Origin of the sequence: Extibacter sp. GGCC_0201 (assembly GCF_017566055.1) — a bacterium.
In the GTDB taxonomy this organism is placed as follows: domain Bacteria; phylum Bacillota; class Clostridia; order Lachnospirales; family Lachnospiraceae; genus Extibacter.
In genome coordinates this window covers 1-115,343 of sequence record NZ_JABFCH010000002.1, presented here as the reverse complement: position 1 = coordinate 115,343, position 115,343 = coordinate 1, and the positions used below count along the sequence as shown (strand labels likewise).

105 protein-coding genes, 9 tRNA genes, 1 pseudogene and 1 riboswitch (1 of these 116 running past the window's edge) are annotated in these 115,343 nt (G+C 48.3%); of the genes and pseudogenes, 28 read left to right on the top strand and 87 right to left on the bottom strand.

The window, feature by feature from the left end:
* Positions 1-61, bottom strand: the 5' end (the start) of a protein-coding gene (locus HJV72_RS01835) for a LytR/AlgR family response regulator transcription factor (protein WP_066579707.1). Its footprint begins 641 nt before the window's first position; the window shows 61 of its 702 coding nt (coding positions 1-61); its start codon is at positions 59-61; its stop codon lies beyond the left edge, outside the window.
* A gap of 356 nt (positions 62-417) precedes the next feature.
* Here HJV72_RS01835 and HJV72_RS01830 point away from each other — a divergent pair, with 356 nt between their 5' ends.
* The 3 genes from HJV72_RS01830 to HJV72_RS01820 are packed head-to-tail and all read left to right on the top strand — an operon-like array spanning position 418 to position 3,660.
* Complete coding sequence (locus HJV72_RS01830) at positions 418-1,161, top strand: ABC transporter ATP-binding protein (RefSeq protein WP_066579709.1); 744 nt, start codon at positions 418-420, stop codon at positions 1,159-1,161.
* A 2-nt stretch (positions 1,162-1,163) separates the two neighbouring features.
* Positions 1,164-3,296 (top strand): FtsX-like permease family protein, encoded by a 2,133-nt coding sequence (locus HJV72_RS01825; RefSeq protein WP_208068219.1) that lies wholly within the window; start codon positions 1,164-1,166, stop codon positions 3,294-3,296.
* On the top strand, positions 3,277-3,660 hold the full coding sequence (locus HJV72_RS01820) for a hypothetical protein (RefSeq protein WP_208068218.1): 384 nt from the start codon (positions 3,277-3,279) through the stop codon (positions 3,658-3,660). The genes HJV72_RS01825 and HJV72_RS01820 overlap by 20 nt, the downstream gene beginning before the upstream one ends.
* 97 nt (positions 3,661-3,757) lie before the next feature.
* On the opposite strand, the gene HJV72_RS01815 is transcribed toward HJV72_RS01820, so the two are convergent.
* The 3 genes from HJV72_RS01815 to nifJ form a co-directional block, all read right to left on the bottom strand.
* Positions 3,758-4,192, bottom strand: coding sequence for a putative signal transducing protein (locus tag HJV72_RS01815; protein ID WP_208068216.1), 435 nt, complete (start codon positions 4,190-4,192; stop codon positions 3,758-3,760).
* 19 nt (positions 4,193-4,211) lie between these two features.
* Positions 4,212-5,831: a Na+/H+ antiporter NhaC family protein gene (locus HJV72_RS01810; protein WP_208068214.1), complete on the bottom strand. Its 1,620-nt coding sequence runs from the start codon at positions 5,829-5,831 to the stop codon at positions 4,212-4,214.
* 163 nt (positions 5,832-5,994) lie between these two features.
* Positions 5,995-6,162, bottom strand: a riboswitch (Lysine riboswitch).
* Positions 6,163-6,361: 199 nt separating this feature from the next.
* On the bottom strand, positions 6,362-9,898 hold the full coding sequence (gene nifJ / locus HJV72_RS01805) for a pyruvate:ferredoxin (flavodoxin) oxidoreductase (protein WP_117770710.1): 3,537 nt from the start codon (positions 9,896-9,898) through the stop codon (positions 6,362-6,364).
* Between the two features lie 294 nt (positions 9,899-10,192).
* On the opposite strand from nifJ, the gene HJV72_RS01800 reads away from it, so the two are divergent.
* On the top strand, positions 10,193-11,581 hold the full coding sequence (locus HJV72_RS01800; protein ID WP_208068212.1) for a sodium-dependent transporter: 1,389 nt from the start codon (positions 10,193-10,195) through the stop codon (positions 11,579-11,581).
* A 746-nt stretch (positions 11,582-12,327) separates the two neighbouring features.
* On the opposite strand, the gene HJV72_RS01795 is transcribed toward HJV72_RS01800, so the two are convergent.
* The 3 genes from HJV72_RS01795 to HJV72_RS01785 form a co-directional block, all read right to left on the bottom strand.
* Positions 12,328-14,076, bottom strand: coding sequence for a S8 family peptidase (locus HJV72_RS01795; protein WP_208068210.1), 1,749 nt, complete (start codon positions 14,074-14,076; stop codon positions 12,328-12,330).
* A gap of 24 nt (positions 14,077-14,100) precedes the next feature.
* Positions 14,101-14,712: a rubrerythrin gene (gene rbr / locus HJV72_RS01790; RefSeq protein ID WP_132277701.1), complete on the bottom strand. Its 612-nt coding sequence runs from the start codon at positions 14,710-14,712 to the stop codon at positions 14,101-14,103.
* A gap of 62 nt (positions 14,713-14,774) precedes the next feature.
* Positions 14,775-15,791 (bottom strand): glycosyltransferase family 2 protein, encoded by a 1,017-nt coding sequence (locus HJV72_RS01785; RefSeq protein WP_208068208.1) that lies wholly within the window; start codon positions 15,789-15,791, stop codon positions 14,775-14,777.
* A gap of 148 nt (positions 15,792-15,939) precedes the next feature.
* Between HJV72_RS01785 and HJV72_RS01780 the strand changes: the two genes are divergently transcribed.
* Both HJV72_RS01780 and HJV72_RS01775 read left to right on the top strand, forming a co-directional pair.
* Positions 15,940-17,163 carry a 6-phosphofructokinase gene (locus HJV72_RS01780; protein ID WP_208068203.1) on the top strand — a complete coding sequence of 408 codons (1,224 nt, stop codon included), beginning with the start codon at positions 15,940-15,942 and terminating at the stop codon, positions 17,161-17,163.
* A 58-nt stretch (positions 17,164-17,221) separates the two neighbouring features.
* On the top strand, positions 17,222-17,452 hold the full coding sequence (locus tag HJV72_RS01775) for a hypothetical protein (RefSeq protein WP_208068202.1): 231 nt from the start codon (positions 17,222-17,224) through the stop codon (positions 17,450-17,452).
* Positions 17,453-17,897: 445 nt separating this feature from the next.
* Here the strand turns inward: HJV72_RS01775 and HJV72_RS01770 are convergent, their stop codons facing one another.
* The 14 genes and pseudogenes from HJV72_RS01770 to HJV72_RS01705 form a co-directional block, all read right to left on the bottom strand.
* Positions 17,898-19,121: an NAD(P)/FAD-dependent oxidoreductase gene (locus HJV72_RS01770; protein ID WP_208068201.1), complete on the bottom strand. Its 1,224-nt coding sequence runs from the start codon at positions 19,119-19,121 to the stop codon at positions 17,898-17,900.
* The gene (locus HJV72_RS01765; RefSeq protein ID WP_117770705.1) at positions 19,118-19,570 is read right to left on the bottom strand and encodes a 4Fe-4S dicluster domain-containing protein; all 453 of its coding nucleotides are present in this window, start codon (positions 19,568-19,570) and stop codon (positions 19,118-19,120) included. Before HJV72_RS01765 ends, HJV72_RS01770 begins: the two co-directional genes overlap by 4 nt.
* A gap of 15 nt (positions 19,571-19,585) precedes the next feature.
* On the bottom strand, positions 19,586-21,469 hold the full coding sequence (gene cooS, locus HJV72_RS01760; protein WP_117770704.1) for an anaerobic carbon-monoxide dehydrogenase catalytic subunit: 1,884 nt from the start codon (positions 21,467-21,469) through the stop codon (positions 19,586-19,588).
* Between the two features lie 90 nt (positions 21,470-21,559).
* On the bottom strand, positions 21,560-21,949 hold the full coding sequence (locus tag HJV72_RS01755) for an RrF2 family transcriptional regulator (protein WP_208068200.1): 390 nt from the start codon (positions 21,947-21,949) through the stop codon (positions 21,560-21,562).
* Between the two features lie 142 nt (positions 21,950-22,091).
* The gene (locus tag HJV72_RS01750) at positions 22,092-23,264 is read right to left on the bottom strand and encodes an NAD(P)-dependent malic enzyme (protein WP_066579744.1); all 1,173 of its coding nucleotides are present in this window, start codon (positions 23,262-23,264) and stop codon (positions 22,092-22,094) included.
* Between the two features lie 452 nt (positions 23,265-23,716).
* Positions 23,717-25,549: an Ig-like domain repeat protein gene (locus tag HJV72_RS01745; protein ID WP_208068199.1), complete on the bottom strand. Its 1,833-nt coding sequence runs from the start codon at positions 25,547-25,549 to the stop codon at positions 23,717-23,719.
* The gene (locus HJV72_RS01740; protein WP_208068197.1) at positions 25,534-27,030 is read right to left on the bottom strand and encodes a protein kinase domain-containing protein; all 1,497 of its coding nucleotides are present in this window, start codon (positions 27,028-27,030) and stop codon (positions 25,534-25,536) included. The genes HJV72_RS01745 and HJV72_RS01740 overlap by 16 nt, the downstream gene beginning before the upstream one ends.
* A 958-nt stretch (positions 27,031-27,988) precedes the next feature.
* The gene (locus HJV72_RS01735; protein ID WP_049730122.1) at positions 27,989-29,236 is read right to left on the bottom strand and encodes a 6-phosphofructokinase; all 1,248 of its coding nucleotides are present in this window, start codon (positions 29,234-29,236) and stop codon (positions 27,989-27,991) included.
* Between the two features lie 69 nt (positions 29,237-29,305).
* Positions 29,306-29,683 (bottom strand): DUF1667 domain-containing protein, encoded by a 378-nt coding sequence (locus HJV72_RS01730; protein WP_208068196.1) that lies wholly within the window; start codon positions 29,681-29,683, stop codon positions 29,306-29,308.
* A pseudogene (locus tag HJV72_RS01725) lies at positions 29,667-30,674 on the bottom strand (NAD(P)/FAD-dependent oxidoreductase); the annotation flags it as partial. The gene HJV72_RS01730 and the pseudogene HJV72_RS01725, both read right to left, overlap by 17 nt.
* A gap of 11 nt (positions 30,675-30,685) precedes the next feature.
* Positions 30,686-32,116: an NAD(P)/FAD-dependent oxidoreductase gene (locus tag HJV72_RS01720; protein ID WP_208068382.1), complete on the bottom strand. Its 1,431-nt coding sequence runs from the start codon at positions 32,114-32,116 to the stop codon at positions 30,686-30,688.
* Complete coding sequence (gene glpK, locus HJV72_RS01715) at positions 32,116-33,627, bottom strand: glycerol kinase GlpK (protein WP_208068193.1); 1,512 nt, start codon at positions 33,625-33,627, stop codon at positions 32,116-32,118. The genes HJV72_RS01720 and glpK overlap by 1 nt, the downstream gene beginning before the upstream one ends.
* Before the next feature lie 135 nt (positions 33,628-33,762).
* Positions 33,763-35,517, bottom strand: a complete 1,755-nt coding sequence (locus tag HJV72_RS01710; RefSeq protein ID WP_208068190.1) for a hypothetical protein — start codon at positions 35,515-35,517, stop codon at positions 33,763-33,765.
* 172 nt (positions 35,518-35,689) lie between these two features.
* Positions 35,690-36,157: an HAD family hydrolase gene (locus HJV72_RS01705; RefSeq protein ID WP_208068188.1), complete on the bottom strand. Its 468-nt coding sequence runs from the start codon at positions 36,155-36,157 to the stop codon at positions 35,690-35,692.
* A gap of 213 nt (positions 36,158-36,370) precedes the next feature.
* On the opposite strand from HJV72_RS01705, the gene HJV72_RS01700 reads away from it, so the two are divergent.
* A complete protein-coding gene (locus tag HJV72_RS01700; protein WP_208068186.1) occupies positions 36,371-36,607 on the top strand; it encodes a hypothetical protein in 237 nt (78 codons plus the stop codon).
* Positions 36,608-36,725: 118 nt separating this feature from the next.
* On the opposite strand, the gene HJV72_RS01695 is transcribed toward HJV72_RS01700, so the two are convergent.
* From HJV72_RS01695 to HJV72_RS01660, 8 genes are all read right to left on the bottom strand, one after another.
* Positions 36,726-37,424 carry a DNA alkylation repair protein gene (locus tag HJV72_RS01695; RefSeq protein ID WP_208068184.1) on the bottom strand — a complete coding sequence of 233 codons (699 nt, stop codon included), beginning with the start codon at positions 37,422-37,424 and terminating at the stop codon, positions 36,726-36,728.
* A 23-nt stretch (positions 37,425-37,447) separates the two neighbouring features.
* Positions 37,448-37,921: a GNAT family N-acetyltransferase gene (locus tag HJV72_RS01690; protein WP_243765485.1), complete on the bottom strand. Its 474-nt coding sequence runs from the start codon at positions 37,919-37,921 to the stop codon at positions 37,448-37,450.
* Complete coding sequence (locus HJV72_RS01685) at positions 37,918-38,115, bottom strand: hypothetical protein (protein WP_066579774.1); 198 nt, start codon at positions 38,113-38,115, stop codon at positions 37,918-37,920. The genes HJV72_RS01690 and HJV72_RS01685 overlap by 4 nt, the downstream gene beginning before the upstream one ends.
* Positions 38,063-38,509 (bottom strand): hypothetical protein, encoded by a 447-nt coding sequence (locus HJV72_RS20115; protein WP_330618731.1) that lies wholly within the window; start codon positions 38,507-38,509, stop codon positions 38,063-38,065. Before HJV72_RS20115 ends, HJV72_RS01685 begins: the two co-directional genes overlap by 53 nt.
* Before the next feature lie 193 nt (positions 38,510-38,702).
* On the bottom strand, positions 38,703-39,047 hold the full coding sequence (locus tag HJV72_RS01675; RefSeq protein WP_256435903.1) for an SdpI family protein: 345 nt from the start codon (positions 39,045-39,047) through the stop codon (positions 38,703-38,705).
* Positions 39,048-39,081: 34 nt separating this feature from the next.
* Positions 39,082-39,498 carry a DUF3887 domain-containing protein gene (locus HJV72_RS01670; RefSeq protein WP_208068180.1) on the bottom strand — a complete coding sequence of 139 codons (417 nt, stop codon included), beginning with the start codon at positions 39,496-39,498 and terminating at the stop codon, positions 39,082-39,084.
* A gap of 38 nt (positions 39,499-39,536) precedes the next feature.
* Entirely contained in the window at positions 39,537-40,868 is a 1,332-nt protein-coding gene (locus HJV72_RS01665; RefSeq protein ID WP_208068178.1) for a sensor histidine kinase, read from the bottom strand.
* 15 nt (positions 40,869-40,883) lie between these two features.
* Positions 40,884-41,582, bottom strand: coding sequence for a LytR/AlgR family response regulator transcription factor (locus HJV72_RS01660; protein WP_208068175.1), 699 nt, complete (start codon positions 41,580-41,582; stop codon positions 40,884-40,886).
* Between the two features lie 201 nt (positions 41,583-41,783).
* Between HJV72_RS01660 and HJV72_RS01655 the strand changes: the two genes are divergently transcribed.
* Complete coding sequence (locus HJV72_RS01655; RefSeq protein ID WP_208068173.1) at positions 41,784-42,542, top strand: N-acetyltransferase; 759 nt, start codon at positions 41,784-41,786, stop codon at positions 42,540-42,542.
* Between the two features lie 31 nt (positions 42,543-42,573).
* On the opposite strand, the gene recQ is transcribed toward HJV72_RS01655, so the two are convergent.
* Genes recQ through HJV72_RS01635 form a run of 4 tightly spaced genes read right to left on the bottom strand, consistent with a single transcriptional unit; the run spans position 42,574 to position 46,185 of the window.
* The gene (gene recQ / locus HJV72_RS01650) at positions 42,574-44,409 is read right to left on the bottom strand and encodes a DNA helicase RecQ (RefSeq protein WP_208068171.1); all 1,836 of its coding nucleotides are present in this window, start codon (positions 44,407-44,409) and stop codon (positions 42,574-42,576) included.
* Positions 44,409-44,828 carry a pyridoxamine 5'-phosphate oxidase family protein gene (locus tag HJV72_RS01645; protein ID WP_334299331.1) on the bottom strand — a complete coding sequence of 140 codons (420 nt, stop codon included), beginning with the start codon at positions 44,826-44,828 and terminating at the stop codon, positions 44,409-44,411. Before HJV72_RS01645 ends, recQ begins: the two co-directional genes overlap by 1 nt.
* 23 nt (positions 44,829-44,851) lie before the next feature.
* Entirely contained in the window at positions 44,852-45,466 is a 615-nt protein-coding gene (locus tag HJV72_RS20280; protein ID WP_208068166.1) for a sugar O-acetyltransferase, read from the bottom strand.
* A 35-nt stretch (positions 45,467-45,501) separates the two neighbouring features.
* Entirely contained in the window at positions 45,502-46,185 is a 684-nt protein-coding gene (locus HJV72_RS01635) for a TIGR00266 family protein (protein WP_208068164.1), read from the bottom strand.
* Between the two features lie 116 nt (positions 46,186-46,301).
* Between HJV72_RS01635 and HJV72_RS01630 the strand changes: the two genes are divergently transcribed.
* The gene (locus tag HJV72_RS01630) at positions 46,302-47,123 is read left to right on the top strand and encodes an AraC family transcriptional regulator (RefSeq protein WP_208068162.1); all 822 of its coding nucleotides are present in this window, start codon (positions 46,302-46,304) and stop codon (positions 47,121-47,123) included.
* Between the two features lie 71 nt (positions 47,124-47,194).
* The gene (locus tag HJV72_RS01625) at positions 47,195-48,085 is read left to right on the top strand and encodes a DMT family transporter (protein ID WP_208068161.1); all 891 of its coding nucleotides are present in this window, start codon (positions 47,195-47,197) and stop codon (positions 48,083-48,085) included.
* Between the two features lie 810 nt (positions 48,086-48,895).
* Here HJV72_RS01625 and HJV72_RS01620 read toward each other — a convergent pair.
* The 3 genes from HJV72_RS01620 to HJV72_RS01610 all read right to left on the bottom strand — a co-directional run bounded on the left by HJV72_RS01620 (position 48,896) and on the right by HJV72_RS01610 (position 52,698).
* On the bottom strand, positions 48,896-51,190 hold the full coding sequence (locus HJV72_RS01620) for an ABC transporter permease (RefSeq protein ID WP_243765484.1): 2,295 nt from the start codon (positions 51,188-51,190) through the stop codon (positions 48,896-48,898).
* Positions 51,190-51,891: an ABC transporter ATP-binding protein gene (locus tag HJV72_RS01615; RefSeq protein WP_208068160.1), complete on the bottom strand. Its 702-nt coding sequence runs from the start codon at positions 51,889-51,891 to the stop codon at positions 51,190-51,192. The genes HJV72_RS01620 and HJV72_RS01615 overlap by 1 nt, the downstream gene beginning before the upstream one ends.
* 216 nt (positions 51,892-52,107) lie before the next feature.
* Positions 52,108-52,698 (bottom strand): TetR/AcrR family transcriptional regulator, encoded by a 591-nt coding sequence (locus HJV72_RS01610; protein WP_208068159.1) that lies wholly within the window; start codon positions 52,696-52,698, stop codon positions 52,108-52,110.
* 154 nt (positions 52,699-52,852) lie between these two features.
* Between HJV72_RS01610 and HJV72_RS01605 the strand changes: the two genes are divergently transcribed.
* A tRNA-Ala gene (locus HJV72_RS01605) sits at positions 52,853-52,925 on the top strand.
* Positions 52,926-53,299: 374 nt separating this feature from the next.
* Here the strand turns inward: HJV72_RS01605 and tnpA are convergent.
* Positions 53,300-53,755, bottom strand: a complete 456-nt coding sequence (gene tnpA, locus HJV72_RS01600; protein WP_208068377.1) for an IS200/IS605 family transposase — start codon at positions 53,753-53,755, stop codon at positions 53,300-53,302.
* Between the two features lie 220 nt (positions 53,756-53,975).
* Entirely contained in the window at positions 53,976-54,929 is a 954-nt protein-coding gene (locus HJV72_RS01595; RefSeq protein ID WP_208068158.1) for a collagen-like protein, read from the bottom strand.
* 230 nt (positions 54,930-55,159) lie between these two features.
* Between HJV72_RS01595 and HJV72_RS01590 the strand changes: the two genes are divergently transcribed.
* The 3 genes from HJV72_RS01590 (at position 55,160) to HJV72_RS01580 (ending at position 57,557) form a co-directional block, all read left to right on the top strand.
* Positions 55,160-55,486: a sporulation initiation factor Spo0A C-terminal domain-containing protein gene (locus HJV72_RS01590; protein WP_208068157.1), complete on the top strand. Its 327-nt coding sequence runs from the start codon at positions 55,160-55,162 to the stop codon at positions 55,484-55,486.
* 204 nt (positions 55,487-55,690) lie between these two features.
* Positions 55,691-56,572, top strand: coding sequence for an MBL fold metallo-hydrolase (locus HJV72_RS01585; protein ID WP_208068156.1), 882 nt, complete (start codon positions 55,691-55,693; stop codon positions 56,570-56,572).
* A 145-nt stretch (positions 56,573-56,717) separates the two neighbouring features.
* Positions 56,718-57,557 carry a helix-turn-helix domain-containing protein gene (locus HJV72_RS01580; protein WP_208068155.1) on the top strand — a complete coding sequence of 280 codons (840 nt, stop codon included), beginning with the start codon at positions 56,718-56,720 and terminating at the stop codon, positions 57,555-57,557.
* Between the two features lie 85 nt (positions 57,558-57,642).
* Here the strand turns inward: HJV72_RS01580 and HJV72_RS01575 are convergent, their stop codons facing one another.
* The 16 genes from HJV72_RS01575 to HJV72_RS01500 all read right to left on the bottom strand — a co-directional run bounded on the left by HJV72_RS01575 (position 57,643) and on the right by HJV72_RS01500 (position 73,143).
* Positions 57,643-58,107 (bottom strand): GyrI-like domain-containing protein, encoded by a 465-nt coding sequence (locus tag HJV72_RS01575; protein WP_208068153.1) that lies wholly within the window; start codon positions 58,105-58,107, stop codon positions 57,643-57,645.
* Between the two features lie 43 nt (positions 58,108-58,150).
* Positions 58,151-58,783 carry a chloramphenicol acetyltransferase gene (locus HJV72_RS01570; RefSeq protein ID WP_208068151.1) on the bottom strand — a complete coding sequence of 211 codons (633 nt, stop codon included), beginning with the start codon at positions 58,781-58,783 and terminating at the stop codon, positions 58,151-58,153.
* Between the two features lie 72 nt (positions 58,784-58,855).
* Positions 58,856-59,680: an endonuclease VIII gene (locus HJV72_RS01565; RefSeq protein WP_208068148.1), complete on the bottom strand. Its 825-nt coding sequence runs from the start codon at positions 59,678-59,680 to the stop codon at positions 58,856-58,858.
* A gap of 66 nt (positions 59,681-59,746) precedes the next feature.
* Positions 59,747-60,646: a helix-turn-helix transcriptional regulator gene (locus tag HJV72_RS01560; protein ID WP_208068146.1), complete on the bottom strand. Its 900-nt coding sequence runs from the start codon at positions 60,644-60,646 to the stop codon at positions 59,747-59,749.
* A gap of 83 nt (positions 60,647-60,729) precedes the next feature.
* Positions 60,730-62,487: a sensor domain-containing diguanylate cyclase gene (locus HJV72_RS01555; protein ID WP_243765482.1), complete on the bottom strand. Its 1,758-nt coding sequence runs from the start codon at positions 62,485-62,487 to the stop codon at positions 60,730-60,732.
* A 127-nt stretch (positions 62,488-62,614) separates the two neighbouring features.
* Positions 62,615-63,859: an aminotransferase class I/II-fold pyridoxal phosphate-dependent enzyme gene (locus HJV72_RS01550; RefSeq protein WP_208068144.1), complete on the bottom strand. Its 1,245-nt coding sequence runs from the start codon at positions 63,857-63,859 to the stop codon at positions 62,615-62,617.
* Positions 63,860-63,876: 17 nt separating this feature from the next.
* Positions 63,877-64,671, bottom strand: coding sequence for an SDR family oxidoreductase (locus HJV72_RS01545; protein ID WP_208068143.1), 795 nt, complete (start codon positions 64,669-64,671; stop codon positions 63,877-63,879).
* Positions 64,672-64,683: 12 nt separating this feature from the next.
* Positions 64,684-65,808, bottom strand: coding sequence for a YkvI family membrane protein (locus HJV72_RS01540; protein WP_208068141.1), 1,125 nt, complete (start codon positions 65,806-65,808; stop codon positions 64,684-64,686).
* Between the two features lie 160 nt (positions 65,809-65,968).
* Complete coding sequence (locus HJV72_RS01535; RefSeq protein ID WP_208068139.1) at positions 65,969-67,339, bottom strand: helix-turn-helix domain-containing protein; 1,371 nt, start codon at positions 67,337-67,339, stop codon at positions 65,969-65,971.
* A gap of 86 nt (positions 67,340-67,425) precedes the next feature.
* On the bottom strand, positions 67,426-68,103 hold the full coding sequence (locus tag HJV72_RS01530) for an HD domain-containing protein (RefSeq protein ID WP_208068137.1): 678 nt from the start codon (positions 68,101-68,103) through the stop codon (positions 67,426-67,428).
* Between the two features lie 198 nt (positions 68,104-68,301).
* Entirely contained in the window at positions 68,302-68,985 is a 684-nt protein-coding gene (locus tag HJV72_RS01525; protein ID WP_208068135.1) for a DUF2461 domain-containing protein, read from the bottom strand.
* A gap of 11 nt (positions 68,986-68,996) precedes the next feature.
* Positions 68,997-69,845, bottom strand: a complete 849-nt coding sequence (locus HJV72_RS01520) for an RNA polymerase sigma factor (protein ID WP_208068133.1) — start codon at positions 69,843-69,845, stop codon at positions 68,997-68,999.
* Between the two features lie 61 nt (positions 69,846-69,906).
* Positions 69,907-71,487 carry a hypothetical protein gene (locus HJV72_RS01515; RefSeq protein ID WP_208068131.1) on the bottom strand — a complete coding sequence of 527 codons (1,581 nt, stop codon included), beginning with the start codon at positions 71,485-71,487 and terminating at the stop codon, positions 69,907-69,909.
* Complete coding sequence (locus HJV72_RS01510; RefSeq protein WP_208068129.1) at positions 71,480-72,184, bottom strand: ABC transporter ATP-binding protein; 705 nt, start codon at positions 72,182-72,184, stop codon at positions 71,480-71,482. The genes HJV72_RS01515 and HJV72_RS01510 overlap by 8 nt, the downstream gene beginning before the upstream one ends.
* 77 nt (positions 72,185-72,261) lie before the next feature.
* Positions 72,262-72,621: a YccF domain-containing protein gene (locus HJV72_RS01505; RefSeq protein WP_208068127.1), complete on the bottom strand. Its 360-nt coding sequence runs from the start codon at positions 72,619-72,621 to the stop codon at positions 72,262-72,264.
* A 261-nt stretch (positions 72,622-72,882) separates the two neighbouring features.
* Complete coding sequence (locus HJV72_RS01500; protein ID WP_208068124.1) at positions 72,883-73,143, bottom strand: DUF3795 domain-containing protein; 261 nt, start codon at positions 73,141-73,143, stop codon at positions 72,883-72,885.
* Between the two features lie 210 nt (positions 73,144-73,353).
* On the opposite strand from HJV72_RS01500, the gene HJV72_RS01495 reads away from it, so the two are divergent.
* Both HJV72_RS01495 and HJV72_RS01490 read left to right on the top strand, forming a co-directional pair.
* Complete coding sequence (locus tag HJV72_RS01495) at positions 73,354-75,099, top strand: ABC transporter ATP-binding protein (RefSeq protein WP_208068121.1); 1,746 nt, start codon at positions 73,354-73,356, stop codon at positions 75,097-75,099.
* Positions 75,086-76,858, top strand: a complete 1,773-nt coding sequence (locus HJV72_RS01490; RefSeq protein WP_208068120.1) for an ABC transporter ATP-binding protein — start codon at positions 75,086-75,088, stop codon at positions 76,856-76,858. Before HJV72_RS01495 ends, HJV72_RS01490 begins: the two co-directional genes overlap by 14 nt.
* Before the next feature lie 46 nt (positions 76,859-76,904).
* Here HJV72_RS01490 and HJV72_RS01485 read toward each other — a convergent pair whose 3' ends face one another.
* From HJV72_RS01485 to grdG, 5 genes are all read right to left on the bottom strand, one after another.
* On the bottom strand, positions 76,905-80,276 hold the full coding sequence (locus HJV72_RS01485) for a response regulator (RefSeq protein WP_208068118.1): 3,372 nt from the start codon (positions 80,274-80,276) through the stop codon (positions 76,905-76,907).
* Complete coding sequence (locus tag HJV72_RS01480; RefSeq protein WP_066573133.1) at positions 80,276-81,556, bottom strand: ABC transporter substrate-binding protein; 1,281 nt, start codon at positions 81,554-81,556, stop codon at positions 80,276-80,278. Before HJV72_RS01480 ends, HJV72_RS01485 begins: the two co-directional genes overlap by 1 nt.
* 146 nt (positions 81,557-81,702) lie before the next feature.
* Positions 81,703-81,776, bottom strand: a tRNA-Arg gene (locus HJV72_RS01475).
* Positions 81,777-81,871: 95 nt separating this feature from the next.
* Positions 81,872-83,182: a sarcosine reductase complex component B subunit beta gene (grdF, locus tag HJV72_RS01470; RefSeq protein ID WP_208068116.1), complete on the bottom strand. Its 1,311-nt coding sequence runs from the start codon at positions 83,180-83,182 to the stop codon at positions 81,872-81,874.
* A 17-nt stretch (positions 83,183-83,199) separates the two neighbouring features.
* Positions 83,200-84,483, bottom strand: a complete 1,284-nt coding sequence (gene grdG / locus HJV72_RS01465; RefSeq protein ID WP_208068114.1) for a sarcosine reductase complex component B subunit alpha — start codon at positions 84,481-84,483, stop codon at positions 83,200-83,202.
* Between the two features lie 269 nt (positions 84,484-84,752).
* On the opposite strand from grdG, the gene HJV72_RS01460 reads away from it, so the two are divergent.
* Positions 84,753-85,616 carry a pyridoxamine kinase gene (locus HJV72_RS01460; protein WP_208068112.1) on the top strand — a complete coding sequence of 288 codons (864 nt, stop codon included), beginning with the start codon at positions 84,753-84,755 and terminating at the stop codon, positions 85,614-85,616.
* Between the two features lie 146 nt (positions 85,617-85,762).
* On the opposite strand, the gene HJV72_RS01455 is transcribed toward HJV72_RS01460, so the two are convergent.
* Entirely contained in the window at positions 85,763-85,972 is a 210-nt protein-coding gene (locus tag HJV72_RS01455) for a cold-shock protein (RefSeq protein WP_049730072.1), read from the bottom strand.
* A gap of 274 nt (positions 85,973-86,246) precedes the next feature.
* Here HJV72_RS01455 and HJV72_RS01450 point away from each other — a divergent pair, with 274 nt between their 5' ends.
* Positions 86,247-86,780 (top strand): TIGR04002 family protein, encoded by a 534-nt coding sequence (locus tag HJV72_RS01450; RefSeq protein ID WP_208068110.1) that lies wholly within the window; start codon positions 86,247-86,249, stop codon positions 86,778-86,780.
* Positions 86,781-86,817: 37 nt separating this feature from the next.
* A complete protein-coding gene (locus HJV72_RS01445; RefSeq protein WP_208068108.1) occupies positions 86,818-87,414 on the top strand; it encodes a TIGR04100 family radical SAM protein in 597 nt (198 codons plus the stop codon).
* A gap of 48 nt (positions 87,415-87,462) precedes the next feature.
* Here HJV72_RS01445 and HJV72_RS01440 read toward each other — a convergent pair whose 3' ends face one another.
* Complete coding sequence (locus HJV72_RS01440; RefSeq protein ID WP_208068106.1) at positions 87,463-90,219, bottom strand: PAS domain-containing hybrid sensor histidine kinase/response regulator; 2,757 nt, start codon at positions 90,217-90,219, stop codon at positions 87,463-87,465.
* A gap of 179 nt (positions 90,220-90,398) precedes the next feature.
* Here HJV72_RS01440 and HJV72_RS20275 point away from each other — a divergent pair, with 179 nt between their 5' ends.
* The 4 genes from HJV72_RS20275 to HJV72_RS01420 all read left to right on the top strand — a co-directional run bounded on the left by HJV72_RS20275 (position 90,399) and on the right by HJV72_RS01420 (position 94,138).
* A complete protein-coding gene (locus tag HJV72_RS20275; RefSeq protein WP_208068098.1) occupies positions 90,399-90,641 on the top strand; it encodes a GNAT family N-acetyltransferase in 243 nt (80 codons plus the stop codon).
* A 77-nt stretch (positions 90,642-90,718) separates the two neighbouring features.
* Positions 90,719-92,158, top strand: coding sequence for a GntR family transcriptional regulator (locus HJV72_RS01430; protein WP_208068096.1), 1,440 nt, complete (start codon positions 90,719-90,721; stop codon positions 92,156-92,158).
* Positions 92,159-92,283: 125 nt separating this feature from the next.
* Positions 92,284-92,490, top strand: a complete 207-nt coding sequence (locus HJV72_RS01425; protein WP_208068094.1) for a hypothetical protein — start codon at positions 92,284-92,286, stop codon at positions 92,488-92,490.
* Between the two features lie 142 nt (positions 92,491-92,632).
* The gene (locus HJV72_RS01420; RefSeq protein WP_208068092.1) at positions 92,633-94,138 is read left to right on the top strand and encodes a hypothetical protein; all 1,506 of its coding nucleotides are present in this window, start codon (positions 92,633-92,635) and stop codon (positions 94,136-94,138) included.
* A gap of 7 nt (positions 94,139-94,145) precedes the next feature.
* On the opposite strand, the gene HJV72_RS01415 is transcribed toward HJV72_RS01420, so the two are convergent.
* The 4 genes from HJV72_RS01415 to HJV72_RS01400 form a co-directional block, all read right to left on the bottom strand.
* Positions 94,146-94,310, bottom strand: a complete 165-nt coding sequence (locus HJV72_RS01415) for a hypothetical protein (protein ID WP_208068090.1) — start codon at positions 94,308-94,310, stop codon at positions 94,146-94,148.
* An 87-nt stretch (positions 94,311-94,397) separates the two neighbouring features.
* Positions 94,398-95,891: a BCCT family transporter gene (locus HJV72_RS01410; protein ID WP_208068088.1), complete on the bottom strand. Its 1,494-nt coding sequence runs from the start codon at positions 95,889-95,891 to the stop codon at positions 94,398-94,400.
* Between the two features lie 21 nt (positions 95,892-95,912).
* Positions 95,913-97,217, bottom strand: a complete 1,305-nt coding sequence (gene grdH / locus HJV72_RS01405) for a betaine reductase selenoprotein B (RefSeq protein ID WP_208068087.1) — start codon at positions 97,215-97,217, stop codon at positions 95,913-95,915.
* Between the two features lie 12 nt (positions 97,218-97,229).
* A complete protein-coding gene (locus HJV72_RS01400) occupies positions 97,230-98,555 on the bottom strand; it encodes a glycine/sarcosine/betaine reductase component B subunit (protein WP_208068086.1) in 1,326 nt (441 codons plus the stop codon).
* 280 nt (positions 98,556-98,835) lie between these two features.
* On the opposite strand from HJV72_RS01400, the gene HJV72_RS01395 reads away from it, so the two are divergent.
* Positions 98,836-99,492, top strand: coding sequence for a TetR/AcrR family transcriptional regulator (locus tag HJV72_RS01395; protein ID WP_208068085.1), 657 nt, complete (start codon positions 98,836-98,838; stop codon positions 99,490-99,492).
* An 81-nt stretch (positions 99,493-99,573) separates the two neighbouring features.
* Here the strand turns inward: HJV72_RS01395 and HJV72_RS01390 are convergent, their stop codons facing one another.
* Both HJV72_RS01390 and HJV72_RS01385 read right to left on the bottom strand, forming a co-directional pair.
* Positions 99,574-100,059 carry a hypothetical protein gene (locus HJV72_RS01390; protein ID WP_208068084.1) on the bottom strand — a complete coding sequence of 162 codons (486 nt, stop codon included), beginning with the start codon at positions 100,057-100,059 and terminating at the stop codon, positions 99,574-99,576.
* Between the two features lie 70 nt (positions 100,060-100,129).
* Positions 100,130-100,588 (bottom strand): hypothetical protein, encoded by a 459-nt coding sequence (locus tag HJV72_RS01385; protein ID WP_208068083.1) that lies wholly within the window; start codon positions 100,586-100,588, stop codon positions 100,130-100,132.
* A gap of 250 nt (positions 100,589-100,838) precedes the next feature.
* On the opposite strand from HJV72_RS01385, the gene HJV72_RS01380 reads away from it, so the two are divergent.
* A complete protein-coding gene (locus HJV72_RS01380; protein ID WP_208068082.1) occupies positions 100,839-101,120 on the top strand; it encodes a sporulation initiation factor Spo0A C-terminal domain-containing protein in 282 nt (93 codons plus the stop codon).
* Between the two features lie 96 nt (positions 101,121-101,216).
* Here HJV72_RS01380 and HJV72_RS01375 read toward each other — a convergent pair.
* The 12 genes from HJV72_RS01375 to HJV72_RS01325 all read right to left on the bottom strand — a co-directional run bounded on the left by HJV72_RS01375 (position 101,217) and on the right by HJV72_RS01325 (position 106,216).
* A tRNA-Leu gene (locus tag HJV72_RS01375) sits at positions 101,217-101,302 on the bottom strand.
* 104 nt (positions 101,303-101,406) lie between these two features.
* Positions 101,407-101,479: transfer RNA gene (locus HJV72_RS01370), tRNA-Val, on the bottom strand.
* 6 nt (positions 101,480-101,485) lie between these two features.
* Positions 101,486-101,559 (bottom strand) — tRNA-Asp (locus HJV72_RS01365).
* A 103-nt stretch (positions 101,560-101,662) separates the two neighbouring features.
* Positions 101,663-101,736, bottom strand: a tRNA-Ile gene (locus HJV72_RS01360).
* Between the two features lie 27 nt (positions 101,737-101,763).
* Positions 101,764-101,836 (bottom strand) — tRNA-Thr (locus HJV72_RS01355).
* Positions 101,837-101,845: 9 nt separating this feature from the next.
* A tRNA-Glu gene (locus HJV72_RS01350) sits at positions 101,846-101,917 on the bottom strand.
* 91 nt (positions 101,918-102,008) lie between these two features.
* The gene (locus HJV72_RS01345) at positions 102,009-102,149 is read right to left on the bottom strand and encodes a hypothetical protein (RefSeq protein ID WP_208068081.1); all 141 of its coding nucleotides are present in this window, start codon (positions 102,147-102,149) and stop codon (positions 102,009-102,011) included.
* A 100-nt stretch (positions 102,150-102,249) separates the two neighbouring features.
* Positions 102,250-102,387 carry a helix-turn-helix transcriptional regulator gene (locus tag HJV72_RS01340; RefSeq protein WP_208068080.1) on the bottom strand — a complete coding sequence of 46 codons (138 nt, stop codon included), beginning with the start codon at positions 102,385-102,387 and terminating at the stop codon, positions 102,250-102,252.
* Positions 102,384-102,518: a hypothetical protein gene (locus HJV72_RS19950; RefSeq protein WP_256435901.1), complete on the bottom strand. Its 135-nt coding sequence runs from the start codon at positions 102,516-102,518 to the stop codon at positions 102,384-102,386. The genes HJV72_RS01340 and HJV72_RS19950 overlap by 4 nt, the downstream gene beginning before the upstream one ends.
* A gap of 99 nt (positions 102,519-102,617) precedes the next feature.
* Complete coding sequence (locus tag HJV72_RS01335) at positions 102,618-103,475, bottom strand: AraC family transcriptional regulator (RefSeq protein ID WP_208068078.1); 858 nt, start codon at positions 103,473-103,475, stop codon at positions 102,618-102,620.
* A gap of 127 nt (positions 103,476-103,602) precedes the next feature.
* Entirely contained in the window at positions 103,603-104,355 is a 753-nt protein-coding gene (locus tag HJV72_RS01330) for a helix-turn-helix domain containing protein (RefSeq protein ID WP_208068076.1), read from the bottom strand.
* A gap of 181 nt (positions 104,356-104,536) precedes the next feature.
* Entirely contained in the window at positions 104,537-106,216 is a 1,680-nt protein-coding gene (locus tag HJV72_RS01325) for a methyl-accepting chemotaxis protein (RefSeq protein WP_208068074.1), read from the bottom strand.
* A 270-nt stretch (positions 106,217-106,486) separates the two neighbouring features.
* Here HJV72_RS01325 and HJV72_RS01320 point away from each other — a divergent pair, with 270 nt between their 5' ends.
* The 3 genes from HJV72_RS01320 (at position 106,487) to HJV72_RS01310 (ending at position 108,687) form a co-directional block, all read left to right on the top strand.
* Positions 106,487-107,089 carry a chromate transporter gene (locus HJV72_RS01320; RefSeq protein ID WP_208068072.1) on the top strand — a complete coding sequence of 201 codons (603 nt, stop codon included), beginning with the start codon at positions 106,487-106,489 and terminating at the stop codon, positions 107,087-107,089.
* Entirely contained in the window at positions 107,086-107,655 is a 570-nt protein-coding gene (locus tag HJV72_RS01315; RefSeq protein ID WP_208068069.1) for a chromate transporter, read from the top strand. The genes HJV72_RS01320 and HJV72_RS01315 overlap by 4 nt, the downstream gene beginning before the upstream one ends.
* 129 nt (positions 107,656-107,784) lie before the next feature.
* Complete coding sequence (locus HJV72_RS01310) at positions 107,785-108,687, top strand: glycoside hydrolase family 43 protein (RefSeq protein ID WP_208068067.1); 903 nt, start codon at positions 107,785-107,787, stop codon at positions 108,685-108,687.
* A gap of 25 nt (positions 108,688-108,712) precedes the next feature.
* Here the strand turns inward: HJV72_RS01310 and HJV72_RS01305 are convergent, their stop codons facing one another.
* The 8 genes from HJV72_RS01305 to HJV72_RS01270 all read right to left on the bottom strand — a co-directional run bounded on the left by HJV72_RS01305 (position 108,713) and on the right by HJV72_RS01270 (position 115,189).
* Entirely contained in the window at positions 108,713-110,077 is a 1,365-nt protein-coding gene (locus HJV72_RS01305; RefSeq protein ID WP_208068066.1) for an ABC transporter permease, read from the bottom strand.
* Positions 110,078-110,091: 14 nt separating this feature from the next.
* Positions 110,092-111,582: an ABC transporter permease gene (locus HJV72_RS20100; RefSeq protein ID WP_208068064.1), complete on the bottom strand. Its 1,491-nt coding sequence runs from the start codon at positions 111,580-111,582 to the stop codon at positions 110,092-110,094.
* A gap of 40 nt (positions 111,583-111,622) precedes the next feature.
* Complete coding sequence (locus HJV72_RS01295) at positions 111,623-112,222, bottom strand: HDOD domain-containing protein (protein WP_208068062.1); 600 nt, start codon at positions 112,220-112,222, stop codon at positions 111,623-111,625.
* A gap of 67 nt (positions 112,223-112,289) precedes the next feature.
* Positions 112,290-113,141 (bottom strand): arginase family protein, encoded by an 852-nt coding sequence (locus tag HJV72_RS01290; RefSeq protein ID WP_208068060.1) that lies wholly within the window; start codon positions 113,139-113,141, stop codon positions 112,290-112,292.
* Positions 113,142-113,679: 538 nt separating this feature from the next.
* Positions 113,680-114,336, bottom strand: coding sequence for an ABC transporter ATP-binding protein (locus HJV72_RS01285; protein ID WP_208068058.1), 657 nt, complete (start codon positions 114,334-114,336; stop codon positions 113,680-113,682).
* Positions 114,337-114,380: 44 nt separating this feature from the next.
* Positions 114,381-114,680, bottom strand: coding sequence for an FtsX-like permease family protein (locus HJV72_RS01280; protein ID WP_256435900.1), 300 nt, complete (start codon positions 114,678-114,680; stop codon positions 114,381-114,383).
* 54 nt (positions 114,681-114,734) lie between these two features.
* Positions 114,735-114,989: a TfoX/Sxy family DNA transformation protein gene (locus tag HJV72_RS01275; protein WP_208068053.1), complete on the bottom strand. Its 255-nt coding sequence runs from the start codon at positions 114,987-114,989 to the stop codon at positions 114,735-114,737.
* A 128-nt stretch (positions 114,990-115,117) separates the two neighbouring features.
* Positions 115,118-115,189, bottom strand: a tRNA-Asn gene (locus tag HJV72_RS01270).
* Positions 115,190-115,343: the final 154 nt, after the last annotated feature.

Sequence of the window (115,343 nt, the reverse complement as noted above, 5' to 3'; positions counted from 1 at the left end):
TTATTTTTCGTAAATCACTGCGAAAGACCCTCTCGTCGTCGCAGACTGCAAGCTTAAGCATTAATGATCAACCTCCGGTACTTTAGAGTTATCATACCATAACCGTGAACCAAACGGGCAGAGCCTCGAAAAACCTACGGTTTTCCTCGGTCGCTTCGCTCGCCGGATTGCCGGAAATGCAATTGTCTAAGCAAGCTTAGCATTAACATTTCCGGTAACCCGGCTCTGCCCTGTACGCACATTATACCATAAGCCCGGGATATAGAAAAGAAGTTGCTCAGCAATTCAAAGGACTATTTCCAAATACCGAATTTTACAAAAGAGCGGTAAAACTTGACATTCTGGAGGGTCGAATTACGAGCCTGTTTCCCATAAAATAAGTATCAGAAAAGGAAGAGGAATCAGGAGGAATATATGATGTTAAAAGTAGAGCACCTTTATAAAAGCTATCAGACAGGGAAGAACAGATATGAAGTGCTAAAGGACGTATCATTTGAGGTACAGGAAGGAGAATTCGTAGCAGTCATGGGACCTTCCGGTTCCGGCAAGACAACTCTGTTAAACTGTATTTCCTGTTTTATACCATTTGAAGAAGGAACAGTAAGGCTTAAGGATTCTAACCTTGCCAAGTTGACGGAAAAGCAGATTGCTAAAGTGCGCAATAATAAGCTTGGATTCGTATTTCAGGATTTTATGCTGCTGGACGGGCTGACTGTTTTTGAAAATGTATGTGTCCCAAAATCCATCCGGAAAGAGCCTTTTGAGAAAATGGAAAAGAAGGCAGAGAATCTGCTTCACATGTTCGGGATCAGAGAAATCGCAGATAAGTATCCGGCAGAGATATCAGGAGGACAGAAGCAGAGAACAGCGGTTGCCAGAGCATTGATGAATGATCCGCTGTTAATCCTTGCGGATGAACCCACAGGGAATCTGGACAGCCGCTCCAGTGAAGCGGTAATCGGTGCGTTCTTGGATGCGCAGAAAAAACTGAATGCCACTACGTTCATGGTAACCCATGACAGCTTTTCCGCAAGCTATTGTGACAGGGTGATCGTGATGAGAGACGGGTCGATCTACACAGAACTTGTGAAAAAAGGGAACAGGCGGGAGTTCATGGAAGAGCTTTTGACCGTATTAAGAGACTTGAACGGGGGTGAATAAAGATGACGCTTAGTACTTTATGGAGCAGGCTTAGAAAAAAGAACAAGGGAGATTACCGGCAGTTCCGGTTCTGTATGACATTCGCGGTCCTTCTTGTGTCATCACTTCTTATGATGGTGTGCAGCCCTCTGATACAGGATTCGCTGCCGGCAGGTGGTGACAGCGGGAAACAGATCTACCTTATATGCGGTGTGGCGCTCTCCGGCTGTATTATATTCGCAGCATATGCGGCACGGCTGTTCCTCAGATATAAAAGCCGCGAGATAGGGATATTTATGGCTCTTGGCGCAGAGAGGAAAGTCCTGGCCAAAGCCCTTAGCCTGGAGCTGGCCAAGATTATCGGCGCGTGTGCGGCAGCAGGTATCGTAATTGGCTCAGTGATTGCTTTTCTTGTAGGAAAACTGATGGAGATGATGACAGCCAGCGTCAGCGATTCCGCATTCGCATTCACTGTTTCAGGATTTTTGGCTTCTGTGCTGTATGCGGCAGTGCTTTTTATCATGGTTCAGTTTCTGGCCTGGAGAGCTATGAAACGTACGAATATCCTGGAGGTCATTAATGAACAGCGTAAACAGGAACCAATGAAAAAAGCAGTATCCAGATCTTACTTCATAAGCGGAATCATCCTGACTGCCGTGGGCTTTTTCGGGGCTGTGATCCTGGAACAGATTACAGTATATGCTTTAGGGATGTGGTTAGGGGGATGGACCAATGCCTTCTACCTCTTAATATTGCTGGGAGTGTACCGGATGCTCGTGTATGCGGTATCCAGCCGCCAGAAAGGAAGGAATCCACAGAAATATTATAATAACCTTATCAACTATGGAATGATCAAATTCCAGGGAGCATCTGTCGTGAAGAATATGCTGGTTATAACACTGCTGATTTTCGCCGGGCTGTATGCAATTTCTTATATTCCGGCCAATATGACAACAGACACGGTGCTTGAGGACGACTTTTCCTACCGCTATCTGAATGATGCAGATGAACCTTCAAAGGAAGAACTTGATTCACTGGCGGATCAAAATGGCATAACAATAGGCGATTACCGGGAAGGGGAATTTATAAGGGTAACAGGCAGCGGAACAGACAGGGACATGTCTGATGATAATAAACTGATGGAAATTTATTATGATGAGTATGCGGAATATGACTGTACCAGTGTTTCTGAATATGAAAAGCTGACAGGAACGAAGCTTGATATACCAGAAGGCTCCTATTACCAGATCGAGGGCAAGAATGCATACGAGAACATCTGGTACAAATTCGGGGACATGGATAAATTATACTGTCAGAGTGAAGGACAGTTCCTGCCGATGAAATACTTAGGAAATACGACTTACCATTCACTTATCATAACGACCAGCGTTGGAATGAATATCGGAAGCCGTTTTATACTGAACGATGAAGACTATTTAAGGCTTAAAAGCGGGCTTCCGGAAGAAAAGCAGGAGACACAGGTTCTGTTCAACACGGAGGGAAACCTTAAAAGTATGGCAGCATTTGCCGGAGAATTTTATGAATTATTTGTAAATGGGATGTCTGAAGATATGAATGTTATGAGCTATTATAATGCATTGGAAGGAGAACGAAAGGGAAGTGATTACGCAGATATGGAGGATGATGCCACTGTAGATGCGAAGAATCCTCTAAGAGAAACAGACTGGCAGTATGCTCCTGTTATGGAACCTCTTTTAAGACAGCAGAGAACCATGCTTCTGGCTAACAGGCTCCTTCTGTTCGGTTATGTATTTCTGATATGTTTCGCATCTGTGGGGATTATCGGATATACTAGAAGCCAGGGAATGGGAATTGCCAATGCACAGGCATTTGAAGATATTAAGAAACTAGGGGCAGACAGGCATTACAGAAGAGAGCTGATGAAAAGCCAGATTAAGAAAATCTTTGTCCTGCCGACAATACTCGGAGTGGTACTTCTGCTCATATATGAGGCTATCACTCTTACTACGAATGATAAGAACTTATCTGTAACAGATATGAAGATTCTGGCTATGCTGGCAGGAGCCGGAATTATAGCAGCACTGTATCAATACGTCATATACAGGGCATCTTTAAAAAAAGTAGGAAGCTACTTAAAATTAAATTCCTTGAGTTATGAAAAGAAAAAAATATAATATCTGTTACGAATGTGCTGATGAGTTCATTATCATACCGCAGGAAAGAGTCATGTGCTTTCTGGACGATAAAGGCGGCGCAGAAAGAATCTTTATTCCCAAGAAAGAGCTGTGTCCTGACGGGTATGTTGAATATCTGGAGAGGGTGCTGAATACGAACCGGCACCTTCACCAGTTCTCTTATAAATATGCCGGGGAATCTCCGATTGGCGAGCTGGGGATTCTGATAATCATGCAAAGGCAGCTTGCCGGCATGAAGATGAATGGCGAATACTGCTTTGAAGAAGTCAGAATCGTACACTATGGCGGAAAAGTGACCGGGTTCCGGCTATTGATAAATGCGAAAGAAAAAGGTATTATTTAAAGGGTGGTGAATATAAGGAATATTCTCAGCAGATACCCCTGTAGCGGTTCAAGGCTTTGAAAAAGCCTGAATTCTATAGGGGTATCTTCTTGTTTCATTAACCAAAAAATGCATCATACAGATTCAGAATCAGTGCGGCTGCCGCCGATACGCCAAGGACAGCCGCGATAACGCCCGCAACGATACGCCTGTTCCTATAAAATGGCGGGGCGGGGATATCCTCCTCTTCTGCCATCTTCCCCGCATCCTCTGTATCTATCTCGGCTTCGATGCCGTCCACCAGTTCCCGGGCCCGGTCTACATCGGCTTCATCTACATACAAGTCTTTTCCAAAGACAGAAAAACCCATGTAAATACTCAAGTAGCCGCCGCTTTCCTTGTCACGTATCCAGCACTTTATACCGTTCCCTTCCAGGACGCCTGCTATCATCTGGGCGTGGACTTCATTTTCTACAGATATAAGCCTTGCTGGACGCATGGCTGTCATGTCTGCGCCATGTCCGGCCTCCGGCTTCTGTTGCATCTCCCGCATACTTGCCTCCCCGCGACTGCTATACTTTATCGATGTTGATCACTCTGATTACAAACAATACAATGAGCATCAGCACGACTCCCACCGGAAGCGCAATCCAGGCAGACTGGACGAACCCTGCCACAATATAGGTGACAAAGGACACGGCTGCCACCGTAACCGCATAAGGAAGCTGCGTCGTCACATGGTTCACATGATTGCACTGCGCCCCGGCCGACGCCATGATGGTCGTGTCGGAGATAGGTGAACAGTGGTCTCCACATACTGCACCCGCCATACATGCCGAGATAGAGATGATCATCATATTTTCATTGCTTCCGGCAAATACGGCCACGACGATCGGTATAAGAATTCCAAACGTTCCCCAAGAAGTCCCTGTGGCAAATGCCAGGAAGCAGCCTACGAGAAAGATGATGGCCGGCAGAAGCGTCACGAACCCTTTGGCGCTCGATTTCATCATCGCTTCCACATAAGCGGCGGCACCCAGGCTGTCTGTCATCGCTTTCAGAGACCATGCCAGCGTCAGGATGAGGATTGCCGGAACCATGGCCTTAAATCCGTCCGGAATGCAGGACATGCATTCGCCAAACTTCATAACACGCCTCGCCACATAGAAAATAATCGTGATGGCAAATGCAAAGAAGCTGCCGAGCACAAGGCCCACCGAAGCATCACTCTGTGAAAATGCCGTGACAAAGTCCTCGCCCGAGAAGAATCCTCCTGTATAAATCATTCCGATTACACAGCAGACGATAAGAAGCAGTATCGGAAACACAAGATCTATGACCTTGCCCCTGCTGTCTTCCCCTGATTCCGGCTCTGCATTGGCATAAGGCCGGTCCGGAGTCGTATACAAGTCTCCCTTTGCCGCATTCTTTTCATGCAGCCGCATAGGGCCGTAATCTACTTTCATGAACACAAGCCCCAGCATCATGACGATAGTGAGCAGTGCATAGAAATTATATGGGATAGCCCTTATGAATATAGAGAGTCCATCTTCACCTTCCACAAATCCGGTCACGGCCGCTGCCCATGACGATATCGGTGCTATGATACAGACCGGGGCGGCAGTGGCGTCAATCAGATAAGACAGCTTTGCCCGCGATACGTTGTGCTTGTCCGTTACCGGACGCATCACGCTTCCTACGGTCAGGCAGTTAAAATAATCATCGATAAATATGAGCACGCCGAGCACGATTGTCGCAAGCTGCGCTCCTACCCTCGATTTGATATGTTCCGAAGCCCATCGCCCAAATGCAGCCGACCCGCCTGCTTTATTCATAAGGCATACCATGACGCCCAAAATGACGAGGAACACCAGGATACCCACGTTATAGCTGTCTGACAGCACACCGATTATGCCGTCCTGGAATACATGTGTTATCGTCTTTTCAAACGTAAAGTTGGAGTAGAATATGCCGCCCATCAAAATGCCTATAAACAACGAGCTGTATACCTCCTTCGTAATCAGCGCGAGCACGATAGCCACAACAGGCGGTACCAGCGCCCAAAAAGAGGCATACATGTCAGGTACGTACTCCGCCGCATCTTCTGCTGCGAATACAGTCAGAGAACTGCACGCCAGCATTAGCAGAAGAACCAGTGTCCCCCATACAACTTTCCTACTTCTTTTGTTCATCTTTCTTCCTCTCTCTTCCCTTTTTCCCTGGATTCCTGCAATATGGAAAACAGCCGCCGATTCAGAACAGGGTTTCTCCATACCACAAAAACGCCATGAATAACGCCCTTCGGAGGCGCATCCATGGCATAATATACACGATACATATTATATGTACTTATCATACACTGATAGCGCTCCACTGATGTGACAGTCCGCAGCATCTTCTGCATGCGTCCCAGAATGTGCACGCGGGATATGCACACCCTTCGGCGGTCTCCCCTTCCGCCCAGTACAGTCTCCCGGACTATCGTGCTGGACTACTGATGAAAACCGCGCCTCTATCAAGTTCATTATTCATATAGTACATTTGTATCATTTTTACCGGTATTTGTCAATAAATGATATATTTTTGGCACATTTTCTGCTTATCAGCCATATAGGGAGATGCTTTCTTAAAATTTGTCTATAACGCCAAATAAGAGGAGGAAAGGCTGGCCTCTCCTCCTCTTAATGTACCTCCGGGCTATATGCCCGGGGCAATCTGTCTCTTATTCTCCACCGTAAAGCGTTACGAGCTTCTTCAGATAATCATATCTTTCCTTGGCTTCTGCTTCATTCTTCGCGAACAGCTTTTCAGCCTTCTCAGGATTAGCCCTCTTCAGAGCGCTGTAACGTACCTCTCCATCAAGGAATGCCTGATAATCGCCGGTAGGCTCCTTGCTGTCCAGAGCAAACTTAGCTCCTTCTGCAGCAGGATTGAACCGGAAGTTGTTCCAGTATCCACACTGTACAGCCAGCGCTTCTTCTGTCTGAGCCTTGCTCATGCCCATCTTGATGCCATGGTTGATACATGGTGCATATGCGATGATAAGTGATGGTCCTGGATATGCTTCTGCTTCCGCAATCGCCTTGACCGTCTGGTTGAAGTCAGCACCCATGGCAATCTGTGCCACGTATACGTAACCATAGCTCATCGCGATACCTGCAAGGTCTTTCTTCTTCGTCTCTTTTCCGCCTGCTGCAAACTGTGCTGTCGCACCTGTCTTTGTAGCCTTGGAAGACTGTCCGCCTGTATTGGAGTAAACTTCCGTATCAAATACCATGATGTTGATGTCCTCGCCGCTTGCAAGCACGTGGTCGACACCGCCAAATCCAATATCATACGCCCATCCGTCACCGCCGAATATCCACTGGGACTTCTTAGCGAGGAAGTCTTTGTTCTTCACGATGTCATTGCATGTCTCACAGCCGCATCCTTCTAATGCAGCCACAAGCTTATCAGAAGCATCTCCGTTCGTCGCTCCGCTGTTAAACGTATCCAGATATTCCTGGCACGCAGCTTTTACTTCTGCTGATGCCTCGTCTGAAGCCACTAAGGATTCCACTTCTTCTTTCAGCCTCTTTCTGATAACCTTCTGAGCGAGCAGCATGCCGTATCCGAACTCTGCATTGTCTTCAAACAAGGAGTTGGACCATGCAGGACCCTGTCCCTTGTCGTTCACCGTATATGGCGTGGACGGTGAGGAGTTGCCCCAGATAGAAGAACATCCTGTAGCATTGGCGATGTACATCCTGTCACCGAACAGCTGCGTTATCAGCTTCGCATATGGCGTCTCTCCACATCCCGCACAAGCGCCTGAGAACTCAAGGAGCGGCTGTTTGAACTGGCTGCCCTTTACCGTCTCTGGTTTGAACTTGGCAACAACTTCTGGCTTAACCGGAATCGCTCTTCCAAAGTCAAATCTTTCCTGGCATGTGTCTACATTCGTTTCCATGTTCTCCATAACGAGTGCCTTTTCGCCCTTCTTGCCCGGGCATACGTTAGCACAGGAGCCACATCCCGTACAGTCATAGCCGGATACCGTAATCGCAAATTTCATGCCAGGCATGCCGACCATATCGATTGCCTTCGTTCCTTCCGGAGCTTTGGCAAGCTCGTCTTCCGTCAATGCAACCGGACGGATGACCGCGTGCGGACACACGTAAGCACAGCGGTTACACTGGATACAGTTTTCCTCTTTCCAGATTGGTATATCTACTGCAATACCACGTTTCTCGTATGCAGAAGAACCAGATGGCGTAGAGCCGTCAACATAATCGCTGAATGCTGATACAGGCAGGGAGTTGCCTTCCTGAGAGTTGACTTTGCACTGTATGTTCTTAACAAAGGAAACTACATCTTCTCTTCCACCCTTGACTTCCGGTGTAAACAGCCCTTCATCTTCCGAGCTCTTCCAGCTGTCAGGAACCTGAACCTCTACTACCTGCTTCGCGCCTGCATCGATAGCGTCATAGTTCATCTGTACGATCTTATCGCCTTTTCTTCCGTAGGTAGCTTTTGCAGCCTTCTTCATAAGGTCGATAGCTTCTTCTTCCGGAATGATGGAGGCAAGTTTGAAGAATGCAGACTGGAGAACCGTATTGATACGTCCGCCAAGTCCGATCTCTTTACCAATCTTGATACCGTCAATCGTGTAGAACTTGATATTGTGGTCAGCGATATATGCCTTTACCTGGCCTGGAAGATGCTTCTCAAGCCCTTCCATATCCCACGGGCAGTTCAGCAGGAATGTTCCGCCGTCCACAAGCTCCTGTACCATGTTGTATTTATCAACATAAGAAGGGTTATGGCAGGCTACGAAGTTTGCCTGACGAATCAGATACGTAGACTTGATAGCCTTCTTGCCGAAACGCAGGTGTGACATCGTAACACCGCCGGACTTCTTGGAGTCATAGTCAAAATAAGCCTGCGCATACATGTCCGTATTGTCACCGATAATCTTGATAGAGTTCTTATTAGCACCAACAGTACCGTCAGCGCCAAGTCCCCAGAACTTGCAGTTGATCGTACCTTCCGGAGTCGTAACAAGAGGAGCTCCTGTTTCCAGAGAGAGTCCTGTCACATCGTCTACGATGCCGATTGTAAACTTCGCCTTCTCCGTATTGTTGAATACAGCGACAATCTGAGCCGGCGTCGTGTCTTTCGATCCCAGTCCGTAACGTCCTGACAGTATAGGAACTGCATCGAATTTAGTTCCTTTTAATGCAGCCACTACATCCAGGTATAATGGTTCGCCGAACGCACCTGGCTCCTTCGTCCTGTCAAGTACGGAGATGGTCTTGACCGTATCCGGTATTGCATCTATCAATGCCTGAGCACAGAACGGTCTGTAAAGCCGTACTTTGACAACGCCGACCTTTTCGCCTGCTGCCAGCATATAATCTACGGTCTCTTCAATCGTCTCACATGCTGAGCCCATAGCGATGATAACCTTTTCCGCATCTGCCGCACCATAATAGTTGAAGAGCTTATAGTCTGTTCCGATCTTCTCGTTAACTTTGTCCATGTATTCCTGTACGATAGCCGGCATAGCATCGTAGTACGGGTTACATGCCTCTCTTGCCTGGAAGAAGATATCCGGATTCTGGGCGGAACCTCTCTGGCAAGGATGGTTTGGATTCAAAGCATGGTTTCTGAATGCATCGATTGCATCCATATCGACCAGTTCTTTGAGGTCTTCATAATCCCATGTCTCGATCTTCTGGATCTCATGAGACGTACGGAATCCGTCAAAGAAGTTGATAAACGGAATCTTCCCTTTCAGTGCCGCACAGTGGGCAACCGGTGTCAGGTCCATGACTTCCTGCACGCTGGACTCGCACAGCATGGCCGCACCCGTCTGGCGACAGGCATAGACATCTGAATGGTCTCCGAAAATAGATAATGCATGGCTTGCAATCGCACGGGCGGATACGTTGAATACGCCAGGAAGCTGCTCACCCGCTACTTTATATAAGTTAGGAATCATCAACAATAATCCCTGAGATGCCGTAAATGTCGTCGTCATAGCACCTGCTGCCAGTGAACCGTGTACTGCTCCGGCTGCGCCCGCCTCTGACTGCATCTCTGTTACTTGGACAGTTTGTCCAAATATGTTCTTCCTGCCCTCTGTAGCCCACTCATCCACGTGTTCCGGCATAACAGATGATGGTGTGATCGGGTAGATAGCCGCTACTTCAGTATACGCATATGACGCATGCGCCGCGGCCTGGTTACCGTCCATGGTCTTCATTTTTCTTGCCATTTTTGTTGTTCCTCCTTAAAATATATTACATATTATTATAACTTGACGTATACATTCATTATATCCTTAGTACATTTAAAAGTCTAGTGATTATTGGCTTTATTTTGTTCCTTTTTCCGTACACTGGAGCGCTGCGCGGGGCCCTTGGGAATGGATAAATTCTTGACAATTACATGTTGCTAGGCTATACTAAAAAAGAGGATTGGATTGGGTAAGGATGCTCTCACAGCAGTTGTGAGCGCATCCTTTTTTAATTCAACACTTCTCAAATAAAATAGAGATTGGAGTGTTGTTATGAGTAGTAATGAGGCTGGTACTGGCAACAGTACGAACGACCAGGCGCAATGGGGTTCGCGCTTTGGTTACATAATGGTCGCGGCCGGGGCCGCAATCGGGCTCGGTAATATCTGGCGTTTCCCATACCTTGCCTACGGAGGGGGCGGCGGCGTATTCATCGTAGTCTATATTCTTATGGCTTTGATTATGGGTTATCCTCTAATCAAGGCGGAAAGCGCCATCGGCCGTTACGCGAGGGCCAATGTGGCGACGTCTTTCGGCGCTGTCAAGAAAAAGTACAGGTTTATCGGCTGGATAGCCATGCTCTGTACGGCTTTGATTGACATGTATTATGTTATTGTCGGCGGATGGGTGCTGAAATATGCAGTCGCCTATATCACCGGTGCAGATTTCGGAACTGACACGCAGGTATTTTTTAACAGCTTTACGTCAAAAGCTGCCGAACCTTTAATCTATACGGCAATCGTAATGATAGTCGTAGCGATTCTGCTGTTCTTCGGTATTACGAACCTGGTGGAGAAGATTACTAAGTTCATGATGCCTGCATTGTTTATCCTTTTACTCATATGTGGCATCTGGGCTGTCTTTTCTACCCCTAATGCCGCTGAAGGACTGAAGTATTACATCGTACCGGATTTCAGCAAGATGAGCGTCAAAGTATTTGCAGATGCCGCGACGCAGGTACTGTTCTCTATCGGAATCGGCTGGGGTATCTTTGTCACCCTCGGCGCCAGTCTTCCAAAGTCAAATAATATCAAAAAAGATTCCATATGGATAGCAGTCTGTGACACTGTCGTAGCGCTGACGGCAGGTTTTGTAATCATTCCTTCCGCATTTGGAGCAGGCGTAGATGTGTCAAGCGGTCCTTCCTTAATCTTCGTGGTAATGACCCAGATATTCTCAAAGCTTCCTGGCGGACGGTTTATCGGCATCTTCTTTTTTATCGCACTGCTGTTTGCCGCACTTTCCACGCTGTTCACCATCATCGAGATTCCGAACAAATGGCTGGAAGAGACAGCACACATATCGCACCGGAAATCTACGACCATCACTTCGCTTGTCATCTTCGCCGGCGGTATCATCGTGTCACTTGGCTTTGGCGTATTAAGCGGAGTACAGCTCCCGTTTATCGATTTGAACGGAGTATCTTATTATAATATTTACAACTGGCTTGATACGTTCACAGCGTATATCCTGCTTCCACTCGGCTGTCTCCTCACCTGCTTCTATGTCGCTAAGGTGTGGGGCTTCAAAGATTTTGAAAAAGAACTTACCGTCAACGGAAGAGACGGCGGCTTCTCACAATTTCAGAAGCTGTTGTACGCAGTTATCGTTCCAGTGCTGATGCTTGTCGTAATACTTAACTGCTTTGGATTTATCAAGTAACTGTGGGTTTAGTGAAGTGGCTGCGGACTGGGAGCCGGGTGGCATCTGCTCCGATGCGTACGAGGCTCTGACTATTTCACGTATCCCTAACCCTGCGGAATGTGCGCCGACAGCGGCTTACATCCCGCAGGATAAGGGCTACGGAAAGGATTCTCCGCCTCTCCCGCTTATACCTGCGCATCTCCCACTCGGCTCCCCGCCCGCTATCTACTTTACTTAACAAGGGCGAGGACGGCTATGTGGCGTTACTGGCCAGCGAATGAACGCTGGCTGCGTGAGGTGGCTGATAAAAAATAACAAGTTTAATATGTGCAGTGATAGAAGAAATCTGTGCACGCCGTTGCTGAAAGAAGAGCCGGAACCAGGCAGGGGATGTCATCAAGACATCCCCGTACCTGATTCCGGCTCTTCTTATATTAGGATTTCTTTTCGTCAAGGGTTAGCTTGCTAAGCCCTCTATCACTATACTTACACAAACAAAGCACTTCCAGCGACCAATAGTGTTACACAGCCACCCTCGCCCGTGCCAGTAAAGTAGATAGCCGCTGGGGAGGTAGGGGACAGATGCGAAGGTGTAAGCGGAAGGGACGGAGAATCCTCACCAGATTCCTTGGCTTGTGGGGTGAGAGCCGCTATCGGCGAACACCCCACAGGCTTAGGAATCTGTGTGATAGTCGCAGTTCCCGGACGCATCGCAGCAGATGCCCCATACCTCCCCATCGGCGTCCACTTCACTAAACCCCCATTTATACAGGCAGACTATCCCGTACGCACAGCGCCCCGTATCCCACCTGTGGGTTGGGGTATACGTCAAATCCGGGCAGCGGCCTTGCTCCCCTTCTCAGATATGCCTTCACCTTCTCCCCATAGAGGTATGGGTCATTTCCTCTTACAACGCCCCATTCCATCAATAGCGCGGCACTTCCCGCCACAAATGGCGTAGCAAAAGATGTGCCCGTAAATGATGCATACCCGCCTCCGACTGTTACGGTGGTCACATTTACACCCGGAGCTACCAGGTCAGGCTTAATGAATCTGCGTTCCCCTCTATAGCCCCGCCCTGAGAATCCAGCATATGTAAAGTTCAGGGAGTTGTATGCGCCAACTGCTATCGCTCTGCTCGCAGTAGATGGTATGGTCATCGTCGTGTTGTCTGTCGGAAAAGAAAATCCAGTTCCCCGGTTCAGCACGTTTTCGCTTGGCAGCCACATCTCATATAAGCCCGATACCACTCTTGACGGGGACAGTACGATCCTCCATATGCCGCTGGATATATAGCTCTCTGTCGGAAGCATGTCAATGAATATCTCCTGGGAAATGCTGTACGGGCTCGGCTCACCATAGTATAGAAGAATCTCTGTCTGCCCGGCTGTAAACCTCTGGGGGCCGAGGATCTCCTGAAACGGCCCTACCCGGATGCCTGAAGGTGATATGAGCGATATATCTGCCACATCCGTGTATGCCTTCCATATCTGTACGTTCAGGGCGGGCTGGTTCTCCTGTACCGCCAGCTCGACCACTGTGTCCTGCCCTTCAACCAGTATGCCGGAAGTATGCCCTGCACTCGCCGCCTCATTGCCGGTACCGATACTGATGCTGCTTTTCCACAGATTTGATATATCATCGATAAAACGCTCCAGCAGCGATGTGCCGTCATGGGCACCGTATGTATTTCCAAAGCTGATATTGACAGCCACCGGCATCTGGAACTCCAATGCTTTTTTGATGACATAATCAATACCCTGCATGAGCTCCGTCGTTCGGGGGAAGCCGTCCTTTCTCGGACTGGCCAGCTTGACAACGAGCAGTTCGCTCTGCGTCGCCACCCCTCTGTACTGCCTCCCTCTGCTGCCCCGCCCGTTGCCTGCTGCTATTCCTGCTACGGCCGTCCCGTGTCCGGAAGTGTCCCGGCTCGGCACGGCAGCTCTCATCTCTGCTTCGGAACCGGCGTTCAGCGCTTCATTTATCTGTTCTGCACTGTATTCTACCCCAATGGCATATCCTTCCGGGGGCAGCCCATTTTCACCCGGTACCACCGATTGATCCCACAAAGCCCTGATTCTCGTCGTTCCGTCTTCATTTCTGAAGTCTGCATTGGCATAATCGATACCAGAATCAATGACTGCCACAAGTGTGCCTTGTCCATACAGGGAAAAACGGGTCCCCTGCACTTCATCAATACAGGATACCCGTCTTCCATTGGCAACTTGAAAGAATAACCGTTTAGGCTTTTCTATATACTCTACTTGTACGACACTGGCGAGCGCTTCGATAAGGGACTCCCGTATCGTTATTACCGCGTACTCATTCTGCAGTTCTACCACCTGGTCTGCAAGTTCTCTTACTGCCCCAAGGTCACCGGAGTATTTGATGATCAGGTCCCACTGCCTGTCTACGGGGTTATACCCAACGTCCAGTTCCAGCGACCTCTCTCTCTCCTCTTCTGTAGCATCTAACGCAAGATTTAACAGATTATCTGCTTTCTGACTTGTCATACGCTACCTCTGCCTTTGATATTGTTATTTCATAAATTCACACTCCAGATAAGGAGCCAGCTCAACCGGGATGAAATATCCCTTTTCATATCTGCACGTAGGGCATACTTCCGGCACACGTTTTCCGCGGTAGATGTGTCCACAGTTCAGGCACATCCATGCCCCCTCGCCTTCACGTTCATAGTAAGTGTTGTTCTCCAGCATCTCGGCGAGCTTGCCGAAGCGTTTCCCATGAATCGCCTCTATATCTGCAATCTGGTAGAATGCAGAAGCCGCCTCGTGGAAGCCTTCCTCTTTTGCAGCATCTCCGAATACCTGATACACATCCTCATACTCCTGCATCTCATTGTGCTGCGCTGACCGCAGAAGATCCGCCAGGCTGTCTGAGTGGTCTATCGGGAATCCTCCGCAGATATCAATGGTCTCCCCTGACAGGCTCTTAAGTAAGCTGTAGTATCTCTCTGCATGTGCGCGTTCCTGGTCTGCCGTAAATAAAAATATCTCGCTGATAGAATACATCCCCTGTTCACGGGCTGTCTTCGCTGCAATCGTATAACGGTTGCGTGCCTGGCTCTCACCTGCAAATGCCTTCATCAGATTCTCTTTCGTCTTGCTTGTTCCAAATTCAATAGCCATGTCACATACTCCTTTTCACTTTTATTACTAGTATGTACCATGGCTGGTAAATTATTCTTTTTTTAATTAAATCCTATTATTCTTCTGGCCACACTGTAGACAAGGGAGGATATCTTCCTGCCGGACTTGCCCGGGAGGTTGATCGTCTGCCCGAGTATGCCATACCTTATCTTCATATAAGTCTTAACATCCTTCTTCTTAAGATACTTCCACAGTTCCTTTTTCTTCTCCAGATTTTCTTCTTTCTTAGAGCGGATTAGAAGTATGGAAGAGACGGTCATCATTATCGCCAGATAGTTGATCATATACTGGCGGAGCTTCTTGCTCGTAACATTTTTCAACTGGTACATCTCTATCATGGATTTCGTCACAAATATCTGCTGGTCTACCCGGGCGATCATATTCTTTTCATTGACCGACTGGTCTTCCCGCCCGATAAAATAGCGGTAGAAATCCACATCCAGATAATATATCTTCCGCACGTGTGGGAGCGGATAGTATACATAGATATTGTCCACATAAAACGTATGCTTCGGAAGTCTCATCTGCGACAGCTGAAGCATCGCTGTACGATATATGACAGAATGCATCAGTATATACTGGTCGAGGCGGAAATGCCCGATATCATCCCATCGGAATATCTCATCTTTGGGCAGGACATTCCTGTAATGGACACATCGCTTATGGGCCACGCCGACCTTCTCATAGACGTAATTTGAGACGAGCATGTCCACTTCCTGATCGTCCTCTTCCAGGTCCCTGAGCAGCTTCAGTATCTTGTGAAGCGCCTCCTCATCTACCCAGTCATCGCTGTCCACCACTTTAAAATACTTTCCCTGTGCATTGCCAAGGCCCGAATTCACCGCATCTCCATGTCCGCCGTTTTCTTTATCCACAACTTTTATAATCGTCGGATATTTTTCCGCATATTCATGTGCAATCTCAGATGTGCGGTCTTTGGAGCCGTCGTTCACGATTATAATCTCTACATCCTCACCGCCAGGGAGAATGCTTTCAACCGCATGTTCCATATACGCTTCAGAATTATAGCATGGTATGGCAAATGAAATATATTTCATCTTGTCTGCTTCCTTTCTTCATCAACTGTTTATTAGTATAATGCATTCTTCCTCTTTTTCCAACCTGATATTCGCAAAAAATTATACTACAGATTGTAAAATCTTTCATTTTCCGATATAGTAATTACAAAGAATTGGAGGAAAAAATATGAAGAAAAACATCATTGTAGGACAATCAGGCGGACCTACCGCCGTAATCAACGGAAGCCTGTACGGTGTCGTAGCCGAAGGAGTGAAGCAGACGGAAAGCGTGGGACAGGTCCTCGGCATGATTAATGGAATCGAAGGATTCCTCCAGGGCCGGTATATGGATATCGGGGCGCTGGACGCGACGAATGAGCTGGAGCTTGTAAAGACGACACCGGGGGCATATCTTGGCTCATGCCGCTACAAGCTGCCTGAAGATCTGGCAGACCCTGTGTATCCCGAGCTGTTCAGGAAATTTGAAGAGAAGGGCATCGGATACTTCTTCTATATTGGAGGTAATGACTCCATGGACACTGTAAGCAAGCTTTCACGCTATGCCGCAGGAATCGGCAGCGATATCCGTTTCATCGGCGTGCCGAAGACCATCGATAACGACCTTGTCGAGACGGATCATACTCCGGGATATGGAAGTGCCGCCAAGTATGTCGCGACTACAGTCCGTGAGATTGCAACAGATGCCACAGTATATGACAACAAGCAATCTGTCACCATCGTGGAAATCATGGGCCGCCACGCAGGGTGGCTTACAGCTGCCAGCATACTGGCTCGGAAGTTTGAGGGGGACAACCCGGTTCTCATCTATCTTCCGGAAGTTGCATTCGACCAGGATGCCTTTGTAGAGAAAGTGAAAGAAGCGCTTAAGACCACCCCCAACCTCGTCGTGTGCATCTCTGAAGGCATCAATGACGGCAAAGGCACCTTCATCTGCGAATATGCAAGCGATGTCGGCACAGACACCTTCGGCCACAAGATGCTGACCGGATCAGGAAAGTATCTGGAGAATCTTGTAAAAGAAAGAATTGGGGTCAAAGTACGTTCCGTAGAGCTTAACGTATGCCAGCGCTGCTCCTGTGCCCATCTATCAAGGGTGGATCTGGACGAGGCCGTGAATGCCGGCATCTACGCGGTACAGGTAGCACTCGGAGGCGAGACCGGCAAGATGATAACATTCATCCGTAACAAAAGCGTGCCATATGAACTTTCCTATGGAACGGCAGATGTCAATATCATCTGCAATAAAGAAAAACCCGTTCCAGATGAATGGATCATCAGCGAAGGCTCTGATATCAGCAGCAAATTCATCGATTACGCAAGACCTCTCACGCAAGGGTACGTAGAACTTCCGACAAAGAACGGAATACCATTGTTCGCTTATCGGAAATAAAGCAAATGGGGGTTTAGTGAAGTGGGCGCCGATGGAGACGTAGGGGGCATCTGCTCCGATGCGTCCGGGAACTGCGACTATCACACAGATTCCTAAGCCTGTGGGGTGTTCGCCGATAGCGGCTCTCATCCCACAGGCCAAGGAATCTGGTGAGGATTCTCCGTCCCTTCCGCTTACACCTGCGCATCTGCCCCCTACCTCCCCATCGGCTGTCTACTTTACTGGCACGGGCGAGGGTGGCTGTGCAACACTATTGGCTGATGGAAGGGATTTGATTGTGTCAGCATAGTGATAAAGGGTTAAGCAGGTTGATAACCTTAGTAAAAGTAATCGTAATGAAGAAGAGCCGGATTCAGGTACGGGGATGTTTATGAGATGACATCCCTGCCTGATTCCGGCTCTTCTTGCAGCAACTAATTTGTTCTCTATGCTACACTTATTGAGCTTGTTATAGTCCACCAGCCAGCTTACGCAGCCAGCGGCCATCCGCTGGCCAGTAACGCCACACAGCCGCCCTCGCCCTTGTCAAGTGAAGTAGATAGCGGGTGGGGAGCCGGGTGGGAGATGCGCAGGTGTAAGCGGAAGAGGCGGAGAATCCGCCCCGGATTCCTTTGTTTGCGGCAGAGGAGCTGCTATCAGCGACTCTGCCGCAAAGTTAGGATGCCGTGGGCTAGTCGGAGCCTCGTACGCATCGGAGCAGATGCCACCCGGCTCCCCACCCGCGGCCACTTCACTTAAACCACCCACTCGTATCTGCCTGTCTCATCTACGTGATAGAAGTCTGCATAGCTGATGCTGAAGAGGTCTTTTTGCATGCCGCTCATATCTATCTTGTTCTTTATGAGGTACTGCCATGTACCTGCGTTAGAGATATCTCCCTGAAGCAGTATGCCTTCTATCTTTCCTTGGCGAAGGATGGCTCTCTTATACTGCCTGCGGTCTTCTCTTACCTGAACCTGGTCGCCTTCTTCCTCTCTTATTCTTCCGACGCACAGTGTCACGAGTCCAAAGAAGTTGATGGTATTTTTGGCAGCAAATGTATCTGTGTACATTTCCGGGATACCGCACATATTCTTGCCTGCCACCCGGCCCTGGTCTGTGGCGTTGGGCCATATTCCGGAGAGGCCGGTAATGTCTCCTGCAGCATATACGCCCGGTACGTTCGTCTGCATATGCGTGTCTACCGTCACCCCCCGCTCGCAGGCGATGCCGCTTCCTTCCAGGTAAGCTAAAGAGGGCCTGACCCCTGCCGCCACGATAACCAGGTCGCACGGAATCTCTTCACCGTTATCCAGCGTGACTTTGTGAATCTTACCATCGTGCCCGCATACTGCTTCGCTGGCCTTTCTTCCTAAGATGAAGCGTACTCCGGCTCTTTCAAAAAGCTTCTGGTAGGCTTCTGCCGCATGGGCATCAAGCTGCACGGGCAGTATCTGGGATGCCATCTCGACTATCGTTATCTTCTTTCCCTTTTCAAGCAGGCCGTAAGCCGCATCCAGACCGACAAGACCTGACCCGATGACCAGAACCTGCTCTGCGTGTCCGGCCTCCTTTACAATGGCCTGGGCATCGCTGAGATTCCTGAGGCCGAATACATTGTACGCCTTTCTCAATTCACCGACCGGCGGTATAAAGCTGTCGGCCCCATTTGCCAGAAGAAGCCTGTCATAGCCCACCTTCTCGCCCGTCTCCAGCACGATTTCCTTCTCTTCCGGACAGACTGCACATACCTTTACACCTTTCATCCAGTTGATATCGAACGTATCCCAGAAATTATCTTCTGTAAAGTCAAGCTGCACTTCGTCACGCTCTCCTGCTATATATTTGTGCAGCATACATCTGGAATGTATGTACGTGTCTGCAGAGATTACAGATATCCTGGCAGAACCGTCTTCCTTCCTGATTGTTCTGGCGGCTTCCAGCCCTGCTGTCCCCGCACCGATAATCACGTATCTCATTCTTGCACCTCCTCTACGAATATGGCTTTCTTCGGGCAGGAGGACACGCAGGACGGCTCTCCTCCGGCATTCACGCAGAAGTCACATTTGATTACCTTGCTCTTCGTCACTCTGTCGGGCTTAAGCACTCCAAACGGGCAGTTCATGACACACATAAAGCAGGAACCGCACCTGTTCTCATCGTAAAACACATGCCCGCTCTCAGGGTCCTTTTTAAGCGCTCCGCTCATACATGACTTTACGCACTCCGGCTCGGTACAATGGCGGCAGAACAGTGGTCTGTAATTGCCCTGCTGATCCTTCAGGATGAAATTTCTCGACTCGTTCTCAGGATCTGCCAGGTCAAGGTCATATATCGTTCCTTCCGTTTTTCTGTGAGCCTGCATACAGGCCGCGGAGCAGTTCTTACAGCCATCACATTTTTTATAATCAATCATGATACGTTTCATAATCACCGCCCCCTTCTATATGTGCAAACCGAGTCGTTTTTCCATTACGATCTTCTCTAAGATATCTGCGGATTCTTTCGCGTCTCCATTGATTATCACCTGTCCCCCTGTCAGCTGCTTCATATCTTCTGTCAGCACCTGTACTGCCGTCCTGCTGCCCGTCACGAACGGTGGAAGGCCAAGATGGAGGGGAAGGCCGAGAGCCAGGCCGTAGCATCCGTCTGCCAGTGCCTGCTCTTCCAGCCACTGGGCCGCGGAAAGCACAAGCGGAAGTTCAGGCAGGTCTACCCCAAGCTCTTCTGCGAGCTCAGTTGCCACGATCTCCAGGCGACCGATGGCAAGGCACGGACCGAAATTCAGGACCGGAGGTATCCCAAGCTTTTCACAGACAGCCCTAAGCTTCGGACCGGCAAGTTGTGCCGCTTCCGGCGTCATCAGGCCGCAATTCTCAATTCCTCCTGAAGAACATCCTGCCGTCAGGACAATGATATCTTTTGCAATCAGCTCTTTCACTAGATCTACAGTCAATACATCATGTCCCCCTGCCGTAAGGTTGGAACATCCCACAACGCCTGCGACGCCTTTGATGTCTCCAGAGACGATCAGGTCGATGAGGGGCTTCCAGCTGCCCCCGAGGAAATTCTTAAGCGACACTTCACTGACTCCGGTCAGCGTGTTTTCATAGCCGTGATCTCTCATAAGGTTCAACGGAACGCTGCCCCTGCGTGCCATATATGCATCCAGCACTTCGCTGATAATCTCATCCGTCACGGCCGGGCGGTTTTCAAAATCGAATTCCTTCAGTTCCGCATTTGCCTTCTTCGCAACATTGTCGATACAGATCTGCTTAATCTTCAGTTCGTCGCAAATCGGCTCAATGCCCGGCAATGTACAGTTGAACTCAGATATGACGGCATCGATCCCGCCTGTAGCCAGAATCGCCTCGCTCGTATAATTATTCCCTGCGTGGCCGTCAAAAATCTCCGTGTAATGCGCTCCCCGAAGCTGCAGATCTTGCCCCACGCATGTACAGCCGACAAGCTTAAATCCTTTTGCACCGGCCCTTCTTGCCTTTTCCACGACATCCGCGTCGGTCAGCCGGTCCTGAAGAAACGTAAACATCGAGTGCTGGTGCCCTGTTATCATGATATTGATATAATCCGGATCAATCACCCTCAAGCCTACAGGTGCAAATCTGATTTCCGGCTCTCCAAGCACGATGTCATTGAGCAGGTTCGTAAGCACCAGGCCGTAGATTCCGGTCGAAATGCCAAGTTTCAGGCAGTCAAGCAGCATGTTGACCGGATCCGAGTTCAAGTTCGTCGAGCACTTGACCACGCCATGGAACACCTCGGATTTCGCGCCGCCCGGCAGTATGCCCAGCTCCTTCCACCTGGCATAGCGGGGTCCATAGGCCATCTTCTCTGTAAGCCTCATCTTCTCATATTCCGGCAGATACAGATCTTCCAGCACCGCTTCCGCTACGGCTTCTGCTCTTTTGTATACATCAGCCTCTTCTATTCCAAAGATGGATGCCAGCCGGTCCAGTGTAGCAATCCCCTTGATGTCCCCTTTCGTCTTGGCAACATTCTTTACATTGAGCGCTGTATTCTCTACGATATGTATGTAACAGCCGGAACCTGAAGCGACCGCCCTCAGAAGATTTCTCGTCACGATCGTATCTGCATCCGCACCACAGATTCCCCTCGGAGCTTCCGGCGAGATACGGCACGGGCCATTGGCACACAGCCTGCAGCAGACGCCCTGCAGCCCAAATGCACACTTCGTACTCTGATTTTCCACGCGGTGGTGTGAAGTCTCGACAGGAAGCCCTGCGATATACCCTTCCAGCGGCTTATCCGCACTTTTACACGTGTTACAGCCAAAACATTGATTCATAGTCTTACCTCCTCGATACTTGATTAATTTAGTCCACTTTAATTTTATAAAAATTCTCCCCCGTCTCGGAGGGATTATTTTTTTCTATATTTAAAACAGGTCCGAAAGCGTACGGGCCTTTAATTCTCTCACTAGGACCCTTTGTATCTCAGCCAGTTCCACATGCACCTTGCACGTACTTCCTCCCGTGTTCCTGCTGCAGGACTTTCTGAGGCACGGCATAATTACCGGTTCTTCGTCCACAGCAGTTACCACGTCATATAACGTGAGCTCCGAGAGGTCTCTTCCCACTCTGCACCCGCCGGAAGCGCCCCGCTCGACATCCACGATTCCTGCCTTCTGGAGCTTGCGCACTATCTTATATGCAAATGCTTCCGGAATCTCTTCTTCCTGGCATATATCCTTCATCGTGTGCTTCTCTCCGTCCTTCATCGCACGGAGCATACGAATGGCATAATCATTTTCTCTTGTCAAAAGCATATGTCCACCTCTTTGTTAAAATATTAGCATACTGGATATTTTTTGTCAACTTTTATCATCCATATTCTGGCACATATTACAAGTCACAAAATGACCGGGGAGGGGCTTTTGGCTGCTCCCATCCCCGAATATCAACAAGATGCTATATCCTGGCCGTTCCACTTTTTACTGCGGCGTCTGCCACCGCTTTTGCCACCGCATCTTTTACCCTTGCGTCAAAAGCTGCCGGTATGATATAGTCTGCATCCAGTTCCTCATCGCTCACAAGTCCGGCCAGCGCATATGCAGCCGCCACCTTCATCTCGTCATTGATATCCGATGCCCTGACATCCAGCGCACCCCTGAATATGCCTGGAAATGCCAGCACATTGTTGACCTGGTTTGGAAAATCGCTGCGGCCTGTGGAAACTACCGCTGCACCGCCGGCCTTCGCATCTTCCGGGAATATCTCCGGAACCGGATTCGCACAGGCGAATACGATGGCATCCTCCGCCATGGTACCGACCATTTCTTTTGTCAGCGTCCCAGGTGCGGAAACGCCGATGAATACATCCGCACCTCTGATAACCTCTTCCAGCGTCCCCTTTACGCAATTGCCGTTCGTAATCTCAGCCATCTCCTGCTTGATCGGGTTCAGTCCCTCTCTGCCTTTGTAAATTGCGCCCATACGGTCCGTCATGATCACGTTCTTCACACCAATGCTGATAAGCAGCCGGATGATGGCAATACCTGCCGCACCTGCCCCGCTTGTCACGATCTTGACCTCTTCCATCTTCTTACCAACAAGCTTCAGCGCATTGATCAGCCCTGCAAGCGTAATGACCGCGGTACCGTGCTGGTCATCATGGAAGATCGGGATGTCGCAGCGTTCCTTAAGCTTCTTCTCGATCTCAAAACAGCGTGGAGCGCTGATATCTTCCAGGTTGACGCCGCCAAAACTACCTGCCAGCAGAGCGATGGTATTGACGATGTCATCCACGTCCTTGCTCCTGACACACAGCGGAATGGCATCCACATCCCCGAATGCCTTAAACAGCACACATTTGCCTTCCATCACAGGCATGCCTGCTTCCGGTCCGATATCCCCAAGGCCAAGCACCGCCGTCCCATCTGTCACGACCGCCACCGTGTTCCACCGGCGGGTAAGGTCATAGCTCTTGTCGATATCTTCCTTGATTTCAAGGCACGGCTGTGCCACGCCTGGCGTATAAGCCAGGGAAAGGGCCTCTTTATTATCCACTGCCGCTCTTGCCGTCACCTCTATCTTGCCTTTCCACTCATAATGCAGCTTTAACGATTCTTTTGCATAGTCCATGACATTTCCTCCATCATCTGATACTGTTATGTATATTATTTTTCATATGTATATTATAGGATAGCGTTAAAAAAATAGCAACTGAATGATTACACCAGATATATTGGCCTTCCTGAACAGAAATAGCAACGCCTCTCCTCTGCCATCTATACAATCGTTCATAGTTTATTCATTTATCATTCAAGAAACTTTCACTTCTTTAACATTGTTTCTTCATACGTGTACCTTATACTAAGATTATCAAATGAAGAACAAAGACGTTTGATATCGAACACACCAACTGTCTAGTAGTAAAATACTATTTTGAATAAACTTTTTCATAATACATGCCAGGGACCGGCTGCCGGTTTCCTGGCATCCTCCCTTTTATGCAGTCTTTACCTATCAGACATTCTTATGACCTGCAAGAACCGCCGTACATGTTTACGGCGGTTCTTTTCTTATGTACTGGCTTATTTTTTCCTCTTCCGGTAAAGCACAGCGCCTGCTGCTACGGTACCCGCCGCGGCAATAGACAGAATCAGGACGAACCCGCTCTTAAAAGTGCCGCCATCCGGCTTTCCTTCTGTCTCTTTGGCAGCTTTGCTTTCCGGTACAAATCTTTTCCTGACAGGCTTGATAATCTTCTCAAATATGGTCTCCTTCTTCACAATAACAAATCCCAGGTCGGCTTCCGATTGGTTTCCTGCCTTATCACGTGCCTTGACTTTCACGATATGTTCCCCGTATTCCTGTACCGTATACTGGTACACTTTACTGCGCGCGTTTAACGTCTGCTTTTCTCCGTCTATCCATATCTCTTCAATCATATCATTTTTATTATCTAGCAGTACTTTAAATGTGCACGTTTCTTCATATTCTCCGCCTTCCTTTATATCGGCAAATACAATTTCCGGCGGTGTCCGGTCTATCATAAACCGCGCGCGGGCCTCGGCTTTATTGCCCGCCGCATCCACGGCCTTAACCAAAAACGTGTGTACACCTTCTGTCTTTACGTTCTTTCCCGGTGGGTACATCTTACCGTCCAGCCTGATTTCATACGCGTACGTAGTAAAGTCTTTTATGGTTTCCTCCAGCGTATGGCTCCACTGGAACTCTCTCACAAACTGGCCATCCAGTTCATCTACGAACCGTATCACTGGATTCTTTTTATCAACGATGACCTGTGCGGATCGGCTTCTGACAAAGCCCGCCCCATCCGAAGCCGTCAGCTCCATCTTATATATGCCGTCCTCGCTTAACTGCTGACGCATGATGCGGGCCGCCCCCTCGCTCGTCCATTCATTTTCCGTCAGCTCTTCCACGTCTCCTTCCGGACCCTCTCTCATATTCCTTACCGTGGCTGAACCTAATATGTTGTCATCCTCCGCACGGTAGCATACCTCCGCCGGGCGGCTCGTAATCATGTAATTATCAATACCCTGTATCGCTATATCCGGGGGTGCATTATCAATATACATCCTCCGGGACACTTCCTTTTCATTTCCTGCTTTATCGACCACATGCACCGTAACGGAAACCCCATTCCCCTGTACGGATTTCTGGCTGATAAGAAAGGCGGCCTGTGCATTTGGCGTCGTGCCGATCAGCTGCTTTCCTGCATATGCTGATATCTGTTCTATCTGGCTGCCCTTTTCTCCATCGCTGCACTTTACGCTGAGCATAGCTTCCCTCTGATACCACGCATCCAGTCCCAAAGGTGCCCAGAGCTGAATATCAGGGGCTGCTGTGTCAACCAGCAATTGTTTGCTGTATTCAGAATCTTCCACCTTGCCTCCATCCTCGTCTTCCATCCAGACAGATATACTGTTCCCGCCTTCCTTGAACTGTTCTGGACCGATACATGCCCTGTCACCGTTTTTCGCAAGCTCTCCCTTCACAGTCCCTCCGTTTCCGTCCACAAAACTGAATTTGGTAACTCCGTATTCACTGACATGAATAATCTCTATTTTTGGCAATGTCACATAATATCCACTCTTTCCATCGGGGGCAGGGCATTTGAACTCGTACTTTTCTATAGGCTTTTCGGGCTCTTCCGGTTCCTCTGGCTCCACAGGCCCTTCCGGCTCCTCTGGCTCTTCCGGTCCCTCTGGCTCTTCCGGTCCCTCTCCTCCTTCTACATCTGCGTTATTCTCCGTGTTTATTCTGCCTCCTGTCTGTGATTTGCCTCCATCCTTATCAGCTATGTCTTTTGCCAGGCTTTTTGATTCCTTTACTGTACCTGTGACTGATACTGCCAGCATTATTATGATGATTACTGTTATCTCTCTTATCTTCCTACCCATACTTCTTCCCCTTCCACCTGGATGTCATATTCTCTCTGTAACTTCTTAAACTCTTCCATATCTGCCAGCTCCGGCATCTCTGTGATAGATGCCTTTATCGTCTCTGCACATACGTTGCGGTCTACCGATGCATCTCTGCACTGCATACGTATATACAATAGCCGGAGCCTGGAGGAATCCGGCAGCTCTTCCATACCTCTTCTGCAGCATTCCCATGCCTTTTCCATCTCACCGCCTGCTTCCCGCAAAAGTGTCATCTTAGCAAACAGCTCCTCCCGGTTTCCGGTATCCTCCTCATACTCAAGCATTCTCTCATACATGGATACGGCCTCTGGCTTTTTCTGCATTTCCTCAAAGGATACCGCCATAAGCTCCATAATCTCCTTGTCTGTCTCTTCCCGTCCTCCTACGCCATCAGAGAGGCTTAAGTACACATCCCCCAAGCGGACGATATCTGCGTCTGCCTCTTTTGTATCGAGCAGCGAATATCCCTTTATGAGTCCGTGGGCACACTCCCGTTCCCTTCCTTCCGGGATATCATCTTCTGCGCGTTTTAACGCCGCCGCCAGTGCTGACATATTGGTATCATCCGTATCCTTCTCCAAACGTCTGGCAATCATGGCATAACAGTCTGCACCGTATCGGCCTACCTCTTCCAGATATCCTGCTGCCTTTGCATATTCAGCCAGCTCCAGAAGACAGACCATACCCATGTCAAACTTCAGGAGGTCATCGGCGCTGTCGTCTTTCCCTTTCATTTCCGACTTATCGGCCGGCATTTGACGAACGACATCTTCTCTCTGTTCACTGCTTTTCTTTGCACTGCCAAAAGGTATGCCCCGTATAAGGATGCCGGCCGCTGCGATTATGACAATGGCTGCCGTAATCAGCACTTTTTTCTGCTTCTTATAATGTAATGGCTTTGTTCTGCATATTGGAAAATGTTTCTGAATATCTTCGATACTTCGATACGTGTGTTTAGACTGCCTGGACAGGCATCTTGATATGATTTTTCTTAATCTTCGTGCTTCCCTTTTCGTCAGGGCAGGGGCAGGATCTGTGACCGACAGCATATACTGCCATGTCCGGCCCAATCCGTATATATCAAGTCCAATGCTAGCTTTACGATATATATTTTCTTCCGGCGGAAGGAAATTATCCCGTACAGCCTTCCTCTGCATCTTTCTGATAAGCATCTCGCTGGATTGCGCGCCTGCATCGAGCAGGTACAGCTTCTCCTCGCCGCTTATGATAATACTGTACGGATTGACATACTGATAGCAAGGCCGGCCTCTCAGCCTGTGAAACAGCTGCAGCTGCCTCATAATCTCATACATCCACGAAAATAGCTGTTCCTTGGGAATATTGGGATGGTACTTCAGCCACTGGATCAAACTCCTTCCCTGCACAAATTCTGAACTGACATAGCAGGATTGGTTATGTTCTATCAGGCGAAGCACATCGAAGCCCACTGATGACATAGAATCACCTCTTTTATTCTACTATTGCTACGGTTGGAAATCATCCGGGAACACCCGGGGGAATAAAAAGAACTTTAAAATACTGAGATATTATAGAGTAATACATATGATAACCGATTCTGTACAAAAACACAAGCCCCTTTTCCATTTTTCTCCAAAGCTTCACGAGAACAGAAAAGTAATTAGGGGTTAAGTAATGTAGACGCCGATGGGGAAGCAGGGGGCAGATGCTGCGATGCGTCCGGGAACTGCGACTATCACACAGATTCCTAAGTCCCTTCCGCTTATACCTTCGCATCTGTCCCATACCTCCCCCTCGGCTATCTACTTTACTGGCATGGGCGGGGGCGGCTGTGTAACACTATTGGCTGATGAAAGGGATTTGGTTATGTCAGCATAGTGATAAAGGGCTAAGCAAGCTAAGCCCTTTGCCGAAGAGATATCCTAATATAAGAAGAGCCGGAATCAGGTACGGGGATGTCATATTTGATGACATCCTCTGCCTGATTCCGGCTCTTCTTGCAGCAACGACGTGTACGCCTCGCTGCAAATGCTTAACAACGAACATATTCGCCAGCCTGATTCATATGGACTAGCAAAACTCCTATCATTCATCTGCTCTTTGTGTTATTCACATTAGGCTTGCGATATTTTATCATTCAACTGACGCAGCCAGTGTTCATCCGCTGGCCTGTAACGCCGCACGGCCATCCTCGCCCTTGTTAAGTGAAGTAGATAGCGGGCGGGGAGCCGGGTGGGAGATGCGCAGGTGTAAGCGGAAGAGGCGGAGAATCCGTCCCGGAATCCTTGGTTTGCGGGAGAGGAGCTGCTATCAGCGACTCTTCCGCAAAGTTAGGAGACCGTGGGCTAGTCTGAGCCTCGGACGCATCGGAGCAGATGCCACCCGGCTCCCTGACCGTAGCCACTTCAGTTAACCCGCAAGGCATAATTGCTCTTCTTATCTTCTTACCAGCTCTATCGGACGGTACAGGTGTCTCGGGATACCATCTACCATAACCGGTGACACATCGCCCTGGATGAGCGGCCTTACGTAAGAGATGAACTCATTTGTAACATACGTGCCTTCCTTGTTCACCCACTCCCTCGGTACAAGCTTCTCATCATTTGCAATCTTATGTACATCTTTTACTTCTGTTCCGCACTGATATGGATCGTCAGACAGCCTCTGGAGTACGACCATCTTCCCGGAGTCCCCTTCATCGGCTGCTTTGACGGCCGCGCCGCCTACCTGGTAGGCTTCGAGTATATCAACACGGGACGCCGCGTGCGATGCTGAGCGCTGCAATGTGCTGAGTTCTATAGCCCGCGTCTTGCAGCCAAGCTCTCCGGCAATATAGTTCGCAAGAAAAGCTGCGGTTCCAGACAACTGTTTGTGTCCGAATGCATCTACGAAATCTACGCTGTTGCCAAGCTCACATACATATTTACCCTCTTCTGTACGGATACCTTCTGATATAGCAACCACGACGGACGGCTTCTTTCCGAGCAGCTTCTGCACCTTCTCCCCAAACTTCCTGATGTCAAACGGCAGTTCCGGCAGATAGATGAGATCAGGCCCTTCGCAGTCTTCTCCCTTGGACAATGCCGCCGCGCCTGTGAGCCATCCGGCATTACGTCCCATGATTTCCACTATCGTAACAAGACCTTTGTTATACTCCAGGCAGAAGCTGTCCCGGATAATCTCTTTCATCGATGTACCGATGTACTTTGCCGCACTCCCATATCCCGGGGTGTGGTCTGTCAGCGCCAGGTCATTATCTATCGTCTTAGGGCAGCCGACGAATCTGGTCGGATGCCCCGTGATGATTGCATAATCTGATAATTTTTTTATCGTATCCATAGAGTCATTTCCGCCGATATAGATAAATGCTTCTATCTCTAATTTGTCAAGAATGGAAAATATCTTTTCATATACTTCCCTGTCCTCATGGATTTCCGGCAGCTTAAATCTGCAGGAACCCAAAAATGCGGCCGGTGTCCTTTTCAGCAGCTCTGCATCCAGTTCTGTCTTGATGTGGTCCGCAAGATCGATATAACGTTCTTCCAGCAGTCCCTGTATACCATGAAGCATACCGAATACTTTCTTGGCTCCGCGGTCCTTTGCCGTGCGGTATACGCCCGCAAGGCTTGAATTAATGGCCGCAGTCGGCCCCCCTGATTGTCCTACGATAACATTTTTTTCCATAACTGATTCCCTTCCTTTACTCTGTTCTGACGTCGATAAGACTATTTTAGTATATTTTTATATAATTGTCTATAAAAATGAAGTTTTCTTGGGCACATTAACAGTCGCCACTATGTCAATTCCCGTTTCTGCTATGTTGTGTACGACCACGTCTCCTATATTCACCGGAGCTTTTGCCGCCACCCCTTTCAACAGCCTTGCGCACTCCATCAGCTTGCCTTTTGGAATTTCCTTCCGCGTCTTTACCGACACACGTGGAAGTTCTCCTCCAATCACATCCACCGTAGACGTCAGCATACGTGTCGGATTCTGCACCTCCGTCTGGGCATACGCATAACCGCGCATACATGAATTGCCCACAACGTCCAGAATCTCCCCATCTTCTGCCTGAACTTTCAGGGCGCAGCCGTTAGGGCAGACGATGCAGGTCATCTCTATTGTCTCCATGCTCTGATTCTCCTTTTACAAATTCTGCGGCATATCTACCGGCTTCTGCCGCCTCCCGGGATACGTTATCCACAAGATCATGGACATGCAGGACATTGCCGCATGCAAATACGCCCGGCACCGTCGTCTCCAGCCGCCCGTCCACTTTCGGGCCATTTGTCCGTCCATCTATGGCTGCACCGAGTCCTCTTGTCAGCTCATTTTCGGGAATCAGCCCTACCGACAGAAGCAGAGCGTCACAACTGTACTCTTCCTCTGTTCCCGGTATGGGCCTTTTCTCCTCATCTACTTTCGCAAGCGTCACAGCTTCGATATGTTCTTTCCCTTTGATATCTATGACCGTATGGCTCAGTTTCAAGGGAATATTATAATCTTCCAGACACTGCACGATATTCCGCTTTAGTCCGCCGGATTCCGGCATAATCTCTGCTACTGCCTTCACCCTGGCTCCCTCCAGAGTCATTCTCCTTGCCATAATCAGACCGATGTCTCCGGACCCCAGAATGACAATCTCCTCCCCCGGCATTAATCCTTCCATATTCACCAGCCGCTGTGCGGTTCCGGCCGTGTATATTCCAGCAGGCCGGTATCCGGGAACATTGAGGGCGCCCCGGGGACGCTCTCTGCATCCCATGGCAAGTATAACCGCACGTGCGCAGAGATGCCTCATCCCATCACGGCTGTTCATTACCGTTACTATCTTCGTTCCGTCATCCTTGTATTCTATATCCATCACCATCGTATGAAGCCGGTATTCAATCTTTGCTGCATTGATTCTTTCAACATAGCGGTACGCATACTCCGGTCCGGTCAGCTCCTCCTTAAACGTATGGAGCCCAAATCCATTGTGTATGCACTGGTTCAGTATACCTCCAAGCTCACGGTCCCTCTCTAGTATAAGTATACTTCCAATCCCCTGCTCTCTTGCAGACAGAGCGGCCGCAAGTCCTGCCGGACCCCCGCCGATTATCACGATGTCATACTCCTGCATGTCACGCCCTCCTATAATCTTTCCTTATCTCTGCCTGTAAGCATGGTGGATTTTCCCCCGGACTTCGTTATATCAAGCAGGCCCACTCCAAGCTCGCGCGCCAGTATCTCCATCACTTTCGGAGCACAGAATCCGCCCTGGCACCGCCCCATTCCGGCTCTTGTGCGCCGCTTGACGCCATCCATCGTCCTTGCCCCGAGGGGCCTTCTGACTGCATCCAGAATCTCTCCTTCTGTTATCATCTCACAGCGGCAGACGATATTGCCATAAGCCGGGTCTCTTTGCATGAGTTCATTCCTGTCTTCGTCCGACAGCGTATCTGGCTTAAGGATTCCCCGCCGCCTGGTGATAAAGTCCTCCTTCTTGCGGAGGGCGAGCCGGTCTGCCGTCATCGCTGCCACCATCTCGCCGATGGCGGGACAGCTCGTCAGGCCGGGGGATTCGATGCCTGCACAGTCAAAAAACCGCTCCGCAGATTCTCTGATTATGAAGTCTCCCCCTCGTTCATGAGCCCGTAATCCCGAAAAAGAGGTGATGACCTGCCCGAGCGGTACATCCCGGACCGTCAGGCTACTTTTTTTCCGCACTTCCTCCAACCCGTCCAAGGTAGTCTTTGTCGCCTCCTTGTCTTGAATGTCCTGTGCGGTCGGCCCTGCAATCAGGTTTCCGTGCACCGTAGGAGTGACAAGCACTCCCTTGCCATATGTACCAGGCACGGTAAATATGGTCCGCCTTACATGCGCGCCTGCCTGCTTATCCATCAGCATATATTCACCTCTTCGCGGTGTAATGTGAATCTTTTCGCTGCAAACCATATTGTGGAACACATCCGCATACACTCCCGCAGCATTAATGACGGCCTTCGTTTCATAGGTACAGCCTCCCGCGACAACCTCATACCCGCCTGCACTTCTCCTGATTTCCGTCACCTCTGCCTGGAACCTGAAGTCAACGCCATTTGCACACGCATTTTCTGCCATGGCAATATTCAGTTCAAAAGGGCATATGATGCCGCCGGTGGGAGCATACAGCGCCGCGACTGCCGCCTCTGTAATATTGGGCTCTAACTTTCGTACTTCCTCACCGGAAAGTATCGTTAACCCGGGCACTTTATTCTTTTGCCCATTCTCATACAACTGTTCCAGCTTTGCTCTGTCCCGTTCATCCGTACATACGACAAGCGAGCCATTGCGCACGAACGGTATGTCCAGCTCTTGCGCAAGCTGTTCCATCCGTTCATTGCCGCGGATATTAAGCTTTGCCTTTAAAGTTCCGTGAACGGCATCATGTCCCGCATGGACAATGCCGCTGTTGGCCTTGGACGTCCCGCAGCATACGTCTTCTTCCCGCTCGAGCACGCAGAACTTTCCTTCATACATGGACAGTTCCCGTGCTATCGCGCAGCCGGATACACCGGCTCCTATTATTACTGCATCATACATCATATGCCTTCCTCTTCCTCGTCTTTGGCCCAGTTATATGCATATGTTACCGCCTTGTTCCAGCCTTTGATTCTCTTTGCCCTCTCTTCTTCCGCTATCTGAGGTTCAAATGTTCTGTCTATTGCCCAGTTCTTTACTACATCTTCTTTATCTTTCCAATATCCAACCGCCAGTCCGGCAAGATAGGCTGCCCCCATAGCTGTCGTCTCCACACATCGTGGACGGTTGACCGGCGCCCCGCTCAAGTCCGCCTGTGTCTGCATAAGGAAGTCATTAGCGCTCGCCCCGCCGTCTGCTTTCAACGCACTCAGATGTATGCCCGAATCAGCCTCCATGGCCTTCAGCACGTCATTCACCTGATAGGCCAGCGATTCCAGTGTCGCCCGGATGATATGATACTTGTTCACGCCTCTCGTCAGCCCTACCATCGTTCCCCTAGCATACTGGTCCCAATGCGGTGCTCCAAGCCCCGTAAATGCAGGTACCACATAACACCCGTTCGTATCCGGTACTTTCTTCGCCATATATTCGGAATCTGCCGAGGAGTCGATCAGCCGCAGTTCATCACGCAGCCATTGGATGGCCGCTCCGGCTACGAATATAGATCCCTCCAGAGCGTAATATACCTTGCCGTCCAGTCCCCATGCAATGGTCGTCACCAGGCCGTTCTCTGAAAACACCGGCGTTTCACCTGTATTCATAAGCAGAAAGCATCCGGTGCCATATGTATTCTTCGCCTCTCCCGGCAGAAAACATGTCTGCCCGAACAGTGCTGACTGCTGGTCACCCGCTGCTCCGGCTATCGGTATGGCCCCGCCTAAAAAGGAGGCATCTGCCTCGCCGTATACGTAGCTTGACGGCTTCACATCCGGCAGCATGCTCTTCGGAATGCCAATCAGCTCCAGAATCTCACTGTCCCATTCCAGCGTATTGATATTAAACAGCATCGTACGGGACGCATTGGAATAATCAGTCACATGGACCCGCCCTTTTGTCAGCTTCCATATGAGCCATGTCTCTACCGTACCGAACAGCAGCTCTCCCCGCCGGGCACGTTCTAACGCCCCTTGTATATGATCCAGTATCCATTTAATCTTTGTCGCAGAAAAATAAGCATCGATCTTCAGGCCTGTCTTCTTTCGGAAAAGCTCTTCCAATCCCTGCTCCTTCAGGCTGTCACAGTATTCCGCCGTACGCCGGCACTGCCAGACGATTGCATGGTACACCGGTTCACCGGTAGCTCTGTCCCATACGATGACCGTCTCCCTCTGGTTCGTAATCCCGATGGCAGCAATATCTGCCGCCTCTGCCCCAATCTTGCTCATGGCTTCCACCGCCACTCCAAGCTGCGTAGACCATATCTCATCCGCGTCGTGCTCTACCCATCCTGGTTTTGGAAAATGCTGGGTAAATTCTTTCTGGGCCACGCTGCATATCCCACCCTTTTCATCAAACAGAATGCATCGATTGCTCGTCGTCCCCGCATCCAGCGCCATTACGTACTTTGCCATATAATCACCTCTCAATAGTCTTTGATGCCAGTATCCATAAGCAGATTATAACACAGCCGGGCCACTTCCTCATTATAAATTTCTGTATGCCCTTTAAGAGAACCAATCCATGGCGCCTTATCTACATCCGGCAGATCAGGCTGCCGGTGTCAAAGAACCGCCGCCATTTAGTTCGACCGTTTCCCCGTCCAGCCATTCGTTTGCGCTGTCTGACGCATCATAATATATGTTATGGCCATTAGAAGCTATATTTTCCAGATCCTTGTCCTTGTCAGTGATTGACGTCAGATAAGAATCTCCGGCAAGTTCCCACCTGGAATCCTTATCCAGGCTGATCCGTACTTCTTTGCCGGTATTCTCACCATTGACCGTACCCTTTAAGATACTTCCTTTCGTAAGGCTTACTTCTACCGTACTTATCTCATCGCACGCCACGTCACCGGTCAGTTTCTGATTGACGCCGTTCAGCTTGAAATCCCCGCCGTTGGAGCCTTCTTTTCCCCAGTTGTTCGTATTGTTTCCAGATACTCTGACAAGGATACCGCTGTTATAAGCCAGCTCAGTATTATCAAGTGTAGCCTCCGCATCCGTATTGGTAATGTAGAACATCGGACCCGAAGACGTAGACGACAGCTTCGAGTCTGATGCGGAGAACTTGGCGGTCCCTTCCGCCGCATCTCCCGACGTGCTCTGATAGAGCATGACGCCGTTCTCGCCGGCACCTGTCAGATCACATTTTTCAAGGGTAATCGAATTCCTGCCCTCTACGACTGCTGCCTGGCTTCCTGCTGCTGTTCCTGTCACTCCTTTTACTGTAATGTTCCCTGTAGAGTAGACGCACGGACTTCCTTCTCCTGCCGTTGAAAGCGTACCGCTGTCCACTGTTATGTTCCCTTCTCCACGGTCTGTGGCAATCGGGGCACAATGTGCGCCTTCCGTCGTAATATCTACGTTCGTCGCAATCACGCTGCCACCGTAGGTGGCATCCAGCCCTCTTGACGAGTTCCCCTTCGTATGAATCTTTACGTTATTTACGGTAATCTTTGAATCTTCTCCCGTAGCGAAGATTGCATTCGATCCTTCTGCATCTGACGTCAAAGCAATATCGCTCATCGTTACTGTACTTCCACCGGCTGCAGCCAGGACTGCATTTACGGCGTAAAAGTTGCTCTCATCCGTATTGCTGCTGTTGCCGGACTTATGAAGCTCAGTGTTGGTAAGCTCAAGGGCTCCTCCGTTTTTAACAAGCACGGCATTCTCATCTGCATTTGTAGAAGCATATGTCTCTGTGTCCGACATCTCTTCTTTTCCATCAACCGTATACACACCCGTAAGTTCAATGTTTCCAGTCGTTGCATCTGACATGCTGCCCATGTTCTGAATCGTAATGCTGGCTGCTTTTTTTCCCTGTATCTCTACGGATACGACATCTCCTTCTTTGAGATCATCCAGGGACGCCTCTTTTGTATCTGCCTGTGCGTCTGCATCCTCCTTAGTGCCCTCCTCGTTCCCAGGTTCTCCACCTTTAGGGCTCGTCTTTTCTATCTTTGTATCGTTGTCTGTTGTGATTGTCTGCTCTTCTCCTGTAAGGTTGATTCCTCCCGGACCACCCTGCGGCATATCTCCTCCGCCAGGAGCTTCGCCGTCCGGGACTTCACCTTCCGGAGCTTCACCGTCTGATACAGATTCCTTATCCGGCTTTTCTCCTGTCGGAGCCTCTCCCATCTCAGGCTCCTCTGCGAGTGCCAGCGTAATCTTGTCTCCGTCTATTTCTGCAATCTCCCCATATAATGTTTCCGTCTTTTCTTCCGTACTGCCCTTCTGGCATCCCGAAGTGGCCATAGCGGTAATGAGCGTTCCTGCCAGAACACAGACAATTCTTTTCTTCATATATTTCACCCTTTCTGTCGCAGTTGTCATCCTGTGCCGGCGCGGCGCACGGACACAAACACTTGCCCGCACCGTACTCAGTAAATTCAACATTTACTATATACGGATCATTTGGTAAAAATATGATGATAATGTGTTTTTTCTGTGTCGGGCTATGTATCATGGCGGCAGGCTACCCTCTCAGAGTTGCTATCAGACGCTTGTGGTTCAGCATCAGCTCAAGGCCTTCTTCAATCGAGCGGACACATACATCCACTTCCCTGATCAGTTTGCCACACATGCCTTCCGAATCCATTACAGCGATAGATAACGCCGCCATCCTGCACATGAGCTGGTCATTTCTTCCATTCCCCATACATGCACAGTTTTCCCTGCCAAGGGATTCCACAATCGCATCTTTGGCTGCCATCGCATTCCCGGACGGGAACGTCTCTATCTTCACAGGCAGTCCGGCACATTCTTCTTCCGCGCTCCCGTATGTATCCGCTGTGAGCACATAGACATCGACTTGTTCCGCTAAGGCTTTGATTTGTTTCCTCACTCCCTGTGGAATCTTTCCATCCACTGCGATTGTGCCGTTGTAATCGAGTACCAGATACTTCAAGTCTAACACTTTGTAATCAGGAATATCTATCTTCATTTCAGGCCTCCTCTTTGTCATATCATAATCAATCAGTTTCCTAACATTCTACATTATTTTTTGTATGGATCCAATACATTTTTATAGTCCTGCCCACTTTATTTTCACCGGCCCTCCGCTTTGACATTTACCGGCAAATCCGCTATAGTTGTAGCGATATCAGGTATACGCAGGACCTGGACCAGACTGATAAAATGTGGAGGTAATAAAAGAATGAATTTAAATTCCATTGCTCTGTTACAGCAGCTGAAAACTCAATTGGAAAAGTTTAAAGCCAGGCATCCAAAGTTTCCTTTATTTTTGGAAGCCGTCTCTGAACATGCACTTACAGAAGGGACCGTTGTTGAAATTGCGGTGTCTACGCCCGATGGGCAGAATTATACTTCGAATCTGAGGCTCATGGCTGAGGATATTGAACTGATTCGTTCCTTAAAAGATATGAATGTCTAACTGGTGCCGGAAGCGCAGATCCAATGAGAGGAGACAAGATTTTACCCTCTGCAAATTGACTGACTATTTCCATAATTTTCATAGGGGTCAGACCCCTTTCAACACAGGGGTCTGACCCCTATGAAAATTTCCTCCTCATCCCCCGAATTTTTTCTTTTGTTTCTTTCGTCACCTGCCTCGATTCGCATATTTTCTGAAGTGCTTTGTTATATGTAAAATCGTCTAAGGCCGTATGCCGCAGAAATGTCTCCGTATAGTTCGGATCGTATACGTAATACATGGACACTGCCCAGGCTACAGCCATTCTTACATAGTATGAGTCTTCGTGTATCTGTTCCATGGCTGATAATGCCTGCTCGATATATACGCCGTCGATATAATAATCTATTAGCATGACTACTGCAAAGCGGATGTCGTACGGTCGCCTGGACCTAAGCTTTGTCTGTATGTATGCCCACATCTCTTCCGGGTGTTCCTTTGTTATCTTGAGCCCTGTACAGAAGCTGTCGCAAACGGACCAGTTATCTATCTTGGGCAGAAATGCATCTATGCAGCTTAGTATCTCCTGTATTCCAGCTTTCGCATAACCGATTACCATACCCTGGAGCATGATTTCCTCAAAGCTTGCGTCTGATGCCGTCTGAAGATATGTGCGCCAGTCTTCTTTCGCTATCTGTTTTGCCAGTTTGCGCAGCCTGGGCAGGCGGACGCCGATGACGCTGCCTGAGGGAATCTCGGGTATAAGTGAGCTGGAAAACTTCTGGAATTCTGGTTCTGCCATCTCTTTCAACATTGTTCTGATCTCTGTATTGTTCATGTCCTATCCTGCTTTCTCTGCCGCTATGCACCGCTTCGGGCATCCCACGTCATTATAATCTCTTTTTCTCCGGTATCCTTATCGATGCCTTCTGATGCAGCCTGGAATTTTTCGCGTTTATAGAAACGGACGGCACGCTCATTTTTCTCATACACGCATAATCCCAATGCCGGCCTTTTATCCTTCAAATAATTCAGAAGCGCTTTCCCAATCCCACCTGACTGGGCTGCGCCATCCACAAATAAGCCGGCGATATGACTGCCGGATACTCCTGCAAATGCCTGAATCTCTCCATCTGCATCCGATTCATACACATAGACCTCTGCCTCTGAAATCATCTCCCGCACGGATTGGGCATTGTTCTCCCAATAGCTCTTTGGGATAAAATTGTGGGCCTTGATATTCGTATCGAGCCAGATCTCCATCACCTTATCCAAGTCTTTCTTCTTCATCTTCCGAATCATCCGACATACCTCATCCATCCTTGTTCCTGTCATCTATCCTTCTTAAATACAGAGATGATAAGCTGTATGATCAGCAATGGCGTCACGATAAAGCAGAATCCGCAAAGTACCCGAAGCAGAAAGCTGAGTCCTGAATCTCCCAGAAGTCCAAAGCCTATGCTTGTCGACAGTACGCTAAATATCAGGGCTGCCACACTTAATATAATGATGCCTTTCTTTTCTTTCATTCCTTCTTACCCCCTTGAATATGATGCCCCGGCATGCTTTCATCCTGCCATTCCAGCTCTTTCTTGTAAAAGGTACGTGCACATCGAACACATCCTCATTTTCTATTGTAAAAAACTCATGATAAATGTCCGGTACCGCTATCGGATGTCTCATCTCATTGCAGCCTGTCCATTCAGGATTGTACTTCAAGATAAGCTGTTCGCTCTGGCCTGCTGTTACAGCGCCAAATGGTTGTTTGGAAAATGGCTCTCCTCCACAGGTACACAGCAGAACTCTATCTTCATCCCAGATTCCTCTGCCAAGGCCTTCGCCTGTCCAATCTGGTCCGCTGATATGTCTATGCCTGTAACGCGTAATCTTCTGAGGTGCGTCCCCAGTCAAATTCTCTGCCATTATCTATACTTTTATTCTTAATCATCCCGGCACCTGCTTTCTATAAAAATACAATTCTGCAATATACCTTATCCTATATTATAGCAAATGAAGTTCAAAATGTATAACATAACCTCTGCCGATACATGTTTAATATCTAATGGCTAGCCGGAAAAGAGGGGCTGGTTTTACCCAGTCCCTCAATTTATACCTGTTACCATATACGTCTGCCATATTCATCAAAGTGCTTCTTAAGCGATGATTCGACCGGCACGATAGACAGGCAGACAGCCACGAGCTGAACGCTTACAATATACATAGACGCAGTCTCATAGTCTCTGTCTTTCAATAACACCATAGCTGCCGCCGACAGCAATAGCAGAATGATGCCTCCTCTGCACCACACGGTCCCACAGCATTTATGTGCATAGATCCATGTCCCTTTATTCATCATGGACCTCTTTGTCCGATACCCATATGCCAGATTTATCGAAGCGGGGGGATGTTTCCTCCATATGCATCCAATCAGTGCCACAACGGCCGGAGTCAGCAGGACCATGCAGAACAAAAATATATACATAGTTCATCCCTTTCTATTTAATAAAAAAACCAGCCACTTTCATATTCTTATCAAACGAAATCGTATACTGCGCTTTGCGTTCTTCATATTGAGCCTTGACGACAGCCACCGCAAATTCCTGCTCCGTATCTTTATCTTCGCTTCCGGCCACCGCCTCCTCCCCATAGCTCTTAAATGCCCCCAGCTCTTCTATGACAGGCTGCACTTCGCTGACCATCGTCTCTGCCGGAAGTGCCGACTTAAGCTGTGCGCTCCATTTCTCTTCTGCCAGCTTTTCGTACTCTCCCGCGTTCACCAAGCCGATCACCTCTTCCGCCGCCTTCTTCACCTCATTTTCGTCATAATCTTCGGAAAGCTTCTGGCTCTTTGCACAGCCTGAGATGCTCCCTATGAGTAATGCAACACCAATCACTACAAAAAAGCTCTTCATCTTGTCTCCTCCTCCATTTTGATTCCCAATCACTATCTTCATCTTGTTTCAGCCGCATCTCCTTCCGGGCCCGGTATCGTAATGCTAACCGCAAATTCCCGGTCCTTTTCTTCAATATCCATGCCGCCCCCGCAGCGCTTCAGCGTCTGTCGAACATTACCAAGTCCAATCCCTCTGTGTACAGAATCTTTCCCGTTTTTATCCGCCGCAGGGTCATATGAATTACATATTTTAACAACGCTGAATTCACGGAAGGAATCTGCCTTAACAGTAATATATCTCTTATCTCCTGACCTTTCTGCCGCCTCCAGCGCATTATCCAGAAGATTGGCAAATACGGTCGTCACATCCATGTCCTTCATATGCCCAAGCCGTATCTTGCCTATACTGACTTCCATGCGTATGTTCTTCTGCCTGGCCGTCTCCGCCTTGTCATTCAATATGATATTCAGCATATGGCTGTCCGTGTACTGACGCTGTGCGAAGCTGTCCAGCATTCTGTGCATATCCCTGGCATAGGCATTGCCTGCCTCACTTCTGCTCATCTGGCAGAGCGCCTCTATCGACTGGAGATGGTTGCGCATATCGTGAATCAGCTTTCTTGACGACTCGTACTTCTCTTCCAGCTTTTCATAATAATGGTATTGCATCTCGCTCTGTCTCTGGAACGTCTTCAGCTCTTCCTTCAGCTTCCTGTTCCTGGACTGATAGGAAAACAGATACAGGATATACAGATTCATGAACACCAGGAAGCATATATCCATAATAACCAGATACGCTCCGTACAACTGTATGTAAACATTGCCAAGCACGATGAGTGACGCGATGATAAATGCACTGATCAGCGGAGGAAGAAAAAGTCCGGCAAACTGGAAGCCCGACACGTCCTCGAACTGCCTGCGGTTCAGCATCGCCACCCACACCCCGGTCAGTAAAAGGGCCGCCAGCTGCTTGATAATGAGGGCAATGTTGGCAGAATAGTAATCAAACACGAACATACCCCACTGGGACATGATAAACCCATACACGAGATAGATGACGAATATCTGCATCAGGACATATGTGACCGGATAGAGGAAGTAATAGAACAGGTACATCCTCCTGCTGTTATATAACTTATGCCCGATGAACATCGACCCGGCTGCCATGAACAGTATGGCTGGAATATTGCCCCAGGAAGAATAGCTAAAACCGTAAGACAATGCCGCGTATCCGGCCCAGAACACGGAAAATGCAAGCAGCCTTCCCCTAGCCGGCTTCGTTATATTCTGTTCCGTATGGCTCATAAAATACCATGTACAGACAGTGAGTACCACCGTTTCAGCCATAGCCAGAATGCTGTTCCACATACTTGATTCTATAAAGCCCACCTGCGTTCCTCCTGACTAGATATATTCTGCCTGCCGTCTGCTAAGCCGTCCCCTGAACTGTGCGGATCGTTTTTGTGACAGTGGTATGATATCACCGTTCATCATATGGATATCATATCCTCTGATTGACTTTACATGGTAAAGGTTCACGGTAAAGCTCTTGTGTGGGGCAGCAAAACCATATGCTTCCATCCGCTCCGCCAGTTCGGTAATCTTTCCCCTCAGAAAATATTCCCCGTTCTTTGTCACCATGCGTATCTTCCGCCCCACATATTCCATGTAATATATATCATACACATCCATTTCTAACACACCTTCGCAGGCAGCGAAATGAAGGGGCCCCTCCCGTCCTCTCTCTTTGCCATAGTCACATGCCTCTATGAACTGGCTCCTGATCTCCTCCTCATCCACAGGTTTTAGAAGAAATGCAAACGGGTGTACAAGAAAAGAACGGCTCATATAATCCTCATAGCCGGTGACATAGATGATTCTGACGGCGTGGTCTGTCCTTCTGATTACGGCGGCCGCCTCCAGCCCGTCTGTCTCAGGCATATCGATATCCAGGAATAGCACATCATATCCCTCATATCCGTCTATCAGGTCTGTCCCGTCGGCAAATTCACTAATCAGGCACTCTGCGCCGGACCTTTCTACCGCTGTGCGGATGAGCATCCGCACCAGCATATCGTCATCACAGATAGCAACATGATACATATTCTCTACCCTCTCTTTTCGTGCTGATTCCATTATATCGGTAAATGTCCAGGCCGACAATATCTATGTCGCCAGATACAGGATCAGACGCATAAGATACAGCCGGAAGCAGCAGACTCAAATAATTGCAGGAAACCTGACAAGCGTTGTCAGATTACATCTGTTACAATAGAGCAAATACAACTAAAAGGAGATTAAAAGATGGAATTTATAACTGTTGACGAGAAAAATATAGAGAAAGAGCATATCTGCTGCTGTATCGCAGACAAGAAAGGGGAAAACTGCGTCTCTTCCAAAAAGGCATGGATGAAAGAGAACCTGCCGGACGGGCTTGTGTTTCTGAAAGCAGACGTAAGAGGCAAAGTTTTTATCGAATACATGCCTGCCGAAAATGCCTGGTATCCGATTGACGCACCAGGGTACATGCACATCAACTGTTTCTGGATATCGGGACAGTATAAGGGGAAGGGATATTCAAACGAGCTGCTCCATCAATGCATCGAAGATGCAAAGGAAAAGGGGAAATGCGGCATCACGATTATCGCCTCTGAGAAAAAAAGAAGCTATCTGCCAGACCCGGACTATATGAAGTATAAAGGCTTTACCGCTGCCGATACTGCCAGCCCGTATTTCGTGCTCTACTATCTTCCTTTTTCAGATACTTCGCCTGTGCCAAAATTCAAGGGCTGTGCCACATCTGGAAGGATTGAAGAAAAGGGAATGGTCCTGTACTACACGAGCCAATGTCCTCATACTTTTAAGTATGTCCCTCTTATCCAGGACATCGCCAGAGTGCATGGGACTTCCATTGCGGTACACAAGCTGGAGACAGCCCGCCAGGCTCAGGAGGCGCCTTCTCCTTTTACGACGTACAGCTTCTATTATGACGGAGAATTCATAACGAATGAAATATTCGGCGAGAAGAAATTCGAAAAATTTCTTCTCGCACACGGCCTTTAGATTTCAGCCTTATTCAGCATACGCCGGCATATTACCGGAGCTTCCGTATCTCCTCCAAAAACCGTTCGCCGTATTTGTCATACTTATACTCTCCCACTCCGGAGACAGACAGCATACCTTGCTTATCTGCCGGCTTCTCCACGCACATGTGGACAAGTGTCTTGTCAGAAAACACGAGATACGGGGGCACTTTTTCTTCTCTTGCTATTTCCATCCTGAGTGCCCTCAGCCTCTCGAACATAGGCTCATCTGCCGCGGAAAGCCCGGCCGCTTTTGTCTTTCCGCCCTTTGCCTTCTTGTGGCTCTTCGTTTCCTTCTCTGCCTCCTTGGGCATCTTCATCGTAATCTGCTCTTCCCCGTCGAGTACCTGTCCTGATCTGGCGGTCAGCTTAACGATACTGTAGCCGTCCGTCGTCAGCATGAGATATTCTCCGAGCAGCAGATGGTTGACAATCTGCCGGAGACGGTAGGCAGGGACCTTAGCCAGCGCCCCATACTGTGGATTTTTATCCATATGGTACTGGCGGATCTTCGCCGTCTTCGCGCCATGCACGGTATCCAGTATGACATTGACGCCATAGCGCTGCCGGCAGGATGATACGCAGCTGATGATAGCAGCTGCGCTCTCTGTGACATCCACCGTCTCAAACTGCGACAGGCAGTTGCTGCAGTTACCACAGTAGTTGCTCCCGTACTCTCCAAAATAACGAAGAATGTAGTCCCGGAGGCATTCGTTTGTAAAGCAGTAGAACGTCATCTTCCTCAGGCGCTCCCTGTCCCTCTCTCTTACAATCTCCATCGTCAGCTCATCCAGCTGATCATTCTCCTTGTTATTGTCTATAAAGAGCTGGTTCGTCACCACATCCTGGCCGCCGTACAGAAGGATGCACTCGGATGCTTCGCCGTCCCTTCCTGCCCTTCCTGCCTCCTGATAGTAGCTCTCCATATTTTTCGGCATATTGTAGTGCACTACATATCTGACGTTGGATTTGTCTATCCCCATGCCAAATGCATTTGTCGCCACCATGATATCTGAGCGGTCATAGATGAAGTCTTCCTGGTTCGACTTCCGTTCCTGGTCACCGAGGCCCGCATGGTATCTTGTGGCAGAGAATCCCGCCTCCTTAAGCCTGCCGCACACATCCTCCACATTTTTACGTGTCAGGCAGTAGATGATGCCGCTCTCATTTCTGTGCCGCTCTACATAGTTCATCAGGGCCCCAAGCTTATCCTTCGGGGCGTATACCGCAAAGTACAGGTTCGGACGGTCAAAACCGGTAGAAGTGACAAGAGGATTTTGAAGCTGCAGTATATCTGCAATATCCTCCCTGACTTCCTTCGTGGCTGTCGCGGTAAACGCGCTCACCACAGGACGCATAGGAAGCTGCTCGATAAAGTCTACGATCTTCAGATAGCTGGGCCTGAAATCCTGTCCCCACTGTGATACGCAGTGCGCCTCGTCTACCGCCACCATAGAGATGTCCGTATGAAGGGCAAAGTCCAGGAACTCGCCCGTATCCAGCCGCTCAGGAGCCACATAGATGATGGGATACCGTCCTTCCTTCGCGTACCGCAGCGCCGTGTGGTATTGGTTCAGAGTAAGCGAGCTGTTCAGATACGCCGCATGGACCCCTGCCTGATTCAGCGCTTCGACCTGGTCTTTCATCAGTGATATAAGCGGTGATATGACGAGCGTAATACCCTGCATCAGGAGTGCCGGTATCTGATAGCAGAGCGACTTGCCGGCACCGGTCGGCATGATGCCAAGCGTGTCTCTTCCTTCGAGGATGCTGTCAATCAGCTCATTCTGTCCGTCCCGGAACTCGTCATATCCAAAATATTGTTTTAGAACTTCGTATTTATCCATTATTGTATCCCAAAATCCTCCGAATGGAAATTGCTGTAATACCGCCCTTTTACTGCCGTGAACTTCAGTACACAGTAGTCCGGATCCGTCACGCCTTCTTCATAATACATCGTATCTCCGTCACGCCAGATCCTTTCCTTCGCTTCCGCCGTCTCCAGCACCTCCATCGTCCCCATAAGGCATACGCCGCGGTAGAACCGCTTATCGACAAAATATATGCTTGCCTGTGCATTTTCCCGATAGCACTTCACCTTGTTAGATGATGTATTCGTCGTGAACCAGAAGGTCCGGATCCCATCACGTTCCCTTGGCGCAAGCATGGCTCTGCTGACGGGATACCCCTCCTCATCTATGTAGTTGACAACGTTCAGATTGCTTTTATCTATCAGATTGCCTATCGTCTGAACCGGATCTCTCATCATATCTTTACCGTACCTTCTTTCTAATCTCTTTTGTTGGCTTTGTACTTTTGTTCCTGCTCTTCCCAGTATATCCTGTCGTCCTCATTGATCTTACGCAGCACTTTGCACGGACAGCCCGCTGCTATCACTCCGGAAGGGATATCCTTCGTCACTACAGAGCCGGATCCTATCACTACATTATCTCCGATGCTCACTCCCGGGTTGATGACCGTATTGCCGCCTATCCACACATCGCTGCCAATGGATACTTTCCTGCCGAATTCCAGCTGTGTACTGCGCACGTTTGCGTCAATCGGGTGCCCTGCGGTATAGACGCATACCCGCGGCCCCCAGAATACGTTGTCTCCTATCGTAACGCTGCATACGTCTACGATGATACAGTCGTAATTGGCATAGAAATTCTCTCCTATGGAGATGTTCGTGCCGTAATCACAGCGGAAGGTAGGTTCGATGTGCAGATTCTCTCCTGTCTTTGCGAACAGTTCTTTCAGAAGCTGCGCGCGGTAATCCATCTGTTCCTCAGTCGTACTGTTATACAGCCGTGTAAGCCGCTTGGCCCGCATGAACTCTCTCGTAAGTTCTTCGTCACCTGCAAGGTATAGTTGTTCTGATAACATCAATTCCTTCTCTGTCATATCCTGCTCCCATCTTATGATTTGTTCCGCCAGGCTTACGAGCCTGATGACGGAAGATACGGTCTGAGCACACCCGCTACATTGCTGATAGGCATCGTCTGAAGCCAGACTTTACCCGGTCCTGTAATGACGGTGTTAAAGATGCCCTCGCCTCCAAACAGCATGTTCTTCACGCCCGGAACACTCTGTATCTCCATGCTGCAAGTGGCAGACATCGCTGCCAGATGGCCGGTATCTACTACAATCTGCTGCCCCGTCTGGAGTTCGTAATTAATCACATGCCCGTCGAACTCGGCAAATACCATGCCGCGACCGCTTACCTTCTGCATGATGAACCCCTCTCCTCCAAACAGTCCTGAACTGAACTTCTTGTTGAAGAACACCGACATATCCACTCCTGCCTCTCCCGCAAGAAACGCACTTTTCTGCAATATCATCTCCTGCCCCGGCCCGATTTCAAACGCCTCCACTGAGCCCGGAAAGCTTGATGCAAATGCAATCATGCCTTCGCCGCCCTGAGCCGTATAGATATTCTGGAACATCTTCTCACCGGTGAACATCCGCCCAAACGCTTTCCCGATTCCACCGTTGGTCGTCGTCTCCATCAGCATGTTGGGCGACATCCATGCCATGCCTCCGCCTTCTGTAATCATCCTCTCCCCGGCCTCAAGCTGGCAGATGACAACCGGAAGCGTCTCGCCCTGGATCTCATATCTCATATTCACATCCTCCTTTTTACCAAGTATAACATAAGTGTCACATCATTCAAGAAAACTTTCCGAAGATGTGTTAAAATATCATCAGTACATCAGAAGCGCCATCAGGGAGGAATATAATGCCAAGAGAGCAGGAACAGCGGCACGTATACTACGACCGCGATTTGAAGATAGAAGCATACAACTTAAGTGGAATCGTCCAGAAATTCCCCAACCATTTTCACGAATTCTATGTCATCGGCTTCGTGGAAGGCGGCAGGAGGCATCTCTGGTGCAAGGCACAGGAGTACGACCTGACAGCCGGGGACCTCATCCTGTTCAACCCTAACGACAACCATTACTGCGCGCCCCTCGGAGGCGAGATACTGGATTACCGGGCTGTCAACATCCCTACGGATATCATGGAAAGAGCCGCGTCCGAAATCACAGGGAAGCCGTTTGTCCCGCATTTCACCCAAAACGTCGTGTACCAGAGCGATATCACCCAATCGCTCGGAAGACTGTATGACGCCATATTAAAGGGCGGTCCGCGCCTGGAAAGGGAGGAGGCATTCTTCTTCCTGCTCCATCAAGTTCTGGAAGACTATGCCGCACCTTTTGATGAGGTGGAAATTATACATCCCAATCCGCAGATACAGACGCTTTGCAGCTATATGGACGAACATTTCGCCGATAACATAACTCTGGATGACCTGCTTACTATGACGAGCTTCGGGAAATCATATCTCATAAGGTCCTTTACCCGACAGGTAGGTGTCTCCCCATACCGCTATCTCCAGACCGTACGTCTTGGACGGGCCAAGAAGTTTCTGGAACAGGGCGTACCGCCTATCGATGCGTCCGATATGGCCGGATTCTCGGACCAGAGCCACTTTACAAACTTCTTCCGGGAATTTACAGGCCTTACTCCCAAGCAGTACCAGCGGATATTTACAGATTGAGGTACCGGCACATCCAAGGATGCGCCGGCAAAGAATACATACAAAGGCAAGAGAGAGGAACGATAACAGACATGTCAGAGACAAACAGAGCCAAAGGCCATCTGGCCGCCTTTATAACCATACTTATCTGGGGCACTACTTTCATTTCCACAAAGGTGCTGCTTAAAGACTTTACACCTATCGAGATATTATTTATCCGGTTTATCATCGGCTACATCGCACTTTGGTGCGTCCGGCCAAAGCTTATGCCGCTAAAAAGCAGAAAGCAGGAAGGAACCTTTCTCCTCGCGGGCCTGTGTGGCATCTGCCTTTATTATCTGCTGGAGAACATCTCCCTGACAATGACACAGGCATCCAACGTGGGGGTTATCATCTCCACAGCCCCGTTCTTCACTGCCATACTTACGCGGCTCGTCTCACGGGAGAAGGAACCACTCGGCATACCATTTTTTCTTGGATTCGTGGCTGCCATGGCCGGAATCAGCCTGATCAGCTTTTCGGACGGAAGTGCAAGCCTGAACCCGACCGGAGACTTCCTTGCGCTGCTGGCTGCTTTCATCTGGGCCTGCTATTCTGTACTTACGAAGAAAATCTCCGGGTTCGGATATTCCACGATAGAAACGACTAGAAGAGTCTTCTTCTACGGTATCATGTTCATGGTCCCGGTGATGCTCTTCTCTGGGTTCACTCCAGACCTAAAAGCGCTGATAAGTCCAATCAGTCTCGGAAACATGCTCTTCCTGGGACTGGGAGCCTCCGCGCTCTGCTTCGTCACATGGAACGCTGCCGTACGGATCCTCGGAGCAGTAAGGACGAGCGTCTACATCTACCTCGTGCCTGTCATCACCGTGACTGCCTCTGTAATCGTGCTGAAAGAGCAGATTACAATAAAGTCTTGTATCGGCATGCTGCTGACCCTGGCAGGCCTATGGATATCAGAACAAAAGTGGGGGGGGAAGTAAAGTGGCTGCGGGCGGGGAGCCGGGTGGCATCTGCTCCGATGCGTACGAGGCTCCGACTAGCCCACGGCCTCCTAACTTTGCGGCAGAGTCGCTGATAGCAGCTCCTCTCCCGCAAACTAAGGATTCCGGGGCGGATTCTCCGCCTCTACCGCTTACACCTGCGCATCTCCCACCCGGCTCCCCGCCCGCTATCTACTTTACTAACAAGGGCAAGGGCGGCTGTGTGTCGTTACTGGCCAGCGGATGAACGCTGGCTGCGTGAGATGAATGATAAAATATCACAAGCTTAATGTGAATAACACAAAGAGCAGATGAATGATAAGAGTTTTGCTAGTCCAGATGAATCAGGCTGGCGAATATGTTCGTTGTTAAGCAATTGTAGCGAGGCATACACGCTGTTGCTGCAAGAAGAGCCGGAACCAGGCAGGAGATGTCATCTTATAAGCATCCTCGTACTTGATTCCTGCTCTTCTTATATTAGGATTCTTTTCGTCAAAGGGCTTTAGCTTGCTTAGCCCCTTATCACTATGCTGACACAGCCAAAGCCCTTCCATCTGCCAGCAACGTCACACCGCCACCCCCGCCCATGCCAGTAAAGCAGATAGCCGCTGGGGAGGTATGGGGCAGATGCGAAGGTCTAAGCGGGAGGGACTTAAGAATCCTCACCAGATTCCTTGGATTGTGGGGTGAAAGCCGCTATCGGCGAACACTCCACAATCTTAGGAATCTGTGTGAGAGTCGCAGTTCCCGGACGCATCGGAGCATCTGCCCCCTACCTCCCCGCGGCGTCCTGCTTCACTAAACTCCCAATTACTCCGCCTTCAGTGCCTCTACCATGTCAATGTGAGGAATCTTTCTGGACACTATCCGGCTGATCAGGAAGGACAGCATAAGCGTTCCGGCCGCGCTCAGCACCCACGATTCAGCCTTTATATATACGGGTATATCCATAGAGTCCGGTATGGTGGAAAGCAGATAGTAAAGCAGGCCGTATCCCGCCGGCATGCCGATAAGTATCCCAAGTACGGACAGCCATACATTCTGCTGTATCATTATCTTCCGTATCTTCTTATCTGCAAATCCGAGCACCTTCATCGTCGCAAATTCCCGGTACCGTTCCATATAAGACAGGATGCCCAGGTTATACAACATGACACTTCCAAGAATCACCGCTCCAAGTACGAGGATAGTTATCATCATCACCATTCCATCCATCATAGAATCCACACTCTTGGTAAGCTCCGTCTGGTATGATATGCTGCATTCGTCTTCGTAAAAGCCAAAGCCATGTTCCGGCTCCTTTCCGATGATGGCACTTGGCTCATATACCTGGCCTGTGTCCTCATAATCTGCCCTCATCATGACAATCCCCTGGCTAAGCGGCGTACGGATGATTGCTTTAACTTCAGACCTTATATACGATTTGCCGCCTGCTGGTTTCCATGTGATGACATCCCCCTTCCTGATTCCAAGGCTGTCTGCCGTCTTCTTTGACAGCGCGATTCCTCCATCCACCTTTGTAAATGTTTCCAGATTTTCCGCCAGCTTCACATATCGCGTGCTTTCTGCCACGGTAAGTGTAACGTCTTTTTTCTCCACCTTCTTACTTTTCCTGGCTCCTTCACCGTCTGGCTCTGATGACGCTTCTCCTGTAAGGATGGATGCGCTGCTCTCCATCAGATATTCCCCGTCCGTCATCGCGAGAATGTCCTGTTGTCCTTGTTCCTTTGGCAGATCCGTTATCTTGCATTCATAGTCCTGCTGTTTCGTAAACGTCCAGTCCGATAGATTTACAAATGTATCATATAGCGCAAACGCACAGAAAAGAAGCGCCGTACAGCCGAGGATGCCGCACAGGCTCATAACACTTCTCAGCCTGTTCCTGGCGATGTCCCTGAGATTCCATCTTCCTGCAAATCCAAGGCAGCGGGCTGCTCTTGGAAGTTCCTTCACACCTCCATTAGGCATATCAGCATACAATACAGTGGCCGCGTCCGGCTTAAGGTATTTCCGGCAGATCAGACCGCTGATAATCACACAGAGGGACGTGCAGCCAAGCGGCAGAAGATAATAGGCAGGAGGCAGATACCCTCCCCACAGAGGCAATACGTACAACTGCTTCATAAACCCGTATATCAGTCCCGGAAGAAAACGATATCCGCACACGAACCCTCCAAGTGCTCCGGCAAGGCAGATAAAGGCATTGTGTGACAGATAATGGATAATCAGCTTCTTCTTTGTAAAACCCAATGCCTTCAGTATGCCTATCTGCATCTTCTGGTTCTTCAGCAGCCGATGCATGGTTGTCATGACAATCATCACGGCTATCAGAAGAAATGCAGCTGAAAAGGCCGTTCCTATCGTCCTGTGCTGCTCTATCTCATCATTTACCATGGATATGCCCGGATATCTGGATGCCTCTATCGCAACCACATTACCGTCATCAAGTATATCCTGTATGAGCTGCTTATTCTCCGGACCTGCAGTCTTCACCACAATCTCGTTCAAGATGTATGGAACTTCCTCTGGCAGAAGCTTCGGACTAATCCATGCGAATCCCGTATTCTTATGTTCCGGCATCATACCGCCTTCGGATGCACCATATATATATTCCGGGCTATAGACAAGACCGAGAATCTTCCCCTTGATTTCCAGTCCTTTGTACTGTAACCCCATGTAGCTGCCGACCTTGTAATGATTCTCTTCGGCATACAGCGCATCCAGCCATATGCCTTTTTGGCTGCTGTCAAACGGGAGCCCCTCCTTGACATGAAGCCTTGATATGTTGTCACTTTCTGCCACATAGGTATCCAGCGATGCTTCTCTGTTATCAGTGGGAACCATCGGCAGGAGCATCCTGCCTTCCGCTTCTGTAATGCGGTCATCATTCCTGACCTGCTCCAGGTCATTTTCTGTAAAATGATGGAATGCCCAGATATCTGCCATATTCTGATTATGTAAATAATTATTAAAATTCCTCTCCAGGCCTTTCCATTCTCCGGTAATTCCGGAAAAAAGGAAACATCCAATAAACATCATGAGGAAAATGGCGGTAAACTGTACTTTATTTTTATATATATCCCGCAGCATCTTTCTTGTTAACATTACCAGTCCACCTCTTCTATACTAACAGGTTGTTCATTCACGTGATTCTCTACGACCCGGCCATTCTTTACCTTGATGATTCTGTCTGCTGCCTGGGCAAGGTTAGCGTTATGAGTGACGATGAGCGTCGTACAGCCTTCCTCCTTGCATAGCCTTCTGAGCTCTGACAGCACCATACAGCCTGTCTCGCTGTCCAGGGCGCCTGTCGGTTCGTCACAGAGCAGCAAATCGGGATTCTTTGCTATCGCCCTCGCGATAGATACCCTCTGCTGTTCTCCGCCTGACAGCTGGTCCGGAAATTTACGCCCGTGGTCTTTGAGGCCGACTTTTTTAAGAGCTTCATCCGGGGACGCGGCATCCTTTTTCAGCTCTTTCATAAGAGCCACGTTTTCGCGGACGGTCAATGTCGGTATCAGATTGTAAAATTGAAATACGAACCCTACCTTTTCGGCCCGGTAGCCAGACATCTCCTTTTCGTTCAACGCTGCGATGTCCAGACCGGAAATCCTTATCTCCCCTTCATCTGCGTGGTCTATTCCTCCAAGAATATTCAGAAGCGTACTTTTGCCCGCTCCGCTCGGTCCCAGTATGACAGTAAATTCTCCTTCTTCTACTGTAAATGATACTTTGTTAAGGGCATATACCTTTCGTCCTCCGCTTTCATATATTCTGCTTACGTCTTTTAATGCCACGATACTCATGCTTTCTGCCTCTCCTTTTAATGTATACCGTCCCGGATGTACGGTATCCCGCCCGTTCCGGTTCTTTTGTGGCTCTTATATTAACGGCTTCTGTATTGATTTACAATAGCAACGCCTGTATAAAAATCACAACTTAACAGCTGTTCATTATTCAAATCTCAGGAAGTAAAAAAACTGCCTCCTGTCAGAAGGCAGTTCTCATTATTTTACAGCCGGTTACAGCTTTTGCTCGTTGACAACCAGCCCTGTACACAGCATCTTAAATACCTTGATAAATTCTTTCTGGGCATCTTCCGTATCTTTATGCTCTAACAATACGTGGCGGATGCAGGAGATAAATGTTGAAGTCAATATGTCAATATATGGGGAATCGCTGTCTTCCATGCCAAGATGCCATGCCATATGGTTTTTGAACTTTTTAACAAACGCTTCCCTTGCTTCGATGAAACGGGTCGTTCTTAATTCAAACAGGATGAGCAGCCGTTCATCAAGCATGTACTGAAACTCTTTATAATTACTCAAATCATCCATTTCCCTTATCGCGTCCAGCATTTCGTCCATCGTATAGGCCCTGACCTGTAATTCCAGATGATCCTCTACCAGTTTTGAAAGCTTTTCCAGCGGTTCTTCCAATATCTCAGATAGGATTGCCTCCTTGTTCGGAAAGTAATGGTATATATTTCCCAGCGTTGTATTCGCTTTTTTTGCAATTACCCGCATAGAGGCAGCTTCATAACCATGAAGCAGGAATTCTTTTTGTGCCGCCCTGAGTATTTCTTCCCTGATGCTTTCTTTTTTGGTCTGCATATTCCTACCTCCGTATAAGAACATCTTATATGCTTTTAAAGCCTTTTTCAACATTTCAAAATTAATAAAAATCAATACCTGCCTTCTGTTCATTTTTTACGAATATCGATACACTACTTTTCTTTTTCATCTTGTAGTGGTATACTGTCGTTATGGGGTATTAGCGCAGCTGGGAGCGCGCAACATTCGCATTGTTGAGGCCACGGGTTCGAATCCCGTATACTCCATATCCGAAAAAATCATCAGAACCCGCAATCCTTTGAAAACAGAGGGATTGCGGGTTTTCTGTATACTGAACCATTTTCTCTTTACATCGTAAATTATACAGTTATGCAACACCGAACAGGCGATACCTCCGCGTGGTGATGTATGATACGGTTCGTCTTGCTCCTTCTTCCCATACTGCCCAAAGATAGATTTGATTCTTTGTTATTCATATTATATTTCCTATCAATCTTGACCACCCGTAAAACGGGTGGTTTGCCCTGAGGCTATAAGCCTCTGTTACCGGCCAGCGCCTAAAGACGCTGGCTTTCACTTTGTTCAAGCTACTATGCCCTTGACTCGTCGCCGCCCTTAAAAGGGCATTTGTACTACTTGGCTACCCCTTAAAGGGGTCCTCGTATTCCTTTACACTTAACTTGTCTCGTAGAATATCGCTTTTTTCCTGCTCCTGTATATACTTTTTTATGGTTGCCTCATTTAGTCCAACGGTACTTACATAGTATCCTTCTGACCAAAAATGTCTGTTCCCAAACTTATACTTCAGGTTTGCGTGCTTTTCAAATATCATCAACGCACTCTTTCCCTTTAAATATCCCATAAAGCTGGAAACACTCATCTTTGGCGGTATACTTACCAGCATATGGATATGGTCGGGCATAAGATGCCCTTCGATTATCTCTACTCCTTTATAAGAACATAACTGTTTCAATATATCTCGGATGCTTTCTTTATATTGATTATATATAATTTTTCGTCTATACTTTGGAGGGAAGACAATGTGATATTTACACATCCATTTTGTATGTGCTAAATCGTTACTTTTGTTTGCCATTAAAATCACCTTTCCTCTCGTTATTGTAGTAGCCTGAACAACTCTATAATAACAGAAAGGTGATTTTTTTGTATTACAGAGGGCCACCACCCGCATAGCAGGTGGATTTTTGTTTCGCATGTCTCCGTTTCTCTTTAGAGAAACTCCTACATACTCAACGGGCTAAAGCCGTATTAAAAAGAGAGCCTGTCACCAAGCTCTCAAAATGTTCTGCTATGGTTTATTTCCAACGTCCGATTGCATGCCAGTTAAAAACTACTGTTTCAAGGCTAGCCGTTGTTGTAATGTATAAATCAAATGCCGCCCTGGGGTTCTGGCTTGTAGCCACTGTTGCAAACATCAACCCATTACGTACACAGGTGATTTGTAAATCGGTCACGTTTGTTATCGAAGCGACAGGGAAAGAGACGTTCGTGATATGAGTGTACACAAAAGACGTGTATGTCAGCCAATTTTTTACCGCTACAGAACGATATCCCCACATTTCTAATGTCCCATCAGCATATTTACGATAGTAGCCACTATTATTGCTACCAACTTCGACAATAGAACTATTACCTATTGTATCTTTGAGTTTTTTCCCCTGTCTGGCATCTAGCGCATACCCCTCCTCCGTCGTCTCAAGATTGTTGGCGATATTCACCGGGCCTGCCGGTCCCTGCTCCCCTTTATCACCTTTCGGGCCCTGGATTCCCTGTAGTCCCTGCGGGCCTTGAGGTCCAGAAGCACCCGTATCGCCTTTGTCGCCTTTCGGTCCCTGCGGTCCTGATACGCCTGGGTCGCCTTTAGGACCAGTTGCGCCGGTCGGTCCCTGCGGGCCGACAGCACCAGTATCACCTTTCGGTCCTGTGGCTCCCTGTGGACCTGTGGCTCCTGTCGGACCTTGTGGCCCTGTCAATCCCTGGGGGCCGGTCAGCCCCTGCGGACCCGTGGCGCCGGTGGCACCCTGCGGACCAGCTGGGCCTGTCTCTCCTTTTTCGCCCCTACCGCCTTTCGGTCCTGTGGCCGGAACCTGCGTGTCAGATTCCCCTATGTACCAGTTGCCATTGACTCCTATGTGAGGCGTGATGCCATCGTCACCTCTTGCTTTGACTCCTGTGTCATAACCATTGATAAACCAGTTCCCATTCTCACCGATATAGATTTCCGGTATGAAGCTTGTGTTTTGTTCCATAATTTATGTTCCTCCTTTTTATAATGTTGTAATCCTATCATTGTTCGTCAGGACATGGAGGGACATTTGATAAGAATTTAATGCAGCATAATTGGCACCATCTATGTCATAATATTTCTGTTATTGTCGAATAATGTCGTTTATGACTATTTCTGCTCTGTTTACGACCGCCTCCATCCTTTACATTATGTATTCTATACAATATACCCGTAAGGTCGAAAGGAGGCATTATGGATAAAACAAGAGCCCTGTTATTAAGGCTCGGGATACGCTCTACACTGAAGGGATTCCACTTTCTTCTGTATGGTCTGAAGCTGTGCTTTACTAGTGAAGATTATCTGCTGTCGGTCTACAAAACGTTATATGTTGATATTGCAGATTATTTTGGCACGTCCAGAGATAATGTGGAGCACTGTATCCGCACCGCCATTTCAAGCTGCTGGTATAAGGGCAATCGGGAACTTCTGAATGAGATTGCCGGCTTCCATCTGAAGCAGAGGCCAGCCAACGGAGAATTTATAGATATTCTCTACAATCACTTATGTCAGGAAGAGTAGCCCGCTTTGCGGGCCTCTTCCTCTCAGGGATTCCTTAAGTCTTCTCTGTGTCTATGATTTAGGGCGTCAGCAATGCCTGTGCCGGCAATCTTCTCTAAATCTTGAAAATATATGACAGCCTCTATATAATAACTGTAACGGCGATACCGTGCCGTGGATAATATGCGACAATGTATGATACGGGTTCATCAAAAGGAGGCAGTCATGTTTGAATTAGTACAGGCAGGAGAAAGGACTTTTTATATACAGGCCCCTGTAAAAATAGGCATATACAAAGCAGGAGGTAATGACGTCTATCTAATCGACAGCGGCAATGACAAGGATGCGGGCCGCAAAGTACGCAAAGTGCTGGAACAAAACAGCTGGAACCTGAAGGCCATTCTCAATACCCATTCTAACGCAGACCATATAGGAGGCAACCGCTACCTGCAACAGCAGTATGGCTGCAAGATTTATGCTCCCGGCATCGAAGCCGCATTTACAAAGCATACTCTTCTGGAGCCTTCGTTCTTATACGGCGGTTATCCGTTTAAAGAACTCCGTCATAAATTTCTTATGGCTGCGCCAAGCTGTGCAGAAGACGTAACCGCGCCAGGATTTCCACCGGAGATAGACATCATCCCTCTGCCAGGACATTTCTTCGATATGGCCGGCTACCGAACGCCTGACGGAACAGTCTTTCTTGCCGACTGTCTGAGCAGCCAGCCGGCCCTTGAAAAATACGGTCTCACCTTTCTCTATGACGTGGCTGCATATCTGGATACGCTGCACCGCGTCAGCGTCATGCAGGCGGAGCTTTTCGTTCCTTCTCACGCAGATGCAGCCAGAGACATCCGGCCGCTGGCCAGGCTGAATGAGGAAAAGATACTGGAAATCGCACAGCATATCAAGCATATATGCGAAGTCCCGCAGACATTCGAGTCATTACTGCAGAAGCTCTTTACCCAATATCAGCTTGACATGAGCTTTGAGCAGTATGTCCTGATTGGCAGCACGGTGCGTTCTTACCTTGCATGGCTGAAGGACCGTGGAGAAATATGCGGTTCCTTCGAAGATTACCAGCTGCTCTGGAATGCAGTGTTATAAGCAGTTCTCATACAACAAATAACAGGTAAACCAGCGGTCGAGTACGTTATTCAACCAAGAATCGGTTGATTCTGCAAGCTCAACCCACTTATAATACTATTATCAGAGGGCTGCTATAGCAATAAAATCAGAGAGGAATTATAAAATGGAAATCAATCAAAGTGAAAAAACAGGAAGATTCATTTGCACAATGCGAAAGGAGAAGAATCTGACGCAGAAAGAACTGGCTCAAAGTCTGGACGTGACTGATAAGGCGATATCAAAATGGGAACGAGGACTGAGCTGTCCCGATATCTCCCTTTTGATTCCGTTGGCTAAAGCATTGGATGTATCTACCAGCGAACTGCTCAACGGCGAAAGGAAAGAAGGCGAACAGCCAGAACATACCGAAGCCATGGTAGCGGAAGCGCTTCAGTATTCTAACCGGAGCACGAAGCTTAAGTTTGAAAAGTTACGGCAGGGCTCATTAATTGCATTGTCTGCCACCTTTCTTATCGCTATATTTACATGTATCATATGCGACTTTTGCCTGACAGGTTCGCTGACATGGTCTCTGCTCGTTACTGCCACCCTGCTTTTCAGCTGGGTCATGCTGCTGCCCGCTTTTAAGGCGAAAAGCAGAGTCATCCGAAAGCTGCTTGCCGCTGTAAGCATTTTTATAATTCCATATCTGGCGGTTCTGAGCCGGTTGTTGAAGCTGCCTATTGTCTTTACACTCGGTGGCTCCATCTCCGCCCTCTCCATCATTGGAATCTGGTGTATATATATCGTTTTTCATTTGTTGCCGGACCGAAAATCATGCGCGGCAGGACTCTCTTTTCTATTGTGCATCCCGTTGAGCATCGGGATAAACCGTATCATCCCTATATTTACCCGGCAACACAATCCGAGCCTCTCAGAAAATCTGGTGAACACCTTTTCGCTGCTTATCCTGGCGGCTATATGCTTTGGAGCCGACTATGTTGCTGCACACAGGAAAGGATGAGAGGCGTGCATAATGTAGTCCATCGATTGGGACGGTCCGTTCAGACATGTATGTGACACATAGGTCTTACAGCCTCCTTCATGTCTTATTGAATTTTGCGTACGGCAAACATGATATCCACGGAAGGATGCCTTCCCATACTTTTCTCTGTATGATATTCATACTCCAGATTTAATGCCTCATACTTGCTGTCCGGGAGCCACTTCGTATAAAAATATGTTTTAGCGGCTCTCACGGCGGCTCCCCACAGAAATCCCAGTCTGGGCCTGATTGTAATGCAGGCATATTTCCCCGCCGGAATCATCTGATACTCCAGCTTCTCATTTTTCAAAGTCCCGCCGATGAACAGCTCGAAGCCTCTGCTCTTCACATCATAATACCTGGAGAGGACATAAAATGGGAGTACAGCATCAGGATTATCCAAAATTAAACGATACTTTTCAGAGATGGTCCTAATATCTGCCGATATCGTTTTGTCATTGGACATCTTACGCAAACCATATATCCTAGTTTGTTCCATATTCATTATCCTGACTTTTATATCTGACATATACTGTCCTCCTCTACCTATTGCAGCGTAACAGACATCTATATTATATTTTTTTGTTGAGGGCATCCTGGAGAGACTCCGCGAGCCTGCCAATATGGAGGCCATCCACAAAGGAATGGTGTGCCTGGACTGAAAACGGCAGCAACAGCCTCCCATCTCTTTCAAAATATTTTCCCCAGTCAAACAGAGGGGTCGCATTCTCTTTATTTCCGGAATTCGTATGGGAAATATGTGTGTACGATACCCAGGGGAGCGGTGAAAACTGGAATACATCGTTGCCGAGCGGTCCTGTAAAATATTCCTTCTGCTCCCTGGCCGTTTTCTGTGCTGCCGCAACATACGATTCCACCGTCCTCTTCATGGGGACATTCACAACCTTGAACAATTCTGTCTCTTGATCAAGATAGGTAAACGCTGTATCTATACGGTCAAATAAGACTACCTGTCCTTCGACAAACCGGTAGCGGAATTCTTCGATTTCATTCGCGCATCTTGCCACAACGTATATGAGTGACATGGTAAAAGATAAACCTTTCGCTTTTACTTCCTTCAGAAAATCAGTAATATCCAGCTCAAAAGTCACACAGAATGCAGGCTCTATGCTGTTTCTGAATATCTGGCAGTGCAACTTCCTTTTCCAGTTCTGTTCATCGATTACAGTATATGAATTCGCCATGATAACATCTCCTTTTCTTACTATGTGCGTGCTACCCAAGTACAACTCAATGTCTGTAGTCCATCAGCATTATTACAGTGGCTGGCACTCGGGGCAATAATAGACCGAACCGCCGAGATACGCCGACTTGACAATATCACCTCCGCACACGGGGCATTTCTGCCTGTATGTGTTCTTAGACAGTATCGTGTGATAGCTGCCCGGATTTCCCCAGATATCCTTCTCCGTGTCCCGCCCCCCAAGGCGGGACATCTCTGCGAGCACTTCCTTGATACAGCCAAACAGCCGCATGGCCTCTTCCTCTGTCAGCTGTCCAATCTTTTTCTTCGGATGGATGCGGGCCTTAAAGAGAATATCCTGGAGCACTCCGTTACCTAGTCCCGGTATCCTCTGCTGCGTAGCCAGAAATGCTTTTGCACTTATGCCTGGCTTCACGCTTTCCAGCAGCTTGTGAAAATGCGCCTCATTGAATCCCTCTGCCAGAGGGGACAGGCCCTCCTTGCTCATGACATAATATTCATTGTCATACGTGTGCTCAAAGCAGATGATACTGCCGTACATGGCAACCGTAAACAGCAATACCCATCCATCCGTAAAGTCTATACGCAGCTGATACTTTACCGGTATACTGTCCGAAGGAGCAAGCAGCCTTGCATTGACACCGTCATTAAAGCAGAGGCGGATGCCTTCGCTGAGCTGAAGCTCCACATATATTCCAAACCCGGACGTTCCCTTTACTTTCTTTCCACGCATCCGGCCGTCATAATCATCTGGTTCACCGTTGAACCAGCAGAATTTATGCGGCGAAGACGGAGGGTATACCTTGTCCACCGTCTTACCCGTAATCGACTTATCCAGCTCCTCCGCCCTCGACAGGGCTTCCGGCAGTTCAATCATACTACTTACCTCCTATTGCCACAGTGTCCTGTTATTATTATATTACAGGGAATCTGACACCTTCTGTCATATTTCATAAGACTGTCGGATTTTTTCTGCTTCTTCTCGCATCTCCTGTCGCACCCACTCAGGCTCGATCACCCTTGCCAGAGCCCCAAATGACAGCAGGAAACGCTTGATCCATAAGCCCGGTGGAAATGCTGTGTTTACAAGCATGGATCCGTCTTCTGCCACCTCGATGTCCTCCGGAGCGAAAAAGTCCATCACCTGAAAGGACGCTTCCCTGGCAAATGCTATCTTCATAGGAATCATCTCAAGGTCCGTCCCGCATCTCTCCTCTTCGGAATACTCTCTCGGTATGAACATCTCTTCCTCCACCGTAAGCTTCTCTATCCTGCTCAGGCGGAACAAGCGGAATCCGCGCCTTCTGCGGCAATATCCTGACACATACCAGTTCCCTCCCTTAAAGCACAGCTTCATCGGCTCTATGGTACGCTCGCACCAGCCGCCGGAAGAATTAAAATACGCAAAAGAAATGAGCCTGCAATTTAATATCGCCCGTCTGCACAGCTCAAAATATTCCTTTTCCTTCTTCATCGCTCCCCAGCTGCCAAAATCAACTTCCAGCCAGTCTGCCGCCTTCCTGCCGAACAGGCCGGACAGCTGTGTAAGAAGTCCGCTGCTGTCGATTGCCCCCACCGAGTCCAGACTTTGCAGCGCTGTCAGAATCTGCTCCTGCTGCTCCACGCTGAGCAGAGAACGCTCTATCTTGAACCCTTCCATCAGACGGACTCCCCCTCCCTGCCCCTTCTGGGCATAGACCGGAATCCCCGCGGCCGAAAGCGCATCCAGATCCCTGTAGACCGTTCGCACCGATACCTCCAGACGCTCTGCGAGCATCCCGGCAGTCAGGCCGCGATGCTCCATCAAAAGATATAAAATCTGAAAAAGCCTGCTGCTTTTCATATAGGTACACCCCTTATTTCATTTAGGTACACCACAAAGTTCAATTTGGGACGTAACCCTTTTCAATTCTCTTACGTCCTAAATTAAAGTTCATAGTGGCCTTTATTTGTTCTTTTTACTTCATACAGGGCTGCATCTGCCTGCTGGAACAGACAGGTCAGCCCTGTCTTCCTGTCGCTCGTGCATACATATCCCCCGGAAGCGCTTATCATACATTCTGTTCCTTCGGTAAGGCTGATAGCCTTTGACTGCAGCACTTTCCAGAAATTGTCCAACATGGCCCTTATCTCATCCTCCTGCCTGTATCCGTAAGCGAAGATACAGAATTCGTCTCCGGAGCGCCTTGCCACGAGACAGTGTTCTTTCGGAAGTTCTTTCATAATCTGGGCGAATTCCTGGAGGTACCTGTCACCGACATCATGTCCGTACGTATCGTTTATCTTCTTGAACGCATCCAGATCCATCATGACACACGCACATATTTCGTCATCATTCAAACTGCCTAATATCTGAGACGCCTTCTGTTTAAAATGCGGATACCTGCTGAGTCCGGTCAGCTGGTCATGGTTATTCTCATACAGCATCTTCCGCTTATCGAGCATTTCTCTCGTGGCATCTGTAACTGCCCCATAATACCCTGCATCTTCTATAGTAAAATGTATGCGGACGTATCTCTGTGCACCGGCATAGTACACATCCTTTTCATTTTCAACCGCACTCTCCATAAATACCTGAATCATATGCAAAAAGGCCTCCGGGTCTTTCGTATAGCGCTCAAGCATATCAGCGTCCATACCGAGCAGTTCGCCGAGTTTGGACGTAACGAATACATAATCCATATCATTCTGATACTCAAAGGCCGCAAGCGGAATCTGTGACATGGCAATGATTTTGGATATGCGGTCAGAACTGCTCACGACACTTTTTACCATCCTGTTAATACCATTGCTTAGGTCTTCGAATTCCGGGGCCCCTCCTACTTCCACCTTTGTATCGAGCCCGCCTTTTGTTATCTCCGACAGATGGTCCCGGATCTTATGGATGCCGCTTACGACTTTCTGTTTTACAAGATAGTTCAGAAGCAGCACTGCAATTGCCTCGACCGCCAGCAGGTAGATGAATGTCAGCAGTATATTTTTCCAGAATGTATGATACAACGTAGCCTTATCCTTGTATGCCCCTATGAGGACATCTTCATAGGCTCTTGTGACTACGTAACATTCCAATCCGTCATCCATGGTCCTGTATGCCCCTGCCTTGCACGTTTTAAGGCTTTCCAGTCCATAGCCCTCCAGCTCATCGATATCTCCACTCTTGCCGGTATGGGCCACAATCTTGCCGCTGTCCACGTCCATAGCAAAGAATTCTTCCCCTACATCTGTAGGAAACCTGTCAAATATATAATCATAGGTGTTCCTCTCCTGAGCCTCCATCTGGCGGACCGGTTCCAGTCCTACCTGTACAAGACCCTTAACTCCTTTTCTCGATACTCCCACGTATTTCATCATCTTCGCTTCCGCAGTATTCGGCTGTGCTTCCTGAATGATATGCATATCTTCACTGTCACTATCCAGAATCGGAAGAAATCCCCTCATCTGCCTGCCATTGTGAAAGTCCAGGCCGACATACTTTGGAACGGAAGAATACCGGATGATTCCGTCCGCCTCTGTAACATGCAGTTCATCCACGTCGAGCAGAGCAGCCAGATTCCTAAGCTCCTCCACGCTGCCCAGCACGCCGGGATTCTTCTCCACCACGTAGGCAGCTGCTTTCGCCCGGGTCAGATAATCCTCGTCCAGATTCTCCTTTATAGAAGCCAGCTCCTCCTGGTTATTTTCCATCGTATGTATTACCTGCTCTATCTTGGCATTAAACGTATCCAGCTGCCGTCCTCTCAATGAACTTGCAGAAAAGAAGAAGTTAAATACAATTATAACATTATCCTGCCACTATTAGTAGTAAAGAACGTTACTTTTTCAATGTTGCAAGCCTCCTGCATGCCTCTTCAACCGTATCCTGATCAAAGGCATAGCATGCCCGGAACCATCCGGGTCTTTCGCACCCGAACAGCTGCCCCGGCGAAACATTAATCATAAGTTCATGATATATCTTCTCCCACAGTACATGTTCAGCTTCAAATTCCTGCTTTTCCATGTAATCGGAAAAGTCCGCCATCACAAAGATACCTGCCTGCGCTTTCATAGTCGGTGCGCCGATTGTCTTAAGCCCTTCGGCAATGATGTGATATGCAGCGGCAAGGCGTTGTCTTGAAAGCTCCATGATGCCCGGAAGCTCCGGTGATTTCAGCAAGGCCGTCAGCAGCGACTGCGTGTGTGAAGATACGGATGCATAATAAATCATAGATGCAAAGCCCTGTATGATACAAGGATTAAATGAGATGCACAAGCCTGTTCTGAACCCAGAGAGGACAAAGTCTTTGGCAAAGCTGCTCGTCACATGCACCCTGTGGCGGTATGAGGCCGGAACCAGCTTCATCGTGCTGACAAACTCCGCTTCCGGGTCAAACACCGTCTGCGCATAGATTTCATCTGATATCACGTCCAGATCGTGCTCCATGGCAAAGTCAAGCAGCCCCCGTACTGCCACTTCTTTATATACTGTGCCGATTGGGTTGTTGGGTGTTGAGAACAGCACGGCCCTCACTCGTTTCCCTTCCTTTACCGTTTTTGCATAAGCATCTTCAAAGGCATCCCGGTCCAGCGTTTCATCACATGGTACGCCGACAGGAATCACGCCTGCCCGCTCATTGATGTCATCCACAAAACTGGAATAATAAGGGGCCGGAATCAGGAATACATCCCCTGGCTCTGCAAGTAGTGTTGCCAGTGTATCAAGAGCGACCGTACAGCCCGCACAAGTGGCCACATTTTCTTTATCCAGTCTTACTTCTCTGTCATCATTGAATATGATTTTCTGCCAGTGCTCCGCGATGGCCGAGCGGAATTCATCACTGCCCTCAAACTTGTTATAGTGGATATTATATCCCGTCAGGTCCATACGTTCCGACGCCTTCCTCAGAAGATTACAGACTTCTGTGTTTACCAGATGACTTTCTGCGGTACCCATGTTAATCAGGCCTGTCAAATTTGTCTCCTTGTCATACATATTGTAAAAATTGTCAAAATGAGCTTTTACAAGTGGCGGCAAGGTCCGCACCCATTTTTTCCCCCGCTCCGATAGAAATTCAAGCATATTTCTGCACCTCCTGTTTAATTATGTTGAAGACCCGCTTCCGTCTGGATTCCCGGGCGGACGCCCAGTCCCATCGTAGCGTCAATATTGGCTCCATGCATCAGGGTTGATTCATCCCGGAGAAGTTCCCCTAGCCAGAACGCGATTTCCGTAGGCTGAATCAGCCTCTTCTTAGCCTGAGCCGCATCAAAGGCGGCCCGTTCTTCCGGAGTCATACCTTTTAATGTACTGGAATAGAACATGGGCGTCTCAATGGCTCCCGGGCTGATGCAGAATACGTCAATCGGCGTATGGGTATTTTCTGCAGCCAGCTGTTTCGCCAGATAAGCCACCGCACATTTGCTCATACCGTCACTCAAGGTGAATTTGGGAAAACATGCAATTCCGCCGCCCACAGAGGAGATAAATATGAGCTTTGTCTTTTCCGTCTTGGCTTCTATTACGGGCTGGATCTTTTTATAAATCCACAGAGGACCCAGGGCGTTCACGGTCATCATCGCCACATCATTTGCCGCCTTCAGCGGGTCTCCTTGCTCAGCATAGTCTTTGACAGTGCCTGATCCAAGGGCCGCGTTGAATATCACGCCGTACCACTCATGTTCCGTCAGAAAGCTGGCTTGCTCAATCTCTGAAATCCTGCCCTGATCCAGCCTATAGGCAAATACACGGCCTGGGTTCTGCTGCATAAGTTCCTCGGCCTTGCCCGCGGAACGGCGGTAAGTGATATGTACCTCATAGCCCTGTTCCAGCAATAGTTTTACTGTCTCAAGCCCGACACCTTGTGTTCCTCCGGTTACCAATACTTTTTTCATAATAATCCTCCTTTACATCTTCTTGATGAGAACATCTTCTTCATCAAACTCTTCATATTTTTTCTTCTTAATGTATTTTGTATAAATCATTCCTGCAAAAATCACAACGCCAGCGTATCCGGAAATGGGATAAATGATGCTGATCATGGTAGAGAACGACAGCTGTCCGCCAAAAATGCTGACAATGGCTGTCACGATTGCCGCAACGCGGTATGCTTTGCTTTTTGCGTCTGAAGATATCTTATTACACACGGTATACAGCATCGGTACCGCCGTCGTGTAGATTCCAAGGAGCAGCAGGACCGAAAAGATATGGCCGAATACCGGACTTATGGATGCCGCTACAAAGAGAGACGGAATCTCCAGGTTGTAGACATCTGTAATATTCGCCAGCAGTCCGAAGTTGAGAATCATAACTGCGATAAGGAACGCACCGCCGCCAAACAATCCGCCCAGGATAGAATTCTTCTTGTTCGTCGCAGTGGACTTCCCTATATCTGCCAGATACGGCACGACTCCTGTAACCGTGTATGCCCCATACATAAGACCGGACAACGCCCAGTTATTAAAATTAGTATTCACCTGTACAGTCTTCAGGTTCTGGTCTGCCTGCGCGATACCTTCCGGATTATTTACAATCGACAATATTCCGATAAACATCGTGACAACGAGAAGAACCGGTGCAATGTAACCTACGATTTTAACCAGCTTCTCTAGTCCGAGCAGGACGGTACCAAGCGAAGCGATAATCATAATCGCACGGCCGATGTTGCCATTTACTCCGTAATATTCTTCAAATGTCGAGCCTGCGCCCGAAATCATCATAGAATATACGAAAAACAGCATGATTGGCGTGAACCATTCCAGTGCGAAGCCAAGATATTTGCCGAGATAGAAATTAAACATCTTGCCTGAGTTATTTAGTTTGAGATACCTGCCGTCTTCCACGATCGTGCTCACGAACCATGCATACAGAACGAGTGCAATTGCGCCGGCACCAACACTTCCCGCCACGCCAAAGCCGGTAAAATACTGCATGCATTCTTGTCCTGACGCAAAGCTGGAGCCGATGACGAATCCCATGAATGCCCCGCCTATAGCAATCACCTGTCCAATCTTTGCCTTGTTTTCTTCCATATCTGTTCCCCCTTTTCTAATGAGATATCAAGTTGCATTGCTGCTATGTCTACATTATAAAATCCTCTCAGCCTGTTTACACTTGAACAGATGTGAATAAATTGACAATTAGAAAAACGGACTTGAATTCAAGAAATTCAAGTCCGTTAAGATTCCGGCTTTACAGATAGCGTAGCACATCTTCTGCCGTCAGTCTGTTACAGAACGGCTTTTGAAGCATTTTTTCAAAAAATTGCTCAAAAGCGCCCCGCATCCTCGGATCCATAGATATGTGGTAATTATCGTTTGGCTTCTTTTTGGAGTTTTCGATATTCAAAGAATATGTATCCAAAAAGATGGAGGGTGCCCTTCTCAGCTCTTCACTCAGAACGACGGTGTCTCTGATTACATAAAGCCTGACATCCGGGTTTTCCGACATTACCTGGCTCAAATATGTGAGGTGGATTCGTGTCTGCTCCGGCGTCAGATGATGGCTGACATTGCCGACGCTTATATTGCCGTTCGCCAAATACTCATTTAGCATAGAAGAATACAGAACGAGATCTATCCGTGCTTTGCATGTGCGTTTTGCAAATACCTTCTTCAGCTTTACGAGATAGCGCGCATAGCTTTCATCTTCTGCCTGTGCAATAAAGATGTCCATGATTTCCCCTGGGAAGAGCATGGCGGGAGGTTCATTAAAGAACTGCCACTGGCGCCGGTCCGAATAGGAGTCGAGCTGCACGTTCGTCCGCCTGAGACTTTCCGGCTCGGCCGGATCCAATAGCTTTTCCCCTGACTCCGCAATCTGCTGGCAGACAGAGGCAAACCGGCTAATGATGCTATGTTCCATAGAGAATACAGCGGATATCTCTCCGCCCACGCTCCACAGAACCTGCAGGCAGAGCAGGTCATTGATTACCAGAATCGACGGCTGCTCCGGCTTCCTGCATACAATAGACATCTCAATATAATCAAAACTTCCTATGGTGTCTATAATGACGGCCGCATAAAAATTATAATCTGTGGTCAATCCTTCCGGCTCCAGCGCCAGGCTCAGTTCTACCTTATGCACTCCGGCATCGCGAAGCTCCTTCATCAGGCTCCTGAACTCCTTACCGTACAGGCGGAAAAGGTCAAATGTCGCCGTTATGCTGACGTGCCCGTCATACAGATCCATCGCCTGCACGAAAGCGGCTCTTGTCAGCTCAATCAATGTATGACGGTCGTCAGCAAAGGACATAGCATTGTTATTGTAATTCTGAAAGATAAGATAGCTCCTGTCACTTGCATAGGCCATCTTTAGCTCTGCCTGGCATTGCTGCCTCTGTGCTTCTCTCTTTGCCTCATCCGGCACATGTGTCTGTGCAGTGAAGCAATCCGCCATCTGTCCGATGATCCGTTCCGCATTCCGCTCCGACGGCAGTTTGCTTCCATGAATCCATTTGCTGATGTATGTGGCGTCATAGCTGAGAGCGTCTGCCAGCTCGCTTTCCTTAATCCCGGCCTTATCCATCTGGGAGCGGAGTGATCTTCCAAACTGATTCTTCATGTCACACCTCTTTTCTGTAATCATTGTAAATGATTCATCCATGGGTGACAAGCAGATTACGGTAAAACATTATGAAGAAGCACGCCTCAGCACAGTTTATTGCCATTTGCCGTCAGCTTGAACTGACAGCCGAACACTTCTGCCGCCCTGCGGCACATAATCATCCGTTCCATAAATATCTCGAAATAATCCATCACCGAACACATAGAGTCGTCCAGCTCCAGCGTCATACGGATATTCTTTTTCTCTTTGTCCACATCGAGCACTGATGACAAAGCCGCATAATTTACCCGGTCATGGATATCAAAGTTCGCAATTACCTGGTTCTGCACCCTGTTGCGGCGGACGTCTGTCTTGTCGGCAAGTATGAGCGCTGCAGATACTACATCCACTGCAGTTCCTGTCGCCTCGTCATGATTCCCGATTGCGGTGGTCACAGTGAGTACGTCTTTCAGTGGCATCCCCATATCCTTTAGTATCCCGTATGCAAGTACCGCACCTGTATGGGCATGGTCATGCCGGTTGACGCTGTTGCCGATGTCATGCATATAACCGGCGGCTTTGGCCAGTTCTATCTCATGCTTCTTATACCCAAGCTCTTTCAGTATCTTTCCTGCACATTGTGCCACTTTAGCGGCGTGCCTCCTGGAATGCTCTGTAAAGCCAAGCTCCTTCAGAACAGAATTTCCATTTTCAATCAGCAGCCGCAGCTCTTCATTATCTCTTATCTCTTTGAATGCTATTCCTTTTTTCTCTTCTTTCATGTATGTCTTTCATCCTCTATCGTCTTATTATCGTGCCCTGGAAAGTTAATCAAGCACATACGTCTTTGTCATATGATACCCTCTTCTTTCCCGGATTATTTATCACTCGCTAAGTGTAACTTACAAGCGGCAAGATCGATACCATGATACTGGAAAGGTTTTGTAAAAAGCATGTAAAGCTTCACGCCCGACCGGCTGTTATGGCTGATTCATAAACTGGGAATCTGCCATGGCCCTGTTCATAAAGTCATTAAATGGTTTGATGACCTTGCAGATTTCCAGCACGTTATCGACAAACTTGCCGGCGTCTGTCAGCTGTCCGTCCGCCAGCGGATACTCTACATACCAGCTTTTATGCTTCAGATAAGCGGCCTGAGGGTGCTCTCTGTCATAACCTGCCGGTACATTTTTAAGGGAAGTTCCTTTCACTTCAAAATAGTTCCTGAATGTAGCGTCTCCGATTATGCCTTCCCACTCGTTGCCGTGCGCCGCAATATAGTCGCGCATCATCGCTGTCTCTTCTTTGAATACGTCCGCGAACAGTCCGCCTCCCAGAAAGGAGGCGCCCGGAGTAATCATCAGATAATACCCGACCGGGACCGGCTTCTTCCCCCCTTCAGACAGATGTACACGGAATGCCGGATTGTACGGAGACTTGTCCTTGCTGAAGCGGGTGTCCCTGACAAGCTTGTATGTAAGCTTCTTCGGTTCATGAAGCAAGATGCCCGGCTCCATTTTTCCAAGCCCGATCATAAGCGTCTCGACCAGCTTCAGAAATTCCGCTGCCGCAGCTTCGTAATCTGCCTTATGTTCCTGATACCACTCCCGGTTATTATGCTCTTTCAGCCCTTTTAAATATTCCATAATTATCTGCAGATCCATCCTGTCCCTCCTTATGCTTCTGTAATCGTACGGTACTCTTCCGAATCGAAGAATCCCTGCAGCCATTCCTTTACTTCCCTGCCTCCATGATAGAAGGGCAAGTCTGAAAAGACAAAGGACAGGTCGTCCACACGTTCCATCGCATTCTTGAATCCATGCATCACCTCATCATCTCCTTGTTCCATGGCAGAGTATTCCAGATTGCCCGGCTGGAGCCGGTGGCTTGCAATCGCGTAATTCACCCGTCTGCCGCAGTTGCACATGCCGCCTTCCAGACCACAGTATGTGCCCATGAATTCCGCCATCCTGGCCCTGACGCGGGAGAGGCGCTTCCGGTACGCCTCAGGAGAGATTCCTAGGATGTCTCCCGCAATCCTGCTGTCAACTTTGAACATCGTTCCAAGTATAAAGACGCATCTGCTCTCTTTGTCCAGGCACTGGAGCATCACGTTCGTACAGGACATCTTCAGCTCCTCTTCGAGGATTGCCTGCTCGACCCCCTGGGTCAGGTCCGGAATATCTTTCCCCGCGCCTCCTTCGATATCTTCGCCATAAAACTCAAAGCTGAGCGGATATTTTGAAAACATGTTTTTCTTATAATCCTTTAGATAATTTGACGCAATCCGGAAGACCCACGTAGTAAATCTACTCTCTGCCCGGAAGGATGACAGATGGGTCATCACCTTAATCAGAATCTCCTGTGTGGCGTCCTCTGCGTCTGCTATCGTCCCAAGCATCCGCAGCGAGTAGTTGAACACAAGGTCCTGTATCTCTGTGAGTATCTTTTCCACTGCACTTTTGTCTCCAGCCACAGCCTGGCCGACCAGCTGTTCCATTTCTTTTTGTAATGTATCATCCATATCATTTTACCTCCTGTTATATTAGACTCCGTTTCCTCCCTTCTGTGACATAAAAAGACAGTTAATTTCTCAGCCGGAACGTTCTGGACGCGAAACGGTATACGAGCAGCGAGGCAATGAAGCTGTAAAGTACGCAGAATGCTGTAACCGCTATCCCGAAGACAAACGTATCCATGCGCAGCTTCATGAACAGGAAACATACGATGTACGTGCCGGACATTATGATTCTGTACGTGGCGCTTTTCAATTCCGTATTGACATTGTACGGCTGGAGCAGATAATAACAGGTCAGATAGTGTACGGAAAAGAATATGCTCAGCACAAGTATAGATACGAACAGGACGACATAGTTCAGCGGGTTATCCGTACCGCCGGAGATATAGAGCATCATTGCCAGTCCTGCCCCGATGACAGCTGCGGGAAGCAGGTTGACTTTGATGATTTCTCTGAGCCTGATGCGGAACAGCCTGAGGATAAATTCCGGCTTTTTAAAAAAGGCAAATGTGAGCATGCTGTGGTCGCAGTTCATAAACAATACCTGGGTAAAGGACGTCCCCCGGTTGATTGCATACATGATAAATACGAAATAAGGCAGAAATACGAGCAGCAGCCTGTTTACCGCCTCCTTTACCTCTGCATTGATCTGCATGGCTGCCAGAAGCACGGCGATGAACGCCGCCGCTATACATGCGGTCCGCCGGGCCGGGCGCCAGAGCGCTCTTTTATGTCTGCGGATGAACAGCTCGTTAAAGTATTCAAATCCTTTCTTCCTGCTTGTAATCGCCGTATCCTGGCTGATCATCTTCCGGCTCTGCTCTTCCGTCGCCTTCTTAATAATGTCGTTCATCTCTACGGAATTTCTCTTATCCGCCAGGATAAGCTGGTACATCTCCCGATATTTTCCAAATCTCATAATCCGAATCAGGCTGTACAGGCCGGACACTACTGCCAGGGCAGCGATGACTGCGAATGCTCTTACCGGAACTACGATTCCGGCATAAGGAAGCCCGTAGGCTGCCACCAGCAGGATTCCGGTCAGAGGCCAGGCAAATCTGGGCGGAAGGTTCTCATTCATGCACATGCCCTTCTTCTCATAGCGGAGCAGAAGCAGCCACGCGGCAATCATCTTCGCAGCCGTCACAAAAAAAGGAAGCAAGATGCACAGGCCCAGATTCATATTCCATGTCACGCCAAAATAAATCGTAAATGGCATAAATCCCACTGCTACCTTCAGCGATGAATACAGGTAGTTAGAGAGCGTGTATTCCCTGGCATCCATGCGCATAAGAATCATCGCATAATACTTGTCATTCGTAGGATTGAACATATACGTATTCATGAATGTGCCTATGACTGTCAGAAACAGCAGAATATGCATGAACGTGTCCTTGGCGTCTCCCCCTTTATAAAAGCCGGCCGGCAGAGCCACAAGAAGCAGCAGATATAGATATTTTCCAAGAAATGTAGAGATAACCTCCCAGAGAGCAGTCAGGATATTTGCAAATATCTTCAGTCCCCTGCTGGCATACAAATCATCCGTAAAAAGTCTTTTTATCACAGGTATCTGCTGGATAGAATATATAATCCCGTTCACCCGGTATGTATTTTTCAAATCATACGAGATGCCAAATGCCCTAATCATCTTCTTCCTCCTTAAGTGCCCGGATAATCTTGTCCTTGAATTTTGTGTTGTCCAGATTGTACTTGTCCACGACCTCAAGCTCTCCGTGGTTCAATATTACTATCTCGTCACACAGATCCAGCGCAAGTTCCATGATATGAGTGGAGAAGATGATGATGTGGTCTGACTTGAGCTTTCTCAGAAGCTCTTTCATCTCTTCCGCAACCACCACGTCCAGGGAAGTGAGCGGTTCATCGAGCAGCAGTACCGGCGGCCTGGCTATAATATTCACCAGCATCTGCATCTTATTCTTCATGCCGTGGGAATAGTCCTTCAGCAGCCGGTCCCTGTCTCCTTTTTCTATGTTCATCATATCAAAATATTCGTCTATCGGCCTCAAGCCGGTTATCGACTTTTCATTGATCTCTATAAAAAACTTGATAAACTCGCGGCCTGTAAGGAACGCAGGCACGGTAGGCGTAGACAGGACGTAACCGATATCCTCAGGCTTTATCTCCTCTTTCTTTCCGTCGTCCAGGTAAAAGCTCCCGCTCTCCGACTTGATATCCTTGTTGACGCAGTTGAACAGCGTCGTCTTTCCGGCGCCGTTCCTTCCCAGAAGCCCATATATCTTGCCGCTTTCAAACGTAAATGATATATCCTTCAGCACCTCCTTTGTCCCAAAGCTTTTTGTCAGATTCTCAATAATAAATTCCATGCATTTCTCCTTCTGATTCTTGCAGACATCTGTCTGCTTTGTACAACTCTTACTTCCTTGATTCCAAATCCCCTCTGTTACAGCACTTCCGCGCCAAACGGCATAAGCGCCAGCTGTGCCAGCTTAAAATGCTGCAGGCCGAACGGTATGCCGATGACAGTGATGCAGAGCAGTACGCCAAATACTGCGTGCTCAAGTGCCAGAGGTACCCCCGATACGATAAGCCAGATTATGTTAAGCAGAAGAGAACCTGCCCCTCCGCCGTATCTGACTTCCTTGCCGAATGGGAAGAAACTCAGCGATGCGAACTTGAAGCACTGCATTCCTACCGGTATACCTACGATGGTGATACACCAGAGCAGCCCTGCAAGGCACCAGCTTAAGCCGCTGAATACTCCTCCAAATACGAACCATAACACATTTCCAAGACAACCCATATCTTTCACCTCCTTCTCTACGGATACAATATCCACGACAAGCTTTTAAAATCGTGTGAACTAAAAAAGACCTCTATCATGACATTGACATCCTTGACATCTGCCACAATAAAAGTCTCGCTATCTCATTTGATACGGATACCTTCCGGTATCGGCTGACGATTTCAAACCCGCCTGATTCAGGCGTTCAGCTACTCCCTTTCAATTGCTTGATATAGAATATAGCACCTTGGCGACTCCTTGTCAATATGTATAACACAATTAAGATTCCTTTATCCATCTCCTGCAGCTCTCAAGCCTTGGTGCAGGGTCAAACCCCATATCCTTCCCCATCTCTGCCTCCATCTCACAGGGGAAGTCCTCACACTCGCCGCAGTGGTTCAGCCCTTTTCCCTCACAGCATACCTTCACTCCACAGTCGCCGCCCCAGAAAGGCCTCTCCATATTCGTACATCCGGTACAGTTAACCTCCTCCTTACGCTCACAGTCATTGCAGCAAATGCCACATCTCGATTCGTACATCGTATCCTCCTTCGGAAAATCCATCGTATAAAACTATGTATCAACTACATTATATGATTAAAATATGTTAAAAACAATGATAATTTTTATAGATGGGTACACCACAAAGTTCAATTGGGGACGTGATCCTTTTGAAAAATGTTACGTCCCCAAATTGCTTTTTCCACCGCCACCGCTTATACTTATGTTTGTAAAGGAGAGACTATCATTATGAGACGATTACTAAAATATCTGAAGAAGCATCCTGTAGTGACGGTTCTTGCACCGCTTTTTAAAATGCTGGAGGCCAGCTTCGAGCTTTTTGTTCCTCTGGTAGTGGCCAGGATGATTGATGTCGGAATCGGCCGGCAGAGGTCAGCCTATCTCTGGCAGATGGGGGGGATTCTCATCCTGCTTGGCATTGTCGGTTTCGGCTTTTCTGTCACAGCACAGTATTTTGCGGCCAAGTCGGCGGTGTCGGCCGGCATGGCTATGCGCAATGACTTGTTCGCCCATATTAATACGTTGTCATATAAGGAAATCGATACCGTCGGTACTTCTACGTTGATCAATCGAATGACCAATGATATCAACCAGGTCCAGAATGGGATAAATATGTTCCTGCGCCTGTTCCTGCGCTCCCCTTTCGTCGTGTTCGGCGCCATGATCATGGCTTTTACCGTGGAAGTCAAAGCGGCGCTTCCCTTTGCGGCAGCCATACCGCTTCTGCTTGTCGTCGTCTTTGCGATACTGCTCGTCAGCATGCCGCTGTACCGCAAGGTACAGAAGCAGGTGGACAAGGTGCTCCTGAGCACCCGCGAGAATCTTCTCGGCATCAGGGTCGTGAGGGCTTTCAACCATCAGGACAGCGAGATGGAGCACTTCCGGCAGGAGAGCGGCAGCCTTTTTCAAAAACAGATACATGTAGGGAAGATATCCGCCCTTTTGAATCCCCTCACGTATGTAATCATCAATCTGGGAATCATCGCTATTCTCTGGTCAGGCGGCAGACAGGTCAACATTGGCAGCCTCACCCAGGGTCAAGTGATTGCACTGATTAATTATATGTCACAGATTCTGGCGGAACTTATCAAGCTCGCCAACCTTATCATCCTTCTGTCAAAATCTATGGCCAGCCTGAACCGTGTCAACCAGATCTTCGATATGCACCCTTCCATCGACGGCGCAGGTCTGCCTCTGCCAGCCGTAATAGAAAGCGTACCTGCAGTCCGGTTCAAGGATGTCTCCTTCCGTTACGCGGATGCCGGCAAAGAGACGCTGAGCGGCCTTAACTTTACGGCCATGCCCGGTCAGACGATTGGTATCATCGGCGGTACCGGCTCCGGCAAGACGAGCCTCGTAAATCTCATCCCGCGTTTTTATGACGTATCGGAAGGTAAGGTGCTCCTGAACGGGCAGGATGTGAAGGCATCAGCCCCTGCTTCCATACGGAGCCATATCGGCCTCGTGCCACAGAAGGCACAGCTTTTCAAAGGGACGCTCAGAGAAAATATGCAATGGGGTGAGCCGGATGCCTCCGAGGAAGATATCTACCATGCGCTCGACACCGCCCAGGCCAGAGAGTTCGTGGACTCCAGGCAGAAAGGCCTGGAACTCATGATAGAGCAAGATGGAGGCAATCTCTCCGGCGGCCAGAAGCAGCGGCTTACCATCGCCCGGGCACTCGTGCGCAGGCCAGGTATCCTTATTCTGGACGACAGCGCCTCCGCGCTCGACTTCGCCACAGACGCGAAGCTTCGTAGCGCTATCAGGCAGGACACGAGGCAGATGACTGTCTTCCTCGTATCTCAGCGCGTATCGGCCATTAAAAACGCAGACCAGATCATCGTCCTCGATGACGGACACATTGCCGGAACCGGCACACACGATGTACTGCTCGATACCTGTGCAGTATATAAGGAAATATACGAATCACAGATATCCGGACAGGAGGTGGCACATCATGCAGATGCATAAGAACAGGCAGGATAATAAGAAAAGCAGCCGCATAGTGATGCGGCGCATCCTCGCGTGTATAAGGCCGCACCGTGCGCTGGTCGTACTGTCGCTGCTGCTGGCCGTCGCCACCGTAGTGCTGACACTTTACATCCCTATCCTGACCGGCCACGGCGTGGACAAGATAATAGGAAAAGAGAATGTAGACTTTAACGGCCTTGTATCCATCATCGTCACGATACTCCTATGCATCGCTGTGACGGCTGTCTGCCAGTGGTTCATGAACCATATCAACAATAAGATAACCTACCGGGTCGTTAAGGACCTGCGCATCCGTGCCTTCAGCCATCTGCAGGTACTCCCCCTCTCCTACGTGGACAGCCATTCCTTGGGAGATCTGATTAGCCGTATCATCACGGATATCGACCAGTTTTCCGATGGCCTGCTGCTTGGGTTTACACAGTTGTTTACCGGCGTCATCACCATACTTGGCACGATACTTTTTATGCTGAGCATCAATCCATACATTACGCTCGTAGTCGTCGTTTTAAGCCCGCTGTCTTTCCTGATTGCAAACTTTATATCCAAACGTACCTTTACCATGTTCAAGATGCAGTCGGAAGCGAGGGGCGAGCTGACCGGCTTCACAAATGAGATGCTCGGCGGCATCAAGGTCGTGCAGGCATTCGACCATCAGGCTGAAGCACAGGAGAAATTCGAGGAAATCAACGAAAGGCTGTCAGGATATTCTCTGCGTGCAACGTTCTTTTCCTCTATCACGAACCCTGCCACCAGGTTCATGTACTCGGCCATATATGCCGGGGTTGCGATTGCAGGATGCTTCGCGGTTATCAGCGGCATGCTGACAGTCGGCCAGCTCTCCAGCTTTCTGAGCTACACGAACCAGTATACGAAGCCTTTCAACGATATCACAGGCGTCATTACGGAATTCCAGAACTCGCTCGCATCTGCGGCCCGGGTGTTTGAGCTGATTGACCAGCCTTCCATACCGGAAGACAAGGCCGACGCGGTACAGCTCGCTGATCCGGAAGGGCAGGTTACCATGCAGGATGTAAGCTTTTCTTATGTACATGACGTCCCATTGATAGAGCATCTGAATCTGAACGCAAGTCCGGGACACCGGATTGCCATCGTAGGGCCGACCGGGTGCGGCAAGACGACGCTCATCAATCTGCTGATGCGCTTTTATGAAACCGGCTCCGGCGCCATCAAGATAGACGGAACAGACATCCAGGATATCACCACCCATTCCCTGCGGGCCGCTTATGGCATGGTGCTGCAGGAGACCTGGCTGAAAGCTGCTTCCATCCGGGACAATATCGCATACGGTAAGCCGGACGCCACAGAAGAAGAGATTGTACGGGCCGCCAAAGAGGCCCACGCCCACAGCTTTATCATGCGGATGCCCGATGCCTATGACACAGTCATCGCAGAAGGCGGGAGCAACCTCTCCCAGGGGCAGAAGCAGCTGCTCTGCATCGCCAGGGTCATGCTGTGCCTGCCGCCGATGCTCATACTGGACGAGGCAACCTCATCTATCGATACTATGACAGAGATCCGTATCCAGAAAGCTTTTGAAAAAATGATGAAAGGCCGCACGAGCTTCGTCGTTGCGCACCGCCTGTCCACCATAAAAAGCGCAGATATGATTCTTGTGATGGACAAAGGGCATATCATCGAACAGGGCAGCCACGAAGAACTATTGAAAAAAGGCGGGTTCTATGCCCGCCTGTACAATAGCCAATTCGCTCCCATATAAAATCATCCTCCAGGCCGGGTAAAGTCCAGGCCGGCTTTGCCTGGACTTATGTTTCCCCCTGACTTTGCCCTTCCTGTGATAAATATGTATATAACATCTGCCTTAACGTCCTGACATCTATCGGCTTAGAGAAGTGTGCATTCATCCCGGCCCGCAGGGCCATACGTACATCCTCGTCAAATGCATTGGCTGTCATGGCGATGACAGGCATACCCCTGACATCGTTCCGCTCAAGCAGTCGGATGTTCCTTGTCGCCTCATATCCATCCATCTCCGGCATCTGAATGTCCATCAAGATAAGATCGTAATAACCATCAGCCGATTCAGCTACTTTCATCACAGCTTCTTTGCCATCGCACGCTTCATCAACCTGCACGCCTAACTCACCAATCAGTTCCCTTGCTATCTCCCTGTTCATCTCATTGTCCTCCACAAGAAGCAGATGTTTGCCCGAAAGATCCGTCGTACTGCTAAGCTGCTCTTCTTCCTCTGCCTGCTCTCCCCTGCCGTCCAGCCTCTCCAGCAAATCAGACATTTGGGAACGATAGCACGGACGGAATAAAAATAGCGATACTCCGGCTTCAATGGCCTCATCCTCCACCTCTTTTGAATGCTGTGTCCGGAGTGCGAGTATTGGCATATCCTGGCCAACCATTTCCCGCATCTTGCGTACGGCCTCGGCTCTTTCCTCAGACGGAACCTCCCAGCCAAAGATGACAAGACGCAGATTATCTGCTGCCAGCTCCCCAGAATTACGGCATATCCGTATCATGTCGTCTGCACCTCTATACTGAACGTCAAGCCCCAGATCACCTAATATCCTTGTCACATTCCTGCAGCTGCATTTCTCGTCATCGATGATAAGACACCGTGCACCGTCCCACTCTCTGGGTCCTCCCTTATGCTGGTCTTCCTGTATCCTCAACGGAACCGTCACTGTAAAGACGGATCCTTTTCCTGGCTCACTCTCCACCTGTATGTCACCGTTCATCAGGTCAATTACATTCTTGGTGATGGCCATGCCGAGCCCGGTGCCAACCACTTTGCTGCTCGTAGAATCCTTCGCCCGCTCAAAAGGAAGAAACAGCTTGTCGAGGAATTCCTCCGACATGCCTATTCCTGTATCCGCACACCGGAAGATAAAGTTATGGTAGCTTTTCCGGCTGCTCTTATCCTGGCTTATCTTTACTTCCACGCTTCCGCCAGCTGGCGTATACTTGACGGCATTGCTCAGAATATTGACACCTATCTGCCGGATGCGTAGCGCATCCCCCACCACATTTTCATCTTCCAGTCCGTATAATTGGACGTCGATGCGTATCTGCTTCGCCTCCGCCTGGGGGCGGACAAGTTCGACCATCTCCGCCACGCTCTCTGCAAGATTAAACGGCTCATCCCCAAGAGACAGTTTCCCGCTCTCAATCCTGGACATATCCAGCACATCATTGATGAGGCTGAGCAGATGGCTGCCGGAGCGGTTGATCTTATCCAGGCATTCCCGCACCCGCTCTGTCTCGCCCAGATGGGCTTCTGCGACAGCCGTCATCCCGACGATTGCATTCATAGGCGTACGTATATCATGACTCATGTTAGACAGGAAACGGCTCTTCGCCTCACTGGCGCCCCTGGCGTTGTCCAATGCAGTCTGCAGCGCCTGCCGCCGCTGCTCTTCCTCATGCCGCTGTTCATCGGTGCGGCGGGATATAAGGATTGCCAGCTTGTCATCCGAATACGGATTGTCCACATAGATAACCTGTGTCGAGGTCCAATGGTAATTGCCATCCATGAGCTTTTGCTTCATCTCCAGAAATACTTCCTTTTTCTGCCGTCCCAATGTCTTTTCGATTCTCTCCGGCGCAAAACGGCGCCTATACTCCTCCCTATTGTCCGGATGCACGGTAGCTTCCATATTGGAGAAAAGCTCGCTGTATGTATTCTCTTCTCCGAGGTGAAGCAGCAGCCCCGATTTTACATAGATAAAGTTGACAAGGTCTCTCGTCAAGTTGACACTGATGATAACAGGATACGCATTGGATATCGCCCCTACGAGCGTCACCCTCTCCTGCAGCTGTTCTCTCTCTGCTTCCACTTCTTTCTGCTTTTCTGCCGTAATGTCATGGAACGCTGCGATTAGTACCGGATGTCCATCTTCATCGAGCGTCCTTTCTACAATGCCGGCGGCCCACATATAGCTGCCGTCCGCCTTCTTCATGCGGTTTTCAAAGGTATGCTTCCCTTCGCTGACAGCAGTATCCGCAAACAGCTGATGAATCGCCCCACCCTCTTCCTGATGGAACATCTCTTCAAGCCGGATATCTTCCAGTTTATTGTCCGGCACATCGTCCGGATACGCAAGGAGGCTCATGCCTTCTTCGTTCAGCTGGATAAGACGGTACGGCGGCTGTGCCGAGATCAGAGCGATACCCTCGGGAATAGCATTATAAAGATGGCTGATGTACTCGGCCTGGTTCCTCAGCTTTCGGTTCGTCCTGTTCGCATATCTTAAGTAAAGGACAGCAAGTATCAATATCCCGATTATGATGCTGGCAATCAGAACCATGGAGCGGAAGATGATATCATTCGTCTGCGCACTGACGACGCCCTCCGGAATAATAGATACGAGGAACCAGTCGGATTCGAGCTCCAATGGAGTATAGCAAAATACCGTCGTTTCACCTTTATAGTCAAAAACTGCCCATCCGGTTCTTGCATCCTCCAGCGACTGTGCAAATTCTCTGACACTCCCCGCATCATTGTCCGATGCCCTCAGGATATCGAACAGGTTCTTGATTGTCTTATTGCTGTTGTGATGGGGAGAACGAATAAGCACATCTCCTCCGGCATCCACGACATATGAAAAGCCGGCATCGTTATAAAATGACAGGCTGAAACTGCCTACAATGCTTTCAACTTCATATTCCTTCAGTACATATCCTTCTGTCCCGTCCTTCAACGTAACTTTCACAAAGACGTCAAATACATTCATTCCTGTAACGCTGCTGATGTGAGGATTGATGATTCCCTCTTCTGCATCTGACTCCAGCAGCACACTCACTGCCCCGCTGTCTCTCGCCATGTCTGGGCCGACAGCATTACCATTCTCCAGATACAGGCTCACGCCCTCCTCGATCTCGCTGAAATTTTGTACCACGTATATTATCTCTTCGGCCTGCTCCAGAGAATATCCCTCAATATGTTCTGCCAGACTCTGAATAGACATTATGTCATCCTGAAGCTGTACTTTTAGCGTAGTACATCCCTGCCGGGTGCTTTCCATGATTGTCTCCACAGATTGTTCCCACAGCTGCTGCTTCACAGCCTGAATAAAGAAAAAAGTCAGTACGCAAAGAATGGCCCCGACGCATGCGGCGGCCAGAGCTACTTTTTTCTTCGTACTTCCGTTTCCCTTTCTCTCCATTATTCCTGCGTGCTCCCTTCTTGTCCGGCTTGCGTGTCCATCCAGTCCATAACCGCATCAAGCGGTTCGCCGGAAAGCAGCCCGACAGACGCCTGTGCCGTCAGTTTCCAGATAGGCATGTCCAGCTTCCCATCGGCGCCTAAGACCGTCCTGCCGGACTGGTAGCACGGGATAAGAGGCCGAATCTCTTCTACAGAGGACGGGCTGCCTTCTTTGAGGGGGCTGAAAGATGCCTGCTGGTCTGCGAACTTCTGTATATTATCTGCACCGGTAAAATATTCTACGAACCGTTCCGCCTCCTCTACATGTTCGCTGTCAGCATTGACACTTAAGCGGGTATCCGCATTGATGACGACAAGCGGTCCATCATCCAGCAGGGGATACGGGACAACCTGAAATGAAAGATTCGGTTCCATCATCTTGACCCTCCCCGCAGCCCACGCACCCGTCAGCATAAACGGGGACTCCCCCTTCACAAACTGTTCCAAATCATCAGAGGTCTTCTCCGTGTGCAAGGCAGCCTGTGCGTCTATATATCCCTTCCGTACAAATTCTTCCGCCAGGGAAAATCCCGAGGACAGATAAGTGCTTAAACTTTCCTCTTCTGCATTCAGGCTTTCAAACACCTCATTCTCCCGTCCTTCCTGATACACCTCGTAAAATCCTCTGCCTATAGCCAGCGTCTTCAGTGAAATGTCGTTATTGGCGATGACCGGAGTCATGCCCTTTCCCTTAAAATAATCAAGCACCTGAACCCACTCGTTCAGATTATCCGGCACCTTCTGCCCGTTTTCCTCCAGCAGATCCATATTACAGTAAAGGCCGAACACAGACACCGTGGTGGGCACCCAGTATATCTTTCCGTCTTCATCCATCTGGTCAAGCATAAGGCCTGTATATCCCGATATCGTCTTCAAGCCGGACAAATCCGCAAGCTTCCCATCTGCCGCCAGGTCCAGAACGACATCGTGGTTTACCATAAATACATCGGCACCTTTTTCTGCAGCCATACGCTTTTCAAGGGCTTCAAAATATTCACTGCCCTTCAAGCTCTCATATGACACCCTGATATCTGGATTCTCCTTCATAAAATCGGATATAATCTCTTCAATTACAGCGACATTCTCCGGCTCATATTTATTGCCAAAAAACGTGATATCAACGATATCCCCCGTCTCATCATCATAATTTACAACTTTGTTCTTTTCACCGCATCCGCCTAATATAAGGCCGCACGACAATAGGAACACGCAAGCCGCCATGGCGATTCTTCTTCTCATATCCTGTCCTCCGCAGCATCTATTCCTATGAAAAATTATACCATAGAAGCCTCTATTAATCCATCCATTTAGCTTGCCCCTTAGCATATCCTTCATCTGCATACAAAAAAGCCTTTGCAGACTTCTGTCATACAAAGGCTTTAAAACGTGGGCGAGAGGATTCGAACCCCCGACCTTTTGGTCCGTAGCCAAACGCTCTATCCAGCTGAGCTACGCCCACATATTATATACGCTGCTCATTTGCAACGTATATAATATTAACGCATCCAGCTTGTTTTGTCAATACGCCTGCCACACTTTTTTAGTAATTCAAAGCTATTTCTCAAATACCGTCTGCTCCTCCACCGGCGTCATCAGAGCTTTCAATGCCCTCTCGACGAGCTCCCTTCTGATTTTCCTACTCTTATCTTCCCCAAGGTTCGGGTCACCGAGCGGATATGGGATTCCGACCGCGGGCACGATTCTGTTCGCCCCGATTGTCAGTGAGATTGGAACGACAGTGGCGATATGCACGACAGGGATACCCGCACGCTCAATCTCTTTTACCATCGTTGCACCGCAACGCGTACAGGTGCCTCAAGTAGAAGTCAGAATGACAGCCCCGATATGGTCATCCAGCAGCTTCTTGACAAAATCCCTGCCGAATCCCCTGGCATTCCCTGTTGATGTCCCTGTCCCTGTAGTCGTGATGAAATAATCCGCCAGACCACCGATTACGCCTTCCCGTTCCATCTCTCGCAGTACGTCAAGCGGGACGACCAGGTCCGGGTCCTCCGTGACAAACGCCCTGTCGTATCCACCGTGGATCGTCATGAAGTCTCCCTTATCCATATGGTCCATACCCTTGATACTATAGATGCCATACTTGGTGGCACTGGAGGATTCTATATGGTCCGGATTGCCATGGGGGACGATTCCGCCTGATGTAACGATTGCAATCTTGATCTTACTCACGTCCTCAACCGGAGGCAGCGGCGGCACACGGTCAAAGACCGGCATCGGATATTCTGTCTTGCATTCCTCTCCCCGCATCTTCCTGACAAGCAGGTCTACCGCCCGCTCAGAGCCTCTCTGCTCATGAAAATAGTTTACCCGTATCCCTCTCTCCAGATATCCTTCTTCCTCCGGCCCCAGGATCTTGGCGCCTTTGGCCAGCTTCTCTCCTACAGCCGCCATCTTTTTGACTGCCTGGCGCATTCCTGCGGCTGAATTCTTCGTCTTTATGATAATGAGATCCTTGCGGAACATATCGGCGCCCGGATTCTCCTCATACATGCCGGTCAGCACCGGTATATGTAGTTGTTCTTCGACCGCGCCGGCTATCGTGCCGCAGGCGACCCCATACCTTCCCGCATTAAATGCAGGACCGGCAATGAACATCTGAGGGCTGTACGGCCTGATCATTTCAAGAATCTTATCTTTTGCCTCTTCTATATGTTCGCCAAAATAGTTGTCTCCACATATGACGGTAGCAGCTATCTCATATTCCTCGCCAAAGGCTTCTGCAAGCGCGATGCCCGGTCCCACGGCGCCTTCCCTGATTTCAGGCTCCATGCCTGCCGCCTCTTCTCCTCCGGCCCCGGCAAAAAAGTTATTGATATAATGGACAATTCTGATATTAGACATCCGCCATTCCTCCTTTCTTAGTACGTACGCGCAGCCAGATGGTTATAACCGTTGGCTATCGTAGACGCTATGATAATCTGAAGCTCCGCATCGATGCTGCCGTCCGGCTTCAGGCTGCCTTCATAACCGCCGATCATCGTCTCAACGAACTCCAGCGTACCTATCACTTTGTCCATCGGCGGGAAATGGATGATGACATTCCCCTGCCCGCATGAAACGACCGTATCCGCCTCCGGTACCGCATCCGCCAGCGACTGTGACTTACCGTCACGGCCCGGAAATTCATCGGTTACGAGTACGACCTTCGCGCCAGCGAGGGTGGCTTTCTTACAGTTCATCATCAGATCCGTATCCGGATTGCCATAGCCTTCTTCTGTGATAATCACTCCGTCAAGTCCAAGGAATCCCACCAGCTTGCCAACCATATCGGAACAACGTTCCTTGTCTGCCAGAAAGACATTCTCATTTGTGAGGATGACACCTATAAAATTCAGGTCCCTGCCGTGTCTCTTATACAAGTCCTCAATCACCGGATTGTTCAGATGGTGGAATGTCGTCACCTTGTCGCACGGCGCCACGCAGTTGCCGCTCACGATGGCCCCGTCCATGATCTCTGTCGGATACATGAATGTCGGTAAGAACTTTTTAGCATCCACTCCGTAATAATATGTATCATGCAGAAGCCCTTGTGACTGGAGCATATGGATATAGCCTACCCTCGGAAGATCCGGATATTGGGCCACCTGCTCCGGATATGGCTTTGTCTCGTATACGACCACTTCCTCCGGATCGACGTCTCTTGCAGCCTCTCCAATATAGGCCGCCACCTTAAGGCCTGCGAGGCGCCCGGCGGTCTCATGTTCATGAGGGTCAATCCCGTCTTTGGCATGGAATATGACACAGACATTGTTCGTCTTCGAAAACGGTGTATACTTAGCCGCTTCGCCGGACATATCTATGATTCCCTCCTGAAAGCCGACTATCCTTCCCGACGTGACGACTGCCGCGCCCACAAGCGCATGTGTCCTGCCTTCCCCCACCTGCTTCACCTTACTGATGATACCAGGGAAGAGACCGCCTCCGTCCACTTTCACGCGAGGCTCGATGACATCTTTGACCGGTGCGATTCGGACAGATTCCCCTGGCCTTGCAAGCTCCACTTCCGCCGACACGAGCCGGTCGTCCTCAAGTACCAGGTCGATAACTTCCTGTCTGCATATGTAGAGGGTGCCGTTCTCTACATAGGTCCGTTCTGCAAACTGAACATCATGAATGAATATTTTTCCCAGTTCCAGTTTCACTTTTTTCCCTCCTTTTCAAAAAAGAGAACATCAAGAATAATGTCCCCTTACGCCATAAATAAACTGCCGATTTTCTTATATCTTCATAATAGTCTAAACATTCTTAAATTGCAACACTTTTCCTTTATATTGAATTTTCTTCCGTTATATAGAACCAAAGTCAAATACAGACCTTTTCAAATAACGCCGGTTAGTGGTAAAATAACTTCATGGCGTACCGCAGGCACTGCGGCGCGCGTCAGTAGAAATCAATAAAGAAGGATAATACTATGACTAAGAAAATTGCGATTATCAATGATCTATCCGGGTTTGGCCGCTGTTCTCTTACCGCCGCCATCTCCGTTACTGCTGCCATGGGGGTACAGCCCTGCCCGCTGCCTACCGCCGTCTTAAGCGCTCAGACAGGATATCCGAGCTATTACTGCGATGACTATACCGATAAGATGGAACACTTCCGCCTCGAGTGGAAGAAGATGGATGCCCATTTTGACGGCATATATACCGGCTTTGTCGCAAGCGAGAGACAGATCTTGCATATCTTTGATTTTATAGAGACGTTCTACAAAGAAGGGACTTTCCTCATCGTAGACCCTGTCATGGGAGACAACGGCAATACATATGCCATGTTTACAGAAGAGCTCCGCAGACAGATGCGCAGGCTGACACTTAAGGCTGATATCATCACCCCTAACCTTACTGAGCTGTGCCTGCTTGCAGATATAGACTATCATACGCTGGCGCATATAGAAGACTGCAGCCGTCTGATAGATGCTGTCGGCCGGACAGGCAGAGAGCTGTGCAAGGAAGGGCCTGAGAAAATTATCGTAACCGGCATCCGTCATCATGACGAAAACGGTACTGAAATGATGGGGAATCTTTATATCTCAGAAAAGGACTGCCATCTTGCTTCATTCCCATACATCGGAGGCAGTTATTCGGGTACAGGGGATCTGTTCGCCTCGTGTCTCGCGGCCGGCATAGCCAGAGGGGATTCCATACCATCTATTATGAATTTGGCAGGAGAATTCCTGGAACTGGCTCTTGCAGATTCCGTAAAAGAGCAGATACCCAGAAATGACGGGGTCAATTACGAAAAATACCTGCATATGCTCTTCCGGCGAACTTCGCAATAAGCGGAATAAAAACAGCCTGCACTTCCGTAGAAGTGCAGGCCATAATCCTCTAAATTATCAAAAATACAAATATTCAAATGAAAGTATAACTCTTCTGCTCTGAAACATATTTCTTAATAATTCTTATACCGGACTTAAAATATAGACTAAGCTGTGCAGACGTTAACTGCTTTCAGCTTGCTGCTGTCTTTCGGATCTGTCTCTGTATCGAAAGTCACTTTCTGTCCTTCTTCCAGAGTCTTAAATCCGTTAGAAACGATTGCTGAAAAATGTACGAATACATCTCCGCCCTGGTCATCTGTAATAAATCCAAATCCTTTTTGTGAGTTAAACCACTTAACTGTACCGCTGTTCATTGTCAGTACCTCCATTTAATAATATTTGTATCTGAGATAATAAAAAAAGTACCTTATCTTGTAAATCATCCTGAAACGACTTACAAACATAGGTACGATTCAAATCTCATTGATTACCTTTTTACATTAACACATCTTCTATAAAAAGTAAAGGATTATTTCTATTTTTTTCTCTTGTCCAAACTGGACTGCTCAAATATGTTATATCTGGACTTTTTAATCCGTCCACTTTGGTGTTATCATTATCTCCAGACATAGAAAGGACTGATGGAATATGAAACAGTATGAACAACACGGGAGACAGGTCCCGCTCCTTACCGTCACCGGGCTTTTCGCAGCCATGGTTACAATCATGACGGCCTACATTTTCCACATACCCTATGGAACGAACGGGGGCTATATACATTTCGGAGACGCGCTCATATATATTGCTGCCGTCCTGCTGCCAAGACCGTATGCTCTGGCCGCGGCGGCTATCGGCGGAGGGCTCGCGGATATGCTCACCGCCCCTATGTGGGCTCCCGCCACCATTCTTATAAAAATGTTGATCGTCCTTCCTTTTACGAGCCATAAGGGGCGTATGCTCAGTCCGAGGAATGTGGCTGCCCCATTTATCGCGGCGCTCATATCCGCAGCCGGCTACTATCTGGCCGAGGGAATCTTATTCGGATCCTTCCTCTCACCGATAGCATCGCTAACCGGCAGCGCCATACAGTCAGGAGGAAGCGCTGTCATTTTCCTCATAGCTGCCGTGGCACTTGACAAGATACACATCAAGAACCGCACCAACCAGCTGCTGTTCCAGTGACTGGTCGACTAGAACCATAGAAGAAGGAGATGTTAAGATGGCCGATATATTATACACTTACAAACATCAGGTATACGCCAATATCACGAACAAATGCGACTGCCGCTGCACGTTCTGCATACGAAGCCACGAAGACACTGTAGGCGATGCAGAGACGCTCTGGCATAAGACGGACCCCACCCTGGAAGAGATTACAAGGGCCATGGATGCATTTGACTTTACGGGCTTTGAAGAGCTTGTCTACTGCGGCTACGGGGAACCAACATGCGCACTGGATAACCTCATTGCGTCGGCAACATACGCCCGGCAGAAATATGGGGTGCGTATCCGGGTCAATACGAACGGCCTCGCCAACCTGTATCACCAGAAAGATATCATCCCACTGCTTTCTGAAGCTGTGGACGCGGTATCCATCAGCCTGAACGCCCCCACAGCGGAAGCGTATGACAAAGTGACGCGGCCACAGTTCGAAGGCGCTTTTGACGCGCTGCTTCAATTTGCATCCCGATGCAAAGAATATATTCCCGATGTCAGGCTCACTATCGTAGACATCCTTCCCCCGGACGAGATAGATGCCTGCCAGAAGCTGGCCGATTCGCTTGGCGTTACATTAAGAATCCGGGCGTATGCGTGACAGTTGAATCTCTGCCCGGAGTCCATATAGACTTACGGGCAGACGGGCCTACCGGCCGATACACTTTTCTATCGTTGCCACTAATCTATCCATGTCTATCGGCTTTGACACATGGGCATTCATACCTGCATTCTGTGCCTTCCCTATATCGGCTACAAATGCATTGGCCGTCAGAGCAATAATCGGAACAGATGCCGCATCTTTCCGGGACATCTCACGTATTGCGGCAGTGGCTTCATATCCATCCATGACCGGCATCTGTATGTCCATCAGCACCGCCGTGTAATACCCTGGTTCCGATTCCCGGAACATCTGCGCTGCAACCGCTCCGTTCTCTGCCGAATCGACAGCGATTCCGCGCATTTCAAGCAGTTCCACCGCAATTTCCCTGTTGATCTCATTATCCTCTACCAGCAGCAGTCGTCTGCCGCGAAGTATGCTCTGCCCTTCTTCCGGTTTTATACGCTCCGCCTTTTTATTCTTCTTCGTGCAAAACATTTTTAAAACATGCAGCACCTTCGATTGGAACAGCGGTTTTGTTATAAAAGCGTCGGCACCTGCCTGTATAAATTCTTCTTCAACACCGGAGTAATCGTATGCCGATATGATAATTATAGGAATATTCGTTGCTACCTGCTTCCGAATAGCCTTTAACGTCTCCAGGCCATCCATCCCAGGCATCTGCCAGTCCAGTATGACTGCGAAGAAATCATCGGACCGCTTTTCAGCTTCTACGATACGCCTGACCGCTTCGGTCCCGGATAATACCCAGTATCCCTTCATTCCCAGTTCATTCAGCATGACGGCCGCACTTTCGCAGACTATCTGGTCGTCGTCCACAATCAGGACCGGAAGTCCAAGCAGCTCTTCATTACTGTCCATCCTTCCATTCTGCAGCTGGAGAGGTAGCGATACCGTAAAGCAGCTTCCCTCACCAAGCCTGCTCTTTACGTCAATCGTTCCGTTCATCATGGTGACAATATTTTCTGTTATAGATAATCCAAGCCCCGTACCCTGTGTCTTGCTGTCCCGTACTTCCTCTGCCCGTGTAAATGGTTCGAACAGATGAGGCAGATAGTCCTCGGACATGCCAATTCCATTATCTTTAAACACGAACTCATACCAGCCTTTCTCCGGGATAAGAGAGGGAAGTTCGTTGATTTCCAGGCTGATTTCGCCCCCTGCAGGCGTATATTTCATTGCATTCGAAAGCAGATTCGCAAACACCTGCCTTAAGCGATCCCCGTCTGCAACAACCTTCTCATGCCGTACCTGCCCGACAACGACATGGAACTTCTGCCGTTTCTCTTCCATCAACGTCCGGAACATGTCGCATGTATTCTGGATAAGCTCCGGAAGTTCCACACATTGGGGCGTCAGATCGATTCTTCCGCTTTCTATCTTGGACATGTCCAGGACTTCGCTGATCAGGCTCAGCAGATGGCGGCTCGCCACTTTAATCTTCTTCAGACAGTCCTTCACTTTTTCTTTCGAATCCAGATTCGCTTCTGCGATTGCAGTCATGCCAATGACTGCATTCAAGGGCGTGCGGATATCATGCGATATGGCAGACAGGAAGTCCGTCTTCGCAGAATTGGCCGACTTAAGCGATTGAAATGCGTCCTCCAGCGCTATATGCTGCCGTTCTTGTTCTATCCGGTCTTCCGTTATGTCTATCCCTACGCTATAAATGGAAGGTATGCCGTCCCAACTGTCTTCGCCGCTTATATAGCTGAATGTGACCGTCAGTATCTTCTTTTCTGCGCCGGGGGGAGTTACGACCAATTCCATAACCGAGCTCTGCCCGGTTTCCGTCAGCCCTCTCAACGTCTCTTTGATGCGTTGCAGCTCATCTCCTTTTATATATGCAGCGGCAGATACATCCGTAATATTACTGTTATCTTCCTCACAGCCGAGTAGCCTGGAAAAACCTGCTCCATGCCACAGGATAGTCTTATAGTCCCTTGCGTCCAGCCTGCAGAATACTCCTGGTATCGTACCGATAATCGTCTCTCGCTCCTGGTCTTTCTTCGCCAGCTTATATTCGGTGCTCAGCATATCGCAGCTTAATTCTATCCGTGCACGCCGTCCATTCCATTCGATAATACGGTTCTTAATCATAAATGTACGGCCCAATACCTTGTTATCAAATTCCCATTCGTAGAATCTATCTTTGCTCAGATATGGATTTGTACAGAACGGACACGGTTCGCTCCTATCCTGAATCACCTCATAACATTTTCTGCCAATGAGCTTTTCCTTCGGGGCCTTAAGCGTCGTACAGGCCGACCGGTTCAGATAAAGCAGCTCATAAGACTCCATATCGCAGATGTAGATGTTGCCGGCGTACTCCTCCATCATCCATTCAAAATACCGTGTCTTTTCCTCTTGCGGACGGTAGGCATCATTGATGTCGGTTATGGCAAGCACGGCTGACGGTCCATCCCCCTCATCCCCTTTCGTGACGGCTGTCGCCATATGTACCCAGATGGGGGAGCCGTCCTTAACCGGCATGCGGCAGATAAACCTGTGGCTTTCTGTCAGGGCGTCGGGGGCGTCAAGCCACTCTTTTTCAATATGCCTATAATCCAATGGACAGTGCCTATAATATTCCTTCAGACTGCCGTACCCGGACAGCAATTCCTCTTCCGTCAATCCAGTGCTTTCATAAAAGCCAGAATCCGCCCACAGAATTGTCAGTTCGTCATCAAACCGGCATTTGAGGAAACTGATTCCGAGTCCTTCACATCCCGCTGCCCCGTTGACCGGCACGGGCCTCTCTTCTGGCCCCCCTGCTTTTATCATATTCTCATTCTCCATATCTCGTAGCCAGAGCACAGATGTCTCTTTTCTTCTGCCCTGGGGACTCCTTTCTCATCTTGGGTAACCTGCAAGACGCCTGCAATTCAATTAAGCATCACCTTGTCCACATCCAACCTTAATTCGTTAATTATAGCAAAAGACAGCACTTCTGGCAACCCGGGATGGCAAAGAATGTGCTTAATTATAGATTTGACCATTATACAGTGTTACACTATAATAAAAGGAGACACAGCGGGTACATGACGGAAGCGGTGCAGGTCATGTGCAAGTGGGCATTGAAACAAGAAAATGTGACTCATATCATCGCGGAAACAGACGTTGACGGATTTGCCTCACAATGCATTTTGCAACGGAGTGGCTTCGTTGAAATAAAGCGGGCAGAAACCATTTGGTGGCGATTATAAATATGCTGCTGATCGCACCTCTATCATATGAATAAATAATATATGTTACGATGATGAAACAGCAGGAGGAATAACCTTTGCAAAATGAAACAAGCCTACAATTTATTATATATGATATATTCAAGACACAGATAGAATTTGGAACTTACCGGTATGGCGAACGTCTTCCTAAGATAGAGGATACGTGCACTCTACTGATGGTCTCGCTGGATACGGTCCGGTCTGCCTACCGCCGTCTTCAGAGGGAAGGCTATATCACTTTATCGAAAAACACAGGTTCCATTGTCAAGACTGATTATCCAGAGACAGAAATCGAACAGCATATCCAGTCTTTTTTTGCCAGACGCAAAGATGCCTTTATGGATCTTCTCCAAAGTATGCCCATCTTGTTCGGCAACATCCAGCTTGCGGCATGGAAGAATGTTTCTAAGGATAAGTTAGACAGTCTGGAAAAGCTGATTGCATCACGGCAGGTCCATCCGTCCTACCTCATTATGCAGTATCTGAACCTGATTTATGGTTCGCTTGGCAATCCGCTTCTGATGCGCCTCGTCCAGAAGATTTGCATCCAATATATGATACCATTTTTCAGCCTCAAAGATTACCGTTCCTATATAGATGCCGAGACAGATGCCGTCTTCTTCAGAACAGGTCTTTGCCGTAGGAAAGACTGGGCCGCGCTTTACACCGCTTCTATGGACTTTATAGATATTTACACCACAGCCGTACAAAACTTCTATGAAAGCAGAATTACAGGTGCTCTTCCCCTGCAGCAGGCTGCATTTACATGGAGCAGCTATAAAAAGACCTCTCAGATCTGCTACAGCCTGGCCCTTGATCTTATGACCACGGTGGGAAGAGGCGGTTACAAAGAGGGAGATTATCTTCCTTCAATTGGCAGGCTCGCAGAGGAGAAACAAGTGTCTGTCAGCACAGTACGCCGGACGCTCTCGCTGCTGAACAGCATCGGCATGACAAGGTCCGTCAATGGTGTTGGCACTCAGATACTGGGCGTGGACCAGATTGAGGCGAACTGCGGATGGACGGAGCCCCAGGTAAAGAAACTCCTGACAGACTTTACATATAGCTTTCAGATCTTCCTCCTTTCCTGCCGGGACACGGCGACGGCAGCCTTCTCTTACGCAGATGAAGAATGTATCCTTTCCTATATAAGCCAGATTGACCTGTTTAAAAATGTCAATAGGCCGGATCTGATTACATCCTATTCACTTAAGTTTATCGCACAGGCCGCACCATATCAGACCATCAGAACCGTCTATCATGAGCTGTTCCAGCAGCTGCTCTGGGGATATCCGATGAGAAGCAGGTTAGGGGACCAGGACGCCATCAACTCCTACTATCTCCCCTATCTTGATGATATGGCCGTATGCCTCAAACGTTCTGACGCAGAAGGTTATGCTATGATATTAGAAGAACTTCTTCAGCATCAGGCAGAAGTTATATTGGATGTGCTTATGGAACTGAAATATACCGAAGCTTGCATTCCTCTGACATAATCATGTGAAGATTTATTGATTTTGCAGCATGGATAAGGTATAATGTGGACAGGGTATGCTGTAAGTACGCTTTTAGTTCACAGGCGGAAGACCCACGAACCAACACGCTGGCGGAGGTGATTCCTATGGATGAGATGGAACGGGCAATACAGAGAGCATTCATAAAAGAAGCAAAACAGATGGAACGGGAATTGAGCCAAACAGCATATGGTACGCCATCCATAAGGGTCATAGATAAGATGCGTAAAGCTGTAGGCAGAGCTATCGAGGAATACGAGCACAGAAGAACCGGCAAATCTCCCGGCTATAACGTACAGAATAAGAAGAGCTGACGCACGAGCTGATTGTGCGCAGCTCTTTTTTTGTTACATGATTTGAAGCAAATCTCGTTAACTGTCAAGGATATCACTTATGTAAGGTATGCTGCTGACGATATTCATAGTAAGAGACTATCGAGAAGAGGAGAGGATGCACATGGATATACAGGCCCTTCCCCATTCCACTACGGAACAGACGGACAGCACTTCGACGTCTGCGGCTGATATTGCGGCTGATATAAGCAGCAGCCAGTCCAGAGCTGAAATGGAGTTTATCGAACACGCAGAAAAATCATGTACAAATGCCGCGCAGAGGAACGATTCCGCCGACATCTCAAGAGAAAGCAAGACCAGCGGTACTGAAGAAGCAGATACCGCAAGGAAAATTGCACGGCTTTTGGAAAAGCTCAGCGTATGGCAGACATATCCTAACACTTCTCTTGAAAATGAGCTGGCCCGGCTGAAAGAGCTATACACGGATATCCTGAAGCATATTATCCAGCTTACAGGCAACGAGGAACAGAAAAGGCTGCTCAGTCTGCTGGAGACATATCTGCTGGAAAACCTGGAGAAGCTGACACAGAAGCATTTTAATACCCTGGACAGCTTTTTCCAACGATTTGGCGAAAGGCAGCACCGAGTCAGTCTGTATAACAGTCTGTTTCAGTACGCCACCGGAAGGACGCTGCCCCCGGATAAGGTCAGCCGGTTTCTATTAAAGGAGCATTCTTCTTTTGCAGATCATTTCAGCGGGAAAGAGACGGCTTCGAAAAATGTGCGTGAGGGAATCGTATACTTCAGAAGTCCATCCGAAAAGGAAATACCTTACAGCAAGGCATTCAGCAGAAAACAATTATTAGAATCTGATTATTGGCAACGTGTATATCAGGAGCCTCTGCATCATGCAGAAGGTCCTGTCTCCAGAGACCTGTTCTCCGAGAACAAGCCAACACTTAATATGTTATACCAGGTGCAGGATCTAAGGACGGCAGAAAAGTTTCTGACAGAGCTTCTCGGCAAAGGAAATCTGCTGATGCACCCGGAAATGTCAGCATGCAACAGCCAGATCAAAGGATTTCTGGCCGCCGCCACCTGGCTGAAGACCGATGCCTTCCTGCAAGCATCCGGGATACAGAAAGGGTTGTCAGCCAGCATATCGCAGGCTGTCGACAAGCTGCTGCTCGTCTATATCAACAGCGTAGCAGGTCCCGGTCGTTCCGCTGCTCTTGCAGACCTGCCCAAAGATATAGTCCCACAGAAAGAAAGCTGTGGAACTATAGTCTCCGATATATACTGCCGCCTCAGAATCATCTGCCTGAAAGAGCAGAATGCCGGGAGCGCTCTTACAGCAGCACTGAAATATGCATACGCACAATATGTGAAGCAGAATGAAAACGGAGGGTTCTTTTTCAAGCACCCTGGCATGGAAAAAAACGAATGCCGAAAAGGCTATCTGCTTCTCAGGAAAGACTGGAAACAGTTTGTCGACGGACTTCCGGTCCCCTTGAGGACAAGACAGGAGCTGGAGGAATCCTTTAACAGCCCCTGGGGCGCTTACGTGTCTCCCCTTAATCCGCTTTATAACCCGAAAGCCGCTCATCCTGCCATCCTCGGCGGCATCATTACTGCTGGGATTATCATTGCCTTGTGCCTGTTTACCTAGGCACTTCCTACAGCTGATCCCACCGGGCTTTGATTTCCGCCCTTTCCTTTTCTCTTTCCTGTTCCTTCTGTCCCTTCTTCCGATTAACGGAATCTATAATCTCCAATGCAATCAGCAAGATTCCGTTTATCCCGATAATGATAGGTATCGTTAACGCAATAATATTGGCCATAGCTACTCCTCCTATATGCCTGAAGCAAATGTTTTCTTGTGTTAACAGACACTATAGCACGAAGCGTTTGTAATTTATAGGGAGTCTCTATACCTTTTCCTTCTTAACTGCTTTTATAAACGATGCGCATGCCGCAAACATGATAAAAATAAACGGAAATGCCGCTGCCAGCGATATCGTCTGCAATGGCTTCAGGCCACCCGCCATAAGCAGCCCTACGGCCATGACGGACTGGATGATTCCCCATAATATCTTCTTACTGTTGGGGGGATTGATACTTCCCCCGGTCGTAAGCATGGATAGCACGTAGACACCGGAATTAGCTGATGTGACGAAAAATGCACAGAGAGAAACCATTGCCACGATTGACAGCAGGAATCCCAAAGGATACTCCTGTAGTACCGCAAAAAGCCCTACTTCCGGGGTTGCAACCGCTTCTTTTAATGTCTCTATGGCCAGGATGCCTTTCTCTCCCAGATTGATTCCAAGGTTCCCGAAGACAGCTCCCCACACACAGGACGCCAGTGCCGGTACGAGCACAACTCCAAGGATAAACTCCCGTATGGTACGTCCCTTTGATATACGGGCGATAAACACTCCCACGAACGGCGCCCAGGCGATAAACCAGGCCCAATAGAAGAGCCTCCAGCTACCAAGCCAGCTGTTGTCACCATATGCGGCCACCTTAAGAGCATCGGGTATAAAATTTCCGATATACTGGCCCATCCCGTTTACGAAGCTGTCCAGCGTCTCTATCTTCGGCCCCACGAGGAAACATACTACCATCAGCCCGACTGCAACATATAAGTTCGTATCAGATATGATCTTAATCCCTTTATCGATTCCTGATACCGCTGAAGAAATATATATCACAGACACCACTGCTATAATGATAATCTGAACGAAGAGATTGACTGGTATGCCAAATAAATGATGGAACCCCGCACTAATCTGCATGGTGCCCAGACCAAGAGAAGTGACGACTCCGGCCACAGTCGCAAATACCGCCAGAATATCAACGAGCTTTCCAAGCCAGCCTCCCGCCAGCTTCTCACCGATAAGCGGTTCCAGAATACTGCTGACCAGTCCCTTTTTATTTTTACGGAACATGAAGTATGCAAGCGCCAGCCCGATAACCGCATAGTTGGCCCATGGCAGTATCCCCCAATGGGTGAAGAAAGACTTTATGGCAAAATCAGCCGCCTCCGGCGTGGCTCCTTTCATTCCCCCGGGATTCAGATAGTGGGTCAAGGGCTCTGCAACGCCCCAGAACACAAGCCCTACCCCCATACCGCATCCAAAGAGCAGTCCAAACCATGTGATGTTCCTGTATTCAGGCCTGGAATCATCTCCGCCAAGGCGAATCTTGCCATACTTCCCAAATGCGATATAGACGACAAACACGAGAAATACAATCATCGCCAGCAGATACAGCCATCCGAAGTCCGTTGTCAAAAATGTAAATGCTGCATCGGATACCGCTGTAAAGCTTGCATTAAATGCAACAGACCAGACCGCCATAAGCGCAATTATGATGAGTGAAACGTAGAACACCGGATTCCCCGATTTCTTTTTTTCCATATCCATTCTCCTTATCACTTCCTATACCCGGAATACGGTCTGTTCTTTGATATCTGTCGCAAGACTCTCAAGGGCCACTTTTGTCCTGTGGTACCGGAGCTTCCATTGGTCCTCCCTGGAAGTGCCCGGATCTCCAAGCGGATACGGAATTGAGATAGTTGGTACGATTCTGTTGGCCCCGACAGTCTTTGCCACTGGTATCAGGTTACACATCTGCACGATTGGAAATCCTGCTTTTTCAAATTCTTTTACCATCGTTGCACCGCAACGAGTACAGGTGCCTCATGTGGAGACCATGATGACTGCATCTACATGGTCTTCTTCAAGGTATGGAATCATTTCGCCGGCCATCCTCTGCGCTTCTGCCTGTGTCGTCCCCGTTCCTACCGTCGAATAAAAGTAAGGATGCAGACTTCCATATACTCCCTCTTTTTCCAGCACCTTTAATGCATCAACCGGTGTGATGACATTGGGATCTGCATCTGCAGCAGTCGGATCGAATCCTGCGTGAATCGTCTTATACTCTCCGCTACATAGCTGTGCGGAGTCTGTTATGTCATATCTGCCCCACCGGGTTGCAGATGCGGACTGGATGCGGTCCGGATTCTCTGCCGGTACGATACCTCCGGTAGTAACCAGCGCTATCCTGGCCCGCGTCAGGTCTTTCACGGCAGGTGCGATTGGAACACGGTCCATTTTCGGGATAGGAAGTTCTGTCTCAAAGGCTTCTCCGCTTAACTTTTTGACGAGCATCTCAGCCATACGTTCACTGGCCGGCTTACCGTCCGCACGCCACACCTGGCGCCGTATGCCTCTTGGAAAGTAGCCTTCTTCCGCTGCACTTCCTACCGGCTCCCCGTTTATCAGCTTATTGGCAACCGAGACCATCGCACTTACATCTTTTCGCATCTTTGCCGCAATATTCCCGCCCTCTAATATGTACATTTCTTTCTTGAACATCTCCACGCCAGGGTTCTCTACGTTCATAGATGTCACAACCGGGACGCCAAATTTTTCCTGGACGGCCTTGCATATCGTCCCGCAGGCGACCCCGTATCGTCCGGCCTGAAATGCCGGACCTGCCAGAAATATACCGAATTCCTTGTCTTCCAGCATACCAAGTATCTCAGCGACCGCTTCCTCCGTATTGGAACCCATGTAATTGTCCCCGCAGATTATTGTATGGGTAATCTCGGCATCCAGACCTTTCGCAAACTGCATTGCCGGACCTATCTGTCCTTCATGTATCTGGGGCGCGGTCCCTGCCTGCTCCTCCCCGCCAATCTGACCAAAAAACTGATTTACATATAGAATTGCTTTTTTCATCGCACACCTCCACTAGAATTCTTTCATCGTTTTCGGAGACCATCCGCACACCCGGTCGCCGCAGAACATCGAGTTATTCTCCATAATGATGGATCCGTCGCCGCGGACAGAAGGCCCTAGTATCTCATCATCCGCCCATCCGCCTGACAGGCCGTCTCTTGCCAGCGCCTCTAGTTCTCCAAGTACCGTCTCCATAGCGGGCAGCTCTATCAGTTCGGATACATTGCCGCAGGAGACGATGGCGTCACATTTCTCATCCAGTGTCACGAGCGGCTGCGACTGCCCGTCACGCCCGGTACACTCATTCGTTACCCCTACCGTCTTAATTCCGGCATCCTCCAGTGCTGCAATGCATCCCACGAAGTCCGCATCCGGATTGCCGTACCCTTCTTCTGCTACAACTGCACCCTCAGCTCCGAGACTGCTGGCAATTTGGGCCACAAACTGGGCAGCTCTCTCCTTCTGGTCCAGGGCGACATTCAGGTTGGACATAATAATGCCGAGAAAGTTGATTGTCTTGTTGTGCTCTCTATATAATGCCTTAATGTTAGGGCAGTTCTGGATATCATACGTAGACCATTTGGAGGATACCGGCATGAAGCTGCCGGATACCAGCGCCCCGTCAAGTATCTCATTCGGGTGCATGACCGTAGGCAGCATATGGTTAGCGTCCCACCCGTACACGAGAGCGTTGTATCCAGGCTCTTCCATCTGTGACTGCGGCTGCATCACATAGACTACAGATGGGAGCTTCTCCGTCTCAGAGCCGCGTCGTGTCATCGCTTCCAGCTCGTAGCTTTCCGTCTCTTCAGGCTCCAGTTCCTTCACACAGTTTCCAATATATTCTGCCAGACGATGCCCGGCCCTTCTAAGAGCGTCATTCTTTTTCTGCTGCTCGTTTTGCTCAAAGTCCTCATTCGTATCTGCAACGAGGACGATGTTGTTGAGCTGGCCAAAGTGGGTATATTTCTGCCCCTCTCCGCTCATATCGACAATTCCGTCCTGAAAGCCTCCCCAGTGCTTACCCACTACAATGACACTGGCATTTTTAAGCGCATATGTAACTCCTTCACCTGACGGCGCAAGATCTCCTGTATACCCCGGAAAGATGCTTCTCCCGTCTGGGCGAATCCTCGGTTCCACCGCCTCTTTTACCGGACACATGCGAATCTTATCGCCAGGCCTTGCTATATAAAGCTCCGCCTCCGTAATCCTGTCATCCTCACGGATATAATCAAGGGCCGCCGCTTTGTCTATGATCAGGACACCGTCTTTAAAAGACAGCTCATTTCCAAATACAATATCCTTCACATAGAAATTACCAATCTCTAGTTTCATATTTTCCCTCCTTGTTCAGAGACATGCTTATAGCATTTCTCTATATATGTTTCCTACAAGTTATCCAATGAATAAGCGCGCTTATTCATCATTTTGTATAATCAGTATATCTATAAGCGCGCTTATTGTCAATAGAGATTGTTTGTTTTTTCACAAAATGTTGTTACTTATATATAATTTCTATAGTTGTTTTTCACAAACCTTCATGATATACTGTGAACAATTGACAAGATAAATCATACGACAGACACGATAATTCATATATAAAGAGGATGGAATCATGGATTTTATGAAAGATACTACCAGGCGGCTTAATGCCGTCTGTTTTATAGAGGCTGCTCAGGAGCTCATTGACACAGAGGGACCGGATCAGGTATCTGTACGGAAGATTGCCGCAAAAGCAGGATTCCACAATTCAACTATATACCTGTACTTCAAAGACGTGGATCAGCTTGTCATGCTCGCCTCTCTGAAGTATTTTGAACGGTACAGCAAGGCTCTGGCCAGACAGAGCCTCAAAAATGTATCCTACCCGGAGAACTTTCTTGCAATCTGGTCCTTTTTTGGAGAGACTGTATTTGCGCAGCCCCAGATCTTCTATAATTTCTTCTTTGGGAAGCACAGTGAAGATCTTACTGATGTCATCAAGCTCTATTATGAGCTGTTTCCGGAAGAGAAAGAAGAATATTCCACGGAAATCGAGAGCATGTTTTATGGCAGAAATATCACAGAACGATGCCTCCGCCTACTGGAACCTATGACAAAAGAAAAGACCAGTGTCACAGAGGATAATCTGGAACTGGTCAATGATATAATCGTGAACTGCCTGAAAGGATTGCTGGAACAGAAATTACAGAACCCGCAGATGGATGAGAAGGCATTGAATGAGAGGCTGCTGGATATGATCGTGTATACGGTAGGGATGTACACGAGGTGAAGCATTTTACCTAATTCCCTTGACCTGAAGCGAGCTGCCTAATCGTCACAAGCACTGATGCAAGAGGTTATAAGGCTTTCGCTATGGAGCCGACTTACGAACAGCAACCTCCGCACAGACCAAATCAGCTATATGCTCCGCTGATTCATCAGTCAGGAGGAAGAACATTCCGTCATTACGGCATTTTTTATACGTATTGCCATTCAAATCATAGACAAAACCTTTCACGCATGTATCGCTGCAGGCCATAGGATCGATAAGTCTCTTGCAGTCACGAGAAGCAGTCATTTTCTTTTGCATATCAGCAGGCAGAGAAGCGATGATATCCTCATACTTCCTGGCATTGTCACCATAAATCCTTGCCAAAACACCCGACTTTCTAAATACCCAGTTCATTACCGTTTTATTTTCTAGTCTGTATGAAGCAGTGTAACCGCTTTTTGCTTCCTTGATTACAAGGTCACAGCCTTGTTCCATAAGTTTGTTATTAAGTTTTTCGACAAATGCTTGATACTCTGGTGCAACTGCCGACAGAAAATCTTTGAATGAACCCTTTTCTTTTGCCATTAACATATCCTCCCTTAATTTCTGATAAGCAAGTACGTATTCATCTCATAAGAAGAAGCCAATACAACCATCAGGCACGCTCGGCATATAGATCAAAATCAGCATGCCACTTGCCATCCTCTTCTACAGTCACATCCTGCCAGTGAAAATGATCGTCTGCAATTTCAACGAAAACCCACTTTCTTCTTTCATCCTCCATGTTTGTAAGAACTATCTTATCGCCTTGCTTTCTTGCTTCAAACCGCATAATCTTTCCTGTATAGCCATATGCCACATCCCAAGCGCATGTCCCAGGGTTGTAGACACGAAGCGTTGTTCCGTACTCAAATCCAGGCAGGACAATAACATCCTGTATCGCCATTCCTTCAAGAATCCACGAAAAATGCCACTCGCCTTTTATGACACTGGAATCGCTGTTGTCTACATAGTCTATGTTCCAACTGCCGATTAGTTTTCCGAAATAATCAAACTCTTCGGGCAGTGCTTTATGTTTTTCTTCACTTGCCAGTGCTTCAAAGAAATGCTTCATATACTGAATCCTCCGTTATTATAACTGTTTTCCGTTTCCTCTATCCGACTTACCACTTAAAAATTTCTAATCTTCATATTCACATTATATCATTAATATCAGGAAAGTATATCTTGAATGTCAGCAATGTGACATTTCTGTTATCGTCGATTTATGTCGTTTTTATATATTTTTAATCTGTTTGTATCTGCCTATCTCTTTTTGGCATCGTTTTGTATAAGATCAAGATGTAAGGTCAAAAGGAGATGACATGAACAAGGTAAGACTTTTGTTGCTAAAACTCGGGATACGCTCTAATCTTAGAGGGTTCCACTTCCTCCTCTACGCTCTGCAGCTCTGTCTGGCTAGCGAAGACTATCTGCTCTCTGTCTACAAGTCGCTATACGTGGATGTCGCAAGCCACTTCGGCACATCAAGGGATAACGTTGAGCACTGCATTCACACAGCCATCTCAAGCTGTTGGAACAAAGGGAACCGCAGGCTCCTCTTTAAGCTTGTCAAATCCCCCTTAAAATCCAATTTAACCGCCTAATTATAAGCACTAAAAAAACCATCAGCGAATAATACTGATGCAACACGAAATATTACATGAAAACAAAATACCGACGTAAACACGTCGGTTTTACAATGCCGCAGACCGGAATCGAACCGGTACGGGAGATTAGTCCCGCAGGATTTTAAGTCCTGTGCGTCTGCCAGTTCCGCCACTGCGGCATTTCCTGCGCCAGCCCCTGAGGGCCGTGTGCATCGGTGCATAGCACCGCATCACATTATGCAGACATATAATTAGAACTTTGCAGTACATATCTACTGCAAAATGGGACCTATAGGGCTCGAACCTATGACCCTCTGCTTGTAAGGCAGATGCTCTCCCAGCTGAGCTAAGATCCCATACAGCGACCCAGAAGAGACTCGAACTCTCGACCTCCGCCGTGACAGGGCGGCGCTCTAACCAACTGAGCCACTGGGCCTTATAAATGCTATGAACTACACCGCTTCAAAAGAAGCCTTTTGAAAAAAGCAAGCCGCAGCACTTATCCAGATACTTCCGGATTGAGTGCTGTGACGCTGCAATGGACCCTCGGGGACTCGAACCCAGGACCGATCGGTTATGAGCCGATTGCTCTAACCAGCTGAGCTAAGGGTCCAAACTTAAAAAGTCCCTTATAGGACTAAGCCGTTGACCGGACTTGAACCGGTAACCTGCTGATTACAAATCAGCTGCTCTGCCAATTGAGCCACAACGGCACACCTCAATGACCCCGACGGGAATCGAACCCGTGTTACCGCCGTGAAAGGGCGATGTCTTAACCGCTTGACCACGGGGCCAGATTGCTGATATATACGGCCTGTCTCATGGAGTGACCGAAAATTATAATATCATATACCCGGCTCAAATGCAAGACCTTTTGAATATTTTTTAAATTAATTTGCCCCTTTTGTCATATAGAGAACCTATGATAATACCTAATAGTATAAGCAACGTGTTATCAAATAATAGTGCCGCGAAGAACCCTAACACTATGCCTGCTTCCGCTCCATTACATTTGAATTTATCCATAGCAGCCTCCTTTATAATATATACCGTCCCAGCTATGTTAATTCTAGCATCTTCTCTTATTGAATACAACTGCTCTTATTATGCTGTTCAGAAGAGCTCTCTATGTATCTGGCATAAACAGTTCTTCCTCAGTCGTATCAAGCAGCTTTGCAAGCTTTATCGCTGATTCCAACGTAGGATTGTATTTGTCATTTTCAATCGCTTTTGCCTTTCTTAGCTTCTTTATATGGTTTTTCATATCTTCCCCCAAGTTCCAAATGCTGCTACTATGATTCCAATTACAATGACAGCGATGATAATGGCCATAAATAATATGCCGATTATAGATCTGGCAACAGAAGGCTCTTGAAACTCATCGTCTCCTTCCATACCTCTTCCTAAAATAAGGCTAATATAAAGACCGGGGACATCTTCTTAGATATCCCCGGTATTATATCCATCCTCAGATTACCAGGAGCCATTATGGTATTATTTTGTCTTTACCGGTATCCACACTTCACTGTAGTAATTTTCATCCTGATTTCCTTTGGCATAGTCCCGGATATCCGTATACATCTCGATACTGTACCCTGCTGCAATATCATACTCTTTACAGTTTGGAAGCCACTCGGAAAAAATCTTCTTCGTAACCTCCTGTAACGCCTGGGGCATGGCGCCCTTGCTCGGGAATACTGCCCATGTAAACTTCGGAATGGTCACCTTACAGAGCCCTTCCGGTACATCGGCGTCCGCCTCACAGTCGTCAGCAATCAGATATTCAAATTCGTCTGATCCCATACTTTCGTCGATATTCACGCCGTATTTTCCGCATATCTTTTCCCCTTTTCCTGTTTCGTAATGCTCTGTCCAGAACGCCGGAATCTTCTCCACTGCTTTCTCGTAGCTGAATGTTCTGGCATTTCCCAAAATCGTGAATGCTTCTTTTTCTACAATCTTGTAATCCATAATCGTACCGCCTTCCAATGAAAATTTGAGTTTCAGCGGGGCAAATGACCTTATCATAGCACCGCTCTTTCTTACCGCAGACGGGGTCGAACCGTGAAAACGGGTAAACGCTTTCGTAAAGCTGTCCGGAGAATCATAGCCATACTTCAACGCAATGTCAATAATCTTTTCGCTTGTGGCAGCAACGTCGCTTCCCGCACACGCAAGACGGCGTTTCCTGATATATTCGCCGACTGTAAACCCACAGAGAAGGCCAAATGACTTCTGGAAATAAAAGCTGGAAATATTGGCTGTACGTGCAATATCCTCCATCGTTAGCTCTTCCGTAAGATTATCTTCGATATAACTGATTGCATCACCGAGACTGTCTATCCAATTCATCACTCTTTCTCCTCTCTGCACTGCTATAGTACCAAATCTTCTGACCGGCCTCCCGATAATTCCTGCCAGATTTTGTCCGCTTATCACGCGAGGCATTAATTACTGTTAATATCGTATCATACCAGCCTTATAGTATGCCACAGTAGTCTTTAATCAGACAGTGCAGCCGGTCACCGGAGCATACGGGCACCATCGCAGAAGTATCCGCCAGCTGGCCATCTTCATATATATTCGCGCCTGCCGTCAGGACAAGGGCCGGTATCACATCATACCGCGGCCCGAACAGCACTTCCAGATATTCACTGTATTTAGCTGCCTGCTCAAGCTCCTCGATTGAAATTACATCTTTCATCTTAAATTCAAGCGAAAATACCTTATCATCAGTCACGAGGATGACATCTGCATATATGCGTATGCTCCTGGACCGTTTTATACGAAGTTCAAACAGGATTTCCCACCTGTCCCATATTGAACGTTCCACTCCATCTTCTATCAGGCCGCCGAACATATTCTGCATGGTACTGTATGTATCTTCAAATGAATGAAACAGCCCCCTCGTGTCATTCAGATTCCGTCCAATGTGTCTGCAGCCCTTCTTTAATCTTTCCAGGAACTCTTCATAATCTATGTCCAGAAACTCCCCGGCCCAGCTATAATACCCGCAGAAATCTTCTATGCCATAATGGGGCACGTTCTGGCGGATCAGTCCGTGCCACCGGTAAGCTTTATCCTGGTAGCAGAGCTCCTTAATATAAGGAGAGCCATATAGGTAATGGTTGATTGTCTTTCTCGATTCCCCTGATATTCTAGCAATATTCTTTGCTCTTATTCCCTCATGGCTGCAAATGAGAGCATATATATTTCTTTCTATGGCGTCCATTCTTATCTCACACCTCTCGTCTGCATCCGCTGTACTTTCTCATAGTGGAAAGCTTATGTCACTATGCACTATTATACCTTATCGAACCTCAGTAGTCCAATAGACGTAATAAAAAGTATACAGGCCCGCGTATCCTATCTCAGATAAGCGGGCCTGTATTCATCTCAGATTGTACTCACAATCAGCCTCGCAGCCTGAATCGGCTGGCGGACTGCTTCAGATTCGCCGCCTGGCTGCTCAATTGCTCGGCGGATGCGGCGGATTCTTCCGCTGTGGCGGCATTAGACTCGACGACATCAGATATCTCGCGGATGCCATTCAATACATGGTCAAGCGCCTCCACCTGTCCGTTCGATACAGAAGCGATCTCTTCTACCAGCTGTATCGACTGCTGCGCCCCTTCCACGACTTTGAGCAACGCCTGCGTCGTATCATTTGTCAGGGCTGTGCCCTGCTTCACCTGATCAAGCATATTCTCAATAAGAACCGTCGTGTTCCGGGCCGCTTCTGAACTTTTTGCAGCCAGATTACGCACCTCATCGGCCACGACAGCAAAACCCTTGCCGGCTGTCCCGGCTCTTGCCGCCTCTACAGCTGCATTCAATGCCAGAATATTTGTCTGGAACGCAATATCTTCTATCATCTTAATAATGCCGTTAATCTGGCCGGAAGCCTCTGCAATCTTGACGATAGAGCCTGACAGGTCTTCCATCTTTCCATTGCTGACCTCAAGCTGTCTTCCTGCACTTTCGGAGCAGTCGCGCGCTGCTATTGCATTAGATGCCATAGATTTCAGGCTTTCCCCGAGCTCTTCTATACTGTTCGACAATGTCTGTACTGTGGATGCCTGCTGTGTAGAACCACTTGCCAACACCTGAGCGCTTGTCGCCACCTGTTCGGATCCGGCTGCTACCTGGTCGGCCGCCTCATTAATCTCTGACAATGCCAGATTGAGTGCTTCCAGAATGGTGCGCATAGCTCTTTGTATCGGTAGAAATTCACCCCGGTAGTCATCGCCGATTTCCAGATTCATATTGCCCTTTGCCATCTGAGCAAGCTTGGCGTCAATATCGCTGATATATTTTTTCAGCTCCCGCTTCGTCGTATGTATCGCTTCCGTAAGCCTTCCAAGCTCTGATGTATCCGCTTCCAGCGCAAATTCATCGGACAGGTTTCCGTTCGCAATCTCTCCCATCTCATTCTGGATCTCTACAATAGGCCTGATAATCCGCTTTCTTGTAAAATAGCTTGTAAGTACCTGCATGACAGCGATAAGTACAACCGATAGAATCAGGCAGACCAGAATTATCTTGGACGTTCCTATCAGCCCGTTCACTTCCTCGACCGCCCGCTCATCCAGCGTCTTTAGGAAAGTCGACTTCAGCTCATTGATCTTTGCTATCGAGGACGAGTATTCTTCGCCATATACATATTGGACAGCCGCTTCCCGGTCCCCCTCCATTACATTATCCATCGCTTCCTCTTCCAGAGGCACGAGTGTATTGGAAAGCTGCGACATTTCATCAATCAGCTTTTGCTCCCCTCCTGTAATTCCTATTTTCTTCAGATTAGCAACACCAATATCCCGGTTCTTCAGCTCATTAATTTCATTCCAATAATTGTCATAATGTTCCTGGTCAGCCGTAGCCGCATACGCCCTTACTTCATTGGTCAGATATGAGGAGCCGTTCATGAAACGATTTGCATTGTAGGTCAGCTCGAACCGGTCCGCATTTGCCTTATTAATTCTGCTGTTGATATTGCTGTATGCGAAAAGTGAGAAGACCATAAATAAAAGAGCCGCTCCGGTAACCGCATTCAAAATCAATATTAATGTAGATTGTTTCATTGCCTTTTTCATCTTAGATTCCTCCGATTTATTATGAGACCTTATTATATATTTCGGCAGAATCTGATAAAAAATAACAACTGTTGAGACGATGAGCGCCTTTACAACACACTCTTTCCACTCAAATTTACTCACTTTGTTTTTACCCGTAGAGTTTTTCCATAAAATTTGATATGATATCAGAAGCTTTATAAGCTTCGACCGCATTCCATAGGAAGAGCTGCGGATATCCCTCGCAGCCAGTTACTGACATGGAAAATCTAAGGAGAAGGAGGCTGCAAAATGGCAGATAATCTCAGCAGTATCTATATATATCGCAAATTATTCTTTACCAATCTGATTATAAGTGCCTGTACCTTTGGCGGAGGATTTGTCATCATCACAATGATGCGTAAAAAGTTTGTCGAGGAACTTCACTGGATTACAGAAGACGAAATGCTGGATATGACCGCCATTGCACAGTCTGCTCCCGGAGCCCTGGCGGTAAATGCTTCTATCGTGATAGGGTATCGGATGAAAAGATTTGCAGGCGCTTTTGTATGTACCGTTGCAACAATCATACCTCCGCTCGTCATCATCTCGGTCATAGCATTGTTCTATAACCAGTTCAGGGATAATCGCTACATCGCTGTCGCTCTCCAGGTGATGCGGGCCGGGGTCGCGGCTGTAATCTTTGATGTCGTGTTCTCACTTGCCGGAAATATAATAAAGACGAAAAGTATTCTCTGGATAGGGCTTATGGCAGTGGCTTTTATCGCTTCCTACTTTTTTAACGTAGGCGCTGCTGTAATCATTCTCCTCTGCGGTGCTGTCGGCTTCATCCGGGTCTGCCTGGCAGACCGCCGTGATAATTCCAAAACTAAGACAGGAGGGGGACAGCCATGATCTACCTGCAGTTATTCTTAAGCTTCTTCCAGGTCGGGCTGTTCAGCTTTGGAGGCGGCTATGCGGCTGTGCCGCTCATCCAGAACGAGATTGTAGAGACACACCACTGGATGGAGCTGAGCCAGTTTGCTGATTTGATTACCATCGCCGAGATGACGCCGGGACCGATTGCCATCAACTCCGCCACTTTTGTTGGACAGCAGGTCGCCGGTCTTCCAGGAGCTATCATCTGCACGTTAGGATGTATCCTCCCTTCGTTCATCATCGTACTGCTGTTGTCCTGCCTTTACATGAGATATAGGAGCATGAAGGGCATGCAGGGGATTCTGTCCGGCCTGCGTCCGGCCATAGTTGCAATGATTGCAGGCGCCGGTCTGTCCATCCTGCTTCTGGCCCTGTTTCAGAGTGCACTAACCAGCATAAAACTCAGCAATTTCCGCATAGTAGAGTGTATGCTGTTCCTTGTCTCTCTCTTCTTGCTGCGCAGATATAGAATCAGCCCCATCGCTGTCATATTCGGTTCAGGGATTGTGGGAACCCTGCTATATACCCTTCTTCCCTCATAAGATACCGTGATGATCTGGATGACAGCCATTCAAGACGCGTTATTACACTCTGAGTAATCAAGCTTAAAGGCATCTATCTTAACAAAACTTTATATTACAATAAATCTGGAAAAGGAAGGCATAATTATTATGGCAAATATAAACAGAACACTATGGCATGACACCGACGGAAATTCCATACAGGCCCATGGAGGAATGATACTGCAGCATGACGGTACGTATTACTGGTATGGCGAGAATAAGAACGGCAGTACCTCTGTCGCTCCTTCCGGCGATATCCGGGTAGACTTTATCGGCATCTCCTGCTACTCTTCTTCTGACCTGCACGATTGGAAGTATGAAGGGCTTGCCCTGCCCGCTTCCGATAATCCATCCAGCGATTTGTACAAGGACCGTGTATGCGAGCGTCCCAAGGTGATCTACAACAAAAAGACCGGGAGATTCGTCATGTGGATGCATATCGACACTGCTGACTATACGGCCGCCCGCGCCGGAGTCGCTGTCTCAGACTCACCCACGGGACCTTTTGCCTATCTTTACAGTGTGACTCCGAACCGTTCCGACTGCCGGGACTTGACCGTTTTTCAGGATACGGATGATACTGCTTATCTGATCCACAGCTCCGATTGGAACAAGACATTGCGCATTTCACAGCTTACGGACGATTATACCGGGCTGACTGGGGTCTGCACGAAAGCCTTTATCGAACAGGAGCGGGAAGCGCCCGCCGTCTTCTTCCATGAAGGCCTGTATTATATGATTACCTCAGGCTGTACCGGCTGGAATCCCAACAGCGCCCTCTATGGCATATCCGGCAATATCCAGACCGGCTGGAAGCTGATCGACAACCCGTGCTGCGGCAAGGATGGCAGGATGACTTTCTACGGACAGAGTACGTATGTATTCCAAAAAGACGGCACCTTCTATCTGATGCTGGACCACTGGAACCCCGAGGATCTGAAGTCCTCCGGCTATAGCTTTCTTCCTATCCACATCGACGGCACAACGCTTACCATTACGATGGAGGACTGACCTTTCATAAGTATATGCTTTCGTATCACTCCATAAGCGTAAGCAGCTCCCGCGGTTTGCACCTTGCTATCACAAGAAATGACGCTCCAACTGACACGATAACTACGGATATCCCGGCAAGTCCGGATACCGCGGCCGCGGCCGGACTGATTCCCATGTCCGGTCGGGCCTCTACCTCTGCCAGTTGTGCATAGTCCAAATCATACGTATGTCCATGGGGCTGCGTCTCGTCTCCCTCTGTCCTGGACATGGCATTCTCGTAGAGCATATCGCCCGCTTTTCCTGACAGCGGCAGGGCGATTACGGCAGACAGGCAGTACGCAGCCAGGAATATGCACGTACATTCCAGTAAATGCTGCCAGAAGATATTCTTCTTCGAGACGCCGAAAGACATCAGCACTCCGGCTTCATGTATCCGGTCACGCTCCCAAAGCGTCAGCAGCAGAGCAAGAAGAACAGCGCTGACAGCTATAATCAGCCATACGGCAAGGGATGTCATGCCGGCCAGCCGTTCCAGAGGCTCCACGCTTTTCTGGTAGGCGGTATTGTTGGCAGACATTTTTAATGATTTCCAGTCGATGCCCTCCATTCCTCTTACCTGTTCCGTAACCGCTTCCAGTTCCTTCGGATCTTTCACAAAAAAGGCGGCACCACTGTTAAATACAGTATCGGACCTGCCTTGAAGCATGTCTGCAATCCTCATGCCGGTCGTTTCATCAATAAAGATAAAGTTTGCCGGCAGGTCGCATTCTGGCGTAGTTTCGCTTCTGTCACTTTTCTGCATCTCATCGAAGATCCCCGCTACCTCTAACGTGATATCCGCCCCAGTCTGGCTGCCGTCTCCGCTGCCCTCCCCTGTAACGTCTACCGATACCGTGTCTCCTGTCCGGATATCATTTGCCAGGGCCAGCTCCTTGGATACGAGTGCCTTCCCTCTGTCCGACGGCTTAATATGCCGCCCCTCTTCAAGCGTCAGGATGTCTAGCACAAAGGACTCATGCAGGCTGCTGTCTGTATTGCCCAGGAATCTGGCCTGCTGCGCCTTGCTGTCTCCTTCCATCGTAAATCTGCCGGGTGTGAGCGTCAGTTCCGGCAATGGCAGATAATAGGTGCACATAGCATTGTATGATTCGATGCCGCCAGCCTGCATAACCTTGTCTATCAGGGTCTGGTCCACCTGCTGCCGGATGTTCATCTTCTCATAATCCACTGCTATCTTAAAATATCCCCCCATCTCTTCCCGCAGCCTGGCGGCAGCTTCTTCTGATGAGCGGTTGACCGCCAAGTCCAGCAGCACAAGCGTCATGATAGTCAGAAAGGTGATGAAGAGGAGGACACTTTTTCCCGTTTTTCTGGTAAGATACAGAAATGCCCTTCGCCATGCTCCCATGCTTTCCCCTCCTTTCAGAGTATCTTCGGCCTCCTGCCGATCATCCGCCGGCAGGAGGCTATGACAGAGATAAGAATGACCGCCAGTATGACGAGAAATACGCCCCCTGCCGCCTCCGGTGTCAGATGATACTCCAGTGCCATCCGTTCGGAAGGCACCTTATTAACCGCTATGCTGCCGGACCCCTCATTGATCTCCACTTCATACGGCATATTTCCGATATCTTCGTTTACCGAGCCAGATACCACATCATCTGCCAGCGCGGCCATCGGTCTTGCAAGTATGCCTGCGGCCACAAATGCGATTGCTGCGATGATACAGCATTCAAGAACAATCTGGGCCAATATCTTGCGTCTGGTGATTCCCAGCGAACTGAATACCGCTATCTCCCGCTGCCTGCTCCTCATCCATATGGCCAAAACCAGCGACAGGATCACTCCCAGCCCCACGGCCATGACTGCCGCCAGGATTGTGGACAATCTGGCCAGCTTATTCAGCGGTCCAGCGGCAGCTTTATAATCACGGTCATATTCCTTAAAGCTATAATAGCTCCAATCTACGGAAGCCATATCCATAAGCTTTTCTTTCACCTGTCCAAGCATCCTCGGTTCCTCTACATATAGAGTTAGGTTATCCAATATATCATAGCTCTCACGGCCAAGCACCTGACGCCCATAATAGGTATTATACTCAGACTGCGCCCAATAGCGCATATATGTGTCTGTGAAGACGACATTATCCAGTATCTGATCCTCTGATGTCCAGTTTGACAGATCCTGCTGGAAATTAATCTTGAACAGGCCGACAACCTCCGTTTTAAAAGCAGACCCATACCGTTCCCCACTAATAAAATCAAAGTTATACGCTTCTATTTCATCCCCGATCTGCAGCCCGTTTCTCTCCGCCATCTCCTCTGATATGACGGCCTTAGCGCTGTCCCCTTCTTCAATATGCCTTCCTGCGGTCAATTCCAAGGCCCCATTCGTAAAAAAGGGATGCCACTTTCCCTCATTCACGATATAGAACCCATTGGCATGTGCATATGTTTCATTGCTGGCTATATCTTCCTCCGTCCAACCAGCCTGGTTTTCAGGGCCCTGCTTCTCTGCCTCTTCGAGCGTGCTCGTATAACCTCCAGGATGAAGCTCCAGTCCGGTGTAGGCTGTCTCAAATCCCTGGTTCGTATAATACCCTTCCACCCCATCGATATCCAGAAGCTCCTCAAGATGCGAGCGTGTGAGCAGTGGCACTTTTAAAGTACGGACCATCTCTCCTTTATCATCCGGAACGAGCTTGAACACCTGGTCACCGGGAATCTCAGCCATAGTCATAACAAGCCCTGTCGAGATAGTCTTGCGGATGTCATCCGCCGCCTCAGATGCGCCGGACCGGATTGATATGGCTGCTAGCATGAATAGGCTCATGCTCATAATAATTGCAAACATGATAAGGGTCCTCACCTTTTTTCTCGTGATATAAAGGCAGGCTCTTTTTATAATTCCCACACGGATTCCCCCTTGCTGTCAGGACAGTACCCATATATGTTTATAAATAGATGCATTTTTCAATATCAGGCAACAGCATGTAGATAGATCTTCCTGTCATCTTCTCAAAGTAATCCTTATATTCGTATGTCTTATTCCAGCGTTCAATTGAAAAAGGATATATGCCGTATCTTCGTGTCGTATCGATAAACCTTTTTTCTAAAATGCAAAAACCGTTCGCATCTGCAAGTGCATCACTAAGGATAATCAGTTTGTCGTAATCATCATAGTCAAGGTTGTTAAGATAATCCCTGATGAAGTCATACTGTCTATCAGTAATATCCTTTTTCCCGATATCTGCACCAATATCCTTAACTGGAAAAGAATGGGTCAGACAGATTCTCGCGGCTTCATCCCATCCCTTAGACATTGCATAATCATAACCGTCAATTATATGCCTCACAGCAGCGATGCCTGTTCGTCTCCCGATATCATGCAGCATTCCGCATACAAAAGCTTTTTCGCTATCCAGGCCTTCGCAATGCTCTGCTATCAGACTGGCCGCTTTTGCGACATTCTTAGAATGGTCCGTCCATGGTCCGGGATTCATTTTTCCTGCAATTTCTAACTCAGATAATGCGATTTCTTTCTTTGGATACATTGGCATCCTCCTTCCATTCTGCATCTACGTTTCTTTCGTCCTGCCCATTTCCAGCAGAGTATATTTGCTATTCCGTAAATATATTAATTCCCGCAAGCATCTTGTGAAGCTTATGCTCGTCAAATGGAAGATACTCCGCAACGGTAAATCCAACCACTTCAGAATTATCGGCAATGCAATGAAGAATCTTTGTCAGATTCTCCATGGTCAGTCTGCCACCCCCAGATCCGTCTCCGGCTAACTCCTGGTTTGCAAAATAAGTAGAGTGAAATAGACGCTCGTCCAATACATCTATGTCAAAATGAACCAATATATGGGAAAATTTTTTTATAAATGTAAGTATTTCTTCATTAGAAACAGGCTCTTCTTTCTGGATTTTGTAATCCACGCCCATATCATCCAAGAATTTTCTCTGATAATCATGCAAATCCTGCAGACCTACATACAATATATCATCTGCTTTAAACTTTTCATTTTTCATCATATCTGCCAGCGCGCTGTCACCATGCCCCATTAAGGAGCCAAGCACCATAGCATGCGCATTTGGATAGCCGTCTCTTACAGTAGAGACATCTGGGTGTGCATCAATCCATATAATGCCTGTGTCCTTGTACTTCCCATGCAGATAATCGAACGGAGCCTGAGACACCATACAGTTACCGCCGATAGTGATGATTTTATCCGGGTCTTCTGCTTCAATCTTTTCCATAGCATTCTGAATACCGGCAAGTACCTCCTCTTTTGCATAGATGCCTTCTGTTATACGTTTATCTATTCCGTCAGGCGGTGCGATTTCTACTCTGATTGTCGGCTGATTGTCATTCGCGGGCAGAATATGTGCCAATAAGTTCGCTCCAAAATAATATGTTTCTAATCCCCCGCTCACATAGTCGGGATACAATAATCTGATCGTTTTCATATCGTCCGCCTCACTTTCCAATTCTACTTCCTATGAAAAGAATAACATTCGACCAACTGCCTGACAAGCGCTTTTATGAGGTGCAAAACTTATTTAGTACAGATGGATATTGCCTCTTGTTTCTTACTTTTCATTGATTCTACAGCTTTCGCTTAACCGACCACACAGGGAAAATTCATCGTATCGACATGAACACCTTTTTGCGTAGCCTGGTCAATCCTGTGTTTATTTCTTTTTGACAGCATTACTTCCGCTAAAAATAACACATGCACAACCGAGTATAAACCAAATCACTTCATGCCGAGATATTCCGAGAATTATAAAAATAATAGCAGCTATTCCATAAAGTATCGAAGTTGGATATTTGTTTTTCATATTTTTCTCCTTGAAAAATTCTGATCTATAGCTCTTATGTACTCATCATACTGATATCAGAAGTAATCCGATTGGAATAATATAATGGCAAGATGGACTCGATGAACCACCGATCTCTTCAGCAGACTTCTCAGCCTCTGATTGGTATTCTTCTTGGCCATGCTCATACCTCTTCCGAGTACTGCTCCTGATTAAATACACTGATTTTCCCATCAGATAAGCGAAATACCTGATCGGACTGTTTAGCAACCTCTTTAGAGTGGCTGACGATTACAACGCATTTATGAAAGTTTCTGGCCTTTTCTTTCAGCAATCTGGTGATTTCCGCCGAAGTTTGCTCGTCGAGATTTCCAGTCGGCTCATCGGCTAAGATAATCGGTGCTTCGGAAGCCAAAGCCCGGGCAATCGCCACACGTTGCTGCTGTCCTCCTGACAGCTTCAGTACGCTGCGTTTCATCTCAATATCGGTTAATCCTACCTGCTTCAGCATAGATACGGGATCTGATACTGCTGTTAATTCCACATTTTCCTTCGGTGTCATATAATCAATTAAATTATAGTTCTGAAAAATAAACGCTACATCCTTACGCCGATGCACTCCCAGTCCAATCTGAGCAATATCCTGATTATGAAACAAAATCTGTCCGCTCGACGGAATATCCAGTCCGCCCATGAGCGAGAGCAGCGTTGTTTTTCCACAGCCGGACGGTCCCAGAATGACATACACCTTCCCCGCTTCCAAAGTCATATTCACGCCCTTTAAAACCGGTCTGCCCGACGTGTAGCAATATGTTACTTCTTTGACTTGCATAATGGCCATACAATACCCCTCCTAACTCATTGACGATAAAATAGTCTTTGGTCTTAGCCGAAATACGGTAAACGTGAGATAAAAACCGCTCCCCCAGTAATAAGCACGACCATGAAAAACACATAGAGACACTGTTTAATACCAATCTCAAACTGGAGTTCCTGATTGCTTGCGGCAGCTTGCCTGGATTCATCCGAGCCTGCCTTCTGCTGCTGGCTGATACTGCTTTTCACATTCTCTCTGATTACTGGTATCGCACTCTTTGCCACTCCGAAGGAAAGCACAAATGCAAGAATCATAATCAACAGACTCTCGGTCATGAATTGAAGCATAGTCTGAAGTTTGTTAATCATAACTGTAAATAAATTAGTTATGGATGTTTTTTCTATTTTTACGTATCTATTAAATTATTTTAACCCGTCACTAAATTGCTTTAAATCCACTTTCACTTCATCAGGAAGTTTATCATATTCAACATTAAGAATCGCACCCTGTAATGCATATAAGTGAACTAAACAAACATTAGGATATCGTTCCTTTAATTGTACAAATATCTCTTTACTACCTAATCGAATCAAGTCCTCCGATGAGCGTATCCCAATAGAAAAAAGTTTTGCTTTCATTTCTTTCCCGATATTCAACATATTATCTAATTTTTCCATAATGGATTCCTCTCTACAACTTCTAATTTATAACTATCATTATATCTTTCAGTCGTAATTCTTACAATAATCTGTTTTCTTTTTACATAAAAAACCTGCAAACGATGACGTTTACAGGTTTTTCTTAACTCCCCGAGTTGGGTTTGAACCAACGACCCTTCGGTTAACAGCCGAATGCTCTACCGCTGAGCTATCGAGGACCACCATATTATTATATCCCCTTGCACCTTTTCCTATGCAAGAGGTCCTTACATGTACCTTCAAAACTGCATACAAGAAATCTCTCCATCCATTACCTGTCCACCATCATTCTGGTCATGCCCTCGACCGATTAGTAGCAGTCAGCTCCATGCA

Coding starts and splice junctions, on each gene's coding strand:
- HJV72_RS01830 (WP_066579709.1), top strand. CDS start 418: ATGTTAAAAGTAGAGCACCTTTATAAAAGCTATCAGACAGGGAAGAAC.
- HJV72_RS01825 (WP_208068219.1), top strand. CDS start 1,164: ATGACGCTTAGTACTTTATGGAGCAGGCTTAGAAAAAAGAACAAGGGA.
- HJV72_RS01820 (WP_208068218.1), top strand. CDS start 3,277: ATGAAAAGAAAAAAATATAATATCTGTTACGAATGTGCTGATGAGTTC.
- HJV72_RS01815 (WP_208068216.1), bottom strand. CDS start 4,192: ATGCGGGAGATGCAACAGAAGCCGGAGGCCGGACATGGCGCAGACATG.
- HJV72_RS01810 (WP_208068214.1), bottom strand. CDS start 5,831: ATGAACAAAAGAAGTAGGAAAGTTGTATGGGGGACACTGGTTCTTCTG.
- nifJ (WP_117770710.1), bottom strand. CDS start 9,898: ATGGCAAGAAAAATGAAGACCATGGACGGTAACCAGGCCGCGGCGCAT.
- HJV72_RS01800 (WP_208068212.1), top strand. CDS start 10,193: ATGAGTAGTAATGAGGCTGGTACTGGCAACAGTACGAACGACCAGGCG.
- HJV72_RS01795 (WP_208068210.1), bottom strand. CDS start 14,076: ATGACAAGTCAGAAAGCAGATAATCTGTTAAATCTTGCGTTAGATGCT.
- rbr (WP_132277701.1), bottom strand. CDS start 14,712: ATGGCTATTGAATTTGGAACAAGCAAGACGAAAGAGAATCTGATGAAG.
- HJV72_RS01785 (WP_208068208.1), bottom strand. CDS start 15,791: ATGAAATATATTTCATTTGCCATACCATGCTATAATTCTGAAGCGTAT.
- HJV72_RS01780 (WP_208068203.1), top strand. CDS start 15,940: ATGAAGAAAAACATCATTGTAGGACAATCAGGCGGACCTACCGCCGTA.
- HJV72_RS01775 (WP_208068202.1), top strand. CDS start 17,222: ATGCGTCCGGGAACTGCGACTATCACACAGATTCCTAAGCCTGTGGGG.
- HJV72_RS01770 (WP_208068201.1), bottom strand. CDS start 19,121: ATGAGATACGTGATTATCGGTGCGGGGACAGCAGGGCTGGAAGCCGCC.
- HJV72_RS01765 (WP_117770705.1), bottom strand. CDS start 19,570: ATGAAACGTATCATGATTGATTATAAAAAATGTGATGGCTGTAAGAAC.
- cooS (WP_117770704.1), bottom strand. CDS start 21,469: ATGAATCAATGTTTTGGCTGTAACACGTGTAAAAGTGCGGATAAGCCG.
- HJV72_RS01755 (WP_208068200.1), bottom strand. CDS start 21,949: ATGCTTTTGACAAGAGAAAATGATTATGCCATTCGTATGCTCCGTGCG.
- HJV72_RS01750 (WP_066579744.1), bottom strand. CDS start 23,264: ATGGACTATGCAAAAGAATCGTTAAAGCTGCATTATGAGTGGAAAGGC.
- HJV72_RS01745 (WP_208068199.1), bottom strand. CDS start 25,549: ATGGGTAGGAAGATAAGAGAGATAACAGTAATCATCATAATAATGCTG.
- HJV72_RS01740 (WP_208068197.1), bottom strand. CDS start 27,030: ATGTCATCAGTGGGCTTCGATGTGCTTCGCCTGATAGAACATAACCAA.
- HJV72_RS01735 (WP_049730122.1), bottom strand. CDS start 29,236: ATGGAAAAAAATGTTATCGTAGGACAATCAGGGGGGCCGACTGCGGCC.
- HJV72_RS01730 (WP_208068196.1), bottom strand. CDS start 29,683: ATGGAGACAATAGAGATGACCTGCATCGTCTGCCCTAACGGCTGCGCC.
- HJV72_RS01720 (WP_208068382.1), bottom strand. CDS start 32,116: ATGTATGATGCAGTAATAATAGGAGCCGGTGTATCCGGCTGCGCGATA.
- glpK (WP_208068193.1), bottom strand. CDS start 33,627: ATGGCAAAGTACGTAATGGCGCTGGATGCGGGGACGACGAGCAATCGA.
- HJV72_RS01710 (WP_208068190.1), bottom strand. CDS start 35,517: ATGAAGAAAAGAATTGTCTGTGTTCTGGCAGGAACGCTCATTACCGCT.
- HJV72_RS01705 (WP_208068188.1), bottom strand. CDS start 36,157: ATGAAGATAGATATTCCTGATTACAAAGTGTTAGACTTGAAGTATCTG.
- HJV72_RS01700 (WP_208068186.1), top strand. CDS start 36,371: ATGAATTTAAATTCCATTGCTCTGTTACAGCAGCTGAAAACTCAATTG.
- HJV72_RS01695 (WP_208068184.1), bottom strand. CDS start 37,424: ATGAACAATACAGAGATCAGAACAATGTTGAAAGAGATGGCAGAACCA.
- HJV72_RS01690 (WP_243765485.1), bottom strand. CDS start 37,921: ATGACAGGAACAAGGATGGATGAGGTATGTCGGATGATTCGGAAGATG.
- HJV72_RS01685 (WP_066579774.1), bottom strand. CDS start 38,115: ATGAAAGAAAAGAAAGGCATCATTATATTAAGTGTGGCAGCCCTGATA.
- HJV72_RS20115 (WP_330618731.1), bottom strand. CDS start 38,509: ATGGCAGAGAATTTGACTGGGGACGCACCTCAGAAGATTACGCGTTAC.
- HJV72_RS01675 (WP_256435903.1), bottom strand. CDS start 39,047: ATGGTCCTGCTGACTCCGGCCGTTGTGGCACTGATTGGATGCATATGG.
- HJV72_RS01670 (WP_208068180.1), bottom strand. CDS start 39,498: ATGAAGAGCTTTTTTGTAGTGATTGGTGTTGCATTACTCATAGGGAGC.
- HJV72_RS01660 (WP_208068175.1), bottom strand. CDS start 41,582: ATGTATCATGTTGCTATCTGTGATGACGATATGCTGGTGCGGATGCTC.
- HJV72_RS01655 (WP_208068173.1), top strand. CDS start 41,784: ATGGAATTTATAACTGTTGACGAGAAAAATATAGAGAAAGAGCATATC.
- recQ (WP_208068171.1), bottom strand. CDS start 44,409: ATGGATAAATACGAAGTTCTAAAACAATATTTTGGATATGACGAGTTC.
- HJV72_RS01645 (WP_334299331.1), bottom strand. CDS start 44,828: ATGAGAGATCCGGTTCAGACGATAGGCAATCTGATAGATAAAAGCAAT.
- HJV72_RS20280 (WP_208068166.1), bottom strand. CDS start 45,466: ATGACAGAGAAGGAATTGATGTTATCAGAACAACTATACCTTGCAGGT.
- HJV72_RS01635 (WP_208068164.1), bottom strand. CDS start 46,185: ATGAGATATGAGATCCAGGGCGAGACGCTTCCGGTTGTCATCTGCCAG.
- HJV72_RS01630 (WP_208068162.1), top strand. CDS start 46,302: ATGCCAAGAGAGCAGGAACAGCGGCACGTATACTACGACCGCGATTTG.
- HJV72_RS01625 (WP_208068161.1), top strand. CDS start 47,195: ATGTCAGAGACAAACAGAGCCAAAGGCCATCTGGCCGCCTTTATAACC.
- HJV72_RS01620 (WP_243765484.1), bottom strand. CDS start 51,190: ATGTTAACAAGAAAGATGCTGCGGGATATATATAAAAATAAAGTACAG.
- HJV72_RS01615 (WP_208068160.1), bottom strand. CDS start 51,891: ATGAGTATCGTGGCATTAAAAGACGTAAGCAGAATATATGAAAGCGGA.
- HJV72_RS01610 (WP_208068159.1), bottom strand. CDS start 52,698: ATGCAGACCAAAAAAGAAAGCATCAGGGAAGAAATACTCAGGGCGGCA.
- tnpA (WP_208068377.1), bottom strand. CDS start 53,755: ATGGCAAACAAAAGTAACGATTTAGCACATACAAAATGGATGTGTAAA.
- HJV72_RS01595 (WP_208068158.1), bottom strand. CDS start 54,929: ATGGAACAAAACACAAGCTTCATACCGGAAATCTATATCGGTGAGAAT.
- HJV72_RS01590 (WP_208068157.1), top strand. CDS start 55,160: ATGGATAAAACAAGAGCCCTGTTATTAAGGCTCGGGATACGCTCTACA.
- HJV72_RS01585 (WP_208068156.1), top strand. CDS start 55,691: ATGTTTGAATTAGTACAGGCAGGAGAAAGGACTTTTTATATACAGGCC.
- HJV72_RS01580 (WP_208068155.1), top strand. CDS start 56,718: ATGGAAATCAATCAAAGTGAAAAAACAGGAAGATTCATTTGCACAATG.
- HJV72_RS01575 (WP_208068153.1), bottom strand. CDS start 58,107: ATGTCAGATATAAAAGTCAGGATAATGAATATGGAACAAACTAGGATA.
- HJV72_RS01570 (WP_208068151.1), bottom strand. CDS start 58,783: ATGGCGAATTCATATACTGTAATCGATGAACAGAACTGGAAAAGGAAG.
- HJV72_RS01565 (WP_208068148.1), bottom strand. CDS start 59,680: ATGATTGAACTGCCGGAAGCCCTGTCGAGGGCGGAGGAGCTGGATAAG.
- HJV72_RS01560 (WP_208068146.1), bottom strand. CDS start 60,646: ATGAAAAGCAGCAGGCTTTTTCAGATTTTATATCTTTTGATGGAGCAT.
- HJV72_RS01555 (WP_243765482.1), bottom strand. CDS start 62,487: ATGGAAAATAACCAGGAGGAGCTGGCTTCTATAAAGGAGAATCTGGAC.
- HJV72_RS01550 (WP_208068144.1), bottom strand. CDS start 63,859: ATGCTTGAATTTCTATCGGAGCGGGGGAAAAAATGGGTGCGGACCTTG.
- HJV72_RS01545 (WP_208068143.1), bottom strand. CDS start 64,671: ATGAAAAAAGTATTGGTAACCGGAGGAACACAAGGTGTCGGGCTTGAG.
- HJV72_RS01540 (WP_208068141.1), bottom strand. CDS start 65,808: ATGGAAGAAAACAAGGCAAAGATTGGACAGGTGATTGCTATAGGCGGG.
- HJV72_RS01535 (WP_208068139.1), bottom strand. CDS start 67,339: ATGAAGAATCAGTTTGGAAGATCACTCCGCTCCCAGATGGATAAGGCC.
- HJV72_RS01530 (WP_208068137.1), bottom strand. CDS start 68,103: ATGAAAGAAGAGAAAAAAGGAATAGCATTCAAAGAGATAAGAGATAAT.
- HJV72_RS01525 (WP_208068135.1), bottom strand. CDS start 68,985: ATGGATCTGCAGATAATTATGGAATATTTAAAAGGGCTGAAAGAGCAT.
- HJV72_RS01520 (WP_208068133.1), bottom strand. CDS start 69,845: ATGGATGATACATTACAAAAAGAAATGGAACAGCTGGTCGGCCAGGCT.
- HJV72_RS01515 (WP_208068131.1), bottom strand. CDS start 71,487: ATGATTAGGGCATTTGGCATCTCGTATGATTTGAAAAATACATACCGG.
- HJV72_RS01510 (WP_208068129.1), bottom strand. CDS start 72,184: ATGGAATTTATTATTGAGAATCTGACAAAAAGCTTTGGGACAAAGGAG.
- HJV72_RS01505 (WP_208068127.1), bottom strand. CDS start 72,621: ATGGGTTGTCTTGGAAATGTGTTATGGTTCGTATTTGGAGGAGTATTC.
- HJV72_RS01500 (WP_208068124.1), bottom strand. CDS start 73,143: ATGTACGAATCGAGATGTGGCATTTGCTGCAATGACTGTGAGCGTAAG.
- HJV72_RS01495 (WP_208068121.1), top strand. CDS start 73,354: ATGAGACGATTACTAAAATATCTGAAGAAGCATCCTGTAGTGACGGTT.
- HJV72_RS01490 (WP_208068120.1), top strand. CDS start 75,086: ATGCAGATGCATAAGAACAGGCAGGATAATAAGAAAAGCAGCCGCATA.
- HJV72_RS01485 (WP_208068118.1), bottom strand. CDS start 80,276: ATGGAGAGAAAGGGAAACGGAAGTACGAAGAAAAAAGTAGCTCTGGCC.
- HJV72_RS01480 (WP_066573133.1), bottom strand. CDS start 81,556: ATGAGAAGAAGAATCGCCATGGCGGCTTGCGTGTTCCTATTGTCGTGC.
- HJV72_RS01460 (WP_208068112.1), top strand. CDS start 84,753: ATGACTAAGAAAATTGCGATTATCAATGATCTATCCGGGTTTGGCCGC.
- HJV72_RS01455 (WP_049730072.1), bottom strand. CDS start 85,972: ATGAACAGCGGTACAGTTAAGTGGTTTAACTCACAAAAAGGATTTGGA.
- HJV72_RS01450 (WP_208068110.1), top strand. CDS start 86,247: ATGAAACAGTATGAACAACACGGGAGACAGGTCCCGCTCCTTACCGTC.
- HJV72_RS01445 (WP_208068108.1), top strand. CDS start 86,818: ATGGCCGATATATTATACACTTACAAACATCAGGTATACGCCAATATC.
- HJV72_RS01440 (WP_208068106.1), bottom strand. CDS start 90,219: ATGATAAAAGCAGGGGGGCCAGAAGAGAGGCCCGTGCCGGTCAACGGG.
- HJV72_RS20275 (WP_208068098.1), top strand. CDS start 90,399: ATGGCAAAGAATGTGCTTAATTATAGATTTGACCATTATACAGTGTTA.
- HJV72_RS01425 (WP_208068094.1), top strand. CDS start 92,284: ATGGATGAGATGGAACGGGCAATACAGAGAGCATTCATAAAAGAAGCA.
- HJV72_RS01420 (WP_208068092.1), top strand. CDS start 92,633: ATGGATATACAGGCCCTTCCCCATTCCACTACGGAACAGACGGACAGC.
- HJV72_RS01415 (WP_208068090.1), bottom strand. CDS start 94,310: ATGGCCAATATTATTGCGTTAACGATACCTATCATTATCGGGATAAAC.
- HJV72_RS01410 (WP_208068088.1), bottom strand. CDS start 95,891: ATGGAAAAAAAGAAATCGGGGAATCCGGTGTTCTACGTTTCACTCATC.
- HJV72_RS01400 (WP_208068086.1), bottom strand. CDS start 98,555: ATGAAACTAGAGATTGGTAATTTCTATGTGAAGGATATTGTATTTGGA.
- HJV72_RS01395 (WP_208068085.1), top strand. CDS start 98,836: ATGGATTTTATGAAAGATACTACCAGGCGGCTTAATGCCGTCTGTTTT.
- HJV72_RS01390 (WP_208068084.1), bottom strand. CDS start 100,059: ATGGCAAAAGAAAAGGGTTCATTCAAAGATTTTCTGTCGGCAGTTGCA.
- HJV72_RS01385 (WP_208068083.1), bottom strand. CDS start 100,588: ATGAAGCATTTCTTTGAAGCACTGGCAAGTGAAGAAAAACATAAAGCA.
- HJV72_RS01380 (WP_208068082.1), top strand. CDS start 100,839: ATGAACAAGGTAAGACTTTTGTTGCTAAAACTCGGGATACGCTCTAAT.
- HJV72_RS01345 (WP_208068081.1), bottom strand. CDS start 102,149: ATGGATAAATTCAAATGTAATGGAGCGGAAGCAGGCATAGTGTTAGGG.
- HJV72_RS01340 (WP_208068080.1), bottom strand. CDS start 102,387: ATGAAAAACCATATAAAGAAGCTAAGAAAGGCAAAAGCGATTGAAAAT.
- HJV72_RS19950 (WP_256435901.1), bottom strand. CDS start 102,518: ATGGAAGGAGACGATGAGTTTCAAGAGCCTTCTGTTGCCAGATCTATA.
- HJV72_RS01335 (WP_208068078.1), bottom strand. CDS start 103,475: ATGAATTGGATAGACAGTCTCGGTGATGCAATCAGTTATATCGAAGAT.
- HJV72_RS01330 (WP_208068076.1), bottom strand. CDS start 104,355: ATGGACGCCATAGAAAGAAATATATATGCTCTCATTTGCAGCCATGAG.
- HJV72_RS01325 (WP_208068074.1), bottom strand. CDS start 106,216: ATGAAAAAGGCAATGAAACAATCTACATTAATATTGATTTTGAATGCG.
- HJV72_RS01320 (WP_208068072.1), top strand. CDS start 106,487: ATGGCAGATAATCTCAGCAGTATCTATATATATCGCAAATTATTCTTT.
- HJV72_RS01315 (WP_208068069.1), top strand. CDS start 107,086: ATGATCTACCTGCAGTTATTCTTAAGCTTCTTCCAGGTCGGGCTGTTC.
- HJV72_RS01310 (WP_208068067.1), top strand. CDS start 107,785: ATGGCAAATATAAACAGAACACTATGGCATGACACCGACGGAAATTCC.
- HJV72_RS01305 (WP_208068066.1), bottom strand. CDS start 110,077: ATGGGAGCATGGCGAAGGGCATTTCTGTATCTTACCAGAAAAACGGGA.
- HJV72_RS01295 (WP_208068062.1), bottom strand. CDS start 112,222: ATGTATCCAAAGAAAGAAATCGCATTATCTGAGTTAGAAATTGCAGGA.
- HJV72_RS01290 (WP_208068060.1), bottom strand. CDS start 113,141: ATGAAAACGATCAGATTATTGTATCCCGACTATGTGAGCGGGGGATTA.
- HJV72_RS01285 (WP_208068058.1), bottom strand. CDS start 114,336: ATGGCCATTATGCAAGTCAAAGAAGTAACATATTGCTACACGTCGGGC.
- HJV72_RS01280 (WP_256435900.1), bottom strand. CDS start 114,680: ATGATTAACAAACTTCAGACTATGCTTCAATTCATGACCGAGAGTCTG.
- HJV72_RS01275 (WP_208068053.1), bottom strand. CDS start 114,989: ATGGAAAAATTAGATAATATGTTGAATATCGGGAAAGAAATGAAAGCA.